The sequence below is a fragment of the Schaalia sp. JY-X159 genome (genome assembly GCF_014525425.1).
Taxonomy (GTDB): Bacteria; Actinomycetota; Actinomycetes; order Actinomycetales; family Actinomycetaceae; genus Scrofimicrobium.
The window spans coordinates 57,672-173,014 of record NZ_JACEXI010000003.1; the positions used below are offsets into that span (position 1 = coordinate 57,672).

78 protein-coding genes, 1 tRNA gene and 1 pseudogene (1 of these 80 only partly in view) are annotated in these 115,343 nt (G+C 61.5%); 41 read left to right on the top strand and 39 right to left on the bottom strand.

All coding sequences use genetic code 11. From position 1 onward, the window contains the following. Positions 1 to 199: 199 nt before the first annotated feature. On the bottom strand, positions 200 to 1,870 hold the full coding sequence (locus IDL90_RS05950) for a CTP synthase (protein WP_187994749.1): 1,671 nt from the start codon (positions 1,868 to 1,870) through the stop codon (positions 200 to 202). 149 nt (positions 1,871 to 2,019) lie between these two features. On the opposite strand from IDL90_RS05950, the gene hisH reads away from it, so the two are divergent. Genes hisH through IDL90_RS11695 form a run of 3 tightly spaced genes read left to right on the top strand, consistent with a single transcriptional unit; the run spans position 2,020 to position 4,355 of the window. Beyond that, positions 2,020 to 2,670 carry an imidazole glycerol phosphate synthase subunit HisH gene (gene hisH, locus IDL90_RS05955; protein WP_187994751.1) on the top strand — a complete coding sequence of 217 codons (651 nt, stop codon included), beginning with the start codon at positions 2,020 to 2,022 and terminating at the stop codon, positions 2,668 to 2,670. Beyond that, entirely contained in the window at positions 2,660 to 3,448 is a 789-nt protein-coding gene (gene hisF / locus IDL90_RS05960) for an imidazole glycerol phosphate synthase subunit HisF (RefSeq protein ID WP_187994753.1), read from the top strand. The genes hisH and hisF overlap by 11 nt, the downstream gene beginning before the upstream one ends. 34 nt (positions 3,449 to 3,482) lie before the next feature. Next, positions 3,483 to 4,355 carry a Fic family protein gene (locus IDL90_RS11695; protein ID WP_223175229.1) on the top strand — a complete coding sequence of 291 codons (873 nt, stop codon included), beginning with the start codon at positions 3,483 to 3,485 and terminating at the stop codon, positions 4,353 to 4,355. A gap of 5 nt (positions 4,356 to 4,360) precedes the next feature. Here the strand turns inward: IDL90_RS11695 and glmS are convergent, their stop codons facing one another. Then, positions 4,361 to 6,280: a glutamine--fructose-6-phosphate transaminase (isomerizing) gene (gene glmS, locus IDL90_RS05970; RefSeq protein ID WP_187994755.1), complete on the bottom strand. Its 1,920-nt coding sequence runs from the start codon at positions 6,278 to 6,280 to the stop codon at positions 4,361 to 4,363. A gap of 577 nt (positions 6,281 to 6,857) precedes the next feature. On the opposite strand from glmS, the gene IDL90_RS05975 reads away from it, so the two are divergent. From IDL90_RS05975 to IDL90_RS06000, 6 genes are all read left to right on the top strand, one after another. Beyond that, complete coding sequence (locus tag IDL90_RS05975; RefSeq protein ID WP_187994757.1) at positions 6,858 to 7,970, top strand: ROK family transcriptional regulator; 1,113 nt, start codon at positions 6,858 to 6,860, stop codon at positions 7,968 to 7,970. Positions 7,971 to 8,406: 436 nt separating this feature from the next. Next, entirely contained in the window at positions 8,407 to 9,501 is a 1,095-nt protein-coding gene (locus IDL90_RS05980; RefSeq protein ID WP_187994759.1) for a substrate-binding domain-containing protein, read from the top strand. Positions 9,502 to 9,563: 62 nt separating this feature from the next. Further along, the gene (locus IDL90_RS05985; RefSeq protein WP_187994761.1) at positions 9,564 to 11,105 is read left to right on the top strand and encodes a sugar ABC transporter ATP-binding protein; all 1,542 of its coding nucleotides are present in this window, start codon (positions 9,564 to 9,566) and stop codon (positions 11,103 to 11,105) included. Further along, positions 11,105 to 12,094: an ABC transporter permease gene (locus IDL90_RS05990; protein WP_187994763.1), complete on the top strand. Its 990-nt coding sequence runs from the start codon at positions 11,105 to 11,107 to the stop codon at positions 12,092 to 12,094. The genes IDL90_RS05985 and IDL90_RS05990 overlap by 1 nt, the downstream gene beginning before the upstream one ends. Continuing rightward, the gene (locus IDL90_RS05995; RefSeq protein ID WP_187994765.1) at positions 12,091 to 13,086 is read left to right on the top strand and encodes an ABC transporter permease; all 996 of its coding nucleotides are present in this window, start codon (positions 12,091 to 12,093) and stop codon (positions 13,084 to 13,086) included. Before IDL90_RS05990 ends, IDL90_RS05995 begins: the two co-directional genes overlap by 4 nt. Positions 13,087 to 13,145: 59 nt before the next feature. Further along, positions 13,146 to 14,399, top strand: coding sequence for a Gfo/Idh/MocA family protein (locus IDL90_RS06000; RefSeq protein ID WP_187994766.1), 1,254 nt, complete (start codon positions 13,146 to 13,148; stop codon positions 14,397 to 14,399). Between the two features lie 624 nt (positions 14,400 to 15,023). Here the strand turns inward: IDL90_RS06000 and IDL90_RS06005 are convergent. Further along, complete coding sequence (locus IDL90_RS06005; protein ID WP_187994768.1) at positions 15,024 to 16,184, bottom strand: hypothetical protein; 1,161 nt, start codon at positions 16,182 to 16,184, stop codon at positions 15,024 to 15,026. Positions 16,185 to 17,564: 1,380 nt separating this feature from the next. Between IDL90_RS06005 and rpsL the strand changes: the two genes are divergently transcribed. The 10 genes and pseudogenes from rpsL to IDL90_RS06050 all read left to right on the top strand — a co-directional run bounded on the left by rpsL (position 17,565) and on the right by IDL90_RS06050 (position 33,045). Next, the gene (rpsL, locus tag IDL90_RS06010) at positions 17,565 to 17,939 is read left to right on the top strand and encodes a 30S ribosomal protein S12 (RefSeq protein ID WP_182141290.1); all 375 of its coding nucleotides are present in this window, start codon (positions 17,565 to 17,567) and stop codon (positions 17,937 to 17,939) included. Continuing rightward, positions 17,939 to 18,409 (top strand): 30S ribosomal protein S7, encoded by a 471-nt coding sequence (rpsG, locus tag IDL90_RS06015; RefSeq protein WP_182141289.1) that lies wholly within the window; start codon positions 17,939 to 17,941, stop codon positions 18,407 to 18,409. Before rpsL ends, rpsG begins: the two co-directional genes overlap by 1 nt. 35 nt (positions 18,410 to 18,444) lie before the next feature. After that, a complete protein-coding gene (fusA, locus tag IDL90_RS06020; RefSeq protein WP_182141288.1) occupies positions 18,445 to 20,568 on the top strand; it encodes an elongation factor G in 2,124 nt (707 codons plus the stop codon). A 157-nt stretch (positions 20,569 to 20,725) separates the two neighbouring features. Further along, the gene (gene tuf, locus IDL90_RS06025) at positions 20,726 to 21,916 is read left to right on the top strand and encodes an elongation factor Tu (RefSeq protein WP_187994770.1); all 1,191 of its coding nucleotides are present in this window, start codon (positions 20,726 to 20,728) and stop codon (positions 21,914 to 21,916) included. Positions 21,917 to 22,670: 754 nt separating this feature from the next. Further along, positions 22,671 to 22,748 (top strand): annotated as a pseudogene (locus IDL90_RS11850) (prepilin-type N-terminal cleavage/methylation domain-containing protein); the annotation flags it as partial. A 319-nt stretch (positions 22,749 to 23,067) separates the two neighbouring features. Next, complete coding sequence (locus tag IDL90_RS06030; protein ID WP_187994772.1) at positions 23,068 to 23,790, top strand: SagB/ThcOx family dehydrogenase; 723 nt, start codon at positions 23,068 to 23,070, stop codon at positions 23,788 to 23,790. 208 nt (positions 23,791 to 23,998) lie between these two features. Next, positions 23,999 to 26,578: a LuxR C-terminal-related transcriptional regulator gene (locus IDL90_RS06035; protein WP_187994774.1), complete on the top strand. Its 2,580-nt coding sequence runs from the start codon at positions 23,999 to 24,001 to the stop codon at positions 26,576 to 26,578. Positions 26,579 to 26,851: 273 nt separating this feature from the next. After that, positions 26,852 to 30,400: a prealbumin-like fold domain-containing protein gene (locus tag IDL90_RS06040; RefSeq protein WP_187994776.1), complete on the top strand. Its 3,549-nt coding sequence runs from the start codon at positions 26,852 to 26,854 to the stop codon at positions 30,398 to 30,400. 86 nt (positions 30,401 to 30,486) lie between these two features. Then, positions 30,487 to 31,977, top strand: a complete 1,491-nt coding sequence (locus tag IDL90_RS06045; protein ID WP_187994778.1) for a SpaH/EbpB family LPXTG-anchored major pilin — start codon at positions 30,487 to 30,489, stop codon at positions 31,975 to 31,977. 99 nt (positions 31,978 to 32,076) lie between these two features. Next, entirely contained in the window at positions 32,077 to 33,045 is a 969-nt protein-coding gene (locus IDL90_RS06050) for a class C sortase (RefSeq protein ID WP_187994779.1), read from the top strand. 40 nt (positions 33,046 to 33,085) lie between these two features. On the opposite strand, the gene IDL90_RS06055 is transcribed toward IDL90_RS06050, so the two are convergent. Beyond that, positions 33,086 to 33,742, bottom strand: coding sequence for a response regulator transcription factor (locus tag IDL90_RS06055; RefSeq protein ID WP_223175230.1), 657 nt, complete (start codon positions 33,740 to 33,742; stop codon positions 33,086 to 33,088). Between the two features lie 222 nt (positions 33,743 to 33,964). Between IDL90_RS06055 and IDL90_RS06060 the strand changes: the two genes are divergently transcribed. The 5 genes from IDL90_RS06060 to IDL90_RS06080 all read left to right on the top strand — a co-directional run bounded on the left by IDL90_RS06060 (position 33,965) and on the right by IDL90_RS06080 (position 37,233). Continuing rightward, positions 33,965 to 35,128, top strand: coding sequence for a sensor histidine kinase (locus tag IDL90_RS06060; RefSeq protein WP_187994780.1), 1,164 nt, complete (start codon positions 33,965 to 33,967; stop codon positions 35,126 to 35,128). Between the two features lie 127 nt (positions 35,129 to 35,255). Next, a tRNA-Leu gene (locus IDL90_RS06065) sits at positions 35,256 to 35,337 on the top strand. Between the two features lie 42 nt (positions 35,338 to 35,379). After that, positions 35,380 to 35,880, top strand: coding sequence for a thioredoxin-dependent thiol peroxidase (bcp, locus tag IDL90_RS06070; RefSeq protein WP_187994781.1), 501 nt, complete (start codon positions 35,380 to 35,382; stop codon positions 35,878 to 35,880). Positions 35,881 to 35,887: 7 nt separating this feature from the next. Further along, the gene (locus IDL90_RS06075) at positions 35,888 to 36,625 is read left to right on the top strand and encodes a VIT1/CCC1 transporter family protein (protein WP_187994782.1); all 738 of its coding nucleotides are present in this window, start codon (positions 35,888 to 35,890) and stop codon (positions 36,623 to 36,625) included. A 26-nt stretch (positions 36,626 to 36,651) separates the two neighbouring features. Then, on the top strand, positions 36,652 to 37,233 hold the full coding sequence (locus IDL90_RS06080; protein ID WP_187994783.1) for a 1-acyl-sn-glycerol-3-phosphate acyltransferase: 582 nt from the start codon (positions 36,652 to 36,654) through the stop codon (positions 37,231 to 37,233). Here IDL90_RS06080 and IDL90_RS06085 read toward each other — a convergent pair. Next, a complete protein-coding gene (locus IDL90_RS06085) occupies positions 37,230 to 38,198 on the bottom strand; it encodes a lysylphosphatidylglycerol synthase transmembrane domain-containing protein (protein WP_187994784.1) in 969 nt (322 codons plus the stop codon). The two genes, IDL90_RS06080 and IDL90_RS06085, sit on opposite strands and share 4 nt — an antisense overlap. A gap of 215 nt (positions 38,199 to 38,413) precedes the next feature. Here IDL90_RS06085 and IDL90_RS06090 point away from each other — a divergent pair, with 215 nt between their 5' ends. Beyond that, positions 38,414 to 39,982 (top strand): aspartate:alanine exchanger family transporter, encoded by a 1,569-nt coding sequence (locus tag IDL90_RS06090; protein ID WP_187994785.1) that lies wholly within the window; start codon positions 38,414 to 38,416, stop codon positions 39,980 to 39,982. A gap of 808 nt (positions 39,983 to 40,790) precedes the next feature. On the opposite strand, the gene IDL90_RS06095 is transcribed toward IDL90_RS06090, so the two are convergent. Continuing rightward, the gene (locus IDL90_RS06095) at positions 40,791 to 41,777 is read right to left on the bottom strand and encodes a phosphatase PAP2 family protein (protein ID WP_187994786.1); all 987 of its coding nucleotides are present in this window, start codon (positions 41,775 to 41,777) and stop codon (positions 40,791 to 40,793) included. A 62-nt stretch (positions 41,778 to 41,839) separates the two neighbouring features. Here IDL90_RS06095 and IDL90_RS06100 point away from each other — a divergent pair, with 62 nt between their 5' ends. Next, entirely contained in the window at positions 41,840 to 42,256 is a 417-nt protein-coding gene (locus IDL90_RS06100; RefSeq protein ID WP_187994787.1) for a hypothetical protein, read from the top strand. Between the two features lie 114 nt (positions 42,257 to 42,370). Here IDL90_RS06100 and IDL90_RS06105 read toward each other — a convergent pair whose 3' ends face one another. After that, positions 42,371 to 42,781 carry a hypothetical protein gene (locus IDL90_RS06105; protein ID WP_187994788.1) on the bottom strand — a complete coding sequence of 137 codons (411 nt, stop codon included), beginning with the start codon at positions 42,779 to 42,781 and terminating at the stop codon, positions 42,371 to 42,373. Between the two features lie 567 nt (positions 42,782 to 43,348). Here IDL90_RS06105 and IDL90_RS06110 point away from each other — a divergent pair. From IDL90_RS06110 to IDL90_RS11700, 3 genes are all read left to right on the top strand, one after another. Then, complete coding sequence (locus IDL90_RS06110) at positions 43,349 to 46,582, top strand: DUF11 domain-containing protein (protein ID WP_187994789.1); 3,234 nt, start codon at positions 43,349 to 43,351, stop codon at positions 46,580 to 46,582. A 6-nt stretch (positions 46,583 to 46,588) separates the two neighbouring features. After that, positions 46,589 to 49,675 (top strand): DUF11 domain-containing protein, encoded by a 3,087-nt coding sequence (locus IDL90_RS06115; RefSeq protein ID WP_187994790.1) that lies wholly within the window; start codon positions 46,589 to 46,591, stop codon positions 49,673 to 49,675. A 168-nt stretch (positions 49,676 to 49,843) separates the two neighbouring features. Beyond that, positions 49,844 to 52,429 carry a LuxR C-terminal-related transcriptional regulator gene (locus IDL90_RS11700; protein ID WP_187994791.1) on the top strand — a complete coding sequence of 862 codons (2,586 nt, stop codon included), beginning with the start codon at positions 49,844 to 49,846 and terminating at the stop codon, positions 52,427 to 52,429. Position 52,430: 1 nt separating this feature from the next. Here IDL90_RS11700 and IDL90_RS06125 read toward each other — a convergent pair whose 3' ends face one another. The 6 genes from IDL90_RS06125 to IDL90_RS06150 all read right to left on the bottom strand — a co-directional run bounded on the left by IDL90_RS06125 (position 52,431) and on the right by IDL90_RS06150 (position 62,358). After that, entirely contained in the window at positions 52,431 to 53,543 is a 1,113-nt protein-coding gene (locus IDL90_RS06125; protein ID WP_187994792.1) for an ABC transporter permease, read from the bottom strand. Next, complete coding sequence (locus IDL90_RS06130; RefSeq protein ID WP_187994793.1) at positions 53,540 to 54,511, bottom strand: ABC transporter ATP-binding protein; 972 nt, start codon at positions 54,509 to 54,511, stop codon at positions 53,540 to 53,542. Before IDL90_RS06130 ends, IDL90_RS06125 begins: the two co-directional genes overlap by 4 nt. A 69-nt stretch (positions 54,512 to 54,580) precedes the next feature. Further along, a complete protein-coding gene (locus IDL90_RS06135; protein ID WP_187994794.1) occupies positions 54,581 to 56,344 on the bottom strand; it encodes an ABC-F family ATP-binding cassette domain-containing protein in 1,764 nt (587 codons plus the stop codon). A gap of 215 nt (positions 56,345 to 56,559) precedes the next feature. Beyond that, positions 56,560 to 58,182 carry a hypothetical protein gene (locus tag IDL90_RS06140; protein ID WP_187994795.1) on the bottom strand — a complete coding sequence of 541 codons (1,623 nt, stop codon included), beginning with the start codon at positions 58,180 to 58,182 and terminating at the stop codon, positions 56,560 to 56,562. 475 nt (positions 58,183 to 58,657) lie between these two features. Beyond that, on the bottom strand, positions 58,658 to 60,628 hold the full coding sequence (locus tag IDL90_RS06145) for an ABC transporter ATP-binding protein (protein ID WP_187994796.1): 1,971 nt from the start codon (positions 60,626 to 60,628) through the stop codon (positions 58,658 to 58,660). Then, positions 60,628 to 62,358 carry an ABC transporter ATP-binding protein gene (locus IDL90_RS06150; RefSeq protein ID WP_187994797.1) on the bottom strand — a complete coding sequence of 577 codons (1,731 nt, stop codon included), beginning with the start codon at positions 62,356 to 62,358 and terminating at the stop codon, positions 60,628 to 60,630. The genes IDL90_RS06145 and IDL90_RS06150 overlap by 1 nt, the downstream gene beginning before the upstream one ends. A gap of 128 nt (positions 62,359 to 62,486) precedes the next feature. On the opposite strand from IDL90_RS06150, the gene IDL90_RS06155 reads away from it, so the two are divergent. Then, positions 62,487 to 63,470 carry an acetylxylan esterase gene (locus tag IDL90_RS06155; RefSeq protein WP_187994798.1) on the top strand — a complete coding sequence of 328 codons (984 nt, stop codon included), beginning with the start codon at positions 62,487 to 62,489 and terminating at the stop codon, positions 63,468 to 63,470. Here the strand turns inward: IDL90_RS06155 and IDL90_RS06160 are convergent. Beyond that, on the bottom strand, positions 63,458 to 63,952 hold the full coding sequence (locus IDL90_RS06160; protein WP_187994799.1) for a holo-ACP synthase: 495 nt from the start codon (positions 63,950 to 63,952) through the stop codon (positions 63,458 to 63,460). The genes IDL90_RS06155 and IDL90_RS06160 overlap by 13 nt on opposite strands. A 7-nt stretch (positions 63,953 to 63,959) precedes the next feature. Next, positions 63,960 to 64,112, bottom strand: coding sequence for a hypothetical protein (locus IDL90_RS06165; protein WP_187994800.1), 153 nt, complete (start codon positions 64,110 to 64,112; stop codon positions 63,960 to 63,962). Between the two features lie 349 nt (positions 64,113 to 64,461). On the opposite strand from IDL90_RS06165, the gene IDL90_RS06170 reads away from it, so the two are divergent. The 3 genes from IDL90_RS06170 (at position 64,462) to IDL90_RS06180 (ending at position 66,774) form a co-directional block, all read left to right on the top strand. Beyond that, a complete protein-coding gene (locus IDL90_RS06170) occupies positions 64,462 to 65,097 on the top strand; it encodes a hypothetical protein (protein WP_187994801.1) in 636 nt (211 codons plus the stop codon). Between the two features lie 59 nt (positions 65,098 to 65,156). Further along, complete coding sequence (locus tag IDL90_RS06175) at positions 65,157 to 65,552, top strand: hypothetical protein (protein WP_182141250.1); 396 nt, start codon at positions 65,157 to 65,159, stop codon at positions 65,550 to 65,552. A 220-nt stretch (positions 65,553 to 65,772) separates the two neighbouring features. Further along, positions 65,773 to 66,774 carry an SDR family NAD(P)-dependent oxidoreductase gene (locus tag IDL90_RS06180; RefSeq protein WP_187994802.1) on the top strand — a complete coding sequence of 334 codons (1,002 nt, stop codon included), beginning with the start codon at positions 65,773 to 65,775 and terminating at the stop codon, positions 66,772 to 66,774. A 121-nt stretch (positions 66,775 to 66,895) separates the two neighbouring features. On the opposite strand, the gene IDL90_RS06185 is transcribed toward IDL90_RS06180, so the two are convergent. The 4 genes from IDL90_RS06185 to IDL90_RS06200 form a co-directional block, all read right to left on the bottom strand. Continuing rightward, positions 66,896 to 76,198 carry a type I polyketide synthase gene (locus IDL90_RS06185; RefSeq protein ID WP_187994803.1) on the bottom strand — a complete coding sequence of 3,101 codons (9,303 nt, stop codon included), beginning with the start codon at positions 76,196 to 76,198 and terminating at the stop codon, positions 66,896 to 66,898. A gap of 77 nt (positions 76,199 to 76,275) precedes the next feature. After that, positions 76,276 to 77,781 carry an acyl-CoA carboxylase subunit beta gene (locus IDL90_RS06190; RefSeq protein WP_223175257.1) on the bottom strand — a complete coding sequence of 502 codons (1,506 nt, stop codon included), beginning with the start codon at positions 77,779 to 77,781 and terminating at the stop codon, positions 76,276 to 76,278. Positions 77,782 to 77,981: 200 nt separating this feature from the next. Then, the gene (locus IDL90_RS06195) at positions 77,982 to 79,823 is read right to left on the bottom strand and encodes a biotin carboxylase N-terminal domain-containing protein (RefSeq protein ID WP_187994805.1); all 1,842 of its coding nucleotides are present in this window, start codon (positions 79,821 to 79,823) and stop codon (positions 77,982 to 77,984) included. Beyond that, positions 79,820 to 80,689: a biotin--[acetyl-CoA-carboxylase] ligase gene (locus IDL90_RS06200; protein ID WP_187994806.1), complete on the bottom strand. Its 870-nt coding sequence runs from the start codon at positions 80,687 to 80,689 to the stop codon at positions 79,820 to 79,822. The genes IDL90_RS06195 and IDL90_RS06200 overlap by 4 nt, the downstream gene beginning before the upstream one ends. Before the next feature lie 235 nt (positions 80,690 to 80,924). Between IDL90_RS06200 and IDL90_RS06205 the strand changes: the two genes are divergently transcribed. Continuing rightward, positions 80,925 to 81,497 carry a biotin transporter BioY gene (locus IDL90_RS06205; RefSeq protein WP_223175231.1) on the top strand — a complete coding sequence of 191 codons (573 nt, stop codon included), beginning with the start codon at positions 80,925 to 80,927 and terminating at the stop codon, positions 81,495 to 81,497. 543 nt (positions 81,498 to 82,040) lie between these two features. On the opposite strand, the gene IDL90_RS06210 is transcribed toward IDL90_RS06205, so the two are convergent. The 8 genes from IDL90_RS06210 to IDL90_RS06245 form a co-directional block, all read right to left on the bottom strand. After that, positions 82,041 to 82,961 (bottom strand): DUF234 domain-containing protein, encoded by a 921-nt coding sequence (locus tag IDL90_RS06210; RefSeq protein ID WP_223175232.1) that lies wholly within the window; start codon positions 82,959 to 82,961, stop codon positions 82,041 to 82,043. A 219-nt stretch (positions 82,962 to 83,180) separates the two neighbouring features. Next, entirely contained in the window at positions 83,181 to 84,662 is a 1,482-nt protein-coding gene (locus IDL90_RS06215; protein ID WP_187994807.1) for a family 20 glycosylhydrolase, read from the bottom strand. A gap of 98 nt (positions 84,663 to 84,760) precedes the next feature. After that, positions 84,761 to 86,242 (bottom strand): carboxylesterase/lipase family protein, encoded by a 1,482-nt coding sequence (locus tag IDL90_RS06220; protein WP_187994808.1) that lies wholly within the window; start codon positions 86,240 to 86,242, stop codon positions 84,761 to 84,763. Between the two features lie 1,343 nt (positions 86,243 to 87,585). After that, positions 87,586 to 89,091, bottom strand: coding sequence for a cell wall metabolism sensor histidine kinase WalK (locus IDL90_RS06225; protein WP_187994809.1), 1,506 nt, complete (start codon positions 89,089 to 89,091; stop codon positions 87,586 to 87,588). Continuing rightward, positions 89,088 to 89,834, bottom strand: a complete 747-nt coding sequence (locus IDL90_RS06230) for a response regulator transcription factor (protein ID WP_182141241.1) — start codon at positions 89,832 to 89,834, stop codon at positions 89,088 to 89,090. Before IDL90_RS06230 ends, IDL90_RS06225 begins: the two co-directional genes overlap by 4 nt. A 9-nt stretch (positions 89,835 to 89,843) precedes the next feature. Continuing rightward, the gene (locus IDL90_RS06235) at positions 89,844 to 91,640 is read right to left on the bottom strand and encodes a carbohydrate-binding domain-containing protein (RefSeq protein WP_187994810.1); all 1,797 of its coding nucleotides are present in this window, start codon (positions 91,638 to 91,640) and stop codon (positions 89,844 to 89,846) included. Next, complete coding sequence (locus IDL90_RS06240; RefSeq protein ID WP_187994811.1) at positions 91,637 to 92,464, bottom strand: polyphosphate polymerase domain-containing protein; 828 nt, start codon at positions 92,462 to 92,464, stop codon at positions 91,637 to 91,639. Before IDL90_RS06240 ends, IDL90_RS06235 begins: the two co-directional genes overlap by 4 nt. Further along, positions 92,461 to 93,087 (bottom strand): DUF4956 domain-containing protein, encoded by a 627-nt coding sequence (locus IDL90_RS06245; RefSeq protein WP_187994812.1) that lies wholly within the window; start codon positions 93,085 to 93,087, stop codon positions 92,461 to 92,463. Before IDL90_RS06245 ends, IDL90_RS06240 begins: the two co-directional genes overlap by 4 nt. A gap of 216 nt (positions 93,088 to 93,303) precedes the next feature. On the opposite strand from IDL90_RS06245, the gene IDL90_RS06250 reads away from it, so the two are divergent. Together IDL90_RS06250 and IDL90_RS06255 are read left to right on the top strand one after the other, a co-directional pair. Further along, positions 93,304 to 94,281 (top strand): linear amide C-N hydrolase, encoded by a 978-nt coding sequence (locus IDL90_RS06250; RefSeq protein ID WP_262509087.1) that lies wholly within the window; start codon positions 93,304 to 93,306, stop codon positions 94,279 to 94,281. 61 nt (positions 94,282 to 94,342) lie between these two features. Next, positions 94,343 to 94,879 carry a hypothetical protein gene (locus tag IDL90_RS06255; RefSeq protein ID WP_182141236.1) on the top strand — a complete coding sequence of 179 codons (537 nt, stop codon included), beginning with the start codon at positions 94,343 to 94,345 and terminating at the stop codon, positions 94,877 to 94,879. A 203-nt stretch (positions 94,880 to 95,082) separates the two neighbouring features. Here the strand turns inward: IDL90_RS06255 and IDL90_RS06260 are convergent, their stop codons facing one another. The 5 genes from IDL90_RS06260 to IDL90_RS06280 form a co-directional block, all read right to left on the bottom strand. Then, the gene (locus IDL90_RS06260; protein ID WP_182141235.1) at positions 95,083 to 96,165 is read right to left on the bottom strand and encodes a sensor histidine kinase KdpD; all 1,083 of its coding nucleotides are present in this window, start codon (positions 96,163 to 96,165) and stop codon (positions 95,083 to 95,085) included. A 12-nt stretch (positions 96,166 to 96,177) separates the two neighbouring features. Beyond that, the gene (locus IDL90_RS06265) at positions 96,178 to 96,876 is read right to left on the bottom strand and encodes a response regulator transcription factor (RefSeq protein WP_182141234.1); all 699 of its coding nucleotides are present in this window, start codon (positions 96,874 to 96,876) and stop codon (positions 96,178 to 96,180) included. A gap of 9 nt (positions 96,877 to 96,885) precedes the next feature. Further along, positions 96,886 to 97,938, bottom strand: coding sequence for a glycosyltransferase family 1 protein (locus IDL90_RS06270; RefSeq protein WP_182141233.1), 1,053 nt, complete (start codon positions 97,936 to 97,938; stop codon positions 96,886 to 96,888). A 3-nt stretch (positions 97,939 to 97,941) separates the two neighbouring features. Further along, positions 97,942 to 100,539 carry a sodium-translocating pyrophosphatase gene (locus IDL90_RS06275; protein ID WP_182141232.1) on the bottom strand — a complete coding sequence of 866 codons (2,598 nt, stop codon included), beginning with the start codon at positions 100,537 to 100,539 and terminating at the stop codon, positions 97,942 to 97,944. A gap of 216 nt (positions 100,540 to 100,755) precedes the next feature. Then, positions 100,756 to 101,367: a dTDP-4-dehydrorhamnose 3,5-epimerase family protein gene (locus IDL90_RS06280; RefSeq protein WP_182141231.1), complete on the bottom strand. Its 612-nt coding sequence runs from the start codon at positions 101,365 to 101,367 to the stop codon at positions 100,756 to 100,758. 120 nt (positions 101,368 to 101,487) lie between these two features. Between IDL90_RS06280 and rfbD the strand changes: the two genes are divergently transcribed. Then, the gene (rfbD, locus tag IDL90_RS06285) at positions 101,488 to 102,348 is read left to right on the top strand and encodes a dTDP-4-dehydrorhamnose reductase (protein ID WP_182141230.1); all 861 of its coding nucleotides are present in this window, start codon (positions 101,488 to 101,490) and stop codon (positions 102,346 to 102,348) included. 63 nt (positions 102,349 to 102,411) lie between these two features. Here the strand turns inward: rfbD and IDL90_RS06290 are convergent, their stop codons facing one another. From IDL90_RS06290 to IDL90_RS06305, 4 genes are all read right to left on the bottom strand, one after another. Then, complete coding sequence (locus IDL90_RS06290; RefSeq protein WP_187994814.1) at positions 102,412 to 103,008, bottom strand: dihydrofolate reductase; 597 nt, start codon at positions 103,006 to 103,008, stop codon at positions 102,412 to 102,414. Between the two features lie 13 nt (positions 103,009 to 103,021). Beyond that, complete coding sequence (locus tag IDL90_RS06295; RefSeq protein WP_187994956.1) at positions 103,022 to 103,819, bottom strand: thymidylate synthase; 798 nt, start codon at positions 103,817 to 103,819, stop codon at positions 103,022 to 103,024. 11 nt (positions 103,820 to 103,830) lie between these two features. Further along, a complete protein-coding gene (locus IDL90_RS06300; protein WP_187994815.1) occupies positions 103,831 to 104,262 on the bottom strand; it encodes an OsmC family protein in 432 nt (143 codons plus the stop codon). A gap of 80 nt (positions 104,263 to 104,342) precedes the next feature. Then, positions 104,343 to 104,837 carry a DUF2505 domain-containing protein gene (locus IDL90_RS06305; RefSeq protein WP_187994816.1) on the bottom strand — a complete coding sequence of 165 codons (495 nt, stop codon included), beginning with the start codon at positions 104,835 to 104,837 and terminating at the stop codon, positions 104,343 to 104,345. 79 nt (positions 104,838 to 104,916) lie between these two features. Here IDL90_RS06305 and IDL90_RS06310 point away from each other — a divergent pair, with 79 nt between their 5' ends. Continuing rightward, positions 104,917 to 106,389 carry a sensor histidine kinase gene (locus IDL90_RS06310; protein ID WP_187994817.1) on the top strand — a complete coding sequence of 491 codons (1,473 nt, stop codon included), beginning with the start codon at positions 104,917 to 104,919 and terminating at the stop codon, positions 106,387 to 106,389. A 589-nt stretch (positions 106,390 to 106,978) separates the two neighbouring features. Here IDL90_RS06310 and IDL90_RS06315 read toward each other — a convergent pair. Together IDL90_RS06315 and IDL90_RS06320 are read right to left on the bottom strand one after the other, a co-directional pair. After that, the gene (locus tag IDL90_RS06315) at positions 106,979 to 107,227 is read right to left on the bottom strand and encodes a WhiB family transcriptional regulator (RefSeq protein ID WP_182141225.1); all 249 of its coding nucleotides are present in this window, start codon (positions 107,225 to 107,227) and stop codon (positions 106,979 to 106,981) included. Between the two features lie 160 nt (positions 107,228 to 107,387). Further along, positions 107,388 to 110,456, bottom strand: a complete 3,069-nt coding sequence (locus IDL90_RS06320; protein WP_187994818.1) for an FHA domain-containing protein — start codon at positions 110,454 to 110,456, stop codon at positions 107,388 to 107,390. 149 nt (positions 110,457 to 110,605) lie between these two features. Between IDL90_RS06320 and ligA the strand changes: the two genes are divergently transcribed. Then, on the top strand, positions 110,606 to 112,993 hold the full coding sequence (gene ligA / locus IDL90_RS06325; RefSeq protein ID WP_262509089.1) for an NAD-dependent DNA ligase LigA: 2,388 nt from the start codon (positions 110,606 to 110,608) through the stop codon (positions 112,991 to 112,993). Positions 112,994 to 113,007: 14 nt separating this feature from the next. On the opposite strand, the gene IDL90_RS06330 is transcribed toward ligA, so the two are convergent. After that, the gene (locus tag IDL90_RS06330) at positions 113,008 to 114,279 is read right to left on the bottom strand and encodes a phospholipase D-like domain-containing protein (RefSeq protein ID WP_182142740.1); all 1,272 of its coding nucleotides are present in this window, start codon (positions 114,277 to 114,279) and stop codon (positions 113,008 to 113,010) included. A gap of 54 nt (positions 114,280 to 114,333) precedes the next feature. On the opposite strand from IDL90_RS06330, the gene gatC reads away from it, so the two are divergent. After that, complete coding sequence (gene gatC, locus IDL90_RS06335) at positions 114,334 to 114,636, top strand: Asp-tRNA(Asn)/Glu-tRNA(Gln) amidotransferase subunit GatC (RefSeq protein ID WP_182141222.1); 303 nt, start codon at positions 114,334 to 114,336, stop codon at positions 114,634 to 114,636. Further along, positions 114,636 to 115,343: the beginning of an Asp-tRNA(Asn)/Glu-tRNA(Gln) amidotransferase subunit GatA gene (gatA, locus tag IDL90_RS06340; RefSeq protein ID WP_187994819.1), read on the top strand. Its footprint extends 831 nt past the window's final position; 708 of the gene's 1,539 nt are visible here — the first part of the coding sequence; the start codon lies at positions 114,636 to 114,638; its stop codon lies off the right edge, out of view. Before gatC ends, gatA begins: the two co-directional genes overlap by 1 nt.

Below are 115,343 nucleotides of genomic sequence, written 5' to 3' on the forward strand. Positions count from 1 at the left end.
GTCCTCGAACCCACGTGGTCGGTCCCCCGTAGGTTCCTCGGTCCCCCGGAGGGCGAAAAGTCGGCTGTTTTGGGGTCGGGATTGCACTTCCGGGGGACCAAGGTGCCGCTGGGGGACCGAGAAGGGATCAACTGTTGGGGACCGAGGCGCCGCTTGGGGACCGAGGCGCGGGAAACTGCCGGGCAACCGGCTGCCGCAGCTAGCCCCGTGCCTCCAACGCAGCCCCGATCAGCCCTGCAAACAGCGGATGTGGTCTGGTCGGCCTCGACTTGAACTCCGGGTGCGCCTGCGTTGCGACGTAGTACGGGTGCAGGCTCTGGTCCAACTCCACGAACTCCACCAACTCCCCGTCCGGCGAGGTCCCGCTTACCTTCAAGCCCACATCGCTGAGGATCTGCCGGTACGCGGGGTTCACCTCGTAGCGATGGCGGTGCCGCTCCGACACCGAAGTCGCGCCGTACGTCCTCGCCACCAAAGACTCGGGCTCCAGCACAGCCGGGAAAGCCCCCAGCCGCATCGTGCCCCCCACGTCGCCCTCACCACTGACGATCTCCTCCTGAGAAGCCATCGTCGTGATCACGGGATCCGCGCAGTTCGGATCGAATTCGGTCGAGGACGCACCTGGCAGACCAGCGAGATTCTGCGCCGCCTCGATCACCATGGACTGCATGCCTAGGCACAGCCCCAGGGTGGGGACACGGTTCTCCCGAGCCCACTTGAGCGCGGCAATCTTCCCCTCGATACCCCGCACCCCAAAGCCTCCGGGAACCACCACTGCGTCGACCCCTTCAAGCGCCTGAGCTGCTTGCCCATCATCGGCGCAGGTGTCGGCCGCAACCCAGCGAATACTCACCCGTGCGTTGTTGGCAAAGCCCCCTGCTCGCAGCGCTTCAATCACCGACAGGTACGCGTCAGGCAGGTCGATGTACTTGCCAACGATGGCGACCTCGACCGAGTGTTGAGGCTCCGTCACCCTGGCGAGAAGCTCATCCCATGCCGACCAATCGGCCTCTTCCAACTTGAGGTGCAAACGCTCTGCCACCAGGGTGTCTAGTCCCTCGCTATGGAGGATCTTCGGGACCAGGTAGAGGCTCTTCGCGTCCGGGCAGATCACCACCGCATCCCGCGCCACCCCACACATCACCGAAATCTTCCGCCGCACCGAATCGGGCACCTCAATCTCCGAGCGCAACACCAGCACGTCCGGTTGGATCCCCAGTCCTCGCAGTGCTGTCACAGAGTGCTGCGTCGGCTTGGTCTTCAGCTCGTTCGCGACCTTCAGGTAGGCCAGCAGCGACACGTGTATAAAGAGGCATCGGTCGCGCCCCAGTTCGGCGTGGATTTGCCGGGCGGCCTCGAGAAACGGCGTCGACTCGATGTCGCCCACCGTCCCGCCAATCTCCGTGATGATGACGTCCGGAACCGGCGACCCGTCGGTCGGGTGCGCCTGCGCCCTCATTCGTCGCATGATTTCGTCCGTGATATGCGGGATGACCTGCACGGTATCGCCCAGGTACTCGCCGCGCCGCTCCCGCGCAATCACCGACGCGTAGACCTGCCCGGTGGTGACGTTCGCGCCACCGGAGAGCGGTTCGTCCAGGAAACGCTCGTAATGCCCGATGTCGAGGTCGGTTTCCGCCCCGTCCTCCGTCACAAACACCTCGCCGTGCTGGAAGGGGTTCATCGTGCCGGGATCGACGTTGATGTAGGGGTCGAGCTTCTGCACCGCCACCGTGACCCCTCGCGCTTTGAGGAGCATCCCCAGCGAGGAGGCCGTTAGGCCCTTGCCCAGCGACGAAACGACGCCACCAGTGATGAAAATGTGCCTAGGGGAATCGGACTTGTTTTCCTGCTCTGCGCTCTTTGCCATGGACCCCAATTGTAAGCCCCGAAGCCCCATCCTCCCAGATGCGATCGGATTCTGGAGGGGCGCCCTCGTCCACGTTCTAGTCGGGCAACGGCAGATGTCGGAGGGTCGGTATACCGTTTTCTAGTCGGCACAGCGACGGAAGGAAGCCCATGTCACCTCTGGTTGGGATCATTGACTATCGGACGGGAAACTCGCGTAGTTTCTCGTACGCCCTCGACCGCGTGGAAGTCCCTAACAGGTTGGTGGTTACGCCTCGGGATGCCGAGGGCGTGACGCATTTTGTTCTGCCCGGTGTCGGGGCGGCGGGGGTGACGATGGACTCGCTTGCGGAGCAGGGGTGGATTTCGTACCTCAACGACGTGGTGGTGGGCGAGGGCGTGCCGTTTTTGGGTGTCTGCGTCGGTCTGCAGGTCCTCTTTGACCGCAGTGCCGAGGGCGATGTGGAGTGTCTGGGCTGGCTTCCCGGAACTGTAGAGAAGTTTGATTCGAGGGCGCTGACGGTCCCGCACATGGGGTGGAACTCCGTGTCGGCTTCGGGAACTGCCGCGAACCCCCAGCTCTTCCAAACCATGTTTGGCGAGGGCGGATACGTCTATTTCGTGAACTCGTACTTTGCGCGACCAGCGGATGAGGGGACCGTCCTCGGCGTCACTGACTACGGGGAGCCGTTCGCGTCCGTTGTGGGGCGTGACAACATTCTGGCCACGCAGTTCCACGTTGAAAAGAGCGGGCAAACCGGGCTGGCAGTTCTTCGGCAGTTCGTAACTTCGATGGGCGTAGGGGGTCTCAATGTTGACTAACCGGCTTGTAGCCTGCTTTGACGTAAAGGATGGCCGCGTCACGAAGGCATTGCAGTTTGAGGACAACATCGATGTCGGCGACCCCGCACAGTTGGCCGGCAGGCTCTACCAGGAGCAGATTGATGAGATCGTCTTCTACGACATCATGGCCAGTGCCGAAAAGCGTCGGGCGGATATCGCGACGGTTGCTGAGGTTGCGAAGAATATCTTTGTGCCGCTGACTGTTGGTGGGGGGATTCGCAGTCTCGACGACATGCACGCGGTTCTGGCGGCAGGGGCAGAGAAGATCAGTATCGACTCCATGGCCGTGCGTGACCCCGCGCTGATCACGCGTGGTGCCAGCGAATTTGGGGTGCAATGCATCGTCGTGAGTCTGCAGGCGAAGTGGGTCGGTCGCAGCGCGGAGATTCCCAGTGGGTATGAGGTCGCTATTGACGGTGCCAGGGTTTTCACGGGGATGGACGCGATTGAATGGGCTCGCAGGGCCGAAGAGTTGGGAGCTGGTGAAATCGTCGTCAACAGCATCGACCGCGACGGGACGGGGCGTGGCTACGAACTGGACCTAACGGGGCAAATTGCTCGCGCGGTGACGGTGCCGGTGATTGCCTCGGGAGGGGCGGGGACAGCGCAGCACATCATGGATGGGTTCGACGTAGGGGCGTCGGCGGCCATTATCTCTTCGATGTTGTATTCGCCGCGAAACCGCAACGTCTCCGTGCCAGAGTTGAAGGCGGAACTGTTGGCGGCTGGGGCGAACGTGCGGCCGCTGGTGGCGTAACCGTTTAGGAGGTACGCGAAGAGAAGGGGAGGGAGTGGTGAAAGAACGGTCCTTGGCGGATCAGGCTATTTACAAGGCTGCTCGGCGATCAACCGTGCAGTCCGCACACCTTGAAGAGAGGGATATTCCATCTGGTTTCCATCGCACTTTGAAGAGCGATCGGTACCTCCACTCACGCATCGGCAACGAGGACGGGCTCGATGAGCACGCTCCGAACAGCTCTCCCGCGCAAGACCCCGTAGTTCTAGCGGGCATGAATCCGGGATACGGCTCCACCCCACTGCCATTCGATGAGCTTGATGCGTTGCTGTCGCAAGCGCGAGCCTCACTTGGCGAGCCGGTGATGCGAGCTGACGTCTATGACCTAGAACAAGAGCTGGAGGCAGACAACGCGGAACGCCTTCTTATCAGAATAGATGCGGGCGATTTGCTGCTTGATGACGTCCTAGTCGACTTCTTCTTGCGTGGGTTACACAAAGACCTCTACTGCTCCGTATGGGCGTGGGCAGGGGCGACACGTCAGCATGAGGTGAGCATAGGGATCGATCCGTGGCTGATAACACCTGAGTTGCGGGCGTCCCTCGACAACATGCTGTGGCGCTACCGCAACACCGATGATTGGACTGCGCGTGAGCTGGGGATTGCCGTGCATGCTGACTGCGTGCGCATCCACCCTTTCACGGATGGGAATGGGCGTTCCACCAGGCTCTTTGCGGACTTGGTTTATCTGGCAGCTCAGATGGATGTGCAGGGAGTCGGTGGCCCGGTGGAGACACCCGGGTCCGGCGAGTTCTACCTTTATGACTGGAATGTCGACAAGCGGGAGTACATCCGCTTACTCCGCGAGTACGACTTGAATCGGGACCCAACGGCGTTGGCGCGCTATGTGGGGGTGGTGGGGATTTGAACCCACTACTCGACCGTCACCGACTTCGCCAGGTTGCGGGGCTGGTCCACGTCTAGACCTTTCGCGGAGGCAAGGGCACAGGCGAACTCCTGCAGGGGTATCACCTGCAGGAGAGGCAAGAACAGGGTCGGCGCTGGTGGCACCCGGAACACCACGTCCGCGAAGGCATCCACCGAGGTATCGCCCTCTTCCGCAACCACCAGTGTGCGGGCGCCACGGGCCTTGACCTGCTGGATACTTGAGACCGTCTTGCGGTGCAACTCGGGCCTGCGCGGCGTGGGGACAATGACGAATATGGGCGTGCCTTCTTCGATGAGGGCGATCGGCCCGTGCTTGAGTTCCCCGGCGGCGAAGCCCTCGGCGTGGATGTAGGCGATTTCCTTGAGTTTCAGCGCTCCTTCCATCGCTACCGGGTAGCCGACGCCGCGGCCCAGGTAGATGACTGAGGTCTCGTCGGTCATGGTCGAGGCCACCTGCCGCACATACTCCCCATTGTTGAGAACTCCCTGCATCTTGTCGGGGATTTGCGCCAGTTCTTCCAGGTAGCCCTGGATTTCATCTATGTACTTGTTGCCGCGAACCTGCGCCAGGTAGAGCCCCAGAATGTAGGTCGCGGTGATCTGCGCGGTGAAGGCTTTGGTGGAGGCAACGGCGATTTCCGGGCCGGCGTGGGTGAGGAGAACTGCGTCGGACTCGCGCGCGATCGTCGACCCGGGAGTGTTGACAATGGCGATCACCTTGGCGCCCTGGTTCCGCGCGTGTCGGATCGCCATGATCGTGTCCATGGTCTCCCCCGACTGGGAAACAGCTACGACCAGCGTCTTTTCGCTGACGACGGGGTCGCGGTAGCGGAACTCGTGGGCCAGTTCGACCTCGACCGGAATGCGGCACCAGTGTTCAATCGCGTAGCGCGCAACCTGCCCCGCGTAGGCGGCGGTGCCGCAGGCGACGATGATCATCTTGTCGGCGCGACGCAGGACGTCCTCGGAAATACGCACCTCGTCCAGGGTTAGGTGACCGTCAGAGTCCGTCCGGCCGGCAAGGGTGTCGAAGATGGAGCGGGGTTGCTCGTGGATCTCCTTCTCCATGAAGGTCGCCCAGTTTCCCTTCGACGCGCGGTCCCGGAGGAAGTCGACGTTGAGCTCCTTGGGTTGTACCGGGTTGCCGTCGCGGTCGAGGACGGTGACCGCGGTTGGGGTCACGGCGACGACCTGGTCCTGGTCGATTTCGAGGGCGGAGGTCGTGAAGTCCGCGAAGGCCAACGCGTCAGAGCCGAGGTAGTTGGCGCCCTCGCCCACACCAACCACCAGTGGGGAGGAACGCCGGGCCGCAACGATGGTGTGTGGGGCTCCCGCGCAGGTGGCGAGCAGCGTGTAGCTCCCGACCAGTTGGCGGGTCACGTTGAGCATGGCGGAGAGGAGGAGGCGGACTTGGGACTCCTCGTCGCCCTCGACTCCAGAAAGGGTGCCTGACCAGGGTTCTAGTTTGGGATCCACCACGGCGCGGCCGAGCAAATGTGCAACCACCTCCGTGTCAGTATCCGAGACGAAGACCTGCCCTTCGGCGCGTAGAGCCTGCGCGAGGGCGGGCGCGTTCTCGATGATCCCGTTGTGGACGAGTGCGATGCGACCATCCGTCGAGACGTGCGGGTGGGCATTGGCTTCCGAGGGTTCGCCGTGGGTCGCCCAGCGGGTGTGGCCGATGGCGGCGGTGGCCGGGGCGGGAGGGTTTTTCGCGAGTGCGTCCCTCAGTTTCGAGAGCTTTCCGGTTCTCTTGATGACGGTGGGGACGCTGCGGTCGGGGCTGTTGAGGGCGATGCCGGCGGAGTCGTAACCCCGGTATTCCAGTCGGGCGAGGCCGGCTAGGACGACCTCTTCTGGCTGTTGGGTGGGGGCTTTTCCGACGCATCCGACTATTCCGCACATGGGTTTATGTAACCACCATCATGGCGGTTGGTGCAAAGAGGCGCGGCGGGGTGTTAGCCGGCGCCCGCAACACTGTCCTGCACCGGTGCCGGACTGCCGCGGCTGAACCCCGCCGCAGTCCTGCTTCGCAGCATCCCGCCCCGACCTGACCGTGGCCGCACGCCGCCGCAGTCCTGCCTCGCCACACCGCCCCGCTCCGGCACCGACCTGGCCGTGTCGTTGCCGGTTGGTCCCCGTGGGGCGCCTTGGTCCCTTGCAGGTGGTGTTCGAGGTCGATTTGGTAGGGTTTTTCGCCCTCGGCAGCTCCGAGGAGCCTGCGGGGGACAGAGGCTGTCCGTCTGAGGAGAGTCTGGGTTGAGAGTCTGGGTTGAGAGCCTGGGTTGAGAGCCTGGGTTGCGAGTCCAGGCCGACGTGCGGGAATCTTGACCCGCACCGCAACTCAGGGTCGCCTCCGTTTGACCTACAATGGCGAAACAGGCGGCAGCCAGGTTCGAAGAGCGAGGTGATGCGCGTGCTCAAGCGGGAACTAGCCTGCGCTCCCAGAACGGCCTCTCCCGAGGTTGCGCAGCACAATCGCATGCGCATACTAGAGTGCCTCATCGATGTGGGCCCCCTTTCTCGTGTGGAGATTGCTCGGCTTACCCGCATGGCCCCCGCAACCGTCAACAGGCTCACGTCCTCCCTAATGGCGCAAGGACTGGTGAGTGAGGCGGGAAGCAACGGTGCGACAGGTGGACGGCCGTCGATGCTGGTCAGGTTTTGCCCAGAGGCGAGGACGATCTTGGCACTCGACATTTGGGAAGGTGCGATCGAGGTTGCACTACTGGACTTGGATGGCTGCGAAATCGAACGAGATCGAGTTCCGATATTGGGGACCGATCCGCAAGAGAAACTAGACCTCTTGGTGGCGGTGGTTGCCGAGTGGGATACCAGAGAGGGCAAGAGGATAGCGGCTATCGGAGTGTCCGTACCCGGTCCGGTCGACGACGACGGAGTGGTGCTGATGGCTCCGGCTTTGGACTGGTACAACCAACCCGTTGGTGCTTCTTTGCGAGGGGCAACGAATGCCCCGGTCGTCGTTGAAAATGACGTGAACCTAATTGCACTCGCCGAGTACTTGAATCTTGACGATCCCGGACACAAAACGCTTGTCGCGATGGCTGTGTACGAGGGCGTCGGCGCCGGGATTGTCGAGGACGGCCGACTGTGGCGAGGCAACCACGGTGCTGCGGGGCAGTTTGGCCGCATGCTGAGAGATGTCTCTGGTTTGAAGCATCAGCGCCATGGATTTGGACATCTCGAGGCGGAGCTCGGAGAACACGGACTCCTACAGCGGGCAATCAATGCTCGCGTCGTTTCTCCCGAAGTAGAGAGTGCCGATGCTGTGTTCAGTGCCGCTGAAGAGGGTGACGAAGAAGCTGTCGCCATGGTTGAATCAGTTGCCGATGACTACGCGTTCCATTTGGTGAACGTGTGCGCGATGATTGCTCCCGACATTGTTGTATTTGGCGGACTCTTCGAACGCTGGTCGGATCTGCTCATCCCTATGATCGAGGAGAGACTGCGGGGGAACGTCGTACATGAGCCGGAACTTGCAACGGCATCGCTAGGTGATGAGGGTAAGTTGGTGGGAGCTGGGATGTACGGTCTACGTCGGTCCGGAGGGCTCGCGGCCGTCCTCTCCGAGTAGCTGACACCCCCGGTGCGGTTTCCGACGTCTGGTGAGCTATGGCTCCCAATCCACGCCGCTCCCGACCAGAAACTAGTGCGCAACCTGGGCGCGCAACCCGCAAGCAAAAGGTAACAAACTTGTGATCTTGGCTGTGAGCTGCATGTTTGTGCCGTTTTGGGACGCAATTCATCTGAAAACCGTCATCGGGGTGCAGACGTGTGACCCATACCTCGTGTAGTGTGACCTCAAGACCTTATTTGCGGATCAAAAATAACCCTTAATACAGGTCATGGTCTGCATGTTTGTTCAGCTGCAGTCGAGGTTCAGTTCCCCGACTGAATCTGGCGAAGCCCACATTGCCGTGGGGGCTCAGCCACACCGGTGAGCATTCCGAAGAATGCGAATCGCACAGTGTCCCGTAGGGGCACAGTTCAAAGTCCAAAGGAGGACCAAAGTGAAGCTAAGGAAGACACTCGTAGCCGTCGCTGCCGTAGCCGGACTCACCCTGGCTGCTGCATGTTCGTCACCTACCCCCGCAGGAACCGACTCCCCTGAAAGCACGGAGAGTGGCGAAGCCACTGAAAGTGCGGGCCCTTTCACCATCGGCATTTCCAACGCCTTTGTGGGTTCCGAATACCGCACGCAGATGATTGCCGCCATTGAGGATGTGTTCAATGAGTACCAGGAACAGGGCATTTTAGATGAACTGGTAATGGAGAACGCGGACGCGGACGTGAACGGTCAGATCCAGCAGGTTCGCAACCTTATCAACAAGGGCGTCGACGCCATCATCATCGACCCCAACTCAGCTACCGCCCTAGACGCGGTGTTCAAGGAAGCCATCGGTCAGGGCATCAAGGTCTACGCCATTGACCAGGCTGTGGAGACACAGGAAGTCCTCAACATCGGTATTTCGCAGCAGGATCTGGGGGCTGCTTCGGCCACCTGGTTCGCTGAGGCCGTAGGGGATGGTGCCAAGATTGTCACTGTAGAGGGTGCCGCGGGCAACCCGGCAACCGAAGCTCGCTGGGCCGGTGCGGAGCCGATCTTCGAGGCCGCAGGCATCGAAGTTCTTACCCGTGGGGACGGTGGCTGGGACCAGACCACTGGTCAGACAGTCGCCACCGACCTTCTTGCCACCTACCCCGATATTGCTGGTATCTGGACCTACGACGGCATGGCACAAGGAACGCTGAAAGCCATTGAGGCCGCTGGCAAGACTGATTCGGTCATCACCACGGGTGAGGCGCGGGTTGGCTTCATGCGCATGTGGAACGACCTGCTTGACACCGGCTTCAAGACCGCTGGCGTCATCAACCCTCCGGGTACAGGTGCCACGGCCCTGCATTTCGCTGTCAACCAGCTACAGGGTCTCGAACTGGATGAATCGAAGCTAGCAGAGGACGGTCACTCCATCATCCTTCCCCTGGATCCGACCATCACCGACGCCAACTTTGCTGAGTACTGGGAGCCGGTCAAAGACGAGCCAGACACCTATGTTCTGGACTCGATCCTCACCGCCGACCAGGTCATGGCGTACTTCAAGTAACCAACCCGGGGTGGGTCGGTACCTCCGGCCCACCCCACCATCAGCAAAGGGGCAGACTCTCAATGCCTTACCTCGTCATGGAAGATGTTTCCAAACGCTTTGGTGGCGTTCGGGCTCTTCAGGGTGCCAGCCTGCAGGTCAATGCGGGGGAGGTACACGGGTTGCTGGGCGCCAACGGCTCCGGCAAGTCAACCCTAAACAAGGTGCTGTCAGGCACTGTTAATCCCGACCAGGCGACAATCTCTATTGCTGGCGAGCCGGTGCGGATCACGCGACCCATCGATGCTCACCGTCATCACGTCGCCTCTGTGTACCAGCAGTTGTCGCTGGTTCCCGAGTTGAGCATTGCCGACAACTTGTCCCTCGGCACCGAGATTTCCCGCGCCGGATTCGTCGACCAAAAGAGGTCACGCCAATACGCGGAAGATGCCCTTGCCCATTTTCTTCCGGGAATGGATGACGGCATTACCCTGAACACCGAAGTTGGGGACCTCTCACCCGGATCGCAGCAGCTGGTAGAGATCGCCAAGGCCGTGGGCCGCCGTCCCCGCATCCTCGTCCTCGATGAAGCAACCGCCTCCCTGCGCCGAGACCAGGTCGAACTGGTCTTCTCCAGGGTGCGCCAGCTGGTTGACGAGGGCGTAGCGGTGGTTTTCGTTTCGCACCGCCTTGAAGAGGTACGCCAAATCTGCCAGAAGGCGACGATCCTACGCAACGGCAAGACTGTTGCCACCGTTGATATGCAAGACATGTCAGAAGCCCGCCTTGTTCGTCTCATGGTTGGCGACCTGGTCGAGGATGAAACAGAGAAGACCGAACAGACCCAGCGCGCCGTCCTCCGCGAAGAGGTACAGCTGGAGACCCGCAACCTTCACTCCGCCAACCTTCGGGGGATCAACCTGGACGCCCGAAAAGGTGAGGTAGTTGGACTCGGTGGTCTGCAGGGTCAGGGCCAGTCGGAACTACTGCATGTCCTCTTCGGTGATATCCCCAAGACCTCGGGTGAGGTCAAGATCGCCGGTGAAACCCAGAACTACCGCCGCCCCCGCGGGGGAATCTCCGCTGGCGTCGCCCTCGTCCCCGGGGATCGCGGCAGCCAGGGTCTGCTGATGACGCGCCCCATCCTCGAGAACCTCTCCATCATTAGCGGACGCAAACGTCTTGTAGCCAAGTGGTTCATCAACATGGGCCGCGAAAAGCAGGCGGCTGGCGCCGAAGTCGATCGCCTCCAAATCAAGATCGGCAACCTACGCGACGCTGTCTCCACCCTCTCCGGTGGTAACCAGCAGAAGATCGTCCTCGGCAAGTGGCTGATGAACGACCCGCGTGTCGTCCTCCTCGACGATCCCACCAAGGGCGTTGACGTCGGTGCGAAGGCTGAGATCTACGAAATTATCCGCACCCTGGCGGCAACGGGGGTCACGGTCATCCTCAACTCCAGCGATGACCAGGAACTGGTGGCCCTGTGCGACCGCGTTTTCGTGTTGTATGAGGGCGAGGTCGTCACGGTTTTGAGTGGTTCCGAAGTCACCCAGGACAACCTGGTCTCAGCCGCACTGCTTGTCGGTACAGCGGATTCCGCTGGAACCAAGGGAGGGAACTAATGACCGAAACAAAGACCGGCCTGATGGACGTCCTTCGCGATGGGTCGTGGACCAAGCGGTTCAACTTCCGCCTCAACTACGCCGTCACCCTCGCGCTGCTCATCCTGGCGGTGGTCATCAACGCCGCGCTGCAACCCACCTTCTTTACTCAGTACTCCCTGACCAGCAACTTCGCGACCTTCGCCCCGTTGGTCTTCGCGGCAATTGCCCAGGCCATAGTCATCATCGGCGGCGGCATCGACCTCTCTTTGGGGGCGCAGGTGGCTTTCATTGGCGTCGTGACTCTGAGGGTAATGGACGGCCAGGACTCGCGAATCTGGCTGGGAGTCATTACCGCGCTGGTAACCGGTGCCGCCTGCGGCGCCCTCAATGGCTTTATCGTCGCGGTGATCCGCCTGCAACCGCTGATCGCGACCTTCGCGACCTCATCCGTCTTCGCCGGCCTTGCCCTGGTGGTGTTGCCAACCCCGGGTGGGGCGGTCCCAGCTTCCATGGTTTCCGCCTACCGCATGGCCGTTGTGGCAATACCGGTGCCCATCCTGCTGGTCGCCCTCGGCATGCTGGCGTGGTGGGCGCTGTCGAGGACGCGCTACACGCGCCAGCTCTACGCCGTCGGTGGTAACCGTGAAGCCGCCTACGCCTCACTGGTGCCGGTGACTTCGGTCACGTTCCGCAGCTTCGTGTTTGCATCGATGTTCATTGGCATCGCCGCGTTGACCGTCCTCGCGAATACCGGATCCGGCGACCCGTTCATTGGCGCCAACATGGCGCTGGACTCCATTGCCGCCGTCGTCCTCGGTGGTATTGCCCTGTCCGGTGGACGTGGATCACCGTTTGGGGCTGTCGCAGGTGCGCTGATTTTGGCGATCTCCTCCAACATCCTCTTCTTCTTGAACGTCCCGACGACCTACCGGGCCCTGGCATCCGGCCTCATCATCATCGTGGCGCTGGCTCTTTCCGTGATGACGACTAAGAGGGGAAAAGCATGAGTACCGCAATCGACACTCCAGTTGAGGAACTGGCCCGGGAACGCAGTCTCGGTTTCCTGAAAAACCCTGTCCTCATCGCCCTCATCATCACGGTACTCCTGATCGTCGTGGGGCAAATCGTTTCCCCCGGCTTCGGGTCTTACAACCAGATTCTCGCGATGCTGCGGGTCGCGTCTTTTCTAGGGTTTATCGCCATCGGACAGACCATAGTGATCCTTTCGGGTGGCGACGGTATCGACCTTTCAGTGGGGAAGGTGGCGACCCTGGGGGCGATTGTCGCCTCGAAAATCATGGAGGGTTCCAACGACAACCTAGTCTTAGGGATCCTGATTCCGCTTGCGGTCGGTTGCACGATTGGCTTCTTCAATGGCCTTGGCATCTTGCTCCTGCGAATTCCCCCCTTCGTGATGACGCTGGGCATGTCCGGCGTGGTTACCGGGCTCATCCTTGCTTACACCGGCGGTGTTGCGGGAGGGCGAAGTGCTCCGGCTCTAACCGCCCTCGTCAACGGGCGCTGGTTGTTCAACATCCCGGGGGTCCTCTACCTTTGGGTCATCGCCACCATCCTCGTGACGATCTTCCTGCGAAGAACTTGGACCGGGTGGAACATCTTTGCCGTGGGAGCGAACCGCACGGCCGCTCGACTCTCAGGCATCCCGGTGATGAGGACGGTTCTGCTGTCCTATGTTCTCTCAGGACTCTTCGCAGTGGTGGGTGGTTTGATGCTGTTGGGGTATACGGAGACCGTCTTCCTGAACCTGGCCGACAACCTGACTTTGCCGTCGGTGGCAGCGGTGGTGATTGGTGGAACCCTGGTGGCCGGGGGCATCGGCGGCTACGTTGGCTCCGCCATCGGCGCCGTCCTGCTGACGGTGCTGTCCTCATTCCTCACCACCATCAATATGCCGGAGTCGGGACGAATCATTATCAACGGTGTTGTTCTCATCCTTCTACTTGCAGTTTACGGCAGGCAGCGGAAGCTGCGTGCGTAGGTGATTTTGTAGTTCCGCGTGGCTCGCGCGCGGGCAATTCCTGAAAGGACTGATTTTTCATGGCAGAACGTAGGACACTGGGTGTCGGGATACTCGGCGCGGGGTTCATTGGGAACTTCCACGTTGACTCATTCCGTGGAGTGCGTGATGGTGACATCGTGGCGGTGTGCTCCCGTCGCCTTGAGCGCGCAGCTGACCTAGCCGCGAAGGCGGAGGCGCTTGGCGTCGGCTCTGGCGTGACCGCCTACGACGAGATCGTCGAGTTGGTGCGGGACCCCCGGGTTGAAGCGATTTGGGTGTTGACGCCCAACTTCACAAGGGTTGAGGTCATCAGGGCGATTACGGATGAGGTGATTTCGGGTCGCGCAGAACTCAAGGCTCTTGCTATCGAGAAGCCTCTGGGGCGCAATGTGGCCGAAGCGCGGGAGGTTTTGGAGATGGTCCAGGGCGCTGGACTCCTTCACGGTTACCTGGAGAACCAGGTTTATGCTCCGGGTCTGGTGCGTTCACGCGAGATCATTTGGGCACGAGGAGCCGCCGGGTCCGGCTCTCCTTATCTGGCACGTGCCGCCGAGGAACATTCGGGTCCTCACAACACCTGGTTCTGGAATGGGGCGACAGAGGGCGGGGGTGTCCTAAACGACATGATGTGTCACTCTGTGGAGGCGGGCCGCTTCCTTCTTACCCCTCCCGGCACTCGCCTCTCCGAATGGCTGACGCCAGTGTCGGTGACGGCCACCATCGCCTCCCTGAAGTTCGGTCGTCCCGAGTACGCCAAGTGGTTGCAAGATAACTACGAGGGCGTCGTGGATTACACCAAGACCCCGTCTGAAGATTACGCTCACGCCGTCTTCGAGTTCATCAACGGTGATGGCGAACCTGTTGTCGTAGAAGCCACCACCTCCTGGTCGTTTGTCGGTGCCGGTCTCAGGCTGTCATTCGAGCTACTGGGGCCGGAGTACTCCATGGAGAACGACACCCTCTCCACCGAATCCAAGCTCTTCCTTTCCCGGAACCTGCAGCAGGCCGAGGGCGAGGACATGATCGAGAAGCAGAACGCCGAACAGGGCTTGATGCCCCTGCTTTCAGACGAGGCCGTCTCCTACGGTTACACGGGCGAGAACTCCCACCTCACCACCATGTTCCTCCAGGGTGAGCAGCCGCTAGAGGGTCTAGAATCCGGCCTCGAAGTCATCGAAATGTTGATGGCGGCCTACAAGTCAGCCGAACAGGGCTGCACCATCACCTGGCCCCTCGACCTCGAGGAGTTCGTCCCTGCCGTTGCCAAGGGGGAGTGGAACCCGCGTGGGTAGACGAGACGGATAGGTAGTGTCCACCGGTGGCCCGGACGCTGCGTTGCTGGTCGGTCCCCCTAGGGTGCCTTGGTCCCCTGCAGGTTGTGTTCGAGGTCGATTTGGTGGGGTTTCTCGCCCTCACCAGCTCCGAGGAGCCCGTAGGGGACCGAGGCTGTCCGTTTGGTAGAGGACGTGCCGCGGCTGTCGGGCGTCTGCCGGAGCTGATGGCGCGTCGGACGCTTGCCAGCTTGCGGGTGGGGGCGCCGACCGACGACTTGCGATGGGCCCCAAGGGCTCGCCTAAAGCTCAGGTAGAAGGTGGTTTAGGGCCCTGATGAGGGCGTTGAGGCCCCGCGGCGGCGGATCAATGGCGGACCGACACTCGAGAGAAGGGGTATCGGCGTCAGACGGTTTGCTAAGGACGGGGAGCACGAGCGTGGGCACACATGCTTTCTTCTGCGGGGTGCATCGCACTGTGGACCAGCGTAAACGGCCGCGAGACCACCTAGGAACTTCCGCGAGACCACCCCGCAACTACGGCGGGATCACAGGCGAACTTCGGCGAACCTCCGCGGATCTCTGCGCGAGCCTGCCAACACAGACTTCAACAGGGCGACCTCTCCCGCAGCCTGCTTGCCTGCCGTCAGTACCGGCGCGACTTCGCCAGTAAGAGCGGTGACGCCTCCGCCCACATCAACGGGTCGGGCACCCCCGTGACAATTCCGTGCTGCGACAGCAGTTTGCGCAGCCAGTCCATCAGGGGTGTCAGCTTCTTCGCCTGGTCGTAGGTGATGTTGATGACCCGCCAGTCCGCCGCCTCCAGCATCTGTTGCCTCGCTACAAACCTGTCGGCAACCCCGTAGGCCGAGGTCGAGGACTCCCCGAACTTGCCCCTGCCGGTCACCTCGATCGCCAGTTTGGCGGTTGGAACCCCAATGTCTATGCGGAAATTCTGCTTCCCCGCCGTGACCGGCACCTGGGTGAGGACGCTCGCGGACTTCTTCACGATGGATCGCAACGACCACAGCACTATGGACTCAGCCGGAGACTCAAGGCCGCCATCGGCGCTGGCCAAGAGCGCCCTCGTCCTGCGAATCCTTGGAACGGCGCCCAAAGTATCCAAGTCCTGACGTAGAGCCTGCCTGACAATCTGCACCCGTTGTCGCGACCCGGCCAAGTCGCGGCTATCCCACCGCGCAAGATGCCGCAGTAGCAACGAGACATTGTGAAACGCCTGAAGAGGGTGGAGTAGCCGACACAAGTCAAACACAATCAGGTGCGCCGGCGCGATCCGAATGCCCGAGTGAACCCCGGTTTCGTAAGGGTCAACCTCCACACCCTGAGCGGCGAGGCGATGCCCGAAGGAAGTCTCCCCACTACCCCGCAACTGTTTGGTCTTGTGCCGAATCTGCACCAACCGCACCTCAGGGACCCTCGCGTTGTGGACGGGAACCGCTGGTAACACGCACTTGTGTCCGGACCGCCGGACCCGACGAACCACGACATCGGGATTGTTCCACCACGGTTGTAAACCAAGGATGACGAGGGCGGATTCCCCGCTAAAGACAAAGTCACCGTCCTCGGCGGCGTTGCGGGCGCGGGTAGAAATCAGGTGCTGAACCGTGAGAATCCGCGCTTCCGCGACCCTCTGCCGAGTCACCCACGGCTTCTCAGAGGCGTGCAATTTGCGCTGACTCAAATGGGTGCAATGCCCGATCTGGACAAATCCATTGCGGAGAGCGCGCGCCGTCGACACGCGGTTCGTCGAGGACGTAACCACCAGGTCTGAGTGTCGAATCTCCATACCAACACTTTGCTTGAAGCAGTGCGGGCTGGAAACTTCAGCATCACCAATCTGGGGATAACGCCGGGGTGGCCGTCCTGGGGAAACCGCTTCCGGGGACTAGTGGGTTCTGTACGCGCTGGGCGGAGTCCGTGCCCCAGACCGTGATCCGTACTACTATTTATGGGGTTAGAGATCATGTACGCGGCCCCAAACGGGGGCTTCAAGCGGACTTTCTAAGAATGAGGTAGTGCCATGAAGAAGTTCATCAAATCCATTTTCTGTCTAGGTCTTCTTGCTGGTGGCGCGGTTGTTGCCATCCAGTTCCAGCCGGTGCGTGACGCCCTGAAGAAGATTGGCGTGCCGCTCTAGGCGGCCGAGTTGCACACCCCGTTTGCGGGGTGAGCCGAAACCAGCCCCATGCTCCGAGTTGAGTGTGGGGCTGTGTTGTGCCCGTCCCCACGGGTACCGCCGTGCTCCGCTCGCCTGACGTTGTGGTCCGGCTCCCCTCCGCTCGCCTGACGTTGTGGTCCGGCTCCTCTCCGCTCCCCTCCGCTACCGGCGGCCCCTTCGGGGTCGGTTGGTCCCCTGGAGGTTGGGTACGAGGGCGAATTTGGCTGCAGAATCGCCCTGCGGGGGACCGAGGCGCTTCCGGGGGGCCGTGGGCAGGTGCGGCATGAGGGCACGGGGTAGCGCGCTCGTTGGAGGTGAACCGCTGCCAGCGGCGTCGCTTGCGGTACCGACGCGTGATCTGGTCGTCCCCCGGGTTCGACTCCGCGCAGTTTGCGCGGGTGGCCCCAGGCTCTACTTCTTCGTCGGGGGCATGCTGCGGCGGTTGTGGCTCTCTGTGGTGGCCGTCGTGGTTGGTCCCCACGGGGTTGGTTGGTCCCCTGGAGGTTGGGTACGAGGGCGGATTTGGTCGCAGAATCGCCCTGCGGGGGACCGAGGCGCTTCCGGGGGACCGAGGGGGTACGGCGGCGTGGGTGCGGGGGTTGGCGGGTATGGGAGTGCTGGCGTCGGTGGCATCGGCAGCGGGGGACCGTGGGAGAGCCCGCCCCGCGGCCCACTGCGTCCCATCGCACACACCTCCACATTGACCCAGACTTACCCGCGCAACTACGCTGTTTCCCGGTACTCGATTTGTCGGGTTCCCAGCCTGCACCGGCCTCAGGGCCAGATCCTCCCTCTTTTGGGGGTGGGGCAGCGTGCAGCAGCGGGCTCCAGTTCCGTCGGAGCTCCGGGTGTCATCCTCCTGGCCAGGATCCCAGATCCAGGTTTCAGTCATGGCACACCGGCCCCTGGCGGTGGTGTGTGCGCAGGGGATCAGCTAAGTCGACCAAAAACCGAAATGGGTCGCGCACCTGAAAACGCACGGCCTGCAACAGAAGAGACGGAGCAGTAGTGCCAACAATTCAACAGTTGGTCCGCAAGGGCCGCAAGCCCAAGCCGCGGAAGGCCAGCACCCCCGCGCTGAAGGGTTCCCCTCAGCGTCGCGGCGTATGCACCCGCGTTTACACCACAACCCCTAAGAAGCCGAACTCGGCGCTGCGTAAGGTCGCCCGTGTGCGCCTCTCCAGCGGCATGGAAGTTTCCGCTTACATTCCCGGCGAAGGCCACAACCTCCAGGAGCACTCGATGGTCCTGGTCCGTGGCGGCCGCGTCAAGGACCTCCCTGGCGTTCGCTACCGCATCGTCCGCGGCGCGCTTGACACCCAGGGTGTCCGCGACCGCAAGCAGGCTCGTTCCCGCTACGGCGCGAAGAAGGAGAAGAAGTAATGCCACGTAAGGGTCCAGTCCCCAAGCGTCCCCTGGTTGACGATCCGGTTTACGGCTCAAAGCTGGTTTCCCAGCTGGTCAACCGCATCCTTCTGGATGGCAAGAAGTCCATCGCCGAGGCGATCGTTTACGGCGCCCTCGAAACCGTCGCAGAGAAGACCGATCAGGATCCAGTCGTCGTGCTGAAGCGCGCCCTCGACAACATCCGCCCCGCCCTTGAGGTTCGTTCCCGCCGTGTTGGTGGCGCAACCTACCAGGTCCCGGTTGAGGTTCGCCCCTCCCGCGCAACCACGCTGGCCCTGCGCTGGCTGGTTGACTTCTCACGCAAGCGTCGCGAGAAGACAATGACTGAGCGTCTCGCAAACGAAATCATGGACGCTTCGAATGGTCTTGGCGCTGCTGTGAAGCGTCGCGAAGACATGCACAAGATGGCCGAATCTAACCGCGCCTTCGCGCACTACCGCTGGTAGTCGCAGGGTTCGACTAACACAAGTAAGGATTACTCGTGGCACTTGAAGTGTTGACCGACCTCAACAAGGTCCGCAACATCGGCATCATGGCTCACATCGACGCCGGCAAGACCACCGTGACGGAACGCGTTTTGTTCTACACGGGTATCAACTACAAGATTGGCGAGTCGCATGACGGCGCCGCCACCACCGACTGGATGGAGCAGGAGAAGGAACGTGGCATCACGATCACTTCTGCCGCTGTGACAACGTTCTGGAAGGGTTACCAGATCAACGTCATCGACACTCCCGGTCACGTTGACTTCACGGTCGAGGTCGAGCGCTCACTGCGCGTCCTCGACGGCGCCGTCGCCGTTTTCGATGGTAAGGAAGGCGTTGAACCGCAGTCCGAAACCGTGTGGCGTCAGGCTGACAAGTACAACGTTCCGCGCATTTGCTTCATCAACAAGATGGACAAGCTTGGTGCGGATTTCTACTACTCGGTGAAGACGATCATTGATCGTCTCGGCGCGAAGCCGATCGTCATGGAGTTGCCGATTGGCGCTGAAAGTGATTTCAGCGGCGTCGTCGACCTCATCACCATGCGTGGCCTCACCTTCCCCGCGAAGGACGAGGACGGCAACGCAACCCTTGGTGCGCTTGTGGTCGAGGGCGATATCCCCGCCGACCTGCAGGCCAAGGCCGAAGAGTACCGTGAGAAGCTCATGGAAGCCGCAGCTGAGGGCTCCGAGGAGCTCATGGATGCTTACCTTGAGAACCTTGAACTGACAAACGAGCAGATCAAGGAGGGCGTCCGCGCCCTGACCATCTCGGGTGAAGCGTTCCCGGTTTACTGTGGTACCGCCCTTCGCAACATGGGTGTGCAGCCCGTCCTCGACGCCGTCGTTGACTTCCTGCCTTCCCCTCTGGACGTTGGCGCAATGGAGGGCTTCAAGCCCGGCTACGAAGAGGACGGCAACACCGAGGTCCGCCAGCCGGACGAGGACGAACCGTTCTCAGCCCTGGCGTTCAAGATCGCGGCTCACCCGTTCTTCGGCAAGTTGACGTTCATCCGTGTTTACTCGGGCAAGGTTGAAACCGGTTCGCAGGTTCTCAACTCCACCAAGGGCAAGAAGGAGCGCATTGGAAAGATCTTCCAGATGCACTCCAACAAGGAGAACGCTGTTGATGCCGCTCACGCCGGTCACATTTACGCTGTTGTGGGTCTGAAGGACACCACAACCGGTGACACGCTGTGTGCAATCGACAAGCCGATCGTCCTCGAAACCATGACGTTCCCCAAGCCCGTTATTCACGTGGCTGTGGAGCCGAAGTCGAAGGCCGACCAGGAAAAGATGAGCATCGCGATCCAGAAGCTCGCGGAAGAGGATCCCACCTTCTCCGTTGAACTGGATCCGGAGACCGGCCAGACCATCATCGGTGGTATGGGCGAACTTCACCTGGACATCATCGTTGACCGCATGCGTCGCGAGTTCAAGGTTGAGGCAAACGTCGGCAAGCCGATGGTTGCCTACCGCGAAACCATTCGCAAGGCTGTCGAAAAGCTGGAGTACACCCACAAGAAGCAGACGGGTGGTTCCGGCCAGTTCGCTCGCGTCATTGTCGCGATCGAGCCGATGGAAGCCAACGCAGAGGCCGAGTACGAGTTCGAGGACAAGGTCACTGGTGGCCGCGTTCCGCGTGAGTACATCCCCTCGGTCGACAAGGGTATGCAGGCCGCCATGGAGTCCGGCGTCCTCGCTGGATACCCGCTGGTTGGCATCAAGGCAACCCTGCTCGACGGTGCTTACCACGACGTTGACTCTTCGGAAATGGCGTTCAAGATCGCCGGTACCATGGCAATGCGCGAGGCCGCCAAGAAGGCAAGCCCCGTCCTGCTGGAGCCGGTTATGGACGTTGAGGTTCGTACTCCCGAAGAGTACATGGGTGACGTGATTGGCGACCTCAACAGTCGTCGTGGGCAGATCCAGTCGATGGACGAGGCCGCAGGCGTTCGCGTCGTACGCGCCCTCGTACCACTGTCGGAAATGTTCGGTTACGTTGGTGACCTGCGTTCGAAGACCCAGGGTCGCGCTGTTTACAGCATGCAGTTTGATAGCTACGCCGAGGTCCCACGTAATGTGGCCGAGGAAGTTATCGGTAAGTCTCGGGGCGAGTAACCCCGGGGTATAAACGTAGTTTCGGGGCACATCCCGCCCCGAAACCGCGTTTCCCCTCACAAAATCAAATAGGAAACCCCGTAGTTGCGGGCCCCCGTTGTAGAGTTACTTCGGGCCATAGGCTTCTATCAACTACCCCGAGTCCAGGAGGACAAAAGTGGCGAAGGCCAAGTTTGAGCGTACAAAGCCGCACGTCAATGTCGGCACCATCGGTCACGTTGACCACGGCAAGACGACGCTGACCGCAGCGATCACCAAGGTTCTGGCAGACAAGTACCCGGACCTGAACAGCTTCACCCCGTTCGACAAGGTCGACAACGCACCTGAAGAGCGCGAACGCGGTATCACCATCAACGTTTCCCACGTTGAGTACCAGACCGAGGATCGTCACTACGCACACGTTGACGCCCCTGGTCACGCTGACTACGTCAAGAACATGATCACCGGTGCTGCCCAGATGGACGGCGCAATCCTGGTGGTTGCAGCGACTGACGGCCCGATGGCCCAGACCCGCGAGCACGTTCTTCTGGCACGCCAGGTTGGCGTTCCCACCATCCTCGTCGCACTGAACAAGTCCGACATGGTTGATGACGAAGAAATGCTTGAGCTGGTTGAGGAAGAGGTCCGTGACCTTCTGACCAGCCAGGGCTTCGACGGCGATAAAGCTCCTGTTATCCAGGTTTCCGCACTGAAGGCGCTTGAGGGCGATCCGGAGTGGGGCGCGAAGGTTGCAGAGCTCATGGAAGCGGTTGACACGTACGTTCCCACTCCGGAGCGCGAGATGGACAAGCCGTTCCTGATGCCGATCGAGGACGTGTTCACCATCACCGGTCGTGGCACTGTTGTCACCGGTCGTGTTGAGCGTGGCAAGCTGCCGATCAACTCCGAAGTTGCCATCCTGGGTCTGCGCCCGGAGCAGAAGACGACCGTTACCGGTATCGAAATGTTCCACAAGCAGATGGATGAAGCTTGGGCAGGCGAGAACTGTGGTCTGTTGCTTCGTGGCATCAAGCGTACCGATGTTGAGCGCGGTCAGGTTATCGCGATCCCCGGTTCGATCAAGCCTCACACCAAGTTCAAGGGTCAGGTTTACATCCTCAACAAGTCTGAGGGTGGCCGTGAGAAGCCGTTCTTCTCCAACTACCGTCCCCAGTTCTACTTCCGTACCACGGACGTCACCGGTATCATCCAGCTGCCTGAGGGTCGCGACATGGTCATGCCTGGCGACACCACCGAGATTGACGTTGAGCTGATTCAGCCCATCGCCATGGAAGTTGGCCTCGGCTTCGCTATCCGCGAGGGCGGCCGTACCGTTGGTTCAGGTAAGGTCATCGAGATCGTTGAGTAGTTAGCACGCAACGCGGCTAGCTACCGCAATGCAACTGCTTAGGGCCTTAGGGCTCAGCAAGGGCGGGATCCCCAAAAGGGGTCCCGCCCTTTTGCGTGCCCGCGCTGTGCGTGCTCGCGGCCCTGGCGCCCGCCGCTCCCTCACGTGGTTGGCCCCTCAGCGGCACCTCGGTCCCTCTGAGGGGTGATCCCACGCGGTTTGTGGCCGCCTTTGTTACCTACGGGGGACCAAGGTGCCTCCAGGGGACCAAGGCGTCCGGTGTGCCGGCCGCCGTCGTCGTCCCGTCGTCGTCCCTTCGTCGTCCAGTCGCCGTCGCCCGCTGGCCCACCGCCACCTGCCCGACCGCGTTGTCGGTCCTCTCCCGACCCCGCGGTCACCCGCGTTGTCGGTCCCCCCCACGGTTCCTCGGTCCCCTGCAGGGCGGGAGAACGATTCAAACTGCAACCAGATACGACATCCGCGGGACCGAGGCGCCTAGATGGGGCCAAGCTCAAGTGGTCGCAAGCGACGTGGTTTACGCGGCCCCAGACGCCTTCGTGACAAGTACGGACCAGGTGATTGCGTTGAGTAGTCAAGAGGGCTGGGGCCTGAGCGCCCTCGCGACCGCTTCTCTACGCTGAGTGGCGAGGGCGTGTCACGCAGCATGCGCCTACCCGGAGCAGTTGGTGGACGTTTAGACCTCCGGGCTTCAGACACGGGCAGACCCTCTTACCCGCGCAAGCGGGAGCACGTGCGCAGCATGTAACGCCGTTAGAACGGGGTGAGTCTCTTGGAACTTACTATCGTCCTCGCTCTGTTTGGCCTCATTTATGGGCTCGCGAAGGAAATCTAGCCTTGATGGTCGTGGCTATCTGATTACGTGTGTGGTGACGGGGTGTTTGTGCCGATGCGCCCCCAAGCGCCTCGCCGGTAGTCGCCCAGCCCTGGCTGCGCCTGCGCTCTATGGTCATCGGTCACTGCCTCGCCGCTCCCTTGGCGTGGTCGGTCCCTCAGCGGTGCCTTGGTCCCCTAGAGGGAGGATTCCACACGCCGTTGGGTCGTTCTTGTCACCTGCGGGGGACCAAGGCACCGCTGGGGGACCAAGGCGACCAGAGGAGACTGTGCAGACTCCTGCGGGGTACCCTCATACCAAGCACGCCGAAGGAGGCACCGTGAAGAACGCGATCACGAGGACGCTGGTTGGCGCCGTAGCCGCCGCGGCCCTCGCCATCACGGCCACCTCCTGTGCGGGCTCGGCGGTCAACCCCGAACCTCCCGAGCCGGCCACCACAATCGGTTCCCCACTCGAACTTCCGGTGCCGGCCGAAGCGCCGGCAGCCGCGCTGAACGACACAATCAATTCGCGCCATTCCGTCCGTACCTTCGCCGCTGAGCCCCTTTCCCAGACGGACCTTGCCACGCTTCTGTGGGCCACCTACGGCTACCGCACCGATGGTGGCCGCACGGTCCCGTCGGCTGGCGGCCTCTACGCCCTTGCCATCTTTGTTGCGATCGGGGACGTCGAGGGCGTTTCGCCCGGCATCTACACCTGGGATCCCGCAACCAATCAGTTGGGAAAGATGTCCGAGGGCGATCCGCGTACCCTCCTCCAGGGCGCCGCCCTCGACCAGTCCGCTATTGGCGAAGCCCCCGCCACCATTGTCATCGCGGGTTCCCCAATACGTTTGGAAGATAAGTACGGGGAGCGCGCTGGACAGTTCACCTTGAACGAGGCCGGGCATTCATCCCAGAACCTCCTTCTCATGGCCACTGCCCTGGGTCTTGGCGCGGTCCCAATCGGCGGTTTCGAGGACGATGAGGTGAGCGAAGCCTTGGATCTTCCGGCTGGGGAGATCCCGTATTGCCTGGTCCCCGTGGGTCTTCCCACCACCTGAATCTGGCATTCGGTCTAACCCACGGGTGTCCGACCCCCACCGATGGTCGAACCTCAAACGTGCTCAACCATAATCTCTGGACGGGTGGGTGAACGGGTGGCTTGCTGACCCGTGCTGGGGTGGGTATCGTGGGTACCCCACCTGCAATCATCCCCTTGGCAATTGCCGCTCAGGTGTTGGGAGCATTGAATCAGGAATGTGGTGCAGCATGTCGAATCTGAGTCGCACGGCTCCGAAGTTGTCGAAGTTCCATTGGAAGAGGCCCGACCTGGTCCACACGGTCCTTGACGGATCATCCCTTACTGTTGTTCGTGCGCCCGTGGGCGCTGGGAAGACTGACCTGCTCGCTGAGGCTGCCCTTATGGCAGCGTGCGATGCTGCTAGCAAAGTCGTTTTCATACACGGTGAGGCTATTAACCAGCTGAGCTCGGGCGTCGTCTGGGAAGTCGGCGCGGCGGAGCTGGGCGCTCCAACCGACGACGCTACCGCCACAGCCTCCCGCGAGCGCTTCTTCCGCGCCGTCGCCGCAACCAAAGAGCGCATCTACCTCTTTATTGACGACTCCTTCTTCCTAACACGTGAGGACACAGAGTTCATCCTGCTCCTCTTGCGCACCTTCCGGAACCTTTCCGTCGTCGCGTCTTCACAAACCCGCTCGCCTTTGGAAACCCCCCGCATGCTGATGGTCAGTGACTTGAGTGTGATTGATGCAAACCGATTGGCATTCACCCCCGGCGAGGTGCGGGATTACCTGCGCCACCATGTGCCGGCCGTGAGTGACGCCCTCGTTGACACAGTGTTTGCAAACTCGCAGGGGAATGTCGCCATGACGAAGGCTGCCGTCCAGCATCTCACCCAGGCCGGAGTGTCGGATCTACCGGCCGCGCTGACGAACCTTGTCTCTCACATGCATGCATCATCGGGAGTTGTCGACCTTGGGGCCGCCCTACAGGATGACGACTTTGCTGACTTCATCTTGCAGGTCAGCGTCGTGGACTCTTTCTCTCAGAAGCTGGCTCGCACCCTGACTGGACGTTCCGACGTTTCGACTCTACTCGGAAGAGCTGAGCAACTTGGTCTTGGTGTTTGGGGCGCCTATTCCCCTTCAACGTTCACCTTTTCACCGCTGGTCCTTGATGCGTTGAGCGAGGTGCGCCGCCTCCGGCTGTCAGATCGCACGATCGCGGCCGCGGTCCGCACCGCAGTGCAGGTTTTGGTGGACGAGGGCGAACCGGCAGTTGCCCTCCTCACCGCCCTCAAAGGTCGTGACTACGCATTGGCCGATGACGTCCTCATGGGTAACTCTGACTTCATTCTGGCCTTGACTCCCGAAGCGCTCCTCCCCATCATCCAGTGGGTGCCCGACACGGTGGCTGACCGCTATCCGGAGTTGGGTTGCCTAGCGGCTATTTCCCTGGGTGGAACCAGCAACAGCCGTGCCCGCTCCATTGATATCTTGAGCCGAAGCGCTGCCGCGGCCCGTTCCCTGCGTGACCGTTCGGACCCGTTCCGCGATGCCCTTCTTTATACGACGGAGGGCACCGCCCTGAGGAAGAGTGGCCGACCTGCCCGTGCCCTTGAGGTTGCGCTTAAGTCCGCTGAACTCTTGGAAGTCGTTTACACCAACTCTGGAAAGCCCATCTCGAGCCGCGCTGACTTCGCTTCCATCAGTAACGCCGCCTCAATGATGGCTGCCGGTGCCTTCGAGGAAGCTCTCCAACCCCTCATCGCAGTCGCCGAAAATGGGTCAAGTAAACCGATGCGCACTCTCGCCAACGCCCACCTTGCTGCCATTGCAGCCCTGTGTGGGGATCTGGTGACAGCAGACCGCGCGGCCAGCAACGTCGTATTCGGCCCTGGCTTTGCCGAGGGCGGAAGCATCTTCGCAGAGACCGCCTCCTTCATGATCACTTTGTACGAGGCCGTTCGCGCAGTCGAAATGTTCGACCTCGAACGTGCTTCCGACCTGCTCTTCTCCGTCAGTGGCACAACATTCGCGGAAGAGTATTGGAGTACTGTCGCGACCGTCCAAGGTTTCATTGACCTTCTCTCCGGCACGCCGCGGGAGGGGATCGCTCGCCTGCAGGCTTCGCGTACCCGCCACTCCGCAGAGAGCCTGACGGTTCGGACGAGGGCGATGCTGGACTACACCGAGCAACTCATGGCCGCCGCCCTCGGGGAAAACCTCAACTTGGATGAGTTCCGCGACAACCTCGACATGCGCACAGCCACCGCCATCCAACTGCTTTCTTACGGGCGCGGACTGTTCCATGCCGGCAAGCTTGGCCCAGCACTGCGAGTCCTAGCCCGCGTCCACAAACGCAAAGATGTCACGGTGCGTGTCCGTGCGGAGGCCCTGGCACTTGAAGCTGCCATCCTGCTTCGCTTTGACGCTGCTGATGATCTTGCTGGCGTCCTCGGCAAACTGGTGGCCACCCTCTACGAAAACGGTAGTCGTGTCTCTTTGGCTCTCCTCTCTATGGACGATGCTGCCGCCCTGGCCGAGGCCGAAGAGTTAGCGGGGGAGAGTGGCTTGAACGCCCTTCTCCGAGAAGTCCGCTCCGGACCCCTGCAGCTAACGGTCATTACCCCACTTTCGGCTAGGGAACAGCAGATCCTGGAGCAACTCAAGACCAAGGACACGCTTGCTGAGATCGGCGAACGTCTCTTCATTTCGGAGAACACCGTCCGCACCCACGTCAAGTCCATCTACAAGAAGCTCGGCGTCTCCAAACGCCAGGATGCCCTTGGTGTGGCTGGCGTCAGGGGTCTTTTCAACCAGTCGTAAGCGGGCCTACCACCCCGCGCATAGCACGCTCTCAAGACGCCTCACAACCCATTCGGCGTGTCTCGAACACCCGGGTGATTGTCCGGGTGAGTAACTTTGCCCATTGTCCAAACGCCCTGACCAAGGACCTAGATTCGGTATCAATGGTGCCTTGTGTGAACGGTGTTATGTGTTCGCAACAAAGCAAATCGAGGGCTTGAAGCGGACGTAGCTATACGCCCCTTATGTACGTGTACTGAGCAAGTTAGAGCGATAGAGCGGTTGGAGAATCAAATGGCGCGAAGAGCTGGACCCAAGCACAGCACCAGCGTGGAGGAAACCTACGCAAGAGGACGTATGGGCGCCCTGGCAGCATTAGCCACCCTCGCCCTTGTCGGCACCGGAGCCGCAGGCGCATTCGCCGCCACCTCCGCTGCCGACATTGAGGCTGACGGCGCCGCACCAGCAGTTGCAATGCTTGCGGACCCTGCTGCGGACTCAACCGCGGACCTCCAGGTCGAGGGCCCAGCCGAACCAGGCACGACCGAACCAGTCGTAGACCCAGGCACGGGTACCGACACTGACCCAGGGGTCATCACACCTCCAGACACCACCACACCACCGGTGACGGACCAGCCGGCGCAAGAGGACCAAGGTTCAGGCGCCATCGACGTAGTCGAGCCTGACGTCGTGACGGACGAGGCGACTACAGAGTCCGTTGAGGGGGGAATTTCCCCGTTCGCAGTGGGGATTCCGGACGGCGCCGGTCCCCCCTACGTCTACTGGACCGTGGAGGACGAAGCGGGCAACCTTGTGCCGGGAGCGACGTTCAGCTTCGAGCGTCGTAACAACGACAATGGCTGGACCGGGACTCGCAGCGTTACCGACTGTGTCGATAGCGGCTGCACGGTTGTAGACCGAGATAGCGATGCGGGCGAGTTCCTGGTGAAGTGGATCACTAGTAACACCCCGGGAGGCAGCCCCTCGGGAACTGGAGCGAGCAACGTGATCCAGGCCGGGAGCAGATACCGAGTCCAGCCCGTGACAGCGCCCCCTGGGTACGAATGGGTCTCGTCGACCAGCTGGGTTGACTCGAACACCAAGACGTGGGTTGGGGATTCTGCAGCCGATCGTACGCTCGACTTCGGCACGTTCAAGGTGCGGCGGCTCGAGACCAAACCCGTCTGTGCAGCCGGATACGTATACGCCGTCACCGGCAACGGGCAGCTCCGCCAAGTGGCTCCAGGCGGCAGCGTCACCAACCTCGGGACACGGGCGTCAGATGTGAGTGGCTTCAACGGTGTTGGCATTGGGGTGGGGGCGGAGACCGCCTACGCGTACGAGCGCACAAACGATAGTAAGACCGCCCAGCTATACGAATACAACACGACGACAGGAACCTGGTCCTCCCTGCCAGTGTCGGTCGACTCCGTAAGTGAAGGCCACACCGTCACCTTTGTGGCTGGAGGAGTCGACCTTTCCACAGGGAAGTACTACTTCGGTGGTTTTGCTAAGACGACGACTAGCTATCCGACTCGCTACAATGTTGATTTCCACCTCTGGGAGTACACTCCGGGCGGCACTGCTGCCCTATATAAGGGGTATGTTCGCGTTGTGTCTAATGCGACCACGGACCCGGGAAATACTAACGGAGACCTTGCTTTCGACTCGCAGGGCGTCATGTACATCGTCCGGGGATGGACCGTTACTACTGGGAGCGTATGGTCTCCTACATATACTGGTTGGGTACAGCTGAGCAGCGTGGGAAAAGATGCCTTGCTGAACGCTGCGGGAGGCAGCATTACTGGGAGCACTCTTACCGCCCAGAATACGGGCAGCACCCAAAACGTGAATGGAATCGCTTTCGATGACACGGGCAAAGGGTTCTTGGGCTCTGGCTCCCGACTGGACTCGTTTGATATGCCCGGTTGGACCAACCAGACCCACGTTGTAAGCACTGGGTTGGGTACCACAGTTTCCACTTCCACAGACCTTGCCTCCTGTACGTCGCCACCAACGGTCACACTGCAGAAGTACATTCAGGGTGGGCGCGTCGCTGCGGGAGACGAGTTCGAGCTGATCTTGGAGGAGGGCACGGGCTCAGGGGCGCTTGAATTAGGAAGGCAGATCACGGATGGGCCCGCCTCTGGCCTGCAAACGAAAACGGTCGGGCCTGTTCCGACCAGACGTGGCGTCGAGCTCCATTTCTCGGAAGAGGCGGCAGGCACGACCGATTTAGATAAGTATGCATCGAGCTACCAGTGCACTCTGACTTACAAAGACGGATCTACCGAACCGTTGGATCGTAAGGACGGGAGGGCAGGATCAGTTACGATCCCGCCGAACGGAGAGTCAGTGGTTTGTGAGTTCCGCAACTCTCCGCTGGTCGCGAACGTCGTGGTAAACAAGCAGGTCACAGACCTCAAGGGCGAGAACCCGCGACCCGACTCGGGATGGACGGTCGGCGCAACCACCGAAGCCACGGTCGGCAGGGCAACCCAGGCGCCGACTGAGTCGACCCTGGAGACAGATGAGAAAGGTAACGCAGCCTGGAAGATCACGTTCAATGCCTATGATGATCGTGCGACCGTAACGGTATTCGAAAACGTAGATAGCAAAACCGGCTACGAGTTCGACAGCGGTTCGTGTGTCGTCACTCATCTAGACGGCTCTAAGACCCGTACACCACTGCTTGGTCCGGAAGAGACCGCCCTCGAACGCATCAAACCGGGCGACCAGGTTGCGTGTACATACACGAACCGACCCCACGCCGGCACGCTCACTCTCGTCAAGAGTGTCGATGGCGGAACCGCCACTGCGGACCAGTGGGCGCTGACTGCCACAGGCTCGAGCCCGGGTGTCGGCAAGGTCATTGACGGCGCCACCACCGGTACCGACGACGCAACCGCGGTTGTCCCAGCGGGCAGCTACATCCTGACTGAGTCTGACGACATTACAGGCTACGAACTCAAAGATCTTAAATGTGTAAAGACCGGCACGAAGGAGCCTCTCGAGCTGACAGGGGACGACAAAAACGTCGTGTCACTCGAGAACAAGGACGACGTGACCTGCACGTTCACCAACGCCCCGCAGAAGGCGTTGCTCACCCTTGTGAAGAAGGTTGAGGGCAGTGATATCACTGGCGCCCTAGGATCAGCAGCGACCGCCTGGACACTATCGGCCACCAATGGGACCGAGATCAAGACGGGCCGGACGGAGACTACATTTGAAGTTACCGAGGGCACCTGGACCCTTGCTGAGACAGGGAGATCTAGCCAAGAAACCGTAGGCTACGACTGGACCAGCCTCGAGTGCAAGACGAAGGGCGGCGCTGCGATTTTCGGGACGAGTAAGGATAATCCCAAAGTCAACTTGAAGTTCGGTGATCACGTCACCTGTACCTTCACCAACAAGGCAAAGCCTGGCTCAGTGACTTGGAACAAGATTGACGAAGCAGAGCGACCTCTAGCTGGGTCCCAATGGCAGATCAAAGATGCGGATGGCAACGAGATCGCCGCGACCATTACAGAGAAACCAGTTGGAACCTTCAGTGTAATCGGCCTCCCATGGGGTGAGTACACCCTGGCGGAGACTGTGGCGCCCCCCGGGTACCAGCTCCTCGCTGATTCGATCGAGTTCAAGATCGGTCCGGACGGTAGCACCTTCGACCTTGACGTAATGCTCGAGGATCAGGTGAACACCATGGTCACGGGCCCAGCTCTTCCGCTTACTGGCGGTCAGAGCGCCGCAATGTTCACCATTCTTGGCGGCGGACTCCTGGCCGGAGCCCTAGCGCTTACCGCAATGAACCGCAGGAAGGGGGGCGCAGCACATCGAGCATGAGCTCGTGGACTACACGTCCTACCGACCGAACAGAAAGAAACTTCTTGCGTCCGAAAGACCCAAGGAAACGGAAGGAAACGCAACCAATGTCAACAACTAGAAAACCGCTGGCGAGGAGAATCCTCGCGAGCATAGGCGCAACAGCCTTGGGCGTCGTTGGCGTCGCAGGGCTGGCAACAACGGCAATGGCAGATGACGATGGGGGTGGTGAAGACCCAACTCCCGTGGTGAACCTCGGCAACATCAATCCCGAAGAAGATGCCTCGCTGATTATTCACAAGTACGACGGAAACCCCGGCCTGGCTGGCAACGGCACGGCGATCACTGACACCGAGAGCCTGGGCAACGCGCTCAGCGGCGTCAAGTTTAGCGTCTGCCCGGTGCTCTACAACAGTGAGGCCATCGACCTCACTACGTACCAAGGCTGGGTCGACGCGCAGGGCGCGAACATCACCAATGTCCTTCCGCCGCCAGTGACCGATCCGCCAACGCCCGCGGGCCCGTACAGCCTCGGTGCCTGCACCGAAGTGACAACAATCAATGGCGTCGCCACCTACCCGGCGACCGGCAGCGCGGCATTCGGCCTGTACTTCGTGACGGAGACCGATCCGGGTGACAACCTGATCGTTTCCCCCGTGCAGGACTTCCTGGTCAGCATCCCCTACCCGAATGCAGACGGATGGCTCTATGACGTTCACGTTTACCCGAAAAACAAGGTCGACAACAACGAACCAGAGAAGACTGTTACCGACCCGGGCGCGAACTTTGCCGTTGGGGACACCCTGACCTGGACCATCACCAAGGAGCTTCCGGCTCTGGCCACTGGTGGCACGTTCACCAAGCTCATCATCACCGACCAAGTGGACGGCCGTCTCGCCCTGGACGCCGACGACGTCACAGTCACCGTCAGCGATGTGGCTTTGGTCGACGGTGACTACACCGTGACCGTCGAGGGCAACCTCGTGACCGTCACCTTCAACAAACCTGGTCTGGCGAAGCTAGAGGCTGGCAAGACCGTCACCGTCGTCCTCGAAACCACGGTTGAGACGCTGGGTGAAGATGAGTTCACCAACCAGGCGTTCGTGAACGTCAACGATGCCGTGCAGGGCACCGGCGAGCCTACGGTCTACTGGGGCTCAGTTGAGCTAACCAAGAAGGATGCTGCGAACCAAGCACTTCTTTCCGGCGCAAAGTTCGAGCTCTACGACTCAATCAACGGCACCAAAATCAATACCACTCCGGCTCTGCTGGTTACCGACGCTGACGGTACGTTCACCGTGAATGGCCTGTGGGTTGGTACTTCCGCCGACGCGGAGAAGGAATACTGCCTGAAGGAGATCGAGGCACCTGCCGGCTACACCACCCCGACTGGCGATGCCGCCTGGACGTGCTTCGACGTCGCCGCAGACGGACTCACCCCTGTTGAGGTGTCTGTGGACAACACCAAGCAGACCGGACCAACGTTGCCCCTAACCGGTGCCAGCGGCACCCTGCTGATGACCATTGGTGGCATTGGTCTGGTTGCTGTTGCTGGTGGTCTGTACTTGGCGACACGTCGCAAGGCACACCAGGAGTAGTAGAAACACATTGGTTCCTGCCCTAACAGACAGGGACTGAGCCCCGACGGTGGGGAGAGCGCTATGCTTTCCCCACCGTCTTGGCACGAAAGGGAGACCATGGCTCGATCCACTGCGGCGTCGGCGGCACAACTCGCTTCTGCGACGATTGCTGAACGCAGTGCCCCTGGGCCAGAGGGTGCTGATGGTGGTGGCCGTCAGAGGCGCGGCTGGCGACTCAGCTGGGTGTCGCTAGTGATCGCGCTGATCGCCCTCGTCGGACTGTCCATCTTCATGTATCCCTCGACTGCAGCGTGGTGGTCGCAATGGAATCAGTCCCGTGTTATCGAGAATTACTCCCACCAAGTTCAGGCAAACGTAACTCCGGGTAATGACGAGAAACTAGCTGCGGCCCACGAGTACAACCGTTTGTTGAGCACAGGTGCCATCACTCTGGGTGCAGATGCTCACAAGCCAACTGCGGACAGTGCGTCCGAGGAGGACCTCGACTATTGGGATCTGCTTGCAGGTCCGACAGAAGCGATGGCGCGCATCAAGATCCCCAGCATCGACGTGGATCTACCCATCTACCACGGTACCTCGGACGAAACCCTGCTGAAGGGAGCGGGTCACCTTCAGGGGACATCGCTGCCAGTTGGTGGAATCGACACCCATTCAGTGATCAGCGCTCACCGGGGTCTCGCGTCTGCGACCATGTTCAACAACCTCAACAAGTTGGATATTGGTGACACATTTGTGATTGAGGTTGCAGGGGAAGTGCTCACGTACCAGGTCTTCGAAACGCAGGTTGTTGAGCCCTCAGATACACAGACGGTGCTACCACGCGCGGGGGAGGACATTGTTTCTCTGGTGACTTGCACTCCTCTAGGAATCAACACGCACCGCATCCTTGTGACAGGGGAGCGGATTACTCCGACACCGATTGAGGACGTGGAGGCGGCGGGGAAGGCGCCGGACATCCCAGGGTTCCCGTGGTGGGCAGTGATCCTGCCCAGCGGTGTCTTGGTGGCTGGCCTGTATGTGTGGCGATCGGGCTACCCGCCGAAGAAGTCGCGGTCCAAGGAGTAGTTTCAGTTGGTTTCGGCTAGGTTTCGGCCTAGCTTAGGGTCTAGTCAAAGTGGACTAGACCGGCCCTGGCCGCCGCAACAAGTACCTGCACGCGGTCACGCAGATGCCATTTAGAGATGATGCTGCCGAGGTGGGCTTTGATGGTGCCCTCCGATACCAGAAGGGTGTCTGCCATCTCCGCATTCGACATGCCGCGAGCAAGGAGGCCCAGGACCTCATTCTCCCGGCCGGTAAGTGGTGCTAGGTCTGAGGAGCTGGGTGTGCCAGCCGATGAGCTACGGACGTGACGGACCAGCATTGCGGCGATGCGGGGGGAGAGCGAACTGGTGCCGTCGTGAGCTTGGCGCAGGGCGTTGAGGATTTCCTCCGCGCTGGAGTCCTTGAGCATGTAGCCGGTGGCGCCGGCACTAAGCATCGGCAGCACAGTTTCACGGGTGTCGAGCGTGGTGACGGCGAGGACCCGGACGTCGGGGAAGCGCTCAGAGATTTGCTCTGTGGCTTCAATCCCGCCTATTCCAGGCATTTGCACGTCCATCATGACGATGTCAGGGTGGTGCTCTTCGATCGCCTTGAGGGCTTCTGCGCCATCGGAAGCTTCCCCAACCACGACGATCTCGGGGTCGCGGGAGACGAAGTGGGATAGGGCAACCCGCACCAGGGGATCATCGTCAGCAATCACTACCCGAATCTCATTCATGAACACAGTCTAATGCCCCAGTTCATTGGACGTTTGGCTAATAAAAGTCTGGAAGAATGGCGGATGTTTCAATCTCGCTTCGACGGAAGAATAGACCTCAACAAGACAAACGTCTAACAAGGGGGTGTTCCCGATGAGCTTTTGGCGTCAAATGGCAATATTCTTCCGCATTATCTGAGATCGGGAGGCATGTTTGGATGGCTCGTGGTCCATACTGTGACAATGTTCAAGAGACCAAATGTGGAGCAGCTTGCCAAGCCCTCTGAGTTTGGTCATACCGACAGTTTGACTCGTTCCGAGAGAATTACACTTTTCACTTTCGTAGGTGTAGCCACGGCTGTTGATGTAATCAGCCTCATTACGAACCCCAACGCACACCTCATCACCGGCTTAGTCAGCGTCGCGATGACTCTGACATTGGCCCTCTACGCGTGGTCCCCGACCGTTGCGACACTCGTCTTGGGCTCCGTTGTCTCATACTCGTTCGCGGTGGGAGGAGCAGTCGAGGCCACACTTGGTGGCGCGCTTGCCGCGCTGTTGGTGCTGCGACTTGGTACTACACCGCTGATCTTCATGTACGTTGGCGGGTTGTTGCTCTCAGGGGCAGCGATCTCATCTGGATTGGGCCTTAGAAGTGGCGGGGACACAAGTGTAACTGGGTTACTTGTGGTGGCCACCCTGGCTGGGCTAGTCGGATATGCACTTCGGGTCGCTGCGGCGCGTGGTCAGCGACTGGAGCTTCGGCTTGAGGAGCAGAAGGAACGCGAACACGAAGCCGTCCTCGCCGAACGACGCTGGATAGCGGGCGAACTGCATGACAGCATTGCGCACCACCTGACTGTGGTGACCCTGCACTCCCAGATGCTCGACGATGAGCGGACACGGGAGGAATCAGCCGACGTCATCCGGCTTTCGGCTCGTAAGGCGCTCAACGACCTGCGGTTCGTCATCGCGTTGGCCGATGAGATCACGGATACCGAGGGGATCTCTTCGGGTGACCTGGCCTCAGCGATCGACGAGGCGCGTGCGGAGTTGCACGCGACTGGTCGCAAAACGGTTCTGACGGGCGATCCAGACAACCCTGTGATTCCCCGCGGGACCGAGATAATCTTTGCTCGGATCGTACGCGAGTCCACGACGAACATTCTGAAGTACTCCGGGCCGGGTGAAGTGATGTTCGAGGTGGAGGTCGATGACCAGGTTGTGGAGATGACGATCTCCAATCCTCTGCCAGCCACACCGCGCCGTGACCTGCCGTCAACGGGCACGGGCCTGAACCGAATGGCGCAGCGCGTCCTCGGTGTTGAAGGGGAGTTCAGTGCGGGCATTGTTGGTTCAGACTGGGTGGTGCGGGCGAGTCTGCCGATTGCGCCGTCGAAGAGTTAGCGTTCGTTACGGTGCGGGTCATCGAATGTGGTGAACACCAGTACTTGGTGGGAAGATTCTCGGGGTACACTATGTTTCGGCCGTTTGGCTGGTTGGTCGTTGCGTGACCGATTGGTCGTTTGGTTAGGCGCTCGTGGCGGAATTGGCAGACGCGCTGGATTTAGGTTCCAGTGTCTTACGACGTGGGGGTTCAAGTCCCCCCGAGCGCACCTTGGCCTCCAGATGTCGGAGGTGCGTGACAGAATATGTCTATGACAGAGAGCACATCAGCGCCGCGCGGCGCCAAGTTGGAAGTGGGCCAGGTTGCGCCCCTATTCACCATTGCAACCACAGAGGGCGAAGTGACGCTGGCGAAGTTGGTCGAGGACGCTGCGAAGGGCGTCATCGTCTACTTCTACCCCAAGGCAGGGACGCCGGGATGCACCAAAGAGGCATGCGATTTCCGGGATAACCTCAACTCCCTGAAGGGGGCGGGGTACACCGTCATTGGAATCAGCGCCGACAAGATGGCCTCACTGGAGAAATTCCAGGCTAAGCAGCAGCTGAACTTCCTGCTCGGCTCCGACCCCGACCACGCCATCATGACTGAGTGGGGCGTGTGGGGGACCAAGAAGAACTACGGCAAGACCTTCCTGGGAATCATCCGCTCCACCTTCGTGGTTGGTAAGGATGGGCGGCTTGAGGTCGTTCAGTACAACGTGAAGGCAACCGGGCATGTAGCGCGGCTGCGTAAGACGCTCGGCCTCGACTGACCCTGTCGTGACCGCCTCGAAGCCGCGGTGGGACCCGTTCGAGTACCTGCGTACCCATCGTTTTGACGAAGATCGTTGGAACCCGTCCGAGGACGCCCAGTGGCGGGAACTGGTGTCCGTCGGCAACGATGGCATCATTTCTTCAGCCGCCATCGTGCAGGGTCTCCTCACGGCAGGTGCGACAGGTCAGGAGGCGGTCACGGGCGTCCTCGCACTAATCGCGATGGGCATGGTCGGTAGTGGGGCCAGCCAGTACAGCGAGTCAGAGTCTGAACGGCAATCGCAGCTAAGGATTGTGGAGCGGGAGAGCGCGGCGCTTCTCGCTACCCCCGACGAAGAGTTTGACGAACTGGTGACGATATATGAGGAAAAGGGGCTGTCGGCCGACCTCAGCCGAGCCGTTGCAACGGAACTGATGGCGAAGGACGCACTCACAGCGCAGCTTGATGCAGAGTACGGCCTCGATAGCATTCACGGGAAGTGGTGGCCATGGCAGCGGGCAGGGTTGGCCGCCCTGGTGTTCTTGGTCGGATCGGTGCTGCCACTGCTGTTCCTGCTGATCCTGCCCTGGGCCGTGAGAGGGGAGGTGACGGTGGCAGCTGTGGTGATCGCCCTCGGTATCTCCGGGTGGATCGGCCACCTTGTCGAACACAGCTCAGCCTGGCGCGCCATGGCCCGCACAATACTTGTTGGTGTGACGATCTTGGGAATCTCGACACTTGCAGGCACTTTGGTGACCTTCTGATCCGGTCGCGGATCTAGGATGACAAAATGACCTTCAAATCTTCAATAGCTTCGCTCGCCACGCGCTTCGCAGGCTACAGGTTCGTCATTGAAGAAGGCTGGCCCAAAGAGGGCGCCATCTTCATCGGGGCTCCACACACCTCAAACTGGGACTTCGCGGCCATGCTCGCCATCACGTGGAAAGCGGGTATCCCCGTGCGGTGGCTCGGCAAATCGCAGGCATTCGACAACCCGCTGGGATTTGTGCCGCGGTGGCTCGGGGGCATTCCCGTGAACAGAGACGCGCCGCAGGGAATGGCGAAGGCCCTCAGCGAAGAGCTGGAAGCAATACCCGGGGCCGTCCTCATCCTTGCCCCCGAAGGGACCCGCAAGAAGACCGACCGCTGGAAGTCAGGGTTCTACCGCATCGCGCGGGACGCGGGGTTGCCGATCGTGCCGGGGTTCATTGATTCCACGACAAAGACGATGGGGCTCGGCCCCGCCCTCGTCCCCAGTGGAAACGTGGTGGCGGACATGGACGTTTTGCGGGCGTTCTACGATGGGAAGAAGGGATTCCGACCCGGGCTTGAAAGTGCGGTGCGGATCAGTCTTGAGGACGAGGGCGCCTAGATCATCTTCTTGCGCTGCATGTACTCAAAGGCGACCCAGCCGATGGGGATCTGCAGGTAGAAGGTGGCCAGGCGGAAGGTGACGGCTGCGCTGAGCGCAACCGCAGCGGACACGCCAATGGCGGTCATGCCGACAGTTAACGTTGCTTCGATTGACCCGACACCGCCGGGGACCGGGATCATTGAGCCCAGGGTGTTGCTGACAAGGTAGGCGGCCCCAACTTTCCAGAAGTCAACCGAGGCGCCGAAGGCGAGCAGGGAAAACATGAAGGACCCCGCGAAGGACAGGGTCTGCAGGAGGGCGCCAAACATGGCCAACGCGAGTTCCTTGGGGTGCTTGAAAGCCCAGACGGCCTGAGGGTAAGCCTTTGTCCATACCGATTTCACCTGCGTGAAGATCCAGTTGCGGGACTTGGGAATTGCCAGGGCTAGAAGCGCCACTACAAGCACCCCGAATGCGACCCAGCCGACGATATGCCAGGGGATCTTGATGTCCGGATCCACCCCCACAAGGAAGATAGCCGCCAGCACAAGTATGAAGGAGGTGAGGAACTGGGAGAGCTCCATGAGGATCATGGTGGCGACGGCCTGGGACGTCTGCATTCCCCGTTTCACCAGGAACCGGATGCTGAGGGCAAGGGCGCCTAACCCCGCTGGTGCGACAACCCCAACGAAAGACGACGCGACCTGGGTGAGGAGTGCGTCCCGGAAGGGGACCTTGATGGGGGCAAACACCTTCATGGGAATCGCGGCGCCAACCCAGGTGAGGGTCCCGATCGCGAAGGCCGCAATGAACCACAGTGGTTGCATGTCTTTGAAGGCCTTTTCAAACTCTTCGGGTTTGATGGAGCGAGACACCACGAAGACCACGATGGCAACGAAGATCACGGCAATGAGGATTTGGGCGGGGCGCTTCTGCCACCACTTCTGCGACTTGGGGGTCGGAGTGGTTGGGGCAAGGGTCATTGCTGGTCCTCTGCGGGTGGGACTTGTCTGCCAGGGTGGCGGTTTCCCTCAACTTTAGCTTGTTCTCCGTTGTGTCGGAGGTTCGTTGTAGGGTCGAGGGCGCGTCTGAACGCTCGCTGACGACCTCGGGCAGATCAGTTGAGGACAAGGTGGGCGAGGACGTCTGAGGTTCAACGCATACGCCGACGTCACTACCTGCGGCCTATCCTTGGGGTATGACAGAAATTCTGGTTGGCCAGCCCCTGCTCACGCTGTTCCTAGTGGTGGCGCTCGGGGCGGCAGTCGGAGCCATCCGCATCGGACCCATTCGCCTGGGAGCGGCGGGCGCTCTGTTTGTTGCGCTGATAGTTTCTGCGGCGAACCCGGAGCTGTCTGAGGGGTTCGGCCTCGTCCAACAGGTCGGCCTAGCACTGTTTGTCTACACCGTGGGGATCGCGTCGGGGGCGACGGTGGGGAAGGCGCTGCGGTCGAACGTGCCGCTGATGGTCGGCGCAGTTGTCGCTAGTGTCCTGGGTGCGGTTGTTGCTGGAGTGGTTGGCGGTGCGTTGGGGCTGCCGAGCGGCCTCAGCACGGGCCTGTTCACGGGTGCGCTCACTGCTGCTCCAGCGTTGGATGCGGCAACGCGCATGGTTGGGGGGACGGACCCGGCGGTGGGGTACTCGACGGGGTATCCGGTTGGGGTCCTGGTGGGGATCGTCGTCGTGACACTGATTGCGGGGCTGTCATGGGCTGGGAAGAAGGACACTCCGCCGCTGGCCGGCCGTGGTTTGCACGCATTGACGGTGCGGGTCACAGAGACGATCCAGCCCAAGGACATTCCCGAGTGGGCCGACCAGACCGTGCGGTTCTCCTACGTCAAGCGTGAGGGGAAGACGCGGGTCCTAGTCCCCGGTGAAGAGTTGCGCGAGGGCGACGAAGTGGTCGTTGTCGGCGAGCCCGGTGGGCCAGAGCACGTCCTCGAAAAAATCGGTGTTCCGGTGCCGGGGCACCTGGCGGATGATCGTTCCGAAGTGGTGTTTGAGCGCATCGTCCTTTCCAACGACTCCCTGCCCGGTCGAAGTGTCGCCGATCTGCAACTGCCCGCGCAATACGGCGCAGTGGTGACGCGGGTGCGGCGCGGGGATTTGGACCTGTTGGCGCGTGAGGATCTGGCGTTGCAGGCAGGCGACATCTTGGCGGTGGTGGCGCCGGCCAGCGAACTCGGGGCGGTGAAGAAATACCTAGGGGATTCGCAGAGGTCGATTGCGGAGCTTGACTCACTCTCGATCGGGGTGGGACTGGTTCTGGGGATTCTGGCCGGAATGGTGTCACTGCCGCTACCCGGCGGACAGATGTTCCAGTTGGGGGCTGCGGCGGGACCGCTGCTGGTCGGACTGATTCTTGGGGCCCTGCGTCGAACTGGGCCGCTGGTGTGGTCTATGCCGGAATCAGTGAACCTGACGGTTAGGCACCTAGGGATGCTGTTGTTTCTCTCGGCGTTGGGGTTGTCGGCGGGTCCGCAGGTGGCGGAGCTCTTGCGGGGGCCTTTGGGGGTGAAGGCACTGCTGTGCGCGCTGATCGTTGCGATCGTGGGTTGCGTGGTGATGGTGGTTGCCGGGTGGCTGGGAGGAATGTCCGCGGCACGCACAGCCGGGGGAGTTGCCGGGTTCCTGGGGCAACCCGCCGTGTTTCAGGCGGCAGATGCGCGGGTCCGGGATGAGCGGATCGAGAGCGCTTACAGTGTCCTCTTCGCCCTGGCGATCCTGGTGAAGATCCTGCTGGTGCCGCTGGTGTGGGTGCTGTAGGCGGTCCCAGCTTCCACCCTGACGGTGCCACTGGCCGCCGGCTTTCGTGGTTTCCTCGACCCGCCGCGGCTGCGCCTCCGAAACTGCCGCCCCGCCTGCCGCGCCCTCGTCACCGATGCAGTCTCCGCCATGCCCCCAACCCCAAAGTCACCGCACGCTCCCGACGTGCACGGCACCTACGGAGGTCCGCCTCGGTTCCTCAGAGGTGCCTTGGTCCCCCGGAGGGGAGATTCCAGACGTTCCTGGGTTGCTTTTTCCACTTGCGGGGGACCAAGGTGCGTCTGAGGGACCGAGGGCGAAGGCATAGACCGAGGGACGTCCATTCCCCTTCTACAACGTGTTGACTACGCGTGCCGGGAACCTGGTGAACTCCGCCTGGTCCCCCACAGCGTCCTCGGAGCTGTACAGGTAAGGAAACAGGTCCCTGCGAATGCCAGATGTGACCTGCGGGGGACCAAAGGGCCGCCGGGGGACCGAGGGCGAAAGCGCAATCGGAGAGTTTGATGCATTGGTGGTCGGCCCGCGTGGGTCAGCCTGCCTGTGAGTCTGGGTTGGAAGATTGGGGCCTTTGACTGTTGTGCCGCGCAGGACACCCAAGTATTCCGGAGCCGGTTATTCCTTACGGAGCGGGTTACGCCTAACGGAGCGAGTTTGGCCCCATTTGCCCTTGAATCACACCGTTATGCAAGCCAAGCGCGCTCCGTTAGGCGTAACGCGCACCCTTATGACATGGGGTAGCGCCGGGGGCGAGTGCGAGTGGGGCTGGAGGCGCGAGTGGGGCGGGCAGGGGACAAGGGCCGGTGGTTGACTACGGCGCCGCCGTCCCCAACCTGTAGAACGTCGCCCAAAACCACAGCGCCGACAGCGTCGACAACCCCAGTGCCAGCGACTGTGCCGCCAGGTACATATTGTCGTTAAAGACCGGGTCCAAATGCGCTGTGAGCTGTGCCGGAACGCCCGTGGAGTACGACGTCGCGACCTCCTGCAACACGCCAAAGTTCGCCATCGTTCCGATGCCCAACATCAAACCCACGGCAAGCGACCCAACCCCAACAACCACCAGGAAAACCACGTACACCACGCGCAGGGGGTAGACCTTGGACGTCCTCTCCTCTATCGCATGGTGCCCAAGCAGCCACATCGCAACCAGCGCTCCCATCCCAATCGCGATCATGTCCCCACCGATGGTGTCGGACAGTCGATGCCACCGCGCAGTCACAGTGGCCGCGCCAATCGACGTCGCCCATCCCAGTGCAAGCAGCATGACAAGCCCACGCCAGCGGTACGAAACCACCAGCAACAGCGCAACCAGAATCGACATGGCAATCGTGGTGTGACCAGAGGGGAACGAGTTATGTGTGTTGTTCTGGTAGATGTCCGCCAGGTCGGGCCTCGGCAGCACAAAGCGCTTCAACACCTCAGCCAGCACGGCGGATGCCCCAAGTGTGAACATTCCCGCCGCCGCGATGCGCCACGACCTGCGAATCACGCCCAGTATCATCAGCAGCACCATCACAACACAAAGTGACGTCACAGATATAACGTCCAGATTGTCGAGGGCGTCCGTGACCTCCCCCTGCGTCGCCTGCTGAGCTCCCAGCAGAGCCGCATTTTCCATGTACTGGCCCAGAGGGGTCCGCACTAACCCGATGTAGGTGGCGAAGAAGACGAGGACGGAAAGGATTGACATCCACACCCAACGCCGCCCAATCTGGCTGCGCAGCGTGGTTAGGGCGGGCGGTGTGACTGGCGGCGTCCAGTAGGTTTCGGTCGAACTGTACCGCGAGACGCTCACGTCGGCTCCTTTCCTGCCCTTTTGCTGCTCCAACTTTACTCAGATCCAACTACGCTATGAGCATGGACTCAACTTGGGCGGAGCAAAGACGCCAGAATGCTCGTCTGCAGGCAGAACGCCTCCGCGAGCGGGAAGCAACCGAGAGTGCTCAGGCCGCCGAATACTTGAGGCTGTTTATCAGCGCAGCGCACCGCACCGGCCTCGAACCCGAACCTCTCCATGTGAGAGCAGGTGACGGGAAGCAGGCGAAGACTCCCTACCGCGGGTGGTATCTCAAGGCGGATAAGTCAGTGGCGGTGGGCGAGGACGGAAAGTTCTACATCCTCACCGCACCACTCACGCTGGCTCAGCGCCTACGTGGCGTGAAGCCGGAGCCGACGCCCCCAACCCTGATCCTGGGGAAGGGGGGACGTGACGGCGAACAGATTGACCTCACTGAAGCCCTGACCATGCGTATCCCCACCTGGGCGGAGGGGTAGGGACTCGCGCCGCAAGAGGTGATGGGCCAGCCCCGTTTCCGGTTGAGCTCTAGCGCCTGCTTCCGGTTGGGGCCGAGCGCATGCGGCGGGGCAGCACCTACCGCCGACGGGGTCCTAGCTCTGGGCGGTCTCAGATGCGCAGACCTCAGCGAAAGCCGGGGTCTTCTCAGACAGTTCCGTGTAGGCAGTCATGATGGCTTCTTGGTCCTCGGCCGCTGCAGCTTCCATTACTTTCACCTGGAGCTCGGAGATTGGCATCCACACCTCACGCACTTCGGCGTTGGTGATCTTCTTGTCCAGCTCGTTGAGGTGGTTCTTCGTGGCTATCGACATTTCGCCGAGTTCTTCGGCAGACTCCCCAGTCTTGTCAGCAAATTCTGCACTGAGCTCATCCAGTGAGGTCATGATGGTCGAGCACGCCTCATCCACTGTCTGGGCTGATCCGCTCTGCGCGCCCCCTGACGAACATGCAGCCATCGACAGGATTGCGACGGTTGCGGTAGCGGCGGCAAGAATCTTCTTCATAGCGGTGTAACCCTTCTCAGTTCTTCCCCGACTAACCGGGGCTCCCACACAGGTGGGCTCTGTCCATTGTTCACAACCTCTGGCGAAATGTTGCGATGCCGAGGGCGAAATGTGGCAATTGCGACGAAACACCCTCTGTGGCGGTAGGGGTAGAACGGGAGCGTCCGAGGGCGCATGGTGCGGTCGGACGGCTGGTACCGATGGTGTTGGTATTGAGGGGATCGTCCGAGGGCGCATGGCGCGGTCGGGTGGGGTGTTTCTATGGAACGGGTGGGTATTTACCCCATTTAATAGTCCGTTCGTCCTAGCTGGGTGGCTTCTTGGATGCGTGGTACGTCTCTCGGGTGGGACAAAAGACCTAGGACGGGCGGAAGTGGTGTGCAGTGTTCGCCGTGTGGTCAGAAATAAACCCGCTGGTCACGACCCTGTTGCGTTGCTACTGGCGCCTAAAGATGGCTGAGTGAGCGGCAAAATCGCCCTCGATATCACCCGTGAAGCGACGTAGATTTCGCACCAAATGTGGGCATTGGTGCCTGCATTTTGAGCCCAACGTGCCTAGGAGGGGCGATGAGGAAGTCAACGTCAGACAGTGAGAGAAAGCTGCGCAAAGTACGCACCGAGGTGGCGGGACGTTCACCTCGGCGTGTTTTTGCTGCCTACGCGGGTGTGGTAGCACTGCTGCTTATGGGAGTAGTCCCAGCAGCATCTGCCGCAGAGGACCCCGGATCTAGTGAGGGCGATCCGCCCTCTAGTGGAACTTCAAGTGGCGATGCAGGGGGGCTGCTTGCTGGTTTGAGCAGTGATCCGCAGCTTTCAGTGGCGTCGACATCGGCCCCGGATCAGCCGCAGAGCGGTGCTTCTGCTCCCGCGGCGCAGGCGGCAGTGACGCCTCAGCCCCTCGTTGCTCCTGCTCCCCAGTCAGAGCAGAAGAGTGTCGAACCCGCGACTGATCAGGCTGAAAGTGGTGGGACCCAGGTGGATCCACCCGGTGGAACTGACCCGCCCGAGGACGCAAGTCAGCAAAGCAATGACGATGAGCAAATAGATGACGAGCCGCAGAGCGGTGGACTGACGGAGGCGCCCGCCAGCCAGCGATTGGCGATTGCGCCGCTCACAACTGGACCACCCCTCTCGTGTGCTGTCGGAGCGGTCTACGGCATTTCTGCAGGTGGTCAGCTTCAGTACGTAACCAGTTCCGGTGTGACGAATATCGGAACTGCAGCTGGCGCTACCGAGTTTAACGGGCTGGGAATTGCTGCGGGCGGGACGATTGCCTACGGCTACGAACGGACCAGCAATAACGAGACTATTGCGCTCTATACTTTTGCTCCCTCAACAGGAACGTGGACCAGCACCGGCGCTACCTACGCCTCGGGGGCTCAAGGGAACCCCACCACCGGATTCATCGGTGGAGCCGTTGATCTAGCAACCGGCACATATTATGCGGGTGGTTACGACGGCACTAGGTTCAATATCTTCCGCTACAACGCTGGTAGCAATACCATCAGTTTCGTTGGATTCATCACTGGAGATGCCGCATCCGCCTCCAACGGAGACATGGCATTCGATGCTGCGGGTAACCTCTTCATAGTTCGCGGGTACGGTGGGCAGGTAGCTGTCTACTCTGTAACGCGCGCCAATCTTCTGGCAGCAACGGGAAGCACCACCGTCGCATTGGACACAGCCTCATCAAGGTCATTTGGTGCCATGAACAATGTCAATGGCGTAGCGTTTGGTTCCGACGGTAAGGCTTTCCTCGGGAATGCCGATACCGTACGCGGCTACGATATGCCGACGTGGACTAACGGCACGAACCTCAGCACATCTGTGTCAAGTACTGACCTAGCTTCGTGCACGTCGCCGCCGACGGTGACCATTCAGAAGAATATCGTTGCTCGCGACACGCCGAGCGACCAGTTCAAGCTGACCCTGTCTCAGGGCCAAACCGTTGCTGGCGAGGCGACAACTGCGGGTGATCAGGTTGGCGTACAAACCGAGATCGTTGGGCCCATCCCCGTGTCGTGGGGAAGCCAACTGACGTTCTCAGAGACCCTGGTATCCGGCAACATCGGTGACAAGTACACCTCAACTTGGGCTTGTACCGGTGGGGTAACCAGTTCAGGCAGCGGGACGTCAGGCACACTGACTGTACCCTCAAGTGGGTCAGCCGGAACTGTTTGTACTTTCACCAACACTCCGAAGACTCCTTCCTGGTCACTTGTGAAGAGTTCCAGCCCTGCTTCGGGATCGGTTGTGGTTCCCGGTCAGGTGATCACCTACTCGGTGGTCGCTACGAACACGTCACTGGTGACTCTCCCAGCACAGACAGTCACGGACAACCTCTCGAATGTCCTCAACAATGCGGACTTTGTTGCTGGCTCAATCAACCTGCCATCTGAGGCATCCCTGTCTGGCAATACTCTGACCTGGAATGTTCCCTCCCTGGCTGCCGGTGCGACCAAGACGCTGACATACCAGGTCAAGGTCAAAGACACTGCCACTAACGTCACCCTGAAGAACGCCGTGACAACAACGGGCGGAACGCCTCTGGATCCCTGCCCGCAGAACAACCCCAAGTGTCGAGAGACGGAGCATAAGACTCCTTCGTGGTCTTTGGTGAAGTCTGCGGATCCGGTTTCGGGGTCGACTGTTGTTCCGGGTCAGGAGATTACTTACACGTTGACGGTGAATAACACTTCTTCGGTGGGTCTTCCGGCTCAGAAGGTTGTGGACAACCTGAGCGATGTTCTCAATAATGCGACGTTTGTTGCGGGTTCGATTAATCCGGCGGCGCAGGCGTCTCTTGATGGGACAACGTTGAGGTGGAATGTTCCAGCTGTCGCTGCTGGTGGTTCTGCTTCGGTGTCTTACAAGGTGACGGTTAATGCTGATGCTAAGGGTGTGACGTTGCGGAATGTTGCGACCAATGATGGTGGGATCCCGTTGGATCCTTGCCCTCAGGGTCAGCCAAACTGCCGCCAAACAGAGCACTCCACTCCCGATTGGAGCCTAGAGAAGTTGTCGAACCCGGCCTCGGGTTCCGCGGTTACTCCGGGTAGCACCATCACCTACACACTGCGTGTAACCAACGACACGGGCACCGCTGTCACAGGGGTAACAGTGTCGGACAACCTGTCCAGCGTCGTCGACAACGCGGCACTAGATGTGGCGGGTCTCCCCGCCGGTGTCACCTATGACGCGACATCCAAGACACTGACCTGGACGGTCGGCACATTGGCCGCAAATTCTGTGCAGTCCGTTGACTATAAGGTGACAGTCAACGCAGACGCCTACGGTGTCACGCTGAAGAATGTGGCAACCGGTGACGGAGCAGTTCCACCCTCCACCTGTGCAAGTGGGTCGGAGGAATGCTCCACCACTCACAACACGGACCTCGCGTGGACACTGGCGAAGACTTCTGACCCGGCCTCGGGAAGCAAAGTCAGCCCCGGTGACACCATCACCTACACGCTGAAGGTGACCAGCCTGTCGAAGGACAAGGCAGTCACCGGCGTGACGGTAACTGACAACCTGCTCTCGGTTGTTGCGTACGCGGATCTGGACGAGGACGGGCTGCCCGCCGGCGTCACGTACGATTCGGCAACCAAGACCCTGACCTGGGCGGTTGGGAGCCTTGCGGCAGGGCAGACGAAGTCGATTGACTACCAGGTTACGGTCAATGCTGACGCCTATGGTGTCACGTTGAAGAACCTGGCCACCGGCTCCGGTTCGGTGCCGCCACAGACGTGCCCGACAGGGTCGCAGTCATGCAGCACAACGCATGACACTGATCCCGCATAGTCACTGGTGAAGGCAGCCGATCCCGTCAGCGGTTCCACCGTTGATTCAGGTAGCGACATCACCTACACGGTCACCGCGACCAGCCATTCGAAGGTGAAGACGATCACCGACCTCGTCGTTGAGGATGACCTGTCCGGAGTGCTTGGACACGCCACACTTGACGAGTCGAGTCTTCCTGCTGGGGCAACCTACGATGCGGCAACGCAGACCCTGACCTGGAACGTGGGGTCACTGTTGCCCGGCCAAGTGAAGTCGATTAGCTACAAGGTGACAGTGGACGAGGGTGCCTTTGGCGTCGCACTCATCAACGTTGTGACACCGGGCGCGGAAGTTCCGCCACCCCTGCCATGCGTTGAAGGTGAGCCAGATTGTCGCACCACGGAACACTACACGGATCCGGAGTGGTCGCTGCTGAAGTCCTCTGACCCGGTGAGTGGTTCGACGGTAAGCCCAGGTGACACGGTCACCTACACTCTGACCGCCACCAACCTCTCCCTGGAGAACGCGCTGGAAGGCTACGTTGCGGTCGATGACCTCTCAGACGTGGTGAACAATGCGGTGTTGGACGAGGACGGCTTGCCCGCTGGTGTCACTTACGATGCGGCTTCTCAGACGTTGACGTGGGCTGTTCCGACGTTGGAGGCTGGCGCTTCGGCGCAGGTTTCCTACACGGTGACCGTCAATGACAACGCTATCGGGGTGACTTTGAAGAACGTGGTCACCGAGGGTGGCGAAACACCACCTCCGGTTGATTGTCCTGCGGAGGACCCAGACTGCCGCACCACAGAGCACCACACCCCGGACCTGTCAGTCGATAAGACTGTCCTCGACGCCGTACAGCACGAGGACGGGACCTGGACGGTCCGCTACAACGTCACCGTAACTAACGTGGCGGGCGTGGCGACCACCTACTCACTGACCGACACCCTGCAGTTCGGTGCTGGCATCACGGTGGACTCGGCAACCTGGGATGGCCACACCAGCGGAACCTTCGTTGGTAGCAGCGGAGCGCTTGCAGTTGATGAAGCGATTGCTGCAGGCGATACCACCCACGTTTACACGGTGACCGCCAATGCAACGGTGGCGCCGGGGGCTTGGAGCGACGGCGAGGCACAGTTGTCTTGCCCGACACCTGAAAGCCAAGACGGTGGAGGCTTCCTCAACAAGGCTTTGCTGATCTTCCCGGGCAGTGAAGACGAGGCGGAGGCATGCACCGAGCCTGGTTTGCCAAGTGTTTCCAAGGCATTCGATTCGGCAACTCAAAGTGATGAGGACCCGACCCAATGGCTTGTTGTCTACACCCTGACGGTGACAGGTGATAACCAGTGGGCCACCTACTACGACCTCAAGGACGTTCCCGGATTCGCAGAGGGCGCAACCCCGGTCAGTGGGACGTGGCAGCGCACCGATACCGACCCGGCTGGACCGGTCACGGATCTGGGTGCTGGCGGTTCAATTGTTGCTGGAGCAGAGATTGCAGCCGGTGCGACCCACACCTACCAGGTGATCTGGACGGTTGACATCTCCAATGGCGTTGACCCAACAGTTCAGGAATGTGTGGTTCCAGGTCAGCCGGGCAATGGCTTCTTCAACGAGGCCGTTCTGACCTCGGGCGGTCACGACCAAACCGATGACGCTTGCGGTCCAATTGACACCGTGGTTCGCCCCGGTGTTGAGAAGACGGTAACGGGAGCAGCACAGAACGATGACGGGTCGTGGGATGTCACATACGACGTCGTTGTCACCCTGCCAACCGGCGAAGAAGTGAACCCGAAGGGTCTGTCCGCGAAGTACGACCTCGTTGACACCCTAGATTTCGGCAGCGACATCACGGTTGAGTCTGCAACTTGGTCAGGCGGTCCAAGCGGCGTTGTTGATGAGCCGTTCGTTGAGGGTTCTGCGCAAATGGCTTCCGGAACGGTGATTTCTCCGGAGGACGCGGTCCACACCTACACCGTGACCGTGAATGCCAACGTTGGTAACGAGGCGTTTGACTCCGGTAGTGCCTACTGCGAAGTCGAGAGTGAAGTTGGTTCAGGGTTCTTGAACCGCGTCACTCTGACCAGTGCGGGCACGCCGACGGAAGACCAGGCGTGTGCTGAGCCGGCTGCGCCGAATGCGGTGAAGACAGGTCAGGAATCGGTGCAGAACGACGACGGGACATGGTCCGTTAGCTACCTGGTTCAGGTCACCAACGACAGTGATCAGGACCTGGTGTACTCCCTAACGGATACTCCAGCGCCACTGCCTGAGAGACTCACCTTCGTTGGCGATAGCACCTGGATGGCGGAAGCTCTCCAGGAGCTACCGGAAGGTACTGTCTTAGTTCCACAGAAGCCGGCCGAGGGCGATTGGGAGTTCGCAAAGGGGAGGATCCCGGCAGGGGAGACCCTAGAGTTCCTCGTCACCGCAGAACTCGAGTTTGAAGTGCTCGAGGTCGAACCCGGTGAGCCTTGCGAGCCGGATGGTCAAGTGGTCACTTTGCCCAACCAGTTGAGTCTGACCTCAGGGTGGTTCGAGTTGGAGAGCCACAGTTCGGTTGACGTTAAGGAACCAGGTTGCGTGCGCCCTCCAGGCTCGCCAACTTGGACGCTGGAGAAGTCTTCCGACCCAGCCTCGGGATCATCTGTCAAGGCCGGTGGGTCCGTGACCTACACCCTGACAGTGGTTAACACGGGTGAAGTTGAGGTGTTGGATGCGATCGTCAGAGACGACCTGAGTGATGTCCTCAAGCACGCGACACTCAGTGGTGATTTGGCTGCTGGTCTAAGTGTTGATGGTTCAACCCTCACCTGGGCGGTTCCAGATGTTGAGGTGGGACAGAAGGCTTCCGTCTCATACACCGTCACCGTGAAGAAAGGCATTGCAAATGTTCAGTTCAAGAATGTTGCCATTCCAGACTCGCCGGGCGGGGAATGCCTCCCGGACAAGTGCTCGACAACCCACAAGGTGCCACCCACACCGACCCCAGTGCAGCCCGGTCCTCCGGCACTGCCGAGGACGGGTGCCACAGTCGGTTCGATCCTCCTGGGTGGATTGATGCTGGGAGCCATCGGCTACGGATTGAAGAGAAGGAGCCGGATGGGAGCGTGACCTCCGTGACGAGGACGTGTAATCCCGGCTAGGCACGGCGGGGATAACGCCTCAGGAAAGGCGAATGGCGGGCAATCGGTGAGAACTGGTTGCCCGCCATTTGGTGTGAAAAATGGAGTGGAGAAGTTACGACTTCGCAGGTGAGGCGGAACACATTATGCTATAGGGGTGCCGAACGCTAGATTTCCCACCATCGACCGATCACGGATGATCGTTGATGAAGAGAGTGGACCGACTCCACTCACCCTGGTGCGCGCCCCTGCCGGGTACGGGAAGACCACGGCTATTGCGCAATGGCTCAACCGCCCGGGCATGGCTCACTTCGAACAGATCTGGGTGCGTTGCTCCAGAATTGAAGAAGACACAGAGCGCTTTTGGGCTCTACTCGGTGAAGCGCTGGGACGGTCGGCTTCCTCCCGTGAACTGGTTGCCAAGGCCACGGAATGGGGACTGACTGAACGCGAAGTGGTCGAGCGAACCGTTGAGCAGTTGGACGGGCCGACAATGATCATTATCGATGACTACCAGTTGGCGACTTCCCCTCGGTTGGACCTGGCGTTGCTGGAACTCTTGGAACTAAGTGACAACCTCTTCCTCACCGTCCTCTCCCGACGCAGGAACTGTCTTGATGGCCCACTGTTTGCAAGCTTGGTTCCCACCACGCACATCGGTGTGGAGCAGTTAGCCTTCACTGACGAAGAGGCGCGGGAGTTTGCTGCACTACACAGCGTCGACCCCGCAGCGGTCCCAAAGTTTGTCACCACGTCAACTGCCGGATGGCCGATGGCGCTCAGTGCAGCTCTCAAGGGGTTGCAAGAAGGTCGCTCACGCGTCCAGTTGGAAGCTCTTCGTACTCGCTTCACCAGGCAGCAACTTGAAATGGTGGAGCATCCGGACGCCCCCACCGTCCTGGCCCACATTTCTCTCTGCGAACTGATTGATCTTGCGACGCTTGCGGAAACCCTTGACTTCCCTCAAGAACACGTTACAGAAGTGATCACAGCCCTTGAGGAGCGTGGTCTGGTTGAACAAAGACTCTTTCCCAGTGGGGAGCGCTACCGGGTCAACCCGGGACTTGAGCCGTCTTTTCAGCACCTCAACCTTCCCGATCCTGGCAACGGTGACCTGGCACCGCTGCGCCGCCGCCACGCCCTCGGCCTTGCCGTCGATGACCCCGACACCGCCCTCGCCCAACTGCTGCAGATTGGCGACTATGCGATGGCAGAGACGGTATTGATCGGAAATTATCTCTCTGTGCTTACCAACCCTGCACGGTTTGCAGAGCTTCTTCGCTGGGTGCCAATAGGCGACCTGCGCGACCACCGTATCCTCACGTCAGCGCTCTTCCTCATCGAGTTGCGCGACCCCCGCACCCCACCAGCAGTGTTGGACAAACTGCACGCGTCACTGCGCGAAGCAGCGAACCAGAAGGGAGGCAAAGACGTTTCAGAAGCAGACGTCCTCGCACTGACCTCCCTTCTCATCGCTGAGCGCTTGCGGGGTACTACATCAAACACCCTGAAGATCGCACGCGAACTCGAAAAGAAAGTGCTGGAGCTGCCAGCGGGTGGGGAAGCATCGATTGACGGTTCCATATCATTTGTTCACGCGGCTGTGGGCCTGACTGGGCTGCTCAACGGCGACGTGGCATTGGCTAGGCGCGGCTACCAACGCAGTCTTGAGTGGGCGCAGGCACAACTTGATGAGTTGTCTCAGGTTCGCGCCTGGTCAGGGTTGGCCGCCACGGCTGCAACCAGTGGCTTCCTTCAAGAGGCGCGTAGCCTCCTGGTTTACGCCGAGCGCGCGATGGAAGCGTCTGGGTTCAGAGGTTCCACCCTGGCCTGGATGAACAGGATGACCGCACAGGCGCTGCTTGCAGCTGAGGATGGTAACGAGGAATGGTTCCACACCGTCCTCGAATCCGTGGAACCTCATTTGGAGAGGGCTGAGCAAACACCGATTATTGTGCTCGCGGAAATCCATGTGGCACGTATGTCGCATGGCTGTGAGGCTGGCCTTGGTGTTCTGCGCCGTCGTTTGCCGCAGATTGAGGCGATTTTCCACACCACCCCGTACATGCGTGCCACGCTTGTCGCCACCCGGGCCGATCTTGCCACGTACCTGGGTGGGTACGCGGGCGCGCGACACATGCTTGAAAAACTCCCCAAAGAACACCCCGTCGTGCGGCTCTCAACAGCGCGTTTGGAACTGTACAGCGGGAATAACGACGCGGCTCGAGAGATCGCCCTCGGCCTGTTGGGAGAGAACCTCTCTTTGCGTCGCCGTGCGGAAATCGGGCTGATTCTGGGGGTGGCGCTCGGGGAGCAGGGCGATGTTGCGGGCGCGGCTGAGGCCCTGACGCCTGCCGTGGAACTGAGTAAAGACCACGGAGGTTCAGTAGTCTACGGAACCGTTCCGCAGGCGGCACTCCTGGAGACCCTGCGGGAGTCCATCACTCGCCTCGCGAAGCAGGGTGACGCGTTACTGGTCCGGGACTTCAAGCGTCTCCTGGAGTTGGTCGAGAACCTCCCTGAGACTCTGGTAACCGAAAGGTTTGAGGCGCTCAGTGTTGCTGAGGTGCGGACCCTGCGCGCCCTCGTCGACTTTAGGACCCGCGCGGAGATCGCCAAGGCCCTGTTCGTCAGTGAGAACACGGTTAAGTTCCACCTGCGGGGCATCTACCGAAAACTGGGGGTATCAAACCGCGAAGAAGCGATCAGGGAGGCTCGTAACCGGTTCCTGATCGAGAAGTAGGCTAGTTGCGGTCACCCGCCCATGCTTCTTTCAGCTTTAGGCGGGGCCCGGTTCGCAGCACAGACGAACGGTAGATTCGGGCGGCAATCGCAATCACGACGGCATCACTAAGTGCCAGGATCAGCAGGGACAAAACCGGCTCCCACCAGTCCACGCCACCCATGAACATGCGTACCGGCATGGCCACAATCGACGTGAAGGGCACATAGGAAGAGACCGCCATGACTGTCGGGTTGGTGCCGAACAAGATCACAATGAAGTACGGCGCCATCACCAGCATGATGACGGGGGATAGTACCGAACCTGTGTCCTCGATACGGGAAACCAGTGAGGCAGAGGCCGCGAAAATGGCCGCAAACAACACAAAGCCAAAAATGAAGAAGACGACAAACCACAGCATCGGGGCAGTGAGCATTGACAGGAGTGAACCCTGCCCTGTGATCACTAGGCCGAGGACGCCCGCCAGAACAACCGCGGCGGTCTGACCTATTGCCAAGAGTGAGATACCGAGGATTTTGCCGGCTAGAAGGACCCTTGAGGAAACCGCGGAAACTAGCAGCTCCACCGTCCTCGTCTGCTTCTCAACCACCGTGTTCTGGGCGATTGTCGACCCAAAAGTCATCACCGCCATCATGAAAATGATGCCGAAAATCAGGGAAATAATGTAGTTGAGACCCCACTCCTCATCTGACGATCCAGGATCCAGCAGCTCCACTTCAGGAGAAATTGACGTCGCCATGGTCACCATTGTGGGGACTTCGTCGCGGGCGACCACCTTGTAAGGCAGAGGGGCATCAGAGTTGGTTACGGGGATGACGGCAGCATCAACGGTTTCGTCCTCGACCCACTGAATCGCCGTCGCGTCATCCGGGGCGACATGCAGGTCGATCATCGGCGCTCCGGCAAGGACCTCTTCAGTTTCGGAAACGACCGCCACGGGGGTCGCGTTGGTGCCACGGTCTGCAACAATGCCACCAAAAACAGTGGTGGCGAAGACGGCGACAAGCAGGATCACGGTGGAAATGATGAAGGACTTGGTACGGACCTGGGACAACACTTCGCGTCTGGCGACCAGCCAAGTTGCGTGAACTGGGTTTGCGGTAGGGGTGGTCATGATGTGGCCTCCTGGGAGTCTTCGTCACTGGTGGTGCCCTCGACGACGTCTCGGAAGATAACGGAAAGTGGTGTTGTCACTGCGCCAAAACTGGTGAGGGGCCCGCGCGCAGTCACTTCCGCGACCAGGGCGCGCATGGTGGCCTGCTGGGTATCGGGAGCGCCCTCAACCGTCAGGACAAGATCGCTGACAGGGGGTTGGCCCCATTCGGAAGTGGCCTCTTGCGCCTCGACCGCGGCAACGCCGGGGAAGGCTGCAACCCACCCCAGATCCTGGGGTGCGACAAGGCGGAAACGGTCTCTGGTGTGCTCGCGGCGCAGGTCTTCGATGCTGCCGGCGGCTAGAATCCGCCCCTCGGAAATGATCACCAGGTCGTCACAAAGCCGTTCAACCACGTCCAGTTGGTGGGAGGACAGCAGAAGTGGGATTCCGCGGCGGGCGTTCTCCGTGAGGACGGAAAGAATAACGTCGACCGCCATGGGGTCGAGTCCGCTGAAGGGTTCGTCAAGGATCAACGCGGTCGGGCTGTGCACCAGGGACACCGCGACCTGGGCGCGCTGCTGGTTACCCAGAGAAAGATTCTCAATCGGGTCTTTCGCGCGGTCTGTGAGATTGAGGCGTTCCAACAGCTCATCACTGTTCGCCGCCGCCCGCATCTTGGAGAGGCCGTGCAGTTGCGCGAAGTAGATCATCTGCTCACGCAGAGCCATCTTGGGGTAGAGGCCGCGTTCCTCAGGCATATAGCCGAAGGAACGCCTAGTGGCCTGGTCCAGTTCCACGCCGTCCAGGGTTACCGTTCCGGCGGAGGGGGCGAGGACGCCCAAGATCATGCGCATGACCGTAGTCTTCCCAGCGCCGTTGGCACCCACGAAACCGGTGAGGCGCCCTCGTTCAACAGAAAAACTGGCATTATCAACGGCCAGACGGTCGCCGAAACGGCGGCTGAGGTGATGCGTTGTTAGAGTCATGGATTCCAGGCTACAGGCCTCGCGTTGGGGTCTCCAAGCTCCGGGAAGCGCTCCGCGGGCCGGGTTGGGCTAGGGTTTTCCGTCTAGATTCAGGGTCTTGCCGTGCCATCGCTGGCGAAGCCAGCGGTCGTGGGAGGCAATAATCACGCTCCCCGGATAGTGGGGAATATCGGCCTCCAACGCTGTTGCCAGTGCAAGCGACAGGTGATTGGTGGGCTCGTCGAGAAGTAGGAGCTCCGGCGGGACCGCCAGCAGTCCGGCCAATTGGACGCGTCTTTGCTGACCGACACTCAAGGAAGACAGAGGTCTGCTGAGATCGCGGGGTTCGAGGAGTCCGAAGTATGAGAGAGGGATTGCTTCAGCAAGTCCCTCGCCGACGATGTCGGCGTAAGCCTGGGCTGCGGTTCTGCCCTGGCCGCGATCGTTCGGATCCGCGATTAGGACGTGCTGGCTGAGCAGGCCGACCGTGCCGCGGCCGCCGGGCCTGCTGTGGCTTCTTGGCTTGCTGCGCGAGTCCGGCCTGTTACCCCCTGTTGGCAGCGTCACGCTTCCTGTCGTGGGCTGCAGGTTCCCAGCCAGAACAGCGAGTAACGTCGACTTTCCAGAGCCATTTGCGCCCGTCACCAGGAGGTGTTCGCCCTTCGAGAGGGAAAAGGACACCTCGCGGAGCCGACCTGCAACGGTGATGCCGCTCGCTGCAAGGGCACTGCGTTCCACATCTGCCCCGGTGGGAGCTCCAAGCCCACTGAACTGCAACTGACGTGGAGGTTTTGTGACCTGGTCCTCTTCCAGATCAGCGAGCCGCCGCTCTGCATCACTCACCCTGCGTGAAACAACCTTCGCGTTGCGGTCCCCATAGAACTTATTCGCGATGCGTGACTCGGTGCGCGGACTCCAATCCGCGTGGCCAACCGTGTGGCTGGATTTCACGGAAGCTCGCAGACGCTTGAGGTCGGCTTGCTCGTCACGGAAACGGCGCTCCCAACGCTCACGCTCTGCCTGACGGTGAGCCAGGTAGTCAGAGTAGTTCCCAGAAAACCGCGTCACCCCAAGGCCACTGGAGAAGGCGCCATCCTGCCTGTCGCGGACCAGAGTGTGAGCGCGCGGTGCCGGATCAAGGTCGACGAGGACGCTTGCGGCCTCGTCCAAGAATGCTCGATCATGACTGGCCAACAGCACGGGGCCGTGCCAAGTCGCGAGCGAATCTCTCAGGAACGCGATCGCCGCGTCGTCAAGATGGTTGGTGGGTTCGTCGAGCAGGAGGACATCGGGCTTACTGAGCAGAAGCCACGCCAGGGAGAGGCGAGCCTTCTGGCCGCCTGAAAGTGTGCGTGTCGGCCTCGAAGGGGGGACCGAGTCGAGGCCAAGGGCGCTCAGGGTCGTTGCAATCCTAGAGTCGAGGGTCCAGATGTCGAGGCGTTCGGCCTCATGTAAAGCGTCTGCGTAGCGGTTTTCGGCCTGGGAGCTTGCCGGGTGGTTGGCGAGGTCGGTGGCGGCCTCGGACAACTCATGTTCCGCGTCGCGGCTGGGCTGGACGGCATCCTCAAGGGCTTCCAGGACCGTTGCGTCAGGTGAAAACGGGGGCTCCTGGTGGAGAAGCCCAAGGGTGGGTGTAAATCCTGCGCCCTCGGCGGATACCGCGCCGGAATCGGCCTCGAGCAGGCCCGCGATGATCTTGAGGAGGGTGGTCTTTCCGCTGCCGTTCTCGCCGATTAGGCCGACGACCTCGCCCGCTGAGACGGTCAGTGAAACGTCAGTGAGGACGCGCCGGTCCGGGAAGGACTTCGAAATGCCGTCGACGCGCAGGTGTGTGCGGGAGTTCTGTGGGGTCATGTTCGGTGATCTCTCAAGAGTTGAGAAGAACCTGCCGGGCCAGTGTTCCCAGGTCTGCAGGGGGCAGAGCGCAGGGGGCCGCGGGCGCAGGACTGAATCACTTAAATGAACACGCAGCTAGGCTAACGCGGGATTGCGCCTCCCCGCAAGGGGTGCGTAGCCCTAGTGGGCGTGCGTGCTGCCCGTGCTGCACGCGTGCGCCGCCAGGGATGGGGTCACTCGGGTCCGGTGAGCAGATGGAAATCTAGGGAGTGCCCGGAAACGCTGACTCGGGCCTGTTTCAACTCGGCGGATGAGTCTCGGGGGCTCGCGGTGAACGAGATATCGAGTTCACCGGTGCGGGTTTGGGGAAACAACATGCCGGTGGAGGCTATGTAGTCGTCCCAGTTCGGGAGGTCTGCGTGCCAGAGCGTGGTCCCGTCCTCGGGCGAGATTGCGAAGACCGTCCCCGCTAGTGGCGCGATCGTGTGTTCGAGGCCGGACGGAGCGCTCCAGTTCTGTCCTGACAGTTCCGCGTTGCAGACCTGCAGCATCACGATGGCATCGGCGTTCGCTATCCACTCGCCGTCGTCGCTGGTTGCGGGAATCCGCGTGCAACCGCCGCTGCTACCGACAAGCCAATCCTCACCGGTTACGAGGTCAACGCCGAGCAGCCCGCGCGAAAGTGTGCTGTTTGCGGCGTCCCAGGTGGAACCGGGCACGTCAGACCTGGCCGTGAGGCGTTCGCCCTCGCGTGAGATGGTGACGGGAATCTGGTTGAAGAACACGAGAGTTTGGTCGAAAAGGCGGTGTTCTGCGTCAGAGGTGCGGGAATAAAGCAGGGCATCGAGGCCGGTGGCGAGTGCGTCCTGCGCACTCATCGCTGAGATAATTTCGCCCGTTCGAGTGTCGAGGAGCGCCAAGAGGTCACGGCTCCTGGTTGCCTGCGACATGGTGAGGGCAGTCGTTTGGGGCGTGTAAGAGTAAATGGTGACAGGGTTGTGGGCGCCACGCCAGGTGGTTGTCCACGTGTCGGCGGTGACGTTCACTTGCGACACTACCGAGCCAACTTTGTGGGTGACCTGGGTTGCGTTGAAGATATTTGGGGACAGCTGGGCGGCGACGAGCAAGCCGACGACGAACATGGCGCTGCCAACCCTTGATGCGCGAGGGATATCTATGATGCCTCGGCGTTCAACAGCTGTTAGTGAGGGAAGTGTTGCTGCACCTGCGAGGATGCATAGCAACGCTCCGCCTGCACCGACCTCTCCGGGAAAAATCAGCCACCAGTACCGCACAGATGTGCTCGCGGAAGTTCCGACCATTACGAGCAGGGTGACGGAGAGAGCGACTACGAGCCACCGCAGGACTGTCCCAACCTTGGCCGCCGCGTTGTAGCGCGCGTTGGCTCGGTCCTTGGTGACCAACCAGCAGATTGCGAAGATGGCCGACAACGCGACGAGCAGTCCCAATCCGAGGTCGTGGAGGGGTCGACTCAGTTTGTCACCCCATACTTGGTCCGGAAAACGCAAGTCGGTGGTGAGCGCAGCCATCCAGTCCCATGACAGTAGAACCCCGAGTAGGGCCCAGATTGCTCCGGCAGCCCACAGCAGTGATCCGATGCCGAGGCGTGTGTAGAAGTGTCGGCTGCGTTGGCGGCGCAACCCTGAGCCGCCGCCCCGCCGACTTGAGCCGCCCTGCCCACTTGTATCGCCACGCCAACTTGAGCCGCCCTGCCCACCCGAGTCGTCCGGCCCACCCGAGCCGCCATCTTGCGAGCCCGAGCCGCCATCCTGCGAACGCCTCTGGGCGTCTCTCAGTTCGGCTGCGCGATGGGCTGCGAGGGTGGAGGAGGTCACGTGTCTATCGTAGGGCGTGCGCCGAGCCCTTAGAGTCGCAGGCGTCACCTGCTCCGGTCTCTAAGGTTGCCGCCGACACGTAAGGTTGCCTGGAATTCGCACGAACGGCGGCAACCTTATGTGTCGGCGGCAACCTTAGGGGGGAGTCCCCCAAATGTATACGTTGGGACGAAATGTGCCTCTGGGGTGAGTACCCCACGCGATCATTTGGCCCCCACGTAAACATTTCACAACGTGGGCGCGGGCCTGGGTGTGGGTGCCGGGGCACTGCCTCGTGGCGTGGGCGTGGGCGTGGGCGTGGGCCTGGGTGTGGGAGCCGGGGCACTCCCTCGTGGCATGGGCGTGGGCGTGGGCGCCGGTGCCCGGTGCCGAGGCTTGGGTGTCGGGCACTGCCTTGGGCGGGTCGCCTTGGTCGAGACTAGAGCCGCCGGACTTAGAGCCGCCGGACTAGAGCGGCCGGATTAGAGCCGCCCGATTAGAGCGCGCCCTCAAACTGCGAGTTGTACAGACGCCAGTAGGCGCTGCGGCTGCGGATCAGCTCTTCGTGAGTGCCCTTCTCAACAATCGCGCCATTCTCCATCACCAGGATCAGGTCTGCCTCACGAATAGTTGAGAGCCGGTGCGCAATGACGAAGGAAGTACGTCCCTTCTGCAGGGCATTCATCGCATCCTGGAGTAGACGCTCAGTGCGGGTGTCAACCGACGAAGTCGCCTCATCCAAGATCAGGATCGGCGGTTGCGCCACGAATGCGCGGGCAATTGTCAACAACTGGCGCTCACCCGCGGAAAGGTTCGAAGCGTCCTCATCCAACTCTGTCTCATAGCCCCTCGGCAGTTGGCGTACCAGACGGTCTACGTAGGTCGCTCTTGCCGCAGCGATGATCTGTTCGTCAGTCGCATCTTCATTGCCGTAGCGAATGTTGTCGTTGATCGTCCCGGCGAATAGCCATGGATCCTGCAGCACCATACCGGTGCGACGACGAACATCGTCCCGTTTGAGCTGTGCAATGTCCTGCCCATTCACCGTGATCTTGCCTCCGTCCAGCTCATAGAACCGCATCAGCAGGTTCACCAGAGTGGTCTTGCCAGCCCCGGTTGGGCCGACGATTGCGACCGTCTGGCCCGGATCGACGACAAACGAGAGGTCCTCAATCAGTGGCTTGTTCGGGGAGTAGCTGAACCTTACGTGTTCAAACTCAATCCGTCCCTGGCCTTCAACCGGTGCTGGCGCATCGGGATTGTCCGGCACCTCATCGGCCTCATCCAGAAGCTCATAGACGCGTTCAGTTGATGCAACTCCAGACTGGACGGATGCTGCCATTCCGCCCAGTTCGGCAAGTGGTTGGTTGAAGAGGCTTGAGTACTGGATGAATGCCTGCACACTACCCAGCAACAGAGAGCCTCCAGCGACCATCGCGCCACCTACCACCGCAATGCCGACATAGACCAGGTTGCCAATGAAGCTCATCATCGGCATCATCAGGCCCGAGAGGAACTGGGCCTTGAATGCGGCCTCATAGAGTTCCTCATTCTCATCAGCAAACTCTTTCTCAAAGCGCTTCTGCTGTCCGAAGACTTTGACGAGGGCGTGCCCTGAGAACGACTCTTCAACGCGGGCATTCAAGCGGCCAACCTTCAGCCACTGCAGGCTGAATGCCTTCTGCGACTTTGGGCCGATGATCCCGAAGATGACGCCCAGGAGGGGGAACGACACCAGGGCGATCAAAGTGAGTTGCCACGAGATGGTCAGCATCATCACGAGCGCGCCAATCACTGTGAAGACAGAGGTGATGGCCCCAGACATTGACTGCTGCAAAGTGTTGGTCATGTTGTCGATGTCGTTCGTGACCCTGGAGATCAAGTCCCCGCGTTTGACCCTGTCAAAGTACGACAGGGGAAGACGGTTGATCTTGTCTTCAACCTCCCCACGGAGCTTCCACATTGCCCGAACCATGACCCGATTGAGGACGTATCCCTGCAGCCACGAAAACACTGCTGCACCAACGTAAAGAGCCAAGACTAAGAGAAGGATATTCGCCAGCTGATTGAAGTCGATCCCAGCACCCGGAGTGACGTCCATCTTCGCTACCATGTCGGCCATTTCAGTTTGGCCAGCAGCGCGCAAACCCGCAATGGCCTGCTCTGTCGTTACACCTGAGGGGATTTGATTGGAGATGTACCCAGAGAAGAGGACGTCGGTGGCGCGACCAAGAATCCGTGGCGCAAGCACCGTCAACACCACGGAGGCGGCACCGACAACTGTCACAAGGATCATGCGGATCCAGTAGGGCTTCAGGAGCCCCATCATTCGCCAGAATGAGGGCCAGAAGTGCTTCGCTTTTCGAGCGACACCTTCAGCCCCGCTCATCCCCGCGTTGGCTGCGGCGGATTCTGCAATCTCCAGTACTTCTTCATCACTGAGTGGGGTGGGGTTCACATCAGTCATCAGGACACCTCCGCGCCCAGTTGTGACTCAACAATCTCCACATAAGTGGGACTTGTCTTGAGTAGTTCAGCGTGCGTGCCGGATCCAACAACCCGTCCGTCCTCGATTACCAAAATCTGCTCTGCCTCAGTGATCGTTGAGATTCGTTGTGCGACGACAATCTTGGTGGTATCTGGGAATTCCTTCCATAGCGCTGCGCGCAGTCGGGCATCCGTCGTAAGGTCGAGGGCGGAAAAAGAGTCGTCAAAAATCAGAACCTTCGGGTTGCGAACAAGGGCGCGCGCAATGGAAAGGCGTTGGCGCTGCCCGCCGGAAACATTCGTTCCGCCCTGGGAAATCCTCGCCTCGAGTTGTCCTTCCATATCTGCGACGAAATCCTCTGCTTGGGCAACGCGCAATGCAGCCCAAAGTTCTTCATCCGTTGCATGTTCATTTCCGAAGCGCAGGTTCGTGGCCACTGTACCGGCAAAGAGAACAGGCTTCTGCGGCACGTAGCCAATGGTCGACCACAGGTTCTCGAGTTCCTGGTTCCGCACATCTTCGCCACCGACAAGGACCGCCCCGCCTGTCACGTCGACTAAGCGAGGGATGAGGTTGACCATGGTTGTCTTCCCCGCAGCCGTCGAGCCAACTACGGCCGTTGTCTGCCCCTTGGGTGCAACGAAGGAAATGTTCGCCAGTACGGGCTCTTCCGCGTCAGGGAACGTAAACGACACGTCCTTGAACGCCACTTCACCGGGACGGGGCTGAACAAGGACGGGATCTGCAGGATCCTCCAGAGTGGACTTTGAGTTGAGGACCGCGGTGATGCGTTCCGCGGAAACAACTGCCCGCGGGAACATCATCGCCATGAAGGTTGCCATGACAATCCCGAAGAGAACCTGGGCAATGTACTGCATGAATGCCATGATCGTTCCGACTTCCATGGTCCCGTCATTGATGCGGATGGCTCCAAACCAGAGCACAGCCGTGGTTGTGACATTAAGGATCAACATCACCAGCGGAAACATGAGGACAAAGATTGAGCCAACGTTGCGGCCAACGACCATGATGTCGGTGTTCGCAACCAAGAAGCGTGCGGCCTCAACCCGTTCACGAACGAAGGCGCGCACCACACGGACCCCCGTGAGCTGCTCACGAAGAACCAGGTTCACGGTGTCGAGCCGTTCTTGGTATTCGCGGAACAGGGGAATCAACCGAACCATGATAAGTCCTGCGGCGACCAGCAAAACAGGGATGGCAACCGCGAGAATCCACGACAGGGAAGCATCCTGACGCAGAGCCATTACTATCCCGCCGATGGCCATCAAAGGTGCCATGACCAGCATGGTTGAACCCATCATGGTCAGCATCTGCACTTGCTGCACGTCGTTCGTATTGCGCGTAATCAGGGAGCCAGGACCAAAATGGTTCACCTCACGTTCTGAGAAGCCCGAGACCTTGGTATAGACCGCATTGCGGATGTCACGACCCATTGCCATGGCGGCGCGCGCAGCAAGAAGGAGCGCCAGCACGGACGCAGTGATCTGAATGAATGCGATCGCCAGCATCCACCCGCCACGTTGCCAAATCAACCCGATATTGCCCTGCGCAACACCCTGATCGATGATCTGTGCGTTCAGTGTTGGTAGGTAAAGCGCGGCGATGACCGACACCATCTGAAACACGATGACGCCGACGATGTACCACTTGTAGGGCCCAAGGTACCTGGCCAGCAGTTTTCCTAACATTCCCAAATACTAAGCGCACCCTCCGACATTTGGCACGTGCCGTTTTTCACCGGAGCATTCCAGAGCGGTAACCTTGTCCTGTTCACCAAACCCTCAACGTCGAGCAGCCACGCGGAGTTAGTACGACCATGCCCTTTCTTGATTATCCACTCGTCGAACTTCAGGCTTACCGTCCTGACGTTAGGGAGCCAGCAGATTTTGACGAGTTCTGGGCCGCAACACTGGCTGAGCACAGTGTGAAGGACCCGTCCTCGGCCATATCGATGACGCCATCGCGGTCCACACTTCATGTCATCGATGCATGGGACGTGACGTTTCCCGGCTTTGGAAGCCAAGTAATCCACGCTCGATACACGCGCCCGGCCGGAGTCACAGAACAGCTGCCAATCATTGTTGAGTTCGTCGGTTACGGTGGCGGACGTGGACTGGTCGAAGAGCACCTCACGTGGGCGGCTTCCGGCCTCGCCCACCTCATTGTGGATACACGCGGGCAGGGAACACGTTGGAGTGGCGGCGGTGACACGGGCGACACCGCCGACACGGATGCATCCGGCGGTGGCTTCATGACCCGGGGGATCCGCTCCCCGCATACCTACTATTACCGGCGCGTTTTTACAGACGCTGCACATGCGTTGCAGATCGCAAGGCTGCTCCCCGGCGTGGATCCAACCCGTGTGATCCCAACGGGCGGTAGCCAGGGCGGCGCGATTGCATTGGCGGCGTCCGCCCTCGACGGGAATGCCGCCGGATTCATGGCGAACGTGCCGTTCCTGTGCAATTTTGAGCGGGCCATTGGGCTCACGGCCGCGTACCCGTATCAGGAGATTGTTGACTATCTCAGTGTCAAACGGGATGACATCGGCCTCGTCTTCAACACGCTGTCATACTTTGACTGCGTCAACTTCGCAAAGCGGATCGTGGCTCCCGGACTATTTTCCGTGGGTCTCATGGACGAGACGACTCCGCCGTCAACCGGGTTCGCCGCGCGCAACTGGTGTCGGGGTGAGACCGCGATGGAGGTGTACCCGTTCAACGGGCACGAGGGCGGTGGCCCGTATCAGGTGCGCAAGCAAATCAAGTGGGTTCGGGACCTGCTTGGCTATTCCGCGTAGCCGAGGACCGCGAAGGCGAGGGCGTAGTCTCCGTCGTGGGATGCGGAGACGTGCCATCTCGGGTCTGGCACCGGGACAGTCGTCGTGAAGGCGTTAGCCATTGTCCCCGTGAGGTGCACCGATGGAACGCCCGAGGGCGTATGACTCACGACGATTTCTGACCACACAACTCCGTCGACTGGTAGTGGGAGGGGTGTCCCGCTGGCTTCGAGCGCCGCAACCCACGCTTTGAGCGCAGCTTCCTTAATCGCCCATACTGCCGCCAGGTGGTCTGCGAGACGGTCGCCTTTGTGGGTTGCGCGCAACTCTGCGCGGCGGAGTTCCCTGGCGGTGAAAACCACGCCCGGCTCTGCGAACCGCGACCCGACCGTGCTGATCTGCTGAGCCAGATCGGGGATGTGGACGATGTCGGTGCCGATGCCGAGGACGCGCACACCCTTGGGGATTCCCGGCGGGCGTACGGCGGTCCGGTCCGGTGCCACTGCGGACCTAGTCGTCGAGGTCGTCTTCGGCGAGCACTTCGCCCACTAGCGCCTCGGGGTTTGCGCCTTCGCCAAGGGTGACTGCATCGGTGTCGAAGGACGCTGCCGCAAGGTCCAGTTGGCTGTTGTCTGGGTTGAAACCATCTTCGTTGTTAGTCATGGAGCAATCTTACGGGGACGAGGGCGTGGGCGTCTGGTTGCATTCAGCGAGTGCCCGCTTTCGCGTCGCCCTCGGTCCCCCAAAGGGTCCTCGGAGCTCCGCAGGGCGTCGACTGGGGTCAATTCGACCTCGGATTCGACCTCCGTGGGACCGAGCAGCCCGTGGGGGACCGAAGGGACCGGTCAGGTGGATGCTGGCGGCGGACAGGTTAGGTGGATGCTGGCGACGGAGTGAACAAGTGGTGCCGGCGACGGACCGACGCTGGACGATCGCCTTCCGCCCACAACGTGTGACAGGTGCGAAAGTAAAAAACCTTGCAGACACAAACGCAAGAGATTAGACTTGCGGGATGTTCGTGATTGATGTTGACCAGCGAGGCTCGCGTGGTGCCGAAGACCTTGTTCCTGCCGCAATGCGGCGGGTCGAGGACGTGCTGCGGGGCCCGAAGGGTGCTTCGACCTCGTTGGTGCTGCCCATTGAACGGACTGTCGGGGACGAGTTCCAGTGCCTCCTACGCTCGGCTGCCGGCGTGATCGCCGTAGTGCGCGACCTAGTGCGCGTCGGGGGTTGGTCCATAGGTGTGGCGGTGGGCGCGGTGGAAGATCCGTTGCCAGACTCTGTGAGAAGCGCGCGCGGGCAGGCGTTCGTCCTCGCACGTACCGCGGTAGAAGAGGCGAAGCGTGCGCGTCCGTCCGTTGCATTTCGGTCACCGAGTGGTAGGCAGTCGCAAGAGATTTCTGCGTATTTTCGACTCTTGGCCACCCTGTGGCAGACGAGGACGGAAGCCGGGTGGGAAGCCATTGACGCCATGGATGCCTCCGCGTCAGAGTTAACAATGTCGGAGGTTGCCCCCAGAATGGGTATCACTCGGCAGGCGCTTAGTCAGCGGCTCCAAGCTGCGGAATGGAAGGTAGAGCGGGAGGCAATCCCGCTTCTTGAGCGTCTTCTGGAAGAGGCGGATAGAGGCTCGTCTTCGGACCAGTGAAGCCGGGATGGAATGGGTGCTGGTTTTCGAATGGGGCCTAGCAGAGTAAGGAGGGGCCAGTGGCGGAACCTTTGCGGTTACTAGTGGAACTCGTTGTTCTCCTTCTTGCTTCTGTCACGGGTTGGCCGATCGTGCTCTTGACGTTGAGGGCGTCCGCGCGGCGAAACTCGGAGGGCGCTCAGCGTGCCGGTTCGCGGGGTGCGTCCGGCGACCAGAACCCGTCGGTGCTACGCGGGGGACTTTGGATTGGCTTCATTGAGAGATTTGCAGTTGCCGGCGCCATCTTGATGGGGCAGGTTTCCCTGATTGCTGTGATAGTTGCCGTCAAAGGCCTAGGTCGGTTTAAGGAACTTGGAACGCCGGAGGCATCGGAGAAGTTCGTGCTCGGCACGCTCGTGTCTATGACTTGGGCCGTGCTTGTCGCGATCGTGGCGCGTGCAGTGCTCCCGATCTAGAACCTGAGTACGCATGCGAGTCTGCGTGTCGGTTAGGTTGCGTACGCTATGGACGCCCTCGTTGATTACCTCTTCCTACCGGACAAGATTGTCCGGTAGGGTTGAGGAACAGCGTTTCCGCTGGAGGATGCAAGGGAATTCAAGTGAAAACCGTCGGTGTTGGCGGCCCGGCACTCCCTGTCGGTGTCTCCGACCCGGCGATCTCAAAGGAGAGAACTACATGTCAGATTCAACCCAATCGCTCACAGGACATCAGACGTTTTCCGAATGGATGGACCACCCGAAGGGACGCCCTCTGATAGAAGACGTCATGGCGAAAATGGGGATTGACGAAGCGGCTCTGCGTCAACTGAGTCAAATCCCAGTCGACGCACTGCCCGGACTCAGCCAGGGAAGATTCCCCGAATCTGTCGTCACCGAACTGGTGCTGGCGGCCAACGACGGAGTAATGCCTGAACTGCCTGACGACACCATTGACCCGGTACAAAGATTTGCAGATCAAACCATAATCATCACCGGAGCCGCGTCGGGTATCGGCCTCGCAACTTTGAAGCGCGTCGTGCGCGAAGGCGGGCGGGTCATTGCGGTCGACATGAACGCGGAACGGCTCGATGAGATTGCGGCGTCCATCCCTGGAGGTCGCGTCGTCCCTGTTGCCGGCGACATTACCGAGGACGAAACCGTGGATGCCATCATGGCCGCAGCAGGCGACAGTGTGCAGGGCCTAGCGAACGTCGCAGGCATCATGGACGGCATGCTGCCCTTGCACGAAGTCAGCAATGAAGTTTGGGATCGTGTCATGCGCGTCAATGTGACCGGGACATTCAAGATCAGCCGTGCGGTGCTGAAGCTCATGCTTGAGGCAAAGTCCGGCTCAATCGTCAACGTCGCCAGCCAGGCTGCACTACGCGGTAATGCAGCAGGCACCGCTTACGGCACTTCCAAGCATGCCATTGCGGGAATGACCAAGAGTGAAGCCTTCCTCTACGGACCGCACGGTATACGGGTCAATGCTGTCGCACCCGGTGGGACGGCCACCGGCATCGAGGGATCGTTCAAGTCCGACTTTGCCAAAGAACGCATGGCCCCCTTCCTTGAACTGCTCCCCCCGATTGCCACCGCCGATGAGCAGGCCGCGGCGATTACTTGGCTCCTAAGTAAGGACTCCTCGCACGTCAACGGCGTTCTGCTCCCCACCGACGGAGGCTGGTCGGTGCAGTAGGGGCGGGAACGGTGGTCGCCGGTGGGTCGAAGGGCCGGGGGAGGGCCGGGGTGCAGTAGGGGCGGCCGGGTATGGGGAGCGGCCAAGCCTTGGCGTAGCGCTCCCCATACCCCGCTAGCGGCTACGCCTTGGTGTAACGCCCGTCAGCCCCCAGTCGCGCGTTGGGGTCTAGCAGCATCGCTGCCTCGGCCTCCTTCGCGACCTGGCCACCCTCCTCAGGCAACCTGCGGTCCGGCGCCGGCGTGAACAGATCCCCACGCCCCAGCATCCCGGCCTCAAGGTCGTGGGCGCCCTCCTCAAGTCGAGCCAGGGCCCGCTGGCGCCAAGCAGCCCGCGCCTCATCGCCGAGCGCGCCAGACACGGCCGCCTCGAACGCGCCCGGGTGTGCCAGCGCCAGGAACGACGAGACATGCCCGAAGCCCAGCGACGTCACGAGCGCCGCCTTCACGGGCCCAACAGCCAGTGGCTGCTTCAGCCACACCAGCCACGGGTTCTTCGCCAGCGCCTCATCGACGCAGTCCAGCGACTTGTTGCCCGGCAGCACCCCGTCGCGGAACACCTGACCAACACCCGAAATCTGGAACACCGCGGCTCCACCCTTCGCGTGACCGGTCATCGACTTCTGCGACACCACATACATGGGGTTGCCCTCTGTGCGTCCGAGGGCGGCGGCCACGCGGCTGTGCAGATCAGACTCGTTGGGATCATTGGCATTTGTCGAGGTGTCATGCTTCGACACAAACGCGATGTCATCCGCGCCCAACCCCAGCGCCTCCAAGGAGACCGCCAGGCGGGAGTCCTTCCCACCTCGCGCCGCTGCCAACGCACCCAGTCCCGGCGCCGGAATCGAAGTGTGGATCCCATCCGAGAACGACTGTGCAAATGCCACCACCGACAGCACCGGCAAGCCCAGTTCAGCCGCTAGGTCACCGCGTGCCAGCAGCACCGTGCCACCACCTTGCGACTCAATGAACCCACCGCGACGGCGGTCATTAGCTCGGCTGTAGAAGCGCTCATTCAAGCCCTTCGCCGCCATTTCCGCAGAGTTCGCCGTCGCATTCATCGACCCGAAGCCCACCAGTGATTCCACCGACAGGTCATCGGTCGCGCCAGCAACCACAAACTTGGCCTTGCCAGCGTGAATCTTGTCCAGGCCGTCCTCGACCGAAACCGCAGCGGTCGCACATGCGGAGACCGGCTGAACCATGGGACCGTAGCCGCCAATGAAGTTCTGCATGGTGTGCGCCGCAACCACGTTCGGCAGGGTTTCCTGGAGGACGTCCTGCGGGTACTCCTCACCAAGGAAGCGGTCCACGAACAGTTTGCGCATTGAGGTCATTCCACCGAACCCGGTGCCCTGGGTTGACGCGACGTCTGCGGGATGAATGGCCTGCAGCAACTCGGCAGGGGAGAACCCGGCGGTGAGGAACGCATCCACCGCACTAACCAGGTTCCACGCTGCGATCCGGTCCATGCCTTCCAGCAGCGCTGGTGACAGACCCCACTTGGAGGCGTCATAACCGGTGGGGAATTGCCCCCCAACCGTGCGTGTCAGCGTGGCGCGACGCGGCAGTCGTGCCTGCGCACCCGCCAGTCGCGTCACCTCCCATTCGCCATCTTCGAGGGGGCGGATGCGGGTGAGGCGCTCGTCCTCGACCACGTACGACTCAGCGGTTTCGCGGTCCGGGACCGTAAAGGTGACGTCGGTGTTGAGGAACACCGCCGCATCTTCTTGGCTGCCCCGGTCAACGATCCCGGCGTCGGTGATGAAGGAGCGCACACCCGACCGCGCCACGACTTCATCGCGGTAACGATCGAAGATATCGCCCGGCTCCACCAGATTGCCGTCAGCGTCATACCAGCCCGACTCGGGGGATTCCGCCCAGGTGATCAGGCCCATCATCCAGGCTAGTTCGAGGACGCCCGCCGGGGTCAGTTCGACCTCGCCATCACTTTCGAGGCCGAGTTCCGCCTGCCAGCGGGTCCGGGCGCTGCCCCACGGTCCGACTTCGCCGATCCCGACGACAACGACCATGTCCTCAAGGTTGGCGTTGACACCAGCCCACTCGGCAGGGTCGTAGGAGGCCAACTTGGCCTGTGGGGGGGAGGGGAGCGCTGGAATCAGCGCCACGTCTTCCGCAATGTCTGAGTCGTCCGCCGTCGCCGCAGCATCAGCTGCTGCCGCCGCCTGCAGTGCCTTGAAGTCAACACCCATGGCGAGCCCGCCGGTCAGGTCAGCATCAAGCGGGCCCTCGAGGGCGTTCGTGCGAGCCTCGGCCGTGCACAGCGCGACCAGCTCATCAGCCATTTCGTCCGTCGTGTAGGTGCGGATCCCCGCCTTGCGTGCCGCGGGTGCGAGGGCGTCATTGCCGCCCATCAGACCCGTGCCCTGCACCCAACCGATCTTCGGGTGAGCCAGCGTCGTGCCGCGCGCCCAGATCGATTCGGCCGACCAACGGTTGGTGATGGCGTCGAAAGCCGCCTTGGTCTCACCGTACGCTCCGTCTCCGCCAAACATGCCGCGGTTGGGGGAGCCGGGAAGGACCACGTGGACACGCTTGGCCTTCGCGCTGCGATCCGCAAGCGCCGCCAGGCTGCTGATGGCGCGCTCAACGCTCCACAGCAGCAGACGTGCTTGCGCTTCAAACTGCTCGCCCGAATCCGCCATTGAACCCATGACCGGGGGCGCCGCGAAGGGGAAGAACAGGTCGGGCACCAAGGCCGGCTTGACGATCTCTTTGGTTGCGCCAACCACCTTGTCCTGTTCAGTGCCGATCCATTCGACGAGGGCGTCCACGTCCCGGTAGGAGGCCAGGTTCGCTGGGACCAGCCACAGCGCCGCATCTCCCGCGGCGTTCTTGGCGTAGAGATCCTTGGCGAATGCGAGGCGTGCCGCGTCAACCTTGGACGAGGTCGCGATCACCGTTGCCCCACCACGCAAGAGTCGGGCGGAGACAGCCCCGGCAATGGAGGCCGGGGTTACGCCGGTGACAACTGCAACCTGACCCGCGAACGGAAGATCCGGGTTCGAGGTCGCAGCCTGGGCCGCCTCGGTGTAGTAGTCGGCCAGTTCATCGCGTCCCTCGTGGCGCGCCTTGTCGGCCCACCACGTGGCGTGCTTGGCCACGGTTTCCCCGGCGCCACCGAAGGTGACGAGGGCGGGACGATCCTCAGGTGCAGCGTTCCAGACGCGAGCCAGGTCTTCGCGAGCACTAGCCCAACGGTCGTCGATGAGGACGACCTTTGCGGCGCTGAACCGCGGCTGGACCATCTCAACCCAGCGCGGACCCAGTTCGGCCTCAACGGTGCGGGCGGCGAGGGCGTCTGCGAGGCGCTCCTCGTCTTCACTTGCAAACCCTGCGGGGAGGAGGCCGACACCTTCCAGACCAAGCACCTCGAGGAGGTGCTTCGCGGTCTGCGCAAGGGCTCCCGATGGTCCGGTGACCTTGTCGGCGTATGCGTCAAGGGCCGCGGAGTCAACAACTCCACCTCCGCCACCGTTTGCGCCGCCAGCCGAGGGCAGTGACACTGCAATGCCACGCATCGCGGAGACCTGCCCGACTGCCGCATCAACGATCGCCTCGGCCTCAGCCTTGGATCCGGCGGAGGTCGCGAGGGAAGCAAGCTCCCCGCCTCGCGCCGAATCGCCCTCACGCGAACCCAGCAGGACCTGCGCGGTTGTCGCGTTGGCCCAGCCGTCACCGAGCTGCCACACCTCACGCACGCGGTCACCGACGAAGGTCGGCTTCACGCCCGCGCCACCCAGTACCTTGCGGAGGCGGTCACGAATCGCTTCGGTGAGCACCGGGCCGAAGGCCTTGTAGTGGTGGGCCAACTTGTCGACGGAGATCGCCAGTTCGCCAACGCTCGCATCAGCCGCGCCGTCGATCGACGGCAGACCCAACTCTGCCGACAGGTCCATCAGCAACTGGTTGCGACGTGCGGAAACACCCGCGGTCAAAGTGTCGGTCGTGTCGCCGGCATCGATCTGCTCGGGACGCAACTTGTTGGTGTAGGCCATGAGGACCTTGATGGCGTCCGAGGCCGCAAACGGGATGTCCGCAACGTCGGCGCCCGAAGGACCACCTGCGTCAGCCACCGGAGCGGCAGGCGCGGGCACCGTGGCGGCAGGAACGTAGTCGGCTTCGGCGGGTGCGGGTGTTGACTTGGCAGCATCGGCGGGGGTTGCGACTGCCGACGACGTCTGAAGGTCGGCGGCTGCGGAATCTTCGTCAGAGGCGGCGTCCTCGTCCTCGTCGTCCACAAATCGCACGTCGACGCAGGTGACAACCTGTTCGTCGCGTTGGACGTTGAGGGCGGCCGAGGACGAACCGGAGAACTCATCCAGCTTCAGTGTCTTCTCACCCAGACCAGCCAGCGTCGGGGATGCTCCCAGGCCGATCTCGATGAGACGCTCAACGCCCAACCCGCCGTCTTCAACGGGGGTGAACATGAGGTCCTGGGTTTCAATCCAGCGCACCGGGGATGCGAACTGCCAGCACAGCAACTCAATGAGTAGCAGGCGGGCCAGGGCGTCCTCGTCGGCGGCTGCCGCTTCCCAAGCCTCATCACTAGCGAGGAGGGCGGCAATCGGCTCGGATGGCACCTCATCGAGGATGGCCTGCGCGAAGGAGCGTGTCACCTCGAATGGCCGCGCCACCAGGTTGGGGATGTATTTGCCAATCAGGCGCTCAGAGGGAGTATCCGCGGGGACCAGGCTTTCCAGCTTGTCGCGGAACTCGGGCACGCCGTCACGGAGCACGCGCGAGTGGAACGGCACGTCGACGCCCGGCACGTACATGAACGGACCCTTGCCCCCAGCGGCGGCGGCGCGAGCGGAAGCGTCCTCGTTCAGAGCTTTGAGCCCCTCAATGGTGCCGGCAATCGCGTACTGCTGCCCGGCCAGGTTGAAGTTGACGATCTGCAGGAACTCACCCGACTTCTCAGCAACTGAGTCGACGTAGGCAACGACCTCGTCATCACCGATGCCGAACTGGTTGGGCCGCAGCGCGCCCATGCGGTAGTTGGAGCGTCCCTTGTCGTCACGCGGCACCAGGTGGTGCATGGTTGACCCGCGGTGGAAGACGATTTCGAGGACGTTTTCCAACGGGAACACCTCGCCGTAAGCAGACAGGGCGTTGTACTCGCCAAGTGAGTGTCCGGCGAAGTAAGCGCGATCCACCAGCGCACCCATTTCACGGAGGCGTGCCGTCTGTGCGAACGCGACGGTTGCCAGCGCCACCTGGGTGAACTGGGTCAGGTTGAGCAGGCCATCAGGGTGGCGGAGCACCTGGTCACCCACAACCATCTCCGTCGGGTTGTCGCGCACGACGGTGAGGATGGAGAAGCCGAGGGCGTCACGGGTGAGGCGGTCGGCCCGCTCCCAAACCTCGCGCGCAGCGTCGGAGGTCGCCATCTCTTCCAGCGCCATACCTTGACGCTGGATGCCCTGACCTGGGTAAACGTAGGCGGTCGTCGGGGGAGCGGTCGTCGCGGTGGCGCGTGAGACGATCTGTCCGTCAATCTTCGCCGTCACCTCAAGCAGCAGGCCGCCACCGGGGATGCGCCCGACGCGTTCCACCGTCAGGTCAACGGGATCATTGAGGTTGACCAGGCCGTACATGTTGTAGGTCCATCCGGTGATGCGGTAGCCGGGCTGCTTTCCCTCACGCGCCTCCACCAGGTTTTGCGCCACGGCCGACAGCCACATGCCGTGGACGAGGGCGTCTTCCAGACCCGCCACCCGAGCCGCAGCGTACGAGGTGTGGATGGGGTTGAAGTCGCCGGAAACATTGGCGAATGTCGTCATGTTTGCCGGTGCGACCACCCGTGCGCGGCGCAGTTGCGAGCGCGGGGTGTCGGTCACTCCGACCGCCAGACCCGCAGCGGCGGGCACATCAACCGGTACTGAGTCGGAGCCGATGCGACCGCGAATGGCGAAGCGCTCTTGGAAGAAGCCGATTTCCTGCCCGTCGTGGTAGAGGGCTTCCTGCACGGTAACAACGCGGCCAGCGGATGATTCGTCGAGGCCGGTGGTGCGGGCAACAACGGTCAACTGTGTTGACCCGTCCTCGTCCAGCAGGTCGTCAACATCAACGTAGAGGCGCGCAGTGTGGTCCAGGTGGACTGCTGACAGCAGACCCTCGATGACAGGGTAGTTACCCTCGATGAGGGCGGAGCCGAGCGCCGCATAGATGGCGGGCCAGCACAGGCCAAGGATCGCGTCCGGGGTCCATGTGTCCAGCTCGAAGCGGGCGGGCAGGGCCTCACCGGTGGCGCCGCGGTGCATGTCGGCTAGCGCCCGGTTGATGGTGAAGGTCCAGTGGGCTTCCCCGAAGACGGAGTCCTCAGAGGAGACCATGGTGGGGAGTGCGGTGATGGGGTCGCCGGTAATGGTCTCCCCACCGACACCCGCGGTGGCTGCAAGCAGCGCAAACATGTGTTCCGGCAGGGCGTCGCGGTCAACAACCGGGTAGCCGCCGTCATCCGTTTGCTCTCCGATCGCCAGCGGCACGGTCAGTTTGCGAACCGCGTGCAGGTTGTCGCCACCGGGCGTGTTGTCCCACGCGGTGTCAAGGGAGACGACGAGGTCGTAAACGTCGCTGTCTTCACGCCTTGCAATCTTCAGCATGTCGGCCGGAACAACCCGGGCAGGGTTGTCGACCAGGTTGCCGCTCCAGGTCACGTAGGGAACATTGAGGAGGAACTCCTCGGGCGTCTTTGAATCGCCAAGGCGTGCGAACAGGGTCTCCTGTGGGGCGTTCGCAGCCTCGAGGCGTTCCACTGTGGCGGTCTCAAACCGGCCCAGAAGCTCACCGATGGGTTCATCGACACGGGTCATGCCGGCAACGGAGATCGGGCCGGGAATGATCCGTACCTGATCCGCGGTGTAACGCGGATCTTGGGACTGCCACAGGTTGTCCTGACCCCACCAGCGCAGCAGGTCGGAGTCGAGGACGGGCACGAAAGGCATCGGCTTGGGGTACTTGCGGCACAGGTCCACAAACCAGGCCGCATCCGTCGGGGTCACCCGGGTGCTTGCAGCATTCGGGTAGGTCTCTTCCAAACGGTCAACCGCGCCCTTTGCGTCGCGTGCGGAGTCGAGGTCGGGGAAGATCGTCGCGATCTTGCCGGATTCCTTGTTAGAGAGGCGACCCTCGATGCGCTGCAGCAGCAGCTGGAAGCGGTTGATCCAGGTGACGTCGTTCCACGACCCGTCAATGGGGGAGGCGGAGAGGGTTGCAAAGCGGCGCGCCCACTCCAGGTACGACATCTTGTCGACGTCGCCGAAGTAGGGCTTCGAGGTGGCGTCGAGGGCGGCGATGATCTCATCACGGCGCGCCAGGACGGCCTCTTCGTTGCCAGAAACCTGGGAAACTAGGCGGGCGCAGCGCGCCGCAGCGTTATCGACCTCGTGAATATCCGCGCGCAGGTGGGACTGGCCGGAAGTGACGCCACCGCGGGTGGATCCGGCTGGAACCCAGCCGCCCAGGGTGTCTTCGGTCGGGGGGATGGAAACACCGGCGGTGTCAACCAAAAGCTGCTTGACCTCAGCGGTTGTCTTTGCCTCCAACGCCGTCATGGCAGCCGTACCAATGAGGACGCCATCAACCGGCATCAGGGCGCGGCCGTGAGCCAGTGCCCACTGCCCGGAAATGTAGTCGGCAGCACGCTCCGGAGTGCCGATGCCGCCACCAACACAAAGCACCAGGTTGGGGGTGTTGCGGATGTCAGCGTATGTGGCGAGAAGCAGGTCGTCCAGGTTCTCCCAGGAGTGGTGCCCGCCAGCGTGGCCGTCCTCGACCTGAACGATCACCGCGGCCTCTGGAACAGCTTGGGCAATGGTGACGACCTGGCGAATCTGCGCGGTGGTGCCCGGCTTGAATGCAACATAGGGGAAGCCGGCTGCCTGCAGGTCAGTGATGAGTTGCGTGGCCTCTTCAAGCTCGGGGATGCCCGCAGAAATCACCACGCCATCCAGAGGCGCACCCGCGGCACGGGCTTTGGTGACAATGCTCTGGGCACCGAACTGCAGGTTCCACAGGTAGGGGTCAAGGAACATGGCGTTGAACTGCGCGGCGCGACCCGGGTTGAGAAGCTTCTTCAGCTTCGCCAAGTTCTCCGCAAAGACAGGCTCGGTGACCTGCCCGCCACCGGCCAGTTCAGCCCAGTAACCCGCATTGGCCGCGGCGGCGACGATTTCTGGGTCAACGGTTGTCGGCGTCATGCCCGCAAGCAAGACGGGGGAGCGGCCGGTGAGGCGGCTAAATGCGGTCTCAACGGTGCGGCGACCATCGGGAAGGGTCGTCACCTTGGGCTGGTAGGCAGCCCAGTCCACAGGCGCATCAAACTGCGCCGTCGAGGTGAGGAATGTGTCGCGACCAGCAACGGTTCCCGCCTCAACCACGCCAACCCCGCTGCCCAGAAGCACCCGGGTGGTGATGCGAGCCAGGGCATCACCCGGACCAATATCAAGAATCCACTTGGCACCGGCTTCGACCAGCGGCTCGACCTCGGCCGCCCAATCAACAGGTTCGGTGAGCACGGCGGGAGCCAGGTCCTCAACTAGCGCCGCATCGATACCGGCATCAGCCGCCCAGGCGCGAACCTGTTCGAGGGCGCCCGCCAGCAGCGGGGAGTGGAAAGGAGCCGCAACCGGCAGGTACGCAAAGCGGGGAGCGAAAGGCTTACCGCCGCGAACCTTCGCGGCAATCTGTGCCTCGTCCTCGGCCTGAACCTTCTGGCCCGCCAACTGGATCTGCTCCAGATCGGCAGGGGCCCCGGAAACAACAACCTGCTCTGAACTGTTGCGCAGCGAAACCGTCACTTCGCCTTCAAGGCCAGCGTCAGCAATCAAGGCCTGAACCTGGACTGGGGAGGCGCCAACAACAGCCAGCATCGGGAACTTGCCGCCAACAGGACGGGCCCCGCCCGAGCGGGTCGCGGCGGTAACAGCCACTCCCATCAACTCGGTCAACGCATAGATGGCCGCAATCTTCTGGTAGTCGCCATCAACCCAGGCCTCAAACATGGCCGCACCAAGAATGCCCTGGCTGTGACCGGCCGCGGCGATCGGGGAGTGCACCCGCGCATCAAAGCCCTCAGCAGCCAGGTCAAGAAGCGTCGCGAACTGGGTCAGCAGGATGCCGGGCATGGAAGCGGCGGGAGCGCCCTCGTCGGCAGAAAGAAGAGAAGGAAGGGTGACCGGCGCGCCAGCAACGACCGCCAGCGACCGCCCAAGTGGAGCAAGCAGGACCTGACCTGCATCAATGAGGTCCTTAACTTCGCTGGCGACATCTTTGCGGGTCGTCAACTCGGCCAGCGCCTCCTGCCACGGAGTTGCCTGCCCTGCAAACGACAGGGCGTACGGGGTGCCCCCATCGCCACCGAGCGTGAGGTAGAAAGGCGCGGAGTAGCTGGTCATGTTTGAATCTCCCGTTTGTTGTGCGGTGCCGCTTGCGGCTGTCAAGAAAGCGTTGGTGTTTTGCGTCGAGGGGGTCATTACAGTGGTCCGTTTCCGTGGCGCTTCGACCCGGAGACGGGGCGGTGTTTGGTCTGGAGCAACTCAAGTGACCCGACGATTGCGTCGCGGGTTTGGGCCGGGGTGATGATGGCGTCGAACTCGCCCTCGGCCACCGACAGATCAGGGTTGACGGATTCCTCTGTGTACTGGGCGACGAGGGCTGCGCGGACCTTGCCAACGTCCTCGCCTGCCTCCTGGGCTGCGGCGATGTCGCGTCGGTTCATGATTGACACGGCGCCATCGGCACCCATGACGGCCACCTCAGCGCCCGGCCATGCGAAGTTCATGTCGGCGCCGATCGACTTCGACCCCATGACGATGTATGCCCCGCCGTACGCTTTGCGCAGGACAATGGTGATCATCGGGGTGGTGGCATTGGCGTAGGCGAAGATCATTTTGGCGCCGCGGCGGATGATGCCGGCCTGTTCCTGCTGGGTGCCGGGGCGGTAGCCGGGCACGTCAACCAGGGTGATGATCGGGAGACTGAAGGCGTCGCAGAGGCGAACAAACCGGGCGGCCTTCTCAGAGGCGTCAACGTCCAGCGTTCCGGCCTCGTGCAGAGGCTGGTTGGCGACGATCCCCACAGAATGTCCGGAGATGCACGCGAAGCCGATGACGATGTTCTTTGCGAAACCGGCTTGGACCTCGACGAACTCGCCGTGATCCACCAGGTTTTGCACGACTTGGATGACGTCGTAGGGCGTCCTCGTCGATTCGGGCACCAGGTCGCCAAGTTTCTGCGCCAGGGCGGCCTCGTCCGGGTCGGGCTGGTAGTCGTACGTGGGGGCGGGTTCCTCGAACGAGGACGGAAGGTAGGTGAGAAGCGACCGCGCGTACTCGAGGGCGTCCTCTTCGTCATCCGCTAGGTAGTGGGCGACGCCGGACTGGAAGTTGTGGACTTCGGCGCCGCCGAGCTCCTCGAAGGAAACCTTCTCACCTGTCACCGCGCGGACCACTTCGGGGCCGGTGACGAACATGTGGCTGTGCTCGCGGGTCATGATGACGAAGTCGGTCAGGGCCGGGCTGTAAACGGCGCCACCTGCGCACGGACCGAGGATCAGGGAGATCTGCGGGACTGAACCCGAAGCCTTGCACGACTTACGGAAGATGCGCCCGTACTGGGTCAGCGCAACCACGCCCTCCTGGATGCGTGCGCCGCCGGAGTCGAGCATGCCGACAATGGGGATGCGCATTTCCATGGCGACATCCATGATGTTGATGATCTTTTGGCCCTCGACGCGACCCAGTGTTCCGCCACGCACGGAGAAGTCCTGGGCGTAAACCGCGACGCGGCGGCCGTTGATCTCGCCATGACCGGTGATGACGGCGGCACCCGTGAACCCGTTCTTCATTGACCCGCCCATGAACTGGCCGATCTCAACGAAAGTGCCCGGGTCAAGTAGGGTTTCGAGGCGCTCGCGGGCCGTGAGTTTGTCGTTCTTGTGTTGGCGGGCGGCGGCGCGTTCTTCGGCCTGGCGGGTCAGGTCTGCGACCTCGGCGGCGTGGGAATCGCGCGCCGACGGGACGCCCGACTTGTCTGAGTCGGCGCTGTGGTTGAACTCCGCGAGTGCCGCGTTGAAGCCAGCCTTTGCGGCTTCAAGTCCGGCACGGGCCCTGTTGAGGCCAGCGCGAGCGGCGGCGCGCGCGTCGCTTGCCGTGTTCTTTGAGGAGGGTGCTTTCGGGTTCACTTTTCGCCGCCTTCGTTCGTTTCGGCTTCAGGGCTTAGTGTCACGAGGACGTGGCCGGGAGCGACGTTCGCTCCGACCTCGACATTGATTGCTTCGATGCGGCCCGCGCGGGGGGCGAGGACGTAGGACTCCATCTTCATGGACTCCAGAACCGCCAGGACATCGCCTTCGGCAACGTTTGCTCCGACCTCGGTCGCGATCCTCACGACGATTGCCTGCGAGGGGGCGACGACGGAATCCTTACTAACAACCGGTCCCGTCGCCGCGCGTTTAGCGGCTTCACGGGAGGAGCGCAGGGGTTGCGGAGCCCGCTTCACTGCCGCGGCCGGGGCGGCTGACAGCAGGTTGGCGGGCAGGGTGAGTTCCGCGCGCTTGCCATCAAGTTCAATGATGACGCGGGTGCGTTCCGGGGCTGGAGCGGCAGGTGTAGCGGCCGGTGACGCGGCGCCCAACTCGGCTTGCTCGGCGGCGTAGAGGGCGCCGAACTCGTCGAGGACGCCCGACTCAAGCCAGCGTGTCCAAACCCCCAGGTTGCCGTCTTGTGCGAGGGCGAACTCGGGGCGCGAGAGGATGTGCGCGTAGAGGGGCAGGGGGTTGGAGACGCCCTCGAGCACGGTTTCGCGGGTGACACGCAGGGCTCGCTCAATGGCTTGCTCGCGGGTGGGGGCGGTGACGATGATCTTGGCGACCATGGAGTCAAACTCGGGTGACACGGCGTCGCCCTCGCCAATCCCCGTGTCGATGCGGATACCGGGGCCTGTCGGCCATGCCACCCGGGTCAGTGTGCCCATGGTGGGGATCAGGTCGTTCCCGGGATCCTCGCTGGTGACGCGCAGTTCGATGGAGTGGCCGCGCACCTCACCGCCGACGGGAATTTCTTCTCCGGCCGCGATGGCAAGTTGGGCTGCAACCAGGTCGACTCCGGCGACCTCTTCGGTGACGGTGTGCTCAACTTGCAGCCGAGGGTTGACTTCAAGGAAGTACAACTCGCCCTCGTCGCTGAGCAGGTATTCGCATGTGCCCAGCCCGACATAGTCAACGGCGTCGAAGAGGGACTTGGAGTTGGCCAGCAGAAGCGCTTCAGTTTCGGGTGTAATAAAGGGCGCGGGGGCCTCTTCGATGAGTTTTTGGTGGCGGCGCTGCACCGAGCAGTCACGGGTGGAATAGACGGTGAAGGTGCCGTGGGAATCGCGCCCGCTCTGGGTTTCCAGGTGGCGGGCCTTGGGGACGTAACGCTCGATGAAGAAGCCCGCGCCCGCGATGCCGGTCAGTTCGCGCCCCGTGAAGAAGTTGTCGAGGTCGCTCTCGGCATTGAGGACGTGGATACCGCGTCCGCCGCCGCCATCAGCTGCTTTGAGGACCACGGGGTAGCCCCATGCCGCGATGAAGTCTTCGACCTCGGCGCGGCCCCGCAGGGGTTCCTGGGTGCCGGGAACTGGGGAGACACCGACGCTGAGCGCCGTCTTGCGGGCGCGAATCTTGTCGCCCAAGAGGTCGATGACCTCGGGCCTGGGGCCAATCCAGTTCAGCCCGGCGTCGATGACCTGCTTGGCGAAGGTTGCGTTCTCGGCAAGGAAGCCGTAGCCAGGGTGGACTGCGTCCGCGCCGGAAGTCTTGGCGATCTCAATGATCTTGTCACCGCTCAGGTAGGTGTCGGTGGCGGTGGTGCCGCGCAGGGCGTAGGCCTCATCCGCTGCCCGAACGAACTGAGCATCCATGTCCTGATCAGCGTAAACAGCAACGGCCGTTCGGCCGCTTTCCTGGACAGAACGAATGATGCGCAAGGCAATCTCGCCGCGGTTGGCGACCAGAACCTTGGAGATTGCCTGTGTGGTCACTGAAGTGCTCCTGGGGTTTCGGGTAGGTTGCCGGCCAGCGTGACGTCGCCGGCGGAGATGGTGTGAGTTGTGCCGTCCTCGTCCTCGACCAGGAGGGCGCCGGAAGTATCGATGCCGGTTCCCGTGCCGGTAATGGTGGAACCGTCGGGCAGGGTGGCGTGGACGTTGCCGCGGGTTGAAACGCACCGGGTGGCGTAGTCATCTGGCAGGGAGGCGCTGGTCAGGGTGGCTTTGAGTTGCTCGATAATCATGTGTGCGAGGGCGGTGCGGCTCACGGGGGCAGCCCCCTGCAGGTGTAGGGAAGTGGAGGGGACGGGCGGCAGCTCGTCCTCGCCCTGGGTGACGTTGACCCCGATGCCGAGGGCGACCCAGACGGTGCCATCAGAATCTTCGCCGAGGCGTTCAGAAAGGATGCCGGCGATCTTCTTGCCGCCGACCAGCAGGTCGTTGGGCCACTTGAGGTCAACGCGCGGGGCCTCGGCAGGCGCGTTTGCCGCGCCTCCGGGTTGCGCGCCCTCGCCGCCGGGGAGCAGACCGTCCAGCACCAGAGTTTCTGCAGTTTTGTCCAGCCCCTGCGGTGCGGGGAGCAGGCCGTCCAGCACCAGTGCTGCAGCAAGGCCGCCGGCCAGCGGCATCCAAGTCGCGTCCTCTTCGGTGGTGGGGACCAGAATCGACAGCAGCAGAGAACTCTTCTTGGGGGCTTCCCACTGGCGCCCCAGGCGTCCTCGGCCGCGAGTCTGGAAATCAGTAACTACGGAGGTGAAGGGGAGGAGCGGGCGGGAGTCGCGTTCGCGCCAGCGGTTGCCTAGCTCATCGTTTGTGGAGGTCGTTTCTCCGAGCTGGATGATGGGTGCGCTGTGGGCCATGCCCCTCCTTGGTTGTTGGTTGCTGCCGTGGGTTGTGATTCCCACACCCCTAATACTTCAAGATTTGTAGTAACTCTTTCAAGTTCTGAAGTATAGTCGTCGGCGACGGAGCGGATCTAGAGGCCTGTTTTTGGGCGTGGCGCAAGCCTGAATCCGGAGCGATCCGGCGCTTGTCACCTGGTTCGATTGCCCCGAAGATCCGCGAAATAGCAACGAAAACTCGAAAGGTTTCACCTTGAGTACTACAACCGCCCCCGTGCTTACGGACCTCATTCCAGCCAGTCGTGTGAAAGATGCCGCACTGGTGATGGGGGGCACAGCATTGCTGGCTGTCACCTCACAAATCGTCGTACCGCTGTGGTTTACGCCGGTGCCACTGTCGCTTGCAACCTTCTCTGTCCTGCTGGTTGGAGCCGCCCTCGGACCGCTTCGTGGTGGGTTGTCGATGGGCCTCTATATGGTGCTTGGCCTAGTGGGGGTCCCGGTGTTCGCCGGTTTCTCTTCGGGGGCGGCATCGGCCTCGTTCGGGTACATCCTTGGCTACGTGCTGGCCGGGATTGCCGTTGGCTTCCTGGCGCGACGCGCGGCGGATCGCCGGGTGTTGTCGGCGTTTGTGATGGCTGTGGTCGGATCTGCTCTGATCTATGCCGTGGGGGTGCCGTGGCTGATGATTTCGCTGGGGGTGGGGGTGCGCGAGGGGCTGATGCTGGGACTCGCGCCCTTCCTGGTCGGCGATGCGATCAAGGCGGTGCTGGCTAGTGCGGTGCTGCCGGCCGCGTGGAAGCTCGTCGGCGGCGCGGCCCGCTAACCTGCGCCCCACCGCCCCACCGCCCCACCGCGAAATCGCTTAACTTCGCCAGATCCGGACGAGATAACATTGTTATGTGACGGAGTTAAGCGATTTCGCGGTGGCGCCCCGCCCACGGCCGCCGACTCTCCGGCCCCGACCCCGGCGAGGGTCGCCCCGCCCACGGCCGCCCCCTCTCCGCGCACGGCCGACCGTAGCCCCGCCCACGGCCGCCGCAGCCGACCACCTCTCCGCGAGATCGAATAATATCGCCAATTTCGGAGACAATAACACCGTTATGTGGCGATACTATTCGATCTCGCGGAGAGGCGTTCGGGCTCGCACTCGTTCGCACAGTCCACCCGCAGCTGCGGTCCCCGATCGGCCTCGCAGCCTGCGGCTAGGAGGCGATCCCGCGAAATGTATACGTGGGGGCGAAATGTGCCTCGCGGGTACGTACCCCAGACGATGTTTTGGCCCCAACGTAAACATTTCGCGGCGAGGGGAGGTCGAGGGCGCCAGATTTGCCGGGCCGGGGGCTGAGACGTGGGTTGGCAACAGCTGTCACGACTCCGGATAGGCCTCCAGAAGGTCTTCTGGGCTGAAGCATATGACCCCGTCGACCTCGGAACCGCACCGGGATAATGCCAGGAGCGGGGTGTCGGGCTGGGAGCCTGGAACTTCTTGGCGCTGCGCTTGGAGCCTTCGCAAGTCTTTCACATTGAAGGGCTTAGCCTCCCGCCACTTGATTGACCCGATGGCCAAGACTGATGACGCGACAGGAGAATCATCCGTCACAACGATGTCGACTTCCGTGCTGTTGGTCCGGGTCCAGTAGGCACCGATCGCGCCCGGGGTGCCATTGGGCGCCGTGATCATCGGTGGTGATAGTCGGCTGAGTGCGTCCCGGAGGACCGATTCGATCACGCGGCCGCGCCAAGACGTCCACGAGCTGCCGATCCTGGCAAGGACTCGGTCCCCCCGACCTCGCTCAATTTCACCAATGTAGGGTCCCAAAAACGTGAGCCAAAAGCTCAAGTATGGGTCTGCGACGCGGTACCTCTTGTTCCGAGAAGTGGCAGTGGAAAGGGGGATTTCGGCCTCGACCACGTGTTTGGCAATCAGTAGGTCGAGTGAGCGTTTCAAACTGGTGGGTTGTAGATTTCCCGACGCGCGAGCAATGTTTGCAAAAGTACGCTCACCGCTTCCTATTGCCTGAAGAACCGTCTTGGCTTGGGCCTCTGATGGGAACTCTGCAGCCAATGATCGTTCCGCTGAAACCAGTAGTGCCGAGGTCGGATCAACGACCGCTTCTTCTAAGTAGTCCCAGAGGCTCATGCTGTAACCCCACTCGGAGCAAATAAGGGGGAGCCCCCCGGAAACCAAGTACGCCTCAAAGGAGTCAGCCGGGTGCAGGCCAATCATCTTGCCCACCTCCCTGGGGTTGAGCGCGGGCACGACCATTTCGGTCGCGCGCGTTTGCAAGTGTCCTTCGCGGGCGTCCCCAAACCCTCAGACCGTCGAATTGGGCCTGAACCGGGCCCCTCAGCCGCGAAATGTATATGTGGGGACGAAATGTGCCTCGCGGGTACCTACCCCAGACGATGTTTTGGCCCCCACGTATACATTTCACGGTGGCGGCCGAGGGCGTGGGTGTTGCGGGGCCTCCCCGAGGGCGCACCGGCGGCACGCCCCAAAGCCTGCCTACTTCCAGTCCACCCCCGGCGAGCGGTGCCAGTTCACGCCCATCGCATTCCACCACGCACTTTCGGGGGCGATCCTGCCCGCAAACGACTCCCATTCCAAGGCCCCACGGGCCGACCAACCGACCTCCGCCGCCGCAGCCAAACGTGGCAACAACATGTACGTCATGGCATCAAACCCGTGGATATACTCCGTCCACACCGTCGCTTCAACGCCAACCACGTCCTCTTCCGGGACGCCCTCGACCTGAGTGACGGGATCCCATTCGTAGGAATCGCGCAACTCCACATACCCCGACCAGTCCTGGCCATGCGGTGTGTCGGCGTCATACTGCATGTCAAAGTAAACGTGGTTGGCCGGAGAAAGAAGCAGCTGGCCGCCCTCGGACACTGCCTTCGCCATGTCCTCCCGAGTCAGCCGCGGATCCCAGAACTGGTAGATCATGTTCCCCGGAAGCCCCGCCCCGGCCGCTTCCTGCCAGGCCACGGGACGTTTGCCGGTTTCGCGGGCGATCTTCTCTGCCATCGTCACCAGCTCGTTGTAGTTGCCCAAGTCCATCTCCAGCGCCTCATCGCCCCCAATGTGGATGTAGGGGCCAACCGTCTGCTCCGCCATCGAGTTGATGACATCGCGCAGGAACGGCTCCGTTGGCGGCAAGTCCGGATACAACTTGCTGAAACCAACCTTGGCCCCGTCGTATGCGGGGGTCGGTTCGCCACTTGGGGTCAGTTCGCCATAGACATGGGTCGCGGCGTTGGTGTGTCCCGGCAGGTCAAACTCCGGAACCACCGTCACCCCACGGGCAGCCGCGTAGTGTTGAATATCCGCGAAATCTTCTACCGTGTAGAAACCGGCATCGCCGCCAGCACCTGCGGTTACACCAGAAATTTCCGTGAGTGCTTCGCGTCCCGGAATCTCCAGACGCCACCCCTGGTCATCCGTGAGGTGCAGGTGCAGAGTGTTCATCTTGTACGTCGCCAGCAGATCCACCACCGTCTTGACCTCATCGACGGTGTAGAAGGAACGCACAACGTCCATGCTCAGTCCACGCCACGGGAACCGGGGCACATCTTCGACGAGGACGGCTGGGATCACCCATCCCCCGTCCTCGCCCGGTGTCACCATCTGGCGCAATGTGGCAAGCGCCCAGTTCAGACCGCGTGGGGTCGTGGCGCTAAGAGTGACGAGGTCGGAGGTGACTTCAAGTCGGTAGGCCTCATCGCTCATGTCGAGGGCGCCCTCGTCAACCGCTCCTTGTGGAGGCAGGACCAGACGGATCTCGCGGGTGTTGTCGCCGCCCTCGGACGTAGATGCAACGGGCAACGTGAGCCCAGTTGTTTGCGAGAGGACCTTGGCGGCGACCTCCGCGACCTCTGTGGCTGCCGGATCAGCGACGATGACGACCTTGTCGTCGAGGGCGAACGGCGGGGTGCCAAGCAAATCAACACTGACAGGGAGTGGGACCAAGTTTAGAGCATTCATGGCACCCAGTTTAGGGGTGCCCGAAGGATCTGGGCTGGCAGGACACCACGCCCCGCCCGGGCGGCCGAGGTCGGGCGACGGCCCGGCCCGGGGTCGCCCTACCGCATCAGCGGCCGCACCTCATCAAACCCACCGGCCTTCACCGCCTCCAGCGGATCACCATCAAAGACCATCACCTGGCCATCGGCATTGTCCCAGCGAGGCCACCCCGGATCACCCTGCTCGATGATGCGGACCGCTGCCTGGTGCATCGTGGTAGCGAGTTCCTGGGAAGGGTGGTCGCCCAGCAACTTCGCCACTCGCGGCGCATCCAAACAATCAAACCAGAACGGTACGTCCGAGCAGTGCCCGGCCAATCCCGTCGTTGGTTGCCTAAATGAGTACTGGTACACCCAGGTTTGCGCACCTCCGCGGACCATTGCAACCCGCAGCAAGGGGACGCGGAAGAGGGAGTCCGTCAGATACCTTCCCATCAGGTCAGCGTTGCCGCGAGCAACCACGTCGGCGTTCGCGCGGGCATAGGCAGCAAATGTGCCACCCGGCGCTCCCACCAGCTGCCTGAGCACCGAGCGCGGAACCCAGCGCATGAGCTTCTTCTGTCCTTCGAAGATCATTGTGAACTCGTCATCTGTCGCGCCGATGAGCAGGTGCTTCCCGCTGCCGACACCCAACGCCATCGACTCGAGGGTCGGCCGCTTCAGCAGGGTCCCGTCAATCACAGGCCCAAAAGGCAGGCCGCCGTTGACGATCTTGCGCAGCTCTGCGATGCTGGCGCCGCCGATCTTGCTCTGTGCTTCCTCAATCGCGGATTCAGGAACTGCGTCCAAGGCTTCCCGCGACGCCGGAACGTCCAGGGCAGCGCCAATCTTCTTCGCTGTTGCCCGTGCATCTGCTTCGGGGATATCCACTAGGGCGCCGGACACCGAGATGGCGCGGTGGAACAGTGATTGCGCCGACTCCATGCCGAGCAGGGTCAGCACCGCGCCTCCGCCAGCGGACTGGCCCGCAATCGTCACGTTCCCCGGGTCACCGCCGAAGGCCGCGATGTTGTTCTGCACCCACCGCAGCGCGGCCAGCCAGTCGAGGATCCCGCGGTTCTGCGGGGCGCCCTCGACCCAACCGAAACCAAGGAAACCCAAACGGTAAGAAATGGTGACTGTGACGACGCCATCCCTGTTGAAGGACTGCCCGTCATACCAGGGACTTGCCGGGGATCCCGCGGTGAAGCCACCCCCGTGAATCCACACCATGACCGGCAGCGAGGCCGAATCGTCACCCGGTGCCGGAGTGAACACGTTGACATTCAGCGTCGAGTCACCCGGCAGCGCTGGCTCCGGGATTAGTGAGTCTTCTGAGTCGGTCCTCTGCGCCGTCGCGCCGTAGTGGAGCGCCTCACGGATTTCGCTCCACGGTGCGACGGGTTGCGGCTCCGCGAAACGCAAGGAGCCGACGGGAGGCTGGGCAAAAGGAATCCCCAAGAACGCGGCACTGTCAGCCCCTTCATTCTGTCTCCAGAAACCCCGAACGGGGCCGCATGGGGGATGGGCGTCGGCGTACACGAAGAGCTCACCGTTAGTCATCACGCAATTCTATGTCGACCCTCCGACAATCGCAGGCGTTCAGCATCGCCCGGCGTTCACCACCAGGCCACCTGGCTGCGGCCTTCCCGGACTCTGTCCGCTCTTTATAGAAGGGGCTGGGGGTGGTGTCTTAGGGCCCTTCATGAAAGGGGCTGTAGGTGGTGGTTGAATCCTCCGGTGTGGAGGAGGGCGTGGTGGATGTAGTTTTGGAGGTTTCGAAATCCTAGGACGGTGCCACGGAGGTGTTCGAGGGGCCGGTCGGGCTTAGCGAGCCAGTTAGGGCATACGGAGCCGGCTATGCCATAGGGAGCAGGTCGGGCTTGCATAACGGTGTGATTCGGGGGTGAGTGAGCCTAGTCGGCTCCGTATGCCCCAACTGGCTCCGCAATGCTGGGGAACCCCGCGGGCGCCTTGCACTGGGGCCGCCCCACCTCCGTCGGGGCAGCCCCACCTACACCCGCGGCACCAACCGCGTGTGTCAAACTGCTTGTGAGTCCGGGTTGGGAGATGTGGACCCATGACTGCTACGCCACAGGGGCTGCAGCGTCAGTGATGGAAACCTGAGTGCCGGCGGCGGGGACTTGGATGCTGCCGCCGGGCGCTTGGGTGCTAGCGACGGGGACTTGGATGCCCGGCCGCTCGGGGTACCCGAGCATTACGGAGCCGGTTGCGCCTTACGGAGCGGGTTATGCCTAACGGAGCGAGTTTGGCTCCATTTGGCCTTGAATCACACCGTTATGCATGCCAAACTCGCTCCGTTAGGCGTAACCCGCTCCGTTATGACGCGGGGTAGCGCCAGCACCAACCTCAACAACAAGAAAACACCAGCCCTCCGACTCCAAACAGCCTGGCAGCCCGCGCATGCTCACCCCCGCCTCCGCGAGATCGAATAGTATCGACAGTTTCGGGTCCAATAACATCGTTATGTGTCGATACTATTCGATCTCGCGGTTTGAGGTGGGTAGTGACGGCAACGGTGGCCTGTCGGAGAGGCGAGAAGGATACCCGCAGTCTCTTCTGCGACCAGCCAACAGTCAACTTACAGAAGAGCCACTCTGTCCGCGCGTCCTTGGTCCCCTCCGGGGTCCTCGGAGCTGCGCGGGTAGAGAATGCGGGCTTGCTGGCCCCGAAAGACCCCCTCTAGGGGACCGCGGCGCCTGTGTGGGACCGAGGCGGGGCGCACGCCGCCTGTGTGGGACCGAGGTGCCTGTGTAGGACCGAGGCGGGGCGCACGCCGCCTGTGTGGGACCGAGGTGCCTGTGCGGGGCCAAGGCGGGGCGCACGCCAGCGGCGCCGACCCCACACACTCAGGGGCCGGCTGAATATTCTCCGGCGTTGGTGTTTTACTTTCCGGCGCCCGCCACGGGCAGCCAGATAGAGAACACGGTGCGCCCCGGGATACTATCCAAGGTCACCGTGCCCCCGGAGTTGCGGATGATCTGCTCGGTGATGGAAAGCCCCAGGCCGGTGCTGCGCGGCGCAGCTTCCCCCGGCGCGCATGTGTCCGCCAGTGGAGAACGAGCAGCATCCCCACGCACAAACCTGTCGAAAACCGTCTGAGCGAGGTCTGGCGGTATGCCTGGGCCATCGTCCTCGACCCGAATCACGCACTGCACATCAGTGCTCATCGCAAGGGACACGCAGACCGTTGTGCCTTCCGGTGTGTGCAGCCGAGCATTGGTAATGAGGTTCGTCAAAGCCTGCCGGAGGGCGTCCTCGGGAATAGCCGCCTCAATGTGGGCCGCATCGTCCGCTACTTCGATGCGCCAGGACTTGTCGGCGCCGGTGACGCGGGCATCTGAGACGCACTCGAGGATGATCGGTGCGACCAGGGCGCTTCCTTCGGGAGCAACCTCTCCCGCGTCCAGTCGGGCCAGAAGCAACAGGTTTTCAACGATTGACGCCATTCGTTTCGATTCGGAGCGGATCCGGTCAAGGGAGCGGCGAACGTCCTCGGGCAACTCATCATTGTGACGTTGCGCGAACTCCGCGTAGCCGCTGACCGTGGCAAGTGGAGTGCGCAGTTCATGGCCAGCATCAGCCGCGAACCGCTTCAACTTCTCTTCGGACTGCTCGCGGTGGACGAGGGCGTGTTCGACGTGGTCCATCATCTGGTTGAAGGATTCGGCCAGGTCCCCAACTTCGGTTCCCGGTAGGTACTCACTACCGGTGACTCGTTCAGGGAGGGTGACAACACCACTGGCCAGGGGTGTTTCGCTGATTGTTGCCGCGGTTGCCTGCAGGGCGCGCAAGGGACGCAAAGTGCGTCTGACCATCATGGCCGACGCGACGGACGCAACCAGGATGCCAGCCAGTGCGGTGAGGGCAAAGAGGCTGACCAGGTTGCGGGTGGTTCGCGCAACATCGCTAAGTGACTGCCCAACAATGGCGTATCCGTCATTTTCGCCATCGGTGACTGCTTGGGCTAGGACCCGGTACATCCCCAGTTCACCGAGATAGACGTTGTAGGGGCCCGGCTCCTCATGAACACTGGCGAGGAGTGTCGCGATGGTGTCCTGATCCAACCGAACCAGGTTCCCATCTGCCGTCATGACCTGTGCCTCCCAGGTCTTTCCACCCACAACAATCAGGTTGAGTGCGCCGATACGCTGGTTCTCAGTTGTCCCGTCCTCATCAACCCAGAAACTCTCAGCTTGGTCGGGCACGCCGGGACCCAGATTGAGGGCCATCGATTTGGCCAGTTGTTCGTCAACCCGTCGCACCAGACTGTCGTTCTGCAGCGTGACGGTCACGGCCCCAATCACGACGGTGACAAGGACGAGGACGATTGAAATTAGCGCCACCAACCTGACCTGGAAGGATGCGCCGACAGTCTGCTTAGTCATCATCCGCCGGCCGCCTCCTCATCACCGGGCCTAATCGAGTATCCCACTCCGCGCAGGGTGTGGATCATCTCAGGGCCCAGCGCATCGATCTTCTTGCGTAGGTAGGAAACATAGATTTCAACCACGTTGGCGTTGCCGTCGAAGTTGTAGTCCCACACTCGCTCCAGGATCTGTGCTTTAGAAAGGACGTGCCTGGGGTTTTCCATCAGGTAGTTGAGGAGCGAGAATTCAGTGGCCGTTAGTTTGATTTGGGTCCCCGCCCTCGTCACCTCATGGGTTTGTGGATCCAAGACCAGGTCGCCAACCACCAGGCGGGTGTCCTCTGCTTCCACAATGGATATCACTCGTCTGCGGGCCATCGCGCGCAGACGCAGCACTACTTCTTCCAAGCTGAACGGCTTGGTGACATAGTCGTCCCCACCTGCTGAAAGACCTTCCAGCTTGTCCTGCAACTCGTCCTTCGCGGTCAAGAAGAGGACGGGCACATCGTCCCCGCGAGCCCGGAGCCTGCGCACCACCTCCACCCCGTCAATCCCAGGAATCATGATGTCCATGATCACGACGTCCGGGGAGGCATCGCGCGCCAGTGCGAGGGCGTCATTCCCGTGGGTTGCACTGTGTGTCTCCCACCCTTCCGCCCGCATCGCCATGGTGAGGAGTTCGTTGAGGAGGGGGTCGTCCTCAACCACCATCACTCGGATGGGGGAGCCGTCGAGGTGAGTAAGGGCGGTCTGCTCGTTGTTCATGCCCAAATCCTACGTTTGATCGGAGGTTCCACCCATTTGCTCAGGTGTGCCGCCGCCGGGACCCCCTGCTGGAGGTTCGCCTGTGGGCGGCTCACCACCTTCGGGCATGGTTCCCGAGGGCGGCTCGCCCATCTGGCCCTGCCCGCCCATCTGGCCCTGCCCGCCCATCTGGCCCGGTCCGCCCATTCCCATCGCGCCACCTTCCAGCGTAGCTGTGGCTTCGACCGAGGACGATCCCGTGGAGACAGTCACGACATCGCCCTCGGCCAAATCTGGGGAGGAATAGAAGACATATCCGAAGGCGCGCGGCGTGGCCGTATCGCGGAGTGCGGCATTGTTAGCTGTGATCGTCACGGTTTCAGACCCGCTGGCCGTAGTGGAGACAAAGGCCTGTTCGACGACCGAGGGCGTCTGCTCCATCTGCCCCGCCGACAGGGCTAGGACGTCGCCGCCACTGAGCGTGAATGTGCCATTGGCATCGAATGCGCCGTCACCACCGCTGCTGGTGCCGAAGACCGTCACTTCTCCGCCGCTAATGGTGAGGTTTCCGTTGGAGTCAATACCGTCGCCTTGCGCATCGATTGTCACGGTGCCCCCGTAGAGGACCAGGTTGGAGCCGTCATCACCCATCGAAGCGCCGCCCATTTGTCCACCCGTCTGTCCCGCTCCGCGCGCAGCCGTGGCCGCGTCAGCGGTGTCGGTTTGAGTGTCCGTGGCCGCGTCAGCGGTTTCCTCCGTCGTGGTTGATCCGACCGTGGCATTGAGCCCGTCATCGCTTGAAGTGACGTCAAGAATCCCGCCACCAACCAGGATGTTTTGTGCTTCAACGCCCTCAACCGAGCCGGTAACAGTCACGGTTCCACCGCTGAATAGGGCATCGGAAATGACATCGAGGCCGTCGTCTCCGGCTTGTACCGTGACGTTGCCGTCGCTGATCAGGAAGTAGCCACGATCGGCTTCGTCCTCGTTGGTCGTCTTTAAGCCGTCGCCGATGGACGTGACGTCAACGTCCCCACCCGTGATGACCAGCGCATCTTTCCCGCGCAACCCATCATCGGCGGCGGTCACGGTGAGCGACCCCCCGGTGATGACGAGGTCGTCCTTGGAGGCAATCCCGTCAGAACCGTTGCCGGTCACTTCCAGGGAGCCCTCGCCGGTGATATTGAGATCGACATGCGAGAAGAGGGCTGCGTCTTCGTCTGCGTCCTCGGCATAGGTTGCGGCGTCGGAGATGGAGTTCTGAGATCCAGCAGCCAACTGGACTTCCACTCCATCCGCACTGGTGAGAAGGACTGCCGGTCCCTCCGTGTTATCTATGGTCACACCGTCGAAGACCAGTGTCACCTGGGCGTCATCACCGGCGTCGACAACCAGCTGGCCCTGGTAGGTGCCGGTGACGGTGTAGGTGCCGGCCGCGGTAATCGTCACGGCTCCCGGTTCAATGCTCACACCGGACGAGGATGAAGAAATGGCGGCTCCGGTGTCCTTCAACGTAATGGTTTGGGGCTGTTGCGCGGCCCGCACGTCCTCGTCCACCGTCCAGTAGTCGTGGTTCTGTGCCACCGCTTCCTCAACTGTCATGGAGCGGTCGGAAACGTTTGCAACAGACTGGCTGGTTGCCTGATCAGAACGCAGCCCCGCGCTGGTTGCGGACTGCTCGCCGGACGCCTCTCCAGAAGATGTGCAACCAACCAGCAGTGCGGAGGTCAGCGTCAGTGCCGCCAAGGTTGGAGCGGGGCGGAGCCATCCGCCATTTGACTGTCGTAGTGTGCGGCTGTTTGTGACTGCACGGATGTGGGTGGTCATTTCGTCTCCGAGGGGGTAACAAGTGCCTGCAAGGAGCGGTGCCAGCGGTTCGCGGGCAACCTGGGGTCAAGCAGGGCGGCGCCGGTGCAGTACTTCGAGATCGGCTGGGGGCGGATCCCCTGATCCCACAGAAGATGGTTGACAGAGTTTGAGACGAAGCGGCTCTTTGTTTCGATGATTCCTGCCGTGGGGCGAAAGACCATGGCGTGAGGTTCGCCATAACCGTCCTCGCGCAACTGTTCCCAGTACAGGGCGGTATCCACGGTGGTCCTGGTTGGGCAGAAGTAGCCTGGTGAGACGTAAGTGGAGCGTTGGAAGCCCGTGGCGATGGACGGTGACAGTGTGCGTGCCACGGTGTGATCGATCTGTGCCCTGCGCAACACGGATTCGACGAATTGGATGTCCTTTTTATCCAGTTGATCGAGCCGGTCGAAGTCGTGGGGGATACGCGCTTTCTCAGTGATGCCTCGCGACCCCCGCACTTTGACTTCTAAGAAGGCTTGCTCGGAGTCCAGGTAGGCGCGGGTCCTCACCTTGAATCTCTTGCGACGTTCCGTGGCAGCGGCTTGGTAGCACCCGAGTCGCGGAGTATCGAAGTAAACCGAGTGGTAGGCGAACCGCTGCAGATCACCGATCTGCAGGATCCGTGAGCCCGGCGGTAGCAGTGAGGGAAAGTCCTCCACCGTTTCTGCGTCAACCAGATATTTGGTATCGACACGCGCTTGGAGAGAGGCGATGGAGTTGAGGTCTGCCAAGCCGATGGGAGGTAGGGTCTGCGTGGTTGTGGACGCGGGCGCGGGACGCAGCGGGGTTGCGATGCTCATCGAGTTGCCTCCGATACTAGGTGGATGGTTTTGGTGGGGCGGGTGCGGCGATCAGGTTCGGTTTGGAGCGGCTGCGAATGCTTGTCTCGCACCCAGCGGACGTCGATCAGGGTCGTGTCGTTGACCAGGTCGACGCTGATGACACGCAGGTTCGTGACCGTTGCACCCAGCAGTTTCTCAACGTGGCGGGCCAGTTCGTCCTCGTTCGTGAACGCGTGATCCAAACGCATCTCTTCTTGACGTGACGCCGGGAGGATCTTTCGTGAGTCAACCAGCGCCACAACGACTAGGACGAGGGCGATGAGGGCGGATGAAGTGAGAGGATCTCCGGAACCAAGGCCTGCAATCAGGCCGATCGATAGGGCCGAGAAGTAGTAGGCGACCTCGTACTGAGAGATCTCAGTGGAGCGGAGCCGGATGATGGACAGGACACCGAAAAGTCCCATGCCAACCCCGATCCCAATCGAAGCGCTGCCAAGAATCGACGCGACGGCGAAAACACCAATGTTGAGGACAGCAAATGCCGTGACCAGGTCACGACGGTGGTGGCGGCGGTAGTAGAGGGGGATGGTGAGAATGAAGATGGCCACAAGGTCTATGGCGATCATGATTTCTGCACTCATGGTGTCCTTTCGGGTTCCATCACTGGGTGATGAGCTGATGCTGTAATCAAAGGCGCCGAACCTTGGAGGGAGCTTGGAAGAAGCTCAGGGGTGGCTGAGAAACCTCTGGGTTGGTCGGAACATGCGGCTCGTGGGTGCTCGACCTCGTGGAATATGAACGGGAGCCCAAATATCTGGGTACGCTTGGGAAGTCGGAATATTCAATGAGGAGTAAGCATGTGCACAGTGTGCATTTGGGCTAGAAAGGGTCAACCGGTTTTCTCGGCACGGAACATGGACTGGGCCATGGATATGGACACGGACCTGTGGGTGATTCCGGCGGGGCGACACCATCGAGCTGGGCCAGAGTCGGAAGCGAACGTCCTCGAGTGGACATCAAAATACGGATCGGTAGCCGCAAGCGCCTACGGGATCGGTACGGCTGACGGGTTGAACGAGGCGGGTCTGGCGGCGTCTGCCCTGTGGCTTTCCGAGTCCACTTATGGTCCGCGGGATGAGTCGCTGCCGCTGATGGTGATTTCGTTCTGGTGTCAGTACTACTTGGACAACTTCGCGACTGTGGCGCAGGCCGTGGCTGATTTTGAGACCAGTCCTTACCAGCTGCAGACGGCGGAAATCACGCCGGGTCGCTCAACGACGATTCATTTGCAGCTCAGTGATGCAACGGGGGATGTGGCGGTACTCGAGGTGATAGATGGGGCTTTCACCATCCACCACGGAACGGAGTTCACGGTGCTGACAAACTCTCCGACCTATGACCAGCAGCTGGAGAACCTCAAGAAGTACAAGGGGTTCGGGGGTGACCTTCCACTGCCGGGAACGACAGCGCCGGTGGACAGGTTTGTGCGGGCGTCCTACTACGTGGGTGCTTTGCCAACGACGGAGAGCCCGGATAAGGCGGCCGCCGAAATCCTTTCGGTAGTCCGCAATGCTGCACAGCCCTACGGCACAGTGGATCCGGAGCGTCCCAATGTTGCGCCAACAATTTGGACGACGATTCGCGACCACACCGATCTGCGCTACTACTTCCAGGCGAGTACCAGCCCGTACCCGGTGTGGTTGGACTTCTCAAAGTTGGACGTCTCGGTGGGGGCGCCCGTCAAGTGCTTGAAGTTGGACGGGTCGGAGGCGCAACTCGGTAACCAGTCTGATGCGCTGGTTGACACGGACTTGTTCGACTTCTCTGTCGGGTGAGCTGACTCACTCCGGGGTTTTCTTGGAGTTGTCTTGGAATCGGCCTCGTAGTTTCTAAGACATGAATGACTCCGAGAAGAACCAGGTAAGCAATCCAAACGACGACACAGCGGTACTCGGTGGGGACACTCCGACCGAGACGTTTGCGGCGCCCATAACCCCGGGTGCGCCAGACCCTCATGCACCAGCCTCACAGTCGACCCCCGGGGTAGCCGACCCTCAGGCGGCTGCCCTCGAATCGCCCGTGTCGGCGCAGGTCCGTCCGGAGCAGCCCGTGAGCCGCAAGATGGGGATTGCCTCCTTCGTGATCGCAATCGCCGGGGCATCGGTCGCGTTCCTTGCTCTGATCCTTGCCATAGCGGGACTAGTCAGCGGTGGTCACGATGGTCGTGATGGTCGCGGCGGGCGCGCAGACTGGTCAAGCGATACAACGATCAGCCAGTTTAAGGAGCGCGAAACCGGGGGAGCCCGCGGTGGTCGGGAACGCATTGAGATGAGTGAAGAAACCTTCACTCGCGAAGGCGGTCGCGGCGATCGGGGCATGCGCAGCGAGCGCTTGCTCGAGGAGTCCGTTGTTGAAGAGGGAGCCCAGTCCTAAGGAACGGATTGCCCGGTAGCGAGCTTCGCCGTCCTCACCTCCGGGCGCGCCATCTTCACCACCGCACCCGCCCGTGCCTTTAGGGGGCCGGGTACGCCTTGGCGAGCCAGCCCGGCTTGCATAACGGTGTGATTCCAGGCGAGCTGGGCCTAGCGGGCTCGCTATGGCCGACCCGGCCCTGTTGGTCGGACCCGTTGGCCGCTCTAGCGCGGTGACGCGGCTGGCACGACCAGCAGGAATGTCGTGCCGGCTGCATCGGTGCGTTCAACCAGCACACGCCCTCCCAACCTCTCAGCAATGTCGCGCACCAGGGAGAGACCCAACCCAAAGCCGCGGCGGCTCGCGTCCCCCCTTGAGAAACGCTCAAAGATCTGATCGGTCGCGGTACCAACGATGCCGCTTCCTTGGTCACTGACCCGGATCTCCACGTGCGGCCCCACCTGTCGCGCTGTGACGTTGACAGTCGAGTTGGCCGGGGAGTGCCCAAGCGCATTATCCAGAAGAATGACGAGGGCACGAACCATAGCGGTGGGCGTGGCCAAGACAAAAACGCCCTCGTCCACATGGACCGCAACGCTCACATTGTCCACCTGGCTGACCCCCGCGGTGAGACGGGCCGCTTCCGACGCCGCAGCGGAAACGTCGACCGCAACGGCCTTCTCAGGTCCAACGCTCGTTGCTTCTGCAGCAAGAAGCAGGTCACTGAGAATCTGCTCTAGTGCTCCCGCATCGCGACGCAGCTCCTTGAGCACGCCCTCGACGTCACCACCACGATCCAGTCGGTGTTGCGCCAGTTGAATGCGGCTGTCGAGGGTGGTTAGTGGCGTGCGCAGCTCGTGACTGGCGTCAGCAATGAAATTTCTCTGCACCCGCAACGCTTCGGCGAGGGGCTGGGTCGCGCTTCGGGATGCAAACCAGGCAACAAGAGCCAGGAGGATAATCCCGACTAGCGCCAGGGCAATGATCAGGGGGACGACCTCTCCGACGTTGACAACACGCTCGGCCCATTCCCCGCGTCCCCCACCTCGCCTGGGAGGGCGTGAGCCGCCGGGAGCTTCGCGGGAAACTGCAACCAGGAGCAGCAGTGTGACGAGGGCGATCGCCGCAATAACCAGGGTGGCGGTGACACCGACGGCAGCCCCGACACGTAGCGCGGCGCGGCGCACCTGGCGGTCATCCGTAGCCGAGGGACCCGCGCTCTCGCGCGTTGCTGAAGGGCCCGAGTTCGGGGGACCCGCCTTGTCGCGTGTGCCCGACTGCCCGGCCTCAACACCATGATCCCGCATGTGTCCCCCTTCCTACTCGCCGTCCCCCAGACGATAGCCCTTCCCCCGCACCGTCTCAATCAGGCTGCGCGTCGTCTTCGAGCGGATGTAGTGAACGTAGGTCTCAACGGCTGAGTTTGACTCGCCGCGAGAGAACGCCCCGTCCAACAGTTCCTCACGCGTAAATATGTGGTTGGGACTTGCCGACAGCAGCTCCAGCAAGCGGTTCTCCTGGTCCGTCAAGACCACCCTGAAACCCGTTGGTGAAAAAAGGCTCCGCGTCTCCGGGGTGTAGAGCCACTCCCCAATGTAACGGCGCTTCCCCTCAGTGCGGAAGGCTCGGCGCAGTGCCCGCAGCCGCGCCTGCAGCTCATCAAAATCAAACGGCTTCACCAGGTAGTCGTTGGCGCCACCATCCAACCCGTCAACTCGGTCCGCAACAGCCCCCAACGCAGTGAGCAGCAGGATCGGAGTGTTGATGTGAGCGGTGCGAAGCCGGCTCACCAGTTCAGTGCCGTCCATTCCAGGCAGTCGCCGGTCAATGACCATGACATCGTAGGGGCGTTTCAGTGCGGATTGCAGCGCGTCTTCGGCGTTGTCAAAATGGTCAATCCGGTAGTGCTCAGAAAGAACTTCGACCACCATCTGTGCGATGGCGTCCTCGTCCTCAACATAGAGAAGACGAGGACGAGGGGCGGACCCCACCCCACGCAACACCACCGGGTCCGCCATCGCCCTGACCTACTCGAACTGCGAGCGGACGAACTCGATAACCTCACGGTCGAAGGTGTCGTCTGAGTGGTGCTGGTTCACCCACTGCGTGAATGAGCCCCCAACCACGTCGTCCAACTCCGCGCGACACAAATCAGGGTCGGTGACAACGCGGTACAGCATCTCCTCGGCCTCAGCTTTGCTGCCGTACAGGAACGGGTAGCCCTCCGGAAGGAGCGACCTCGCCCACTCTTCATCCGGGAAAACCCCAATGACACCCGCGCCGAGTTCCTCAACGTAGGACAGACCATAGGATTCCTCCGAGGCCGTCGCCAGGAACGCGGTCGTGTGCGACAGTGAATCCCAGTACGAGGAACGTGTTGAAGTCAGCGGCCCCACCCAAACCCAAGGGATCTGCGATGCGCGCATTGCTTTCTCACTGACCAGGCTGGTCTCTTCCAAACGCATCTCAACCTCAAGTGGAGTGCGCTTGTGGACGCGGTCCACAATCTCCAGGAAAAGGTCGGGACGTTTGACAGGCGTCAGATAGATGGCTGGGTAACGGACGACCGGAACCTCAGTCGCCACCCTGGGTTTGACGTGGTCCAGGCGGAAGCCCAAGTTCACCCACCCCAGATTCAGCTTCCGGGCAAACGGCTGAATGGTTTGCTTATGGACCAGCTCGCGGACTTCAGAAGCGGTGCGCTCAGAGTTCGCGAAAGTGGGAAAGAGGGCGCTCGAGAGGGCGACCGCAGCCGACTGTTCAACGTGTTCAAGGTGAGCAACGGGCCACCACACAAAGTTCATGATCTGTGGCGGGATCCCTCCAGATTCACTGTAAATCTGGTTCCACATGGCCGGGGAATCAACGACGTCCATGTTGATAATCACCGTGTCTGTGGGGTCGATGAACTCTAGGGGGACGACGTCGAAGCCGTCACACTGGCTGAACTCTGGCCCGATAACCTGAGCCCCTGGGAAGAGCCTGAGGAAACGTCGTACCAACGTTGCCCCCGCATCGAATCCGGCGACCCGACCGTCCTCGGTAATTTCCGTCTGATTGCGCTTGATCGCGATTCTCATGGCCTAAACTCCCTTCCCACTCACGGCGGCGGACGCTGTTCCCGGGGTTGCCGCGCGATTGCGGGCCTCAGGCAGCGGCGTTTCGCCAACCTCATCGTTCTTCGCATCTTCAGTATCGTCTAGAGAGTCGCCCGGGATGCGCATTCCGTAGAAGGAACGGTAAATGAAGAAGTTTGCAACCACGAAGAATACCGCAGCCAAGACATGGACCATTGTTCCTAGCCCCTGGTTCGTGAGGCTGACAGCTAACTCAACTGCCAGCAGACCGAACAGGGTGGTGAACTTGATGACGGGGTTGAGGGCGACCGAGGACGTGTCCTTGTAGGGGTCGCCAACCGTGTCACCAACGATCGTTGCATCGTGGAGGGCGGTGCCTTTGGCATGCAGATCGACCTCGACCACCTTCTTCGCGTTGTCCCACGCGCCGCCGGCATTCGCCATGAAAATCGCCTGGTAGAGCCCGAAAATAGCGATCGACATCAGGTAGCCGATGAATAAGAACGGTTCGACGAAGGCAAATGACAACGTAATGAAGAAGACTGCTAAGAAGATGTTGAGCATGCCCTGTTGCGCGTACTCCGTGCAGATCTCCACGACCTTCTTCGAATCTTCTTCAGAAGCCTTCTTTGACTTGCTGTCCAGCTTGATGTGGCCCTTGATGAACTCGACGGCTCGGTAGGCGCCGGTGGTGACCGCCTGGATGGAGGCACCCGAGAACCAGTAGATCACCGCGCCACCCAGGATAAAGCCCAGCATGAACGGCGCGTGCATGATTGACAGCTTGTCGAGGTTGTCGATGAGGCCGTTTGTGAGGCCAATGATGATGGAGAAGATCATCGTGGTCGCGCCGACAACAGCGGTGCCGATGAGGACGGGCTTCGCCGTTGCCTTGAAGGTGTTGCCAGCCCCGTCGTTCTCTTCCAGCATTAGTTTGGCCTTGGACCATTCGGGCTTGTAACCGTAGTCCTTCTCAATCTGCTCATCGATCCCGGGGATCTGTTCAATCTGCGACAGTTCGAACACAGACTGGGCGTTGTCCGTAACGGGCCCGTATGAATCAACCGCGATGGTAACCGGGCCCATACCGAGGAATCCGAAGGCCACCAAACCAAACGCGAACACTGCGGGAGCCTGCATGAACTCGCCTAGGCCCAACCCAGAGACAAGGAACGCAACCGACATAAGACCAACAATCGCAATTCCAAGCCAGTATGCGGAGAAGTTACCCGCAACCAGGCCAGAAAGGATGTTCAGCGACGGTCCGCCCTCTTTCGAACTCTTCACAGTTTCACGGACGTGTCGTGAAGAGGTGGAGGTGAATGCCTTCACCAACTCGGGGATGAGGGCGCCCGCAAGCGTTCCACAGGTGATGATTGCGGCCAGTTTCCAGCCGAGGCCGTCGTGGGCCCCGCCCAAGACCAGGGCAGTGATGCCGAAGGTGACGGCGATGCAGACGATGGAGGTAATCCACACCAATGAAGACAGGGGAGCCTCAAAGTCCATGCGGGAAGCGTTTTTGTACTTCGCGTTGGTGATTGCTGCATTGATGGCGTAGGCGATACCGGACGCCACCAGCATCGCTGCGCGGACAACGAAAATCCACACTAGGAGCGTGGCCTGCATCTGGGGATCTTCTACAGCCAGAATGATGAAGGTTACGAGGGCGACACCCGTGACGCCGTAGGTTTCGAAGCCGTCAGCCGAGGGGCCGACGGAGTCACCGGCGTTGTCGCCCACACAGTCGGCGATGACGCCGGGGTTGCGGGGATCGTCCTCGTCGATCTTGAAGACGATCTTCATGAGGTCGGACCCGATGTCGGCGATCTTTGTGAAGATGCCGCCCGCGATACGGAGGGCGGACGCGCCCAGAGACTCGCCGATTGCGAAGCCGATGAAGCAGGCGCCGCCGATGGCAGGCGGGAGGATCAGCAGGATGATGAGCATCATGAACAGCTCAAGCGAAATCAGCACCATGCCGATCGACATGCCAGCCTGCATGGGAATCTTGTGGAGGGGCAGCGGCTTACCGCGCACTGATGCGAACGCCATGCGGGAGTTGGCGAAGGTGTTGACGCGGATGCCGAACCAGGCAACGGCATAGGAGCCGGCCATGCCCAGCAGTGAGAAGAAGACGATGATGAGTGTTCGACCCCAGGTGAAATGGGTGAGGAACTTGTAGTAGATGACGATCACCGTCGTGATGAAGATCCACAGAATCATCAAGAAGCGGCCCTGCTTGAAGAGGTAGGCCTTGCATGTCTCGTAGATCAGCTCGGAGATTTCCAGCATCGACTTGTGGACAGGCAGGCCGCGCAGCATTGCGTAGGAGCGAATGCCGAAACCGAACCCGAGGAGACAAATGACTAGTGAAATCCATAGGAGCGCGGTGCCGCTGGTGCCCATCCACACTGTTGCCTGACTGAGGTCGGGCAGTGCGAGGGCGGCTTCCCCGCCGTGGGCTGTATTTTCGCCGCCAGCGCCGCTACTTGTCGCTGAGCAGCCCACAAGAAGTCCTGCGCCCAGCAGAGTCCCGATCACCCCCACTCCCAAGCGCGCCGTTGTTCGTGGTCGTTTGCCGGAATGTGGCAGTGCAGGTTGCATTTTTTTCCCAGTGAAAAAGTCCCGATTTGGAAGGCCCTTTTTGGCCGCTTATCCGATTTTGGGTCTCTTGAAGCCCGTTCGGAAGCCCTTGAAGCCCATCTAATAGTAGGGCTTCAAGGGGTGCGGTCTGGGAGAATTTTCACGTTTGCAACGCGCCCCGAGAGGATTTGCACGCCCCTGAGTGAGCGCAAACATCTTTGCTAGGGGCCAAGGTCCCTAGAGTGAGCGCCGATAGGCGAGGCACTCCTCGTAGGTGGGAAGCAGACCGGCCTCGACCGCCTCGGTCAGAAGGGGGGCGGCGGTGTCTTTGGGGGAGAGAAGCAGCTCGAGGGGATTGCCATCCAGGTCTTCCTTGGGCCACTCGATTCCGAGGGCGGGATCCAGGGGTTGGACGCCGTGCTCTCGCCCCGGGTTGAAAGACTCGGAGACCAGGTAGTTCACAGTCGACCCGTCCTCCAATGCGCAGAGGGCGTGGCCCAGCCCCTCGGAAAGGTAGACGAAGCGGGGTGCCCGGGAATCCAGTAGGACAGAGACAGACTTGCCGAAAGTTGGCGAACCCACGCGGATGTCCACGATGTAGTCGACAATCGCACCCTTGGTGCAAGAGACGTACTTGGCTTGCGATGGGGGGACATCCGCGTAGTGGATCCCCCTCACAACGCCCGCGTTCGACACGGACATGTTGGCTTGGCGCAGGTTGAACGGGTGGCCGATGTTGGCTTCAAACTCTTCGGAGCGGAAGGTCTCCACAAAGTAGCCACGATCGTCCTCGAACTTCTTAGGTGTGATCAGCCAAGCACCTTCGATTCCAAGTTCTTCCCACTGCATGCGATTCTCCTTCTGACGTCCCTGAGGTCGATATGATCATTGGGCAACTGCAAATCTACTTGATTTTTCGACGTGGTCAGCACAGAACCGAAGTGGGCCACAATAAACCGGGGGTACGTGATGGCTTGGTTGGTAACTGGAGGCTACGGAATGCTGGCGCAAGATGTTTGCGCGGAGCTGGCGTCGCGGGGGATCGAGTACGACGCGCCGGATAGGGATCGGCTGGACATTTGCTCACCCAAGGAAATTGCTGCCTTCCTGGATGAGATGGAGCCAGAAGCGGTAGTCAACTGCGCTGCTTACACCGCCGTGGATGCAGCTGAAGAGAACGAGGGCGTTGCCTTCACGCTTAATGCGACTGCTCCGCAATACCTGGCGCAAGCGACCGCAGAGCGAGGAATCCCTCTGGTGCAGATCTCAACGGACTATGTCTTCTCGGGGACGTCCTCGACCCCTTACGCGGAGGATGCGCCACTTCACCCGCTGGGCGCTTACGGGCGGACCAAGGCCGGCGGCGAATGGGCGGTGCGGGCAAACAACCCGGCGTCGTACATTGTCCGCACGGCGTGGCTGTACGGTGCGGGCGGGCCGTGCTTCCCGAAGACGTTGGCGCGTGTGCTCAAGAAGAATGGCTCGGCGAATGTGGTTGACGATCAGCATGGGCAACCAACATGGACCGTTGACGTCGCCCGAATCGTGGTTGACCTGGTGACAAAGGCCGCACCGTTCGGTGTTTACCATGCGACCAGCCAGGGCGGTGCAACATGGTTTACGTTCACCCAGGCGATCGCAGCCGAGGTCGGAGTGGCGCAAGAGGATGTTCACCCGGTGTCAACGGAGGATTTCCCGCGTCCGGCTCCGCGGCCGGAGTGGTCACTGCTTGCTCACGGTGCTCTGGCGGCGGCCGGGGTTGAGCCGATTGGGCCGTGGGAGGAGCGGTGGAGTGCGGCGGCGGCGAGTGTGCTGGCTGACGTGGAGTAGGCGGCTGCCAATTGACGATGCCGGTGTTGCCCGCCGAAAATACTGGCGTGTCCCACCGAAGTGCTACGAGCGCGGCTCCCTGCGGTCGTATACACGTACCATCCAGCGCGCGTCGCCCGAGTGCTCCCGCCAGTCCTCATCCGACTCACTAGTCACGATCGCCCACTTTTGAGGGTCGATGACGGGAGCGAAGACGAGATTGTCGGCAGCCGGGGAGTCGAGGTCTGTCGTGGTAACAGTGCCCACCGAGGTTATGGAGTCGGTAGCGGCCGGGGCGCTTGCGGCGATGTCTAGGTACGTCACGACCAGGCGGTCGACCATATCCATGGTCTCCGCATAAACATGCCCACCACCGGTCACCCAAACCGTTGACGCACCCATCTCTTCAGCCGCGGCTTCAGCCACCGCAAAGGCCTCATCCAGAGAGTGAACCACGACGATGCCAGGGCTGCTGTACCGAACATCCCGGGTCAGCACAATGTTTGCGCGATTGGGAAGAGGTCGCCCAAGGGCCTCAAACGAAGACCTTCCCATGATGATCGGGCAACCCGTCGTCTGCTCCTTGAAAAAGGCGAAGTCGGCAGGCACCCTCCACAGCATCGCCGCCCCATCCCCGATAACTCCGTGGATGTCTTGCCCCCAAATGGAGGCCCTCATCATCACAGTACCGTCCTCACACCGCGACTTTTGCGGCGATCGGCGGGTGGTGGCGGTAACCGACCACATCCACGTTCGTGAAGTCGTAAGAGAACATGTCGGCCACGGGAACTAGCTTCAGTGCCGGAAAAGCGTAGGGCTCGCGCGACAACTGTTCCCGCACCTGCTCCAAATGGTTGGTGTAAAGGTGCACGTCGCCGCCAGTCCAAATGAAATCACCAACGTCGAGGCCCGTTTGCTGAGCCAACATGTGGGTGAGCAGTGCATATGACGTGATGTTGAACGGTACCCCAAGGAACAGGTCAGCACTGCGCTGGTACAGCTGCAAACTCAGCTTTCCATCCGCCACATTAACCTGGAAGAAGGCATGGCACGGCTGTAACGCCATGTCGGGCAGTGCGCCGACGTTCCAGGCTGAAACCAGCATTCTCCGCGAATCGGGGTCGTTCTTGATCGTTTCGACGAGGTCGGAAATCTGGTCTATTGGCTCACCGTTGGCGTCTGGCCAACTGCGCCACTGTACGCCGTAGACGGGCCCCAACTCCCCGTCCTCGTCCGCCCACTCATTCCAAATCCGCACGCCATTGTCCTGCAGCCACCGCACGTTCGACGAACCGGAGAGAAACCACAGCAGCTCGCCAATCACCGACTTGAGATGAACCCGCTTCGTCGTGATGACGGGGAAGCCTTTGGAGAGGTCATAGCGCAGTTGTCGCCCAAAAACGCTCAGCGTTCCCGTGCCTGTCCGGTCGCCCTTCGGTGTGCCGGTCGCGAGGACGTCCTCGAGCAAATCTTCGTACTGGCGGTCAATCACTGCACCCACAACTAAACCTGCGTGCCGTCGATTTCTAGGGTGGTTGCCGCCGACTTTTCAACCGTGTGGCTGATGGTGCAGTAGTGCTGAACGGCACGGGCGGCCCGCTCTAGCAGTTGCGCGCGATCTTCAGGGTAGAGGCCGCTCAAATCTGGAGCTAACTCAACTTTGAATGAGGTGAAGCGGTCTTCTTCTTTGAGGTAGTCGGCAGTGATACTGCCCGTGATCTCGAAGTCTTCGCCGAGGACGCGTGCGAATCGAGCCTCAGAAGACAGTGCGTTGCACCCGAGTATCGCGAGTTTCAGGAGGTCACCGGGGCTGAACTCGCCTAGACCGTAGCCGATGACGAGTTCGCTGCCCCGTTCACTTTTTGCTGAGTACTGGCGTTCACCTGTGCGCTCAACAGTGAATCCTTCAGGCTTGGTTGTTGGTGTCTCGGTCATTGGGGGCCTCCGTCGGCTGTTTGTGAGTAGAGGATTATTGGCGTTGCGCTCCCGTTCTTGGGGGAGCACAACGCGTGCAACTAGTTGTTAGCGAGCCAGTCTGTTGCGGCCTTCTTTTCCGCAGCGATCAGTTTCGGCGCGAAGGAAAGGGCCTGCTTCTCGAGTTTGGCGCCAAGGAAGGGGATGTTCACCTTGATCTCCCCATTCATTGTGGCTTTCGTATTGCCCGCGGGGGTCTGCCTTAGTTCGACCTGCGCTTGAAGGTATGCGGGAACTCCCTTACCTTCGGCCCGCAAAGCACCGTGGATTGTTGTCGCGTCAACGAGGCGCCATTCCTCACGAATTAGGAACTCTGCGCCACCCTTCAGGAACCTCTGTGCCGCCGCAGGGATCATGCTTGGAGGAACTTCACCCGAGGTCGTTGACACAATCTGGTTTGCTTGCGCATTGGTCTCCACAGTTGGGTCAGGGATTTCGAGGTTCTCATCGCGGCTGGTGACAAATGCGGGGTCAGAGAGCATTTGCCAGACCTTCGCCACCGGCGCTTCGTACTCGTAGCTTTCCGTAAACTTCATCGTTTTGCCTTCCGATTCTGATTGATTCACCCTCGATCCTAGTTCGAACCAGGCACGCAACGCGCGTTAGTCTTGGACTATGCCCAACACTCATGATTTGACGGGAAAAGCACAACTGGTAGCACTTCAGCCAGAGGAGGATTCTTGGCTGGAGCGATTGAAGAGTGACTGGCAGGTGCTAGCCGACCTTGCTTCGGCGGATCTGATTCTTTGGCTGCCAACGACAGATGGCAGATTCTATGCCGCGGCGATGTGCCGCCCTGCGACGTCTATGACGGTCCACGTCGATGATGTGGTTGGCTTGTTCGCTTCTGCGACTCGAGCTGCATTGTTGCGCGAAGCAATGGACACGCGCGAGATCGTCAATGACGACTCAGTTCAGTGGTCGGGGCTCTACTCAATCCAGCGGTCCTGCGTTCCTGTCATGTGCAACGGCCGGTGCATTGCGTTGATGTCGGTGGAACGAAACACTTCTGCTCCGATGGGACAGGTTGACGAGCAGGTGTGGATGCAGTCAGCTGCCGAGATCATTCTCGGGATGATTGTCACGGGGCACTACCCGTCTGAGGAGACCCCGAGCCGCGGGGGCCACGGCGTCCCGCGTGTTGTTGACGGTCCCATTCTGATTGACCCCGAGGGCATTGTCGTTGACATAACTCCGAATGCGAACTCTGCGATGAGGCGTCTGGGATTGGACACTCCGCTTGAGGGGCGCAGCCTCATTGAAGAAGTCACCAAGGTGATTCGCCACGAACACCGGGTTGATGAGGCTTTGGCTCTAGTGCTGATGGGGCGAGCTAACTGGAATGTCAACATTGAGGCGGGCGGCACCATAATCTCGGTTCGTGCGATCCCCCTTCAGGTTGACGGCAAGCGGCGGGGCGCAGTCTTGCTGACGCGGGATGTTACAGAGCAGCACCGCCACGAGCAGCAACTGATGACGAAGGACGCGACAATCCGCGAGATTCACCATCGCGTGAAGAACAATCTGCAAACCGTTTCAGCACTATTGAGGATTCAGGAAAGGCGTTCAGATTCCGAAGACGTCCAGGATGCACTTCGCGAAGCTGGGCGGCGCGTCGAATCGATCGCTGTCGTCCACGAAGCGCTGTCACACAATGTGGACGAGGTCGTTGACTTTGATGAAATATCGCAGAAGATCCTCACCATGGCTGTCAAGGTTGCGACGATTGGGCATGAGGTCGGTCTAGAGATTGTGGGGAAGTTCGGCCGCCTGTCTGCTGACCAGGCATCTGCTTTGGCCACGGTGCTCACCGAACTGATTGCCAACTCGGTGGAGCATGGTTACCCGGAGCAGGCAGGAACAGTCTGGGTTAAAGCGCACCGTGAGGGTGACGATTTGGAAGTTCGCGTCGAGGACGCGGGGGAGGGTATCGACGTGTCAGTTCTCAACCGTGGTCTCGGTACCCGAATTGCGAAGTCCATGGTTCAGGGAGAGCTCGGGGGAACCATTGAGTGGGCGCCGCGTCCCGAAGGGGGCACAGTTGCCACGCTGCGGATGCGAGCGGAGTGTGCGGGCAGCGCCAGATAGGTCGGCCGCCCCCGCCCCTGCGGCCTGGGCGGCTCCTGGCCCAACCTGCGTAAAACGCTGGGCTCTGCAGTCCCACACCCCGCAAACTCGTGAAATGTATACGTTGGGGCCAAATGTGCGTCTGGGGGCAGTACCCCAGAGCGCAATCACGTCCCCACGTATACATTTCACGGCACGCGACGGTGGCCCCGGTGGCAGTGGCGGGGAGCCCTGCCCAGACCGCCGTAGTGGCGGGGGCCCCTGCGACATCCGCGCCAGGGTTACGTCGCTTCTCCCTGTTATGCATCGCGCGAGCGAGCGGTGGTAGGTCCCCCGGAGGTTGGTTGGTCCCCCGCAGGTCGAATTGAGGGGTGAATTCGGCTGCAGAATCGACCTGCGGGGGACCGAGGCGCCCAGCAGGGTCCGCGGGTGAACGTGTGGTCTGCTGACCAGGCTTCTGGATGGGGCGAGCTCGCCGGCGCGGCTCGCTAAGGCCGGAGTTGCTCGCTAAGGCCGGGTTGGCTCCCTAACGCCGGAGTCGCTAGCTAAGGCCGGGCGGGGAGCTATGAGGTGGCCGCGCCCAGATGAGGGGCGGCTCTGGGGGCGCTGCTTAGGAGGCGCGGCGTGCGCGTGCAGCGCGGCGCTTCAAGGAACGGCGTTCCTCTTCGCTCAGCCCGCCCCAAACCCCAGAGTCCTGGTGGTTCTCAATTGCCCACTGCAAACATGTCTCGCGAACAGTGCACGAGTTGCAAACCCTCTTCGCCTCTGTAACCTGCACCACTGCGGGTCCAGTGTTCCCGATAGGGAAGAAGAGTTCTGGGTCAACACTCAAACACGCGGCACGACTTCGCCAGTCCATGGAGGGGCTCCTTGATTAGAGCCGCGCGCGCCAAGACGCTCACGGCGCCTTTGCTTGCAGTAAGTACGTCTAGTTTGGGCGAGAGGGGCGTCCTCGGCAACCGTTTTGTGTTGAATATAAACAAATGAACACTGTGTGAACGGTCACGGTTAGGAATGCGTCACTTCTGACCGGGTAGAAACTCGCGGACCAAAACCCCCGAATCATCGACGAAGTGAAGAGCAGAGCCGGTGGCGAACAGCGCCTGCTTGTCCCGGTACGGCTGGGACGCCATCACCCACGCGGCTTCCTCCGGATAGCGCTGACTGAGGAGGCGGCAGAGTTCGCGGGTGGGCTCGATTGCGAGAATGACATCAGAAATATGGGGGACCACGGACAGCCATTGCTCCGGAGGGAGCAGATGCAGACGGTTAGAAGCAGCATCTGTCTTGGTGGCCGTGTGTTCCTTCAACATATCTTCGCGGGCACCCACGACCCAGACGGCCCTGCCAACAGCTAGTGCGGTCCGCATCTCATTCACCCACCGATGCGCATTTTGCTCCGCGGTGTTTGCCGATACCTCTGTGACAGAGAACAGATCAACGGGCCGTTGCTCGTGACCACCTGCTGGCATCTGCGCCCAGACGGGGGCAGAAGACACGAACCCTTGTGCGAGGACTCGACCCGCGGTCGGCGATACGTAGCGAGCCAGTTCACCGGGGCGCGAGACCGGGAGCCCATCAGAATCAGGGAGCACTGTCGGCAGGTACGGGGCCAAGTGTGCATTCAGTAGCGAGCGTTGATCAGGCAAACGGACAATCCGCCCTGGCAGACCTGAGAGGTCGTAGCGTGCCTTCGTGTCTGTGGCAATCAGCGATATCTGTCCACTATCCCCAGCGGCGAGCACCCGTTCCCACAGCGACCGAACTTCGTCTGGTGGGGCGCTGCCTTCCAGTTTGCTGAAGAAGTCCGTCGCTCCGTCGAGAACCAGGATGGGGTGTGCTGGCGAGGTCGGCGGGGCGGTAAGGATGGGGTTTGTTGGCGAGGTCGGCGGGGCGGCGGGTACGAATCGGGCGGGCGAGGGTGGCCGGTCAACGGCCCGCAGCAGGCTGGCAAGGCGCCGCACCGAAGGCCCACCTGGCGCCTTGGAATCTATCCAGATACACGCCCGCCCTGGCTGCCCCGGCGGCATCGTGCCCGAGGACGTGTCTGTGTTGTGCGGGGTAGTGCCCGAGGACGTGTCTGTGTTGTTAAGCGTCGTGTTTGCGAATGCACCTCTGCTTCGCGCCACCCAGTAGGCGATCCGAGCCAACTCTCCTCTAACATTCTCCGGACCAATCACAGCGACGCTCCCATGAATGTCCTGGAGCGGTTGACACCCGGAGCCCGCGACCTCGCATATGCCGATTTGTCCGCGCGTCAGAGAGACGGAGTGGGGCAGTGGGTCAGGAATGGTTTTCCATGAACTGGTTGCGTAACGCCCGCCCCACAGCTCCGTCGCAAGCGCAACCCACCGTTCGGGATCGTCGACGTAAGCCGTCTGAAACTCCATTCCACCGACGAGGGCGCGCCCCGGGACTCGAGGTAGATATGCAGCGTCGGGGATGCCCAGGGCCGCCGTCGAGTCGCTGGGCTCACTGCACCGCAGTGCAACGCGGTAATCCAAGGTGGCGCGCAACTGCGCGTTGACAGACCCGGAAGGGCGTTGCGTCGCAAGTATCAGGTGAATGCCTAGGGACCTTCCTTGGGCAGCCACGGAAACCAGTTCCTCCATCAGCGTGGGGTGGGTCTGAGCGAGGACGTGAAACTCGTCAACCACCACCAGCAACCGCGGCGGGGCCCCCTCCCACTGCGCCCAGGTCCGCACATCCGCGGCTTGCATCTGCCGCTTGCGCGTTCGCAGAGCGGCTCCCAGGGAGCGGAGGAGCCAGGGGACTTGGGTCGCTTCGAGGTCACTCAAAGAATGTTCCACGTGGGGCAGTCCCGCTAGGTGTTCAAGGCCCGCGCCACCTTTGAAGTCAATGAGGATCATTCGCAACTGCTCAGGCGAGTAACTAAGCGCGTGAGAGAGCGCGAATGTCGTGAGGAACTCTGACTTGCCCGCCCCTGTACCCCCAACGATCAGCGCATGGGGTCCAACCTCTGTCAGGTCTGCGCTGACCAGACCCGACGTGGATCTCCCCACCGGGACCTTGACGCCTTGGGGAGAACCCGGAAAACCCAGATCCTCAAATGCAAGCCGGTCCTGTAAAGCATTGCCATGGTCCTCGGCGGAACAGAGCTGTTCAAGCCAGCCCCTGGAGCCAACCTCGTGTGATTGAAGAATGATCCGTGCGGTTGGCGGCACGTTGCGAAGCGTGCCTGACCAGCAAACCACCTGGGGTGCCTCCGCAGGTGCTGATGCCGCCCCGGGTTGAGGTGACGCGATGACGGGATGCTGCGTCATCGACTCCGGGCCGGAGGCAGGGGAGCCACGCACCACAGTGTCGTATCCGTGGGCGCGGATCTGCCCCCCAATCCACTGCGCATAGCGTTGCGCGCCTTTCCCCACCACCGCGATGACACCCTGGCTGCGCTTGCCCATCGGTAGTTTGATTTTGCTTTGCCGACCCGGCACACGGAGCACTGTCAACCGCTCGCTCGCCGTGTCCGCCACGCCGGTGTCCCGCCCGCGGTCCTGTTCACCGTGAGTCTCCCGGGCGGCACTAGTCAGCAACAGTCTGGCCTCATCCCACTGGCGCCAGCGTCTGCGAATCACCACCACCACCAACATGCCTGCCACCACAAGTGTGCCAACAACCCCCAGGGCCACGGTGGTCGAGGACGCGAGCCGCAAGACCAGGAGGACCAGCATGATCGGCAGCATGACCCGACCCGCGACCAGGGCCCTGCCACCACGGGTCTCGCTCCCTCCGGGCCACGTGTTCTCCCGGGGGCGCCCTCGAACAATCCAGGACCCCGAGCCCAACGTGACGCGTCGCCCGGGTCGAAGTCGCTTGCGGGCTGCGGCTGGTCGGATGGGGTTGGTTGCAGAAAGATCACTCAGATATAGACCCCCGTCGGGTGCTCGCCCCCGTCCCGCAGTAGTGATCTGAATGTGGCTTCGTGACAGATATGGATCTGTCAGGCCCAGCCGCCCACGTCCCAATACCAACCCGTCAACAACTGGAATCACGCAACCCGTATCAGGCCCCTTGGCACACGCAAGGTGCATCTCTGTTTGCAGGCATTGCTCCACGGTTGTTGTCATCCCCCAACCCTTACGGACCTAACAGCAGCCCGCACCCGCGCCCTTCACATTCTGTGGACAACGCCAAATTCGATGCACTGGGGATACTGCTGCAAGCGTAAGCCGATCAGGGTGGGTGCAATCGGCCAGATGTTTGGAACAATGGCCCCATGAACAAGAATGGCCCCATGGAAACGGACACGGACATCGCTCGCGGTGAAGCGCGCTGGGTCGAACTTGTTGAGGCGATCAATGAGGCGCGGGGCCGCTACTACGACCTCGACGAACCGACGATTTCAGACGCCGATTACGACGCCCTCTATAGGGAGCTAGAGGAGCTGGAGGCCCGTTTCCCCGAACTGGCCACCCCCGATTCGCCGACGGCATCAGTGGGCGGTTCGCCCAGTGGTGCATTCGCCCCCGTCGCTCACGCGCGGCAGATGACCAGCCTCGAGGACGTCTTCTCATTTGAGGAGCTTGGCGCGTGGTTCAAGCGCGTGGAAGGGCGTTGGCCCGATGAGGAAATCCCCATGACAGCCGAGGTGAAGGTTGATGGGTTGGCGGTGAATCTGCGCTATGAGGCGGGCGTCCTCGTGCAGGCAGCGACCCGTGGGGATGGGTTTGTTGGCGAGGATGTGACGGCGAATGTCCGCACCATCAAGACCATTCCTGTACGGCTGCGCGGCGCCAACATCCCCGCCATTGTTGATGTCCGCGGGGAGGTCTATTTTCGGCTTGATGACTTCGAGGCGGTGAATGAGGCGCGCCTGGCTGCCGGTGAGAGGACTTTTGTCAATCCCCGCAACGCGGCAGCGGGCTCGCTGCGGCGCAAGGACTCTGCGGAGACAGCAAAGTTGCCACTGTCGTTCGTGGTCCACGGCGTCGGCGAAGTGGTGTGGAACGAGGACGAGGGCGAGGACGCCGCCAGCCGCCGGCCGAGCACCCAATCCGACTGGTACGACACCATTGCGACCTGGGGTTTGCCCGTCGGAGCTCATACAAAGGTGGTGACGTCGCTTGCGGAGGCCACCGCCACCATTGAAGACTTTGGGCGCCGCCGTGGCAGTTTCGAACATGAGATTGACGGTGTGGTTTTCAAGGTCAATGCCCTGAACCGCCAAGCAGAGATGGGGGCTACGTCGAGGACTCCGCGGTGGGCTGTCGCGTACAAGTACCCCCCTGAGGAGGCATTTACCCGGCTTCTTGATATTCAGGTTCAGGTGGGACGCACCGGTCGCGTCACCCCGTTCGCCGTGTTTGAGAAGATTCTTGTTGCGGGCTCCCACCTGCGCCACGCGACACTGCACAATGCTCGCGAGGTCAAGCGCAAGGGCATCCTCATTGGCGACCTCATCGTGGTCCGCAAGGCCGGGGACGTGATTCCCGAGGTCGTGGGGCCGGTCATGGCGGACCGTGACGGCACGGAACGTGCCTTTGAGATGCCGGAGCTGTGCCCTTCTTGCAAGACGAGGCTCGCGCCAGCAAAGGAGGGGGATGTTGATCTGCGTTGCCCCAATGCGGCGGGTTGCCCCGCGCAAATCACGGAGCGGCTCATCCACTTGGGATCCCGTGGCGCCCTCGACGTTCAGGGGCTCGGTGCTGAGGCGGCGGCCGCCCTGACACAACCGGAACTGGGTCGGGAGCGAGTTGTGGCTGCCCTGGTGTCCGGCGCGAAGGTGGCCTTGGAGAATGGGGAGCAGCTGGAACTCCCCGCCGACTCCCAGCGAACACACGGGGAGCTTTTCGCGGACGCTGAAGAACTGTTGCCCAAGCCGCAAACCGCGACGTTGACGTCCTCGAAAGACATCTTCAGTTTGCAGGCGGACGACGTCGCCGACATTTTCGTATGGCGGCCGGTGCGGGTGCGGGGCGTTGCAACGGGGGACTACAGCCAGGTCCGTTTCTTCTGGACGACCGCGTGGAAGAAGACGGTGCGGTCGAGGGCGGGCGTGAAGACAGCCCACTGGGGTCCCGTGGAGTCAGTGCCGCGCAAGAGTCTGCTGGAAATGCTGGGGCAACTTGAGGGGGCGAAAACCCAGCCGATCTGGCGTTTCTTGGTGGCGTTGTCGATCCGCCACGTCGGCCCCACGGCCGCGCAGGCGTTGGGCGCCAAGTACGGCTCGCTCGACGCGATCGCGGCAGCCGGTGTTGACGACCTTGCCGATACCGAGGGTGTCGGCCAGGTCATCGCTGACTCCGTCCACCAGTGGTTCGAAGTCGACTGGCACCGCGACATTGTTGCGGCGTGGAAGGACGCGGGGGCCGTCTTGGAAGCCACGCAGGAGACAGAGGAAATTCAACAGACTCTGGAGGGTGCAACCATCGTCATTTCGGGGGCGATGCCCGGCTACGACCGGGAGGGTGCGAAGGCGGCCGTGATTGCGCGGGGTGGGAAGGCGTCCTCGTCCGTATCGAAGAAGACCGACCTCGTCGTGGCGGGCCCGGGCGCCGGATCGAAGGTGGCGAAGGCAGAGGGGCTGGGGGTCCCGGTCGTGGACCAGATGGCTTTCGATGCCCTGTTGGAAGGCGGTCTAGAGGCGGTTGTCGCAAGCCACTAGGAGCCCGAGCGTGCCTAAACCACCAGGTTGAATGCCCTCACTAGTCGCTCCAACACGCGCGTGACTATGGGGCGTCCCATCCACTCTTCAATAGTGAGGGGCCGGGCCGTCGTGAGGTCATTCTCGAAGATAGCCTCCATGCGTTCCGCGAACCCGGGATCATCAATCTGCATGGTGACTTCGAAGTTGCCCATCATGGAGAGGCGGTCAATGTTGGCCGTACCAACGATGGAGCGGAACCCATCGGAAACCACCGTCTTGGAGTGAATCATGGCGTGCTGGTAGAGCCAGATTTCCACGCCCGCGCCAAGGAGCTCCCCAAAGTAGGGGCGCGCCACCCAGTCAGCCAGGATGTGGTTGGAGTACTCGGGAATGAGGACGCGAACCTTGACACCGCGCCGCGCCGCCAGGACCAGTTCACGCAGAATTTCCCGGTCGGGGATGAAGTACGCGGTGGTGATCTCAAGGGATTGGGTAGCGCGGCGGAAAGCGTCAATGTACTGCAAGCGCACTGGGAACAGCAGGTGAGAAGGCAGGTTGAAGGCAGCGGTGATCTGGTCATCCCAGGGCAGCTCCTCGCCCTCGGGCAACATGGGTTGGTCCCTGTCGCGGAATGTGTTCCAGAACTCTTGGGCACCTACGGAGAGTATTCTCACCGCCGGCCCAACAAGGCGGATATGGGTGTCGCGCCATTCCATGCCGAAGTCTTTACCGATGTTGAACCCGCCGACGAAACCAACGGCGTCATCGACCACGAGGATCTTGCGGTGGTTGCGCCCGGTTCGGCGCATATCACCCAGGAAGAGTCCGATGCGTAGTTCTTTGACTCGGTGGACGTGCAGGGTCGGCAGATTTGGGAAGAACTTCAGGGCAGGAGCCGACTTGAAAGAGCCAAAACCGTCATAAATAACGAAGACTTCCACGCCGCGCTGCGCCGCCCGCACCAATGCTTCTTTGAAGGCGAAACCCACCGCATCTGAACGCCACACATAAGTCTCAAAGAACACCGTGGTCTTCGCAGAATCTATGGCTTTGATCATGTCTGCGTAGAGAGTTGTCCCCTCGGTGTAAGCCTGGATCGCGTTATCGCCAACCAAAACCTCTTGCGGTGGCATGGTTGGAAACCCGTGTTGACCACCTGGGATACGCATTTTGCGCACCTTATCGATGGCGTATACGGCACCGACGGCCGTGAACTGGGCGGCACCAGCCACGAGGGCGCCGGTGCGGGCAATGCGCAACAACCGTGCTCTGCGTGCGCTTCTGGAAGGGGGTGTCGGGGGCATTGCATCCTGGGACATGGACTAAGACTACGCAATCTGCGCGCTAAGCTGGCACCCATGGCAGAAAAGACAGTCACAAGAGACGAGGTGGCGGAGCTCGCCGACCTCGCCTGCATCGCTCTTTCCGATGAAGAAATTGCACAACTAGCACTCGACCTAACCGCGATCACCCAGGTGATCGACTCGGTTGCGGCAGCCGTTCCAGGCAATACACCGCAGACTGGTCACCCGATTCCCCTATCCAACGTGATGCGCCCCGACGTTGTGGGGCACACTTTGGATCGCGAGGTGCTGCTTTCGCAGGCACCGGCCGCTTCTGAGGGAATGTTTGAAGTGCCGCGGATTCTGGAGGAAGACTGATGAGTGACTGGATGAAGCTGTCCGCCCTTGAGATGGGTGAGGCGCTACGTAGTGGCAAGGTGACCTCTGCCGAGCTGGTGGAGGCCTCTCTGGCCCGCATTGAGGCTCTGAATCCCTCAATACACGCCTTCCTCGCAGTTGATGCCGAGGGCGCTCGCGCCACCGCCAAGGAAGTTGACGAACTGCGCGCTGCGGGGGCCGACCTGCATCTGCTGGCTGGTGTTCCCGTTGCGATCAAGGACAACATTGTCACGGAAGGCCTGGAAACAACGGCTGCCTCGCGTCTCCTGGAGGGGTGGATCCCGCCCTACGACGCCACGGTTGTGGCCCGCATCAAGGAAGCGCGCCTACCGATCGTTGGGAAGACGAACCTGGATGAGTTCGCAATGGGCTCCTCGACGGAGTTCTCTGCCTTCGGTCCTTCCAAGAACCCGTGGGACCTGTCCCGCGTCCCGGGTGGGTCCGGCGGGGGTTCCGCCGCGGCGGTCGCCTCCTACATGGTGCCCTTCGCCCTCGGATCCGACACGGGCGGGTCGATCCGCCAGCCAGCCATGTTCACGGGCACCGTCGGCGTGAAGCCGACGTACGGGCGGGTTTCCCGCTACGGTGCGATTGCTCTTGCGTCCTCGCTTGATCAGGTTGGTCCAGCCGCCCGCAACCTGGCCGACGCTGCCGCCCTCCAGGACATCATCGCAGGCCCCGACCAT

Bases quoted from the DNA above. Each gene is read 5' to 3' on its own strand.
- IDL90_RS05950 (WP_187994749.1), bottom strand. From the start codon at position 1,870: ATGGCAAAGAGCGCAGAGCAGGAAAACAAGTCCGATTCCCCTAGGCAC.
- hisH (WP_187994751.1), top strand. From the start codon at position 2,020: ATGTCACCTCTGGTTGGGATCATTGACTATCGGACGGGAAACTCGCGT.
- hisF (WP_187994753.1), top strand. From the start codon at position 2,660: ATGTTGACTAACCGGCTTGTAGCCTGCTTTGACGTAAAGGATGGCCGC.
- glmS (WP_187994755.1), bottom strand. From the start codon at position 6,280: ATGTGCGGAATAGTCGGATGCGTCGGAAAAGCCCCCACCCAACAGCCA.
- IDL90_RS05975 (WP_187994757.1), top strand. From the start codon at position 6,858: ATGCGCATACTAGAGTGCCTCATCGATGTGGGCCCCCTTTCTCGTGTG.
- IDL90_RS05985 (WP_187994761.1), top strand. From the start codon at position 9,564: ATGCCTTACCTCGTCATGGAAGATGTTTCCAAACGCTTTGGTGGCGTT.
- IDL90_RS05990 (WP_187994763.1), top strand. From the start codon at position 11,105: ATGACCGAAACAAAGACCGGCCTGATGGACGTCCTTCGCGATGGGTCG.
- IDL90_RS05995 (WP_187994765.1), top strand. From the start codon at position 12,091: ATGAGTACCGCAATCGACACTCCAGTTGAGGAACTGGCCCGGGAACGC.
- IDL90_RS06000 (WP_187994766.1), top strand. From the start codon at position 13,146: ATGGCAGAACGTAGGACACTGGGTGTCGGGATACTCGGCGCGGGGTTC.
- IDL90_RS06005 (WP_187994768.1), bottom strand. From the start codon at position 16,184: ATGGAGATTCGACACTCAGACCTGGTGGTTACGTCCTCGACGAACCGC.
- rpsG (WP_182141289.1), top strand. From the start codon at position 17,939: ATGCCACGTAAGGGTCCAGTCCCCAAGCGTCCCCTGGTTGACGATCCG.
- IDL90_RS06035 (WP_187994774.1), top strand. From the start codon at position 23,999: ATGTCGAATCTGAGTCGCACGGCTCCGAAGTTGTCGAAGTTCCATTGG.
- IDL90_RS06040 (WP_187994776.1), top strand. From the start codon at position 26,852: ATGGCGCGAAGAGCTGGACCCAAGCACAGCACCAGCGTGGAGGAAACC.
- IDL90_RS06045 (WP_187994778.1), top strand. From the start codon at position 30,487: ATGTCAACAACTAGAAAACCGCTGGCGAGGAGAATCCTCGCGAGCATA.
- IDL90_RS06050 (WP_187994779.1), top strand. From the start codon at position 32,077: ATGGCTCGATCCACTGCGGCGTCGGCGGCACAACTCGCTTCTGCGACG.
- IDL90_RS06055 (WP_223175230.1), bottom strand. From the start codon at position 33,742: ATGAATGAGATTCGGGTAGTGATTGCTGACGATGATCCCCTGGTGCGG.
- IDL90_RS06060 (WP_187994780.1), top strand. From the start codon at position 33,965: ATGTTCAAGAGACCAAATGTGGAGCAGCTTGCCAAGCCCTCTGAGTTT.
- bcp (WP_187994781.1), top strand. From the start codon at position 35,380: ATGACAGAGAGCACATCAGCGCCGCGCGGCGCCAAGTTGGAAGTGGGC.
- IDL90_RS06080 (WP_187994783.1), top strand. From the start codon at position 36,652: ATGACCTTCAAATCTTCAATAGCTTCGCTCGCCACGCGCTTCGCAGGC.
- IDL90_RS06085 (WP_187994784.1), bottom strand. From the start codon at position 38,198: ATGACCCTTGCCCCAACCACTCCGACCCCCAAGTCGCAGAAGTGGTGG.
- IDL90_RS06090 (WP_187994785.1), top strand. From the start codon at position 38,414: ATGACAGAAATTCTGGTTGGCCAGCCCCTGCTCACGCTGTTCCTAGTG.
- IDL90_RS06100 (WP_187994787.1), top strand. From the start codon at position 41,840: ATGGACTCAACTTGGGCGGAGCAAAGACGCCAGAATGCTCGTCTGCAG.
- IDL90_RS06105 (WP_187994788.1), bottom strand. From the start codon at position 42,781: ATGAAGAAGATTCTTGCCGCCGCTACCGCAACCGTCGCAATCCTGTCG.
- IDL90_RS06110 (WP_187994789.1), top strand. From the start codon at position 43,349: ATGAGGAAGTCAACGTCAGACAGTGAGAGAAAGCTGCGCAAAGTACGC.
- IDL90_RS06125 (WP_187994792.1), bottom strand. From the start codon at position 53,543: ATGACCACCCCTACCGCAAACCCAGTTCACGCAACTTGGCTGGTCGCC.
- IDL90_RS06130 (WP_187994793.1), bottom strand. From the start codon at position 54,511: ATGACTCTAACAACGCATCACCTCAGCCGCCGTTTCGGCGACCGTCTG.
- IDL90_RS06135 (WP_187994794.1), bottom strand. From the start codon at position 56,344: ATGACCCCACAGAACTCCCGCACACACCTGCGCGTCGACGGCATTTCG.
- IDL90_RS06145 (WP_187994796.1), bottom strand. From the start codon at position 60,628: ATGACTGATGTGAACCCCACCCCACTCAGTGATGAAGAAGTACTGGAG.
- IDL90_RS06150 (WP_187994797.1), bottom strand. From the start codon at position 62,358: ATGTTAGGAAAACTGCTGGCCAGGTACCTTGGGCCCTACAAGTGGTAC.
- IDL90_RS06155 (WP_187994798.1), top strand. From the start codon at position 62,487: ATGCCCTTTCTTGATTATCCACTCGTCGAACTTCAGGCTTACCGTCCT.
- IDL90_RS06165 (WP_187994800.1), bottom strand. From the start codon at position 64,112: ATGACTAACAACGAAGATGGTTTCAACCCAGACAACAGCCAACTGGAC.
- IDL90_RS06170 (WP_187994801.1), top strand. From the start codon at position 64,462: ATGTTCGTGATTGATGTTGACCAGCGAGGCTCGCGTGGTGCCGAAGAC.
- IDL90_RS06180 (WP_187994802.1), top strand. From the start codon at position 65,773: ATGTCAGATTCAACCCAATCGCTCACAGGACATCAGACGTTTTCCGAA.
- IDL90_RS06185 (WP_187994803.1), bottom strand. From the start codon at position 76,198: ATGACCAGCTACTCCGCGCCTTTCTACCTCACGCTCGGTGGCGATGGG.
- IDL90_RS06200 (WP_187994806.1), bottom strand. From the start codon at position 80,689: ATGGCCCACAGCGCACCCATCATCCAGCTCGGAGAAACGACCTCCACA.
- IDL90_RS06215 (WP_187994807.1), bottom strand. From the start codon at position 84,662: ATGAATGCTCTAAACTTGGTCCCACTCCCTGTCAGTGTTGATTTGCTT.
- IDL90_RS06220 (WP_187994808.1), bottom strand. From the start codon at position 86,242: ATGACTAACGGTGAGCTCTTCGTGTACGCCGACGCCCATCCCCCATGC.
- IDL90_RS06225 (WP_187994809.1), bottom strand. From the start codon at position 89,091: ATGATGACTAAGCAGACTGTCGGCGCATCCTTCCAGGTCAGGTTGGTG.
- IDL90_RS06230 (WP_182141241.1), bottom strand. From the start codon at position 89,834: ATGAACAACGAGCAGACCGCCCTTACTCACCTCGACGGCTCCCCCATC.
- IDL90_RS06235 (WP_187994810.1), bottom strand. From the start codon at position 91,640: ATGACCACCCACATCCGTGCAGTCACAAACAGCCGCACACTACGACAG.
- IDL90_RS06240 (WP_187994811.1), bottom strand. From the start codon at position 92,464: ATGAGCATCGCAACCCCGCTGCGTCCCGCGCCCGCGTCCACAACCACG.
- IDL90_RS06245 (WP_187994812.1), bottom strand. From the start codon at position 93,087: ATGAGTGCAGAAATCATGATCGCCATAGACCTTGTGGCCATCTTCATT.
- IDL90_RS06250 (WP_262509087.1), top strand. From the start codon at position 93,304: ATGTGCACAGTGTGCATTTGGGCTAGAAAGGGTCAACCGGTTTTCTCG.
- IDL90_RS06255 (WP_182141236.1), top strand. From the start codon at position 94,343: ATGAATGACTCCGAGAAGAACCAGGTAAGCAATCCAAACGACGACACA.
- IDL90_RS06260 (WP_182141235.1), bottom strand. From the start codon at position 96,165: ATGCGGGATCATGGTGTTGAGGCCGGGCAGTCGGGCACACGCGACAAG.
- IDL90_RS06265 (WP_182141234.1), bottom strand. From the start codon at position 96,876: ATGGCGGACCCGGTGGTGTTGCGTGGGGTGGGGTCCGCCCCTCGTCCT.
- IDL90_RS06270 (WP_182141233.1), bottom strand. From the start codon at position 97,938: ATGAGAATCGCGATCAAGCGCAATCAGACGGAAATTACCGAGGACGGT.
- IDL90_RS06275 (WP_182141232.1), bottom strand. From the start codon at position 100,539: ATGCAACCTGCACTGCCACATTCCGGCAAACGACCACGAACAACGGCG.
- IDL90_RS06280 (WP_182141231.1), bottom strand. From the start codon at position 101,367: ATGCAGTGGGAAGAACTTGGAATCGAAGGTGCTTGGCTGATCACACCT.
- rfbD (WP_182141230.1), top strand. From the start codon at position 101,488: ATGGCTTGGTTGGTAACTGGAGGCTACGGAATGCTGGCGCAAGATGTT.
- IDL90_RS06290 (WP_187994814.1), bottom strand. From the start codon at position 103,008: ATGATGAGGGCCTCCATTTGGGGGCAAGACATCCACGGAGTTATCGGG.
- IDL90_RS06300 (WP_187994815.1), bottom strand. From the start codon at position 104,262: ATGACCGAGACACCAACAACCAAGCCTGAAGGATTCACTGTTGAGCGC.
- IDL90_RS06305 (WP_187994816.1), bottom strand. From the start codon at position 104,837: ATGAAGTTTACGGAAAGCTACGAGTACGAAGCGCCGGTGGCGAAGGTC.
- IDL90_RS06310 (WP_187994817.1), top strand. From the start codon at position 104,917: ATGCCCAACACTCATGATTTGACGGGAAAAGCACAACTGGTAGCACTT.
- IDL90_RS06315 (WP_182141225.1), bottom strand. From the start codon at position 107,227: ATGGACTGGCGAAGTCGTGCCGCGTGTTTGAGTGTTGACCCAGAACTC.
- IDL90_RS06320 (WP_187994818.1), bottom strand. From the start codon at position 110,456: ATGACAACAACCGTGGAGCAATGCCTGCAAACAGAGATGCACCTTGCG.
- ligA (WP_262509089.1), top strand. From the start codon at position 110,606: ATGAACAAGAATGGCCCCATGGAAACGGACACGGACATCGCTCGCGGT.
- IDL90_RS06330 (WP_182142740.1), bottom strand. From the start codon at position 114,279: ATGCCCCCGACACCCCCTTCCAGAAGCGCACGCAGAGCACGGTTGTTG.
- gatC (WP_182141222.1), top strand. From the start codon at position 114,334: ATGGCAGAAAAGACAGTCACAAGAGACGAGGTGGCGGAGCTCGCCGAC.